Consider the following 85,696-nt stretch of genomic DNA (forward strand, 5'->3'; position numbering starts at 1 on the left):
GGCGAACGTGACCGACGATTCCGGCCCATCGTGACCGGTTGCACCGTGTGAGGTGTTGCGCGTTCAAATTGTAGGGGTGTCGGTCACGATGGGTCTGAGTCGGGCTCCTTTTTCGTGGGTTTGGGCTTTTGTCGCAGGGACTCACCGGTCAGAGTGAATCGGTGGTTTCGCTGCATCAGGCGATCAAGGATCGCGTCGGCAATCGTGGCGTCACCGACCCAGGCATGCCAGTGTTCAATGGGCAGCTGACTGGTGATGATGGTGGCCTTGCTGGCAGCTCGGTCGTCGATGATCTCCAGCAAGTCAGCGCGGGCCTGGTTGTCCAGCCCAGCCATGCCCCAGTCGTCCAGCAACAGGACATCGGTCTTGGCCAACTGGATGAGCCACTTGCCAAAGGTGCCATTGCCGTGACGGATGCGCAGCTCTTCGCTCAGACGTGGCACACGTTGGTAGAAGGCAGAGCGACCGCGGCGACAGGCGTGCTGGGCCAGCGCACAAGCCAGCCAGGATTTGCCAGCTCCGGTGGGGCCGGTGATCAGCACGCTGTGGCCGCTGTCGATCCAATCACCCAAGGCCAGGCTCATGACAGCCTTGCGATCCAGGCCGCGTCCAGCTCGTGTATCGATGTCCTCAATGGCGGCTTGGGGGTACTTCAGCTTGGCCTCTTTGAGCAGGCGTGCACGCCGCTTGTCGTGGCGCCAATGGAGCTCGCGCTCGACGATCAGAGCCATGCGTTCTTCAAAGCTGACAGCGCTCATGCCGGCCTGCGTCAGTTGCTCATCAAGGGCTGTGAGCATGCCCATCAGCCTGAGTTCACGCAGCTGGTTCAAAGTCGTGTTCATCATCATGGTGCAATCCTGTCTGTTCACTGGTAGTAACCGGGGCCACGAACGTGGGCATGGTGCGGGCTGGTCCAGTCGGTGGCGGTCGTGGCGGGCACCTGATCCCGGCCGTTTGCCAGAATGTCGCTGACGTGCCTGTACTTGACGGTGCCGAGCTCCAGGGCGATGAGGCAAGCGGCTTCCAGTCGGGGCTTGCCGTACTTCTTGGCCAGTGACAGCAGCCCCAGGCAGGCGCGGTAGCCATGCTCGGGATGGCGTCGCTCCTCCAGCAGACGCTGGACGGTGCTGGCACAGGCCACACCAATGGTGCCGCCCCAGTGAATCAGGCGTTCAGGGGTCCACTCCCGATGCGCGCGGTGCGCTGCCGACATGTGCTCCGCCACGGTGGTGAAGCCCCCCTTGTGGAGACAGCGCAGATGAGCGGCAACACGCTGACCACGGTGGACGATCTCCACGCCGCGCGTGGTGATGCGTGCCTCCAGGACCAGCCCGACCAAGGACTGCGGCACGCTGTAGCGATGCCCCTCGATCTCGACGTGGTGATCAATGTGCACGCGCACGGTCTTGTAGGTGGCGAATTCCCAGGGCTGCAGAGGCAAGGCTTGCAGTGCTGGCGCATCCAACTCTGCAAACGTGCTGACTCGGCTGCCAGGCAACCTCTGGAATGCCTTGTTGTTGAGTTGTTCCAGCAGCGGCGCGATGGCCTCGTTGACATCGTCCACGCTCGCAAAGCGTTGGTGGCGCAGTCGCATCAGGATCCAACGCTCGACAACTTGCACGGCAGACTCGACCTTGGCCTTGTCCTGCGGGTGATAGGGCCGCGCCGGTAGCATCGAGGTGCCGTAGTGGCGAGCGAAGTCCTCCACCGTCTCGTTGGCGCGAGGCTCATAGCGGTTGGGGTTGGCAATGAGGGCTTTGGGGTTGTCCGGCACGATGAGCTGGGGCACCCCACCGATGAATGTCAGGGCGCGGGCGCAGCCATCAAGCCAGTCGGCCATGGTCTCGCGCGGTGTGGCACACGCAAAGGTGTAGCTCGAAGCGCCCAGAGCGGCCACGAAGATGTGGGCACGGCTGCCGTCCACCAACTCGATCGTGGGACCTGCAAAGTCGATGAACAGCTTCTCGCCTGCGCGGTGGGTCTGGCGCATCGAGCGTTTGAGTGTCTTGGCGTAGCGGCGGTAGTTCTCGCAGAACTGCGAGTAGGAGTGCGTATGACCGTCCAGGTGCTGCTGGGTGTGCTCCTCCCACAGCAGCATGAGCGTCATGCCCTTGCGGCGCAGTTCTTTGTGAATCTGGGCGTAGTCGGGGTGCACGAAGTGCTGCGGCCGTGGCGGCGGTGCCAGCAGGCGATGCTGCAAAGCGGTCTCGTCCAGGGGCTGGATGGAGTGCCAATCCAGACCTGCGACCGAGGCCAAACCGACGTACTTGGTAACCACGCCTTTGGAGATGCCCAGGGCGGCGGCGATACGCTCGTGCGAGAGCCGAGCATCGAGTTTGAGACGCAGAACGTCCTTGATCTTGCGCATGTGAATCCTTGGTGCAGGCATGCCGGCTCCAGCAAAAAACTGGGCAGGCTAACTGCATTGGGTGAGACAACTTGCGCAACACCATCACGGTGGCATACGACGCCATGCTGGCATCGTGACCGGTGATTCCGGCATCGTGACCGAGATTCCGGTCAGGTGCAAAAATCGGTCACGTTCGACCAGAATGGCCGGTCACGATGAACCAGAATCGGCGGTCACGATCCGCCGGAATCAACGGTCACGTTGGACCGGAATACGCACTTGAACTGTGCGGCCCTGCCAGACACCTTGGTCGAGAGTGAGTTGTTTGGGCATGTACGTGGCGCGTTCACAGGCGCCGTCAGTGAGCGACAAGGCAAGTTCGAATTGGCGGATGGGGGAACCCTGTTTCTCGACGAGATCGGCGAGTTGTCTTTGGCCGTCCAGGCGAAGTTGCTGCGTGTGCTGCAAAGTGGCCAGCTGCAGCGACTGGGCTCCGACCGGGAGCATCACGTTGACGTGCGATTGATCGCTGCGACGAACCGTGACCTGGCCGCCGAGGTGCGTGCGGGGCGCATGCGGGCAGACATCTATCACCGGCTCAGCGTCTACCCCCTGGCAGTGCCGGCCTTGAGGGAGCGCGGGCGGGACATTCTCTTGCTCAGCGGCTTTTTCCTTGAGGAGAACCGCGTGCGTTTGCACTTGGGTGGGCTGCGACTCGATCAGGAAGCACAAGCCGCTTTGCTGGCTTATGACTGGCCTGGCAATGTGCGCGAGCTGGAACATCTGATCGGGCGCAGCGTGTTGCGCGCCTTGGGCCGCTACCCTACACGTCCGCGCATTCTGACCTTGACCGTCGAGGATCTCGGCTTGCGGGACGGAGGGTCTCATTCATCACATGCAACAAGCGAAGAAGCTCAGGCGGCGACGCCCAGCGTCAGCTCGTCCAATGCCGCCTCGCCCCAGGGCCTGAGGCAGGCGGTCGAGGCTTTCGAGCGCAATCTGGTGCAGACCACGTTGGCACAACATGCGCACAACTGGGCCAGTGCAGCGCGTGCATTGCAGATGGATCGGGCCAACCTGACGCGCTTGGCCAAGCGCTACGGGCTCTACGAAAAGAGGACGCACCGATCGACGTCGTCAATCTGAGCTGGCCACGCAGCCGGCGCGTTCGCGGTGGCAGGTTTGCCACCAAGCCACCACGCCCAGCAAGAGGGCGAGCAGCACCAGGCCGATCCCGGTGTGGCGCTGGTCATTGATCAGATAGTTGACGCACAGACGGGACGGGGTATCCAGATACAACATGCCCGCGGTTGCGCTCATCCAGGCAAGGTTGCCGATGAAGAACCACAGGACTTCCGGGGCCATTCGCTGCCAGCTGTGGCACAACAGCCCTCCGACCGCCCACCAGCTGACATACTTCATCGTTGCCATCTCCGGGGACATGAGGGTGGCGTCCAGCGCCAGGGGGAGCATCCAGAAGATGGACACGCAAGTGGCTGCCGTGGCCCCCACCCACCCCTGCGGGTCGAGTTGGTTCAGTACCTTGTTGATGCCGGCGCCCGAAGCATGCCGGCGCAGCGATTGCAGGGCGGCCCAGCCCGAGGCCAGGAGCATGGGAAATTCCAGCAGCATGTGCAGGGACATGCGACTCTCGATCAGGTGTCGCACAGTGGGCCAGCACAGGCACAGTGGCGCGATGACGACCAGCGCTTTGCCCGTACGTGGCGCCCACAGCCATGCCCTGCTCACAACGGCGCTCCCGCCGGCCGGCCAGCCCAACGGTAGGCCGCATCCAGGGCTTGTCGCCACTGGCCGGGCTCGTACAAGCCACGCAGGCGTCCTTGTGCGTCCAGCACATGGATGGCACCGTTGTGCACGAAGCCATCCTCGCCATCGGGTATCACCACCACCCCCAGAGACCGCAGCAAGGCATTGGCATCGGCCTGCGAAGCAGGGACGCCCAGTTGCCACCAGCGTGGCTCCGCATGCATCTGTGCCGCGAACTGCTTGAGCGCGTGCACATCATCTCGACTCACATCGAAAGACATGGAGACCAATCGAACCCGCTTTGCTTCAGGGGCGGCGGACTCCCTCAAGGCGGTCTGTATCTGTTGGAATTCGCTTCCCAAAGCACGGCAGACCGTGGGGCAGCGCGTGTAAATGAAGTCCACCAGATAGACCTGACCGCCGGCGTCTGCACGTGTGGGTGACCACAGCCAGGATGGCGAAGGCCCCCTGACGCTCACAGCCTGAGCCTGTAAGGATCCCTCGACGATCTGTTCTTGTCGCCAGTCATCGAAGGTCCAGATGGTCAGCCCGTGCGTCAGGCGCCACACGCCATAGGTGAACAGCGTCAGCAAGACCACGCAGAGCATGCCACTGAAGCGTCGGCCACGTTCTGTGGCGGCAGCGCTGTCAGCTGGGCGTGCACAGAGGCTCATGGTGCCAGTTTCAGCTGATGCAGTTCGGCGTCGCCGCGATAGGACTCGGCACGCGTGGTCGTGGCTTTGCGCACACGTGCCACGAGGTCAATGCTGATCGGGGCGGCATGGTTGCCCCAACTCTTGCGAATGTGGGTCAAAACGGCAGACAGCTCGGCATCAGACAGTTGGGCCGCGAAACCGGGCATGACGCCTGCATAGACTTGACCCTTGACCGTCAGCTGGCCGTTGATGCCATGCAGCACGGCTGCCGCAAGGGTCTGGCTGTCACCCTGGACCCATTCCGAACCTGCCAAAGGTGGAAACACGCCCGGCAGGCCCGCACCGGTCGCCTGATGACACGCGGCGCATCGGGCGCTGAAGATGGCGCTGCCATCAACGCTTCCTGCGCTGTCGCCAGACGGTCCCTGGAGCTCCTCAGCCGTGCGGCCGTCGCCCCATTCTGGCGGTGCGCTGATGGTGGTGCGCCACAGGTACACGATGCCGAACAACATCAGCGCGATCACCAAGCCTGCGACATACCCGGGCAAGGCGCCGTTGTGTTCGTGGGGTTCCTCATGTTCGCGCTGTTGCGGTGAAGACGGTGGAAGGTGATTCATGGCCGGCCTCCCTGCTGGGACATCTCAGGCGATACGGGGTAGCTGCGATCAAGCGATTGCAGATAGCGCACGAGGTCCATCGCCTCAGGGCGAGCCACCACTACCTTGCCGAGGGCGTTCTGTCCGGGAGGGAGTTGTACCTGGACTTCGTCGGCAGTGACCTGATCGCTGGATTTGAGTTCAAACAAGAAGGGGTAGCTGGGCATGATGCTGCCTGGTACATAGGCGCGGGGTTGATACAGGTGCCCCAGATGCCACTGCTCGCTGGGTTGACGAACGCCGATGTTCATCAGATCCGGGCCGGTTCGCATGGTGCCCAGCAGGTGAGGGCGGTCGTAGGCGTAATCCGCTGCGACCGTGGCGCGGCCCCAACCCCGAGCCAGATCGGGCCCAAAGCCCTTTGCGCGTGGCTGCTGGGTATGGCAATAGACGCATCCATTGGCGATGTAGACCGCTCTGCCGCGCAACTGAGCACTGGTGTAGGGCTTGAGCCCCTCGGCGGGAGCGGTGTCTCGCACCTGAAGGTAGGGGACGACCACCAAGGCGCTGGTCGACAGGCTGAGCATGACCATGGCGCCAGTCAGCAGCTTGAACTCGCTTCTCATTGCACGCCTCCCTTTTGCCATTGCACAGAGAGAACGGCTGCACCCTGTCGCTGGGGGCCGCGTTGCAGCACCAGGGACATGAAATGCCATGCAAACACCAGATGGCTGAGCACCATGAGTCCACCGCCGACGCTGCGGCCGCGCAGATATGGCAAGGTGATGGCCACGGACGACATGAACGATTGCTTGGCGTCCAGCATGGCCGACCCTTGTAGCCACCCGCCCACCGTCAGACTGACGAAGTAGATGCCAATGCCGATGAAGGCCAGCCAGAAATGCACCGAGATCAGCCGTGGATACGGCCACTCTCGCGCGGTGATGCGCGGCAGCACGAAATACATGGCGCCGAAGAAGACGAAGCTGACAAAGCCATACAAGCCCAAGTGCGCATGGCCCACGGTGTAGTGGGTGAAGTGCGTCACGGCGTTCATGCTGCGCAAGGCTTCAAATGAACCCTGGATCGAGCTGACCGTGTACATCAGCCCGCCCACGCCAATGAAGCGCAAGGTAGGCGAGTACCGCAAGGCCCTCAGGTTTCCTTGCAGCGTCTGGTACTGGTTGACTGTGAAGGCGAGCACAGGAATGATCATCATCATGCTCTGAACGATCGACAGGGTGACCATCCATTGCGGGACTGGGCCGCCAATCAGATGGTGTCCACCGACCTGGCCGTAGAAAAACGCCAGCCCCCAAAAGCCCAGCAAAGACAAGTTGTAGGACTGGATCGGACGGCCGATCACTTTGGGCAAGAAGTAGTAGACCGATGCCAGCGCCAGGGGCGTGTAGAACAAGCCCAGCACGTTATGGCCGAACCACCAGTTCACCGCGGCTTGCTGTACTCCTTGGTGCAGCCCAGGGATCTTGGCGACGATGAACAAGACCGGCAGCCAGAACAGTGCACAGGCCATGTACCAGACCGACACATACAGGTGCTCTACGCGTCGGTTGACCAAGGTGTAAATCAAGGGCATGGCCATCAATGCCCCGCCTGCGGCGAAGAGCAAGTCGATCTGCCATGGAATCTCCAGCCATTCCATGCCGTCACTGATGCCCACCGCCACGCTGCCCAATCCAGTGATCAATGCGGCGTTCCACAGCACGGCTCCCAGCATGGCATAGCGCGCTCCCATGAGAGGGCGCTTCAACAAGCGCGGAATGACGAACATCGCGATGCCCAGGCCGGCCATCGGGGCCCATCCATACGCCACGGCATTCAGATGCAGGGTGCGGATGCGCCCGAACGTCAGCCACGCTTGCTGCACCAGCCAATCTGGCTCATGTAATTTCACCGAGGCGGTCAAGCCTGCTGCCGAGGCAACGAGCAACCAAACCACGGCGCAGCAAAAGAGAAAGAGCACCAGGGGCGCTGTGGAGGCGTCCGCCTGTGCACGATCAAGCAGCGACTGCGCGTCGGCCTGCGTACCGCTTCGCACCCCTGCCTCCATCGCAGACTGCAATTGCCCCTGCTGTTGCCGCGATACAGCCGGCTCTTCGATGTGACCGATCTCACCTGGCGCAAAGATGATTTCTGCCCCACTGGCACGACGGTCAAACAAGCCTTGACTTTGCGACCAGATGAAAACCAATAGCGCAACAAACGACAGCACAAACGCTGACAGAAGTATGAAAGCCGTATCCACAGCAGAGAGCCCCCAGAGCCAATATCAAAACAAATGAACCACGCTGCTTCAGCGCAATACACATGCCAATGCGTTTTTGATATGAATCAACAACTTGCGTTGCAAAGAGTCGATTTGACTGGCATGGAATTCAAGTCAGGGTGACCCAAGATGTGTCGAAATGACCTGGTTTTGAGCTCTGGTATCGTCGCGGGTCTGTATTCGCTTGGAGGTGTAAGCCTCATCAGCCATTTCCCTCAAGTCTCATGGAACTCCTGCGCCTGACCCTGTTGTTCGCCTTGACGGCACTGGCCGAGATCGTCGGCTGCTACTTGCCGTGGCTGGTCGTCAAGGAGGGGCGTAGCCTGTGGCTGTTGGCGCCGGCGGCGGTGTCGCTTGGCTTGTTCGCCTGGCTGTTGACGCTTCATCCCAGCGCGGCAGGGCGAACCTATGCGGCGTATGGCGGCATGTACATCGCCGTGGCCTTGCTGTGGTTGCACTGGGTCGATGGCGTTGCGCTGACGCGTTGGGATGCCTTGGGGGCGGGCCTGGCCTTGATGGGCATGGCTGTGATCGCGCTGCAGCCCCAGTCGGGCGGCTGACGAACTGTCACCTGAGGGCGCTACCATGCGCCGATCTGTGAGGCACCATGTCCCATCCACTTGATTCCCAGCCGGGCGCCATGACGCGTCGACAGGGCTCGGCACTTGAAGTTTTTTTCGCTTTTCTCAAACTGGGCCTGACCTCGTTTGGCGGCCCGGTGGCACACCTGGGCTACTTCCGCGACGAGTTCGTTGTACGCCGTCAGTGGCTGGACGAGAAGGGCTACTCTGACCTGGTGGCCTTGTGCCAGTTCCTGCCTGGCCCTGCCAGCAGCCAGGTGGGCATGGCGCTGGGCCTGCGGCGTGCGGGTTGGTGGGGCGCGCTGGCTGCCTGGGTCGGTTTCACCGTACCCTCGGCCTTGGCCCTGATCCTGTTCGCATTTGGCGTGCTCAGCGGGGCCGGTTGGGAAGCATCGGGTGTGGTGCACGGCTTGAAGGTCATGGCCGTGGCCGTGGTGGCCCAGGCCGTGTGGGGCATGTCCAAATCCTTGTGCCCCGACCGCTTGCGTGCGGGCGTGGCCATTGGTGCGGCCTTGATGGTGTGGCTGCTGCCATCACCGTTCATCCAGATCCTGGTCCTGGTGCTGGGCGGTTTGATCGGGTGGCGGGTGCTGGCACTTCCGCATCTTCCGGCGGCACAGCATCAGGATGGCGGGGTGAGCCGCACCACCGGGGCGGTCTTGTTGACCCTGTGTGGATTGCTGTTGCTCGCCTTGCCAGCCGTGGCGGCGTGGTCAGATTCCTACCTGTGGTCGGCGTTGGCGAGTTTCTACCAGGCGGGCTCGCTGGTGTTCGGCGGTGGTCACGTGGTCTTGCCCATGCTGCAGGCCAGTGTCGTGCCGGCCGGTTGGGTGGGCAACGATGTCTTCTTGGCAGGCTATGGTGCTGCGCAGGCCGTGCCCGGGCCCTTGTTCAGTTTTGCGGCGTTTCTGGGGGCGGTCATGCCCTCGCCGCTAGGGGGCTGGCTCGGCGGGCTGGCCTTGTTGGCCGCCATCTTCGTGCCATCGTTTTTGCTGGTGGCCGGCGCCTTGCCTTACTGGGAAAGCCTGCGCCAGCGCGATGGCATCCAGCGGGCGATGGCGGGCGTCAATGCTGCCGTGGTCGGGATCTTGGGCGCGGCGCTGTACGACCCGGTGTGGACCAGCGCCATCCATTCCTCCGCCGATGTGGCATTGGCGCTGACGGCGTATGGCCTGCTGGTGTTCGGGAGGGTGTCGCCGGTGGTGGTTGTGGCTCTGTCGGTGCTGGTGGGTGGTGTGTGGTTCGGCTGAGGCCGAGCAGATCAATCCCGCGTCACTGCCGCTACGCCAGCCCGCCTGAGCAGCTGCCGGCATCGCGCTGACAGGTGTACCACCTTCAACTGCTTGCCAGCTTTGGCATAGCGTTCACGCAAGGTCTTGAGGGCGGCAATGGCCGAGTAGTCGACAAAGCTCAGGTGGGCGCAGTCCAGCGTCACCTTGGGCGGGTCGTTGGCCGCGTCAAACTGCTGCAGGAAGGGCGTGACCGAGGCGAAGAACAAGGTTCCGCGCACACGGTACAGCTTGCTGCCATCGGGCTCGATGTGGCTGTCGGCGTACAGTGCCCGGCCTTGCACCCACGCGAAGTTCAGGGCGGCCAGCACGATGCCGCATAGCACCGCGGTGGCCAGGTCCGTCAGCACCGTGATCGCGGTCACGGCCACGATCATCAGCACGTCGTTCAGGGGCACCTTGTTGATCACCCGCAGCGAGGCCCAGGCAAAGGTCTGCTGGGCCACCACAAACATCACCCCTACCAAGGCCGCCAGGGGGATCTGCTCGATCAGCGGCGAGAGCAGCAGCACGAACAGCAAGATCATCACGCCCGCCACCACGCCAGACAGGCGCCCGCGCCCGCCCGAGCTGAGGTTGATCACGGTTTGCCCGATCATGGCGCAGCCGCCCATGCCCCCAAACAGACCTGATGCGATGTTGGCAGCGCCCAGGGCCACGCACTCGCGGTCGGGATAGCCTCGGCTTTCGGTGATCTCGTCGGTCAGGTTCAGCGTCAGCAAGGTTTCCAGCAGCCCCACCAGGGCCATCAGCACGGCATAGGGCGCGATGATGCGCAGCGTCTCCAGGTTCCAGGGTACCTCGGGCCAGTGGAACACCGGCAGGCTGCCAGCAATGTGGGCCATGTCGCCCAGAGTGCGGGTGGGCAGTTGCAACGCCGACACGAGCACCCCCACACCAACGATGGCCACCAGGGCAGGAGGCACGGCACGGGTCAGGCGCGGCAGCAGGTAGACGATGGCCATGGTCAGGGCCACCAGGCCGATCATCCACAGCAGCGGGGCGTCGCTGAGCCAGGCCCCGTCGTGCTTGAAATGCTCCAGCTGGGCCAGGGCGATGACGATGGCCAGGCCGTTGACGAATCCGAGCATCACCGGGTGGGGCACCATGCGCACCAGCTTGCCCAGCCTGAACAGGCCAAACAGGGCCATGATCAGACCCGACAGCAGCACGGTGGCCAGCAGGTACTGCACCCCGTGCTGCACCACCAGCGCCACGATGACGACGGCCATGGAGCCTGCCGCACCGGAGATCATGCCCGGGCGGCCGCCAAACAGGGCCGTGATCGTGCAGATGATGAAGGCACCATACAGGCCCATCAAGGGGTGCATGTGCGCGACCAGCGCGAAGGCGATGCACTCGGGCGCCAGGGCAAAGGCCGTGGTGATGCCGGCCAGGACATCGGCTCGCAGGGACGAAAGTTTCATAGGGGCGTGAGGGGGGGGCGGTCGCGGGCGGCGCAGTGGCCGCAAGGGCGCGATGTTACCGGATGACATCATTGCGTCGTCGAGGGCCACGCGGGCTGCTATGATGGCGCCCGTCATTGGGGAGTAGCCTCTCTTTGGTTCGAGCAGATCCCAAAGAGGCTTGCGTCAACACACTTGTCCCGCAGGACATGGCGCAAGCGGTTTGCAAGCTTGGCAAGACCTTTGACCACCACGCCTCCCTTCAGGCCGGAGATGCGTTGTGGTCAATCGTCTCTGATCCGGCCTTGGAGCATGTGTGGACTCTCTTCTCGTCTCGACCGGCGTGGTCGCCCTGGCTGAAATCGGCGACAAAACGCAGCTGCTCGCGTTCATCCTCGCGGCGCGGTTCAAGAAACCCCTTCCCATCATTGCTGGCATCCTCGCCGCCACCATCGTCAACCATGGTCTGGCGGGGGCGCTGGGTGCCTGGATCACGGCCACGCTCACGCCCGAAGTGCTGCGCTGGGTGCTGGGCGCCTCCTTCATCGGCATGGCCATCTGGACGATGATTCCCGACAAGATCGAAGAGGAAGAAACGCACATCGCGCAGCGCCTGGGCGTGTTCGGTGCCACCCTGGTGACCTTCTTCCTGGCCGAGATGGGAGACAAGACCCAGTTCGCGACGGTGGCCATGGCGGCGCACTACGCCGCGCCGGTGATGGTCGTGATCGGCACGACGCTGGGCATGCTGATTGCCGACGTGCCCGCCGTGTTTGCGGGCGACAAGCTTGCCAACAAGATCCCGATGAAGCTGGTGCATACCATCGCCGCAGGCATCTTTGCGGTGTTGGGCGTGGCCACCTTGCTGGGCGCGGGCGCCCGTTTCGGGCTGTGAGCCGCAGGCCTCAGCGCGCTGTGTATTGCCCCAGCCAGGTCTCGAACTGATTCACTGGCATGGGGCGGGCATACAGATAGCCCTGGGCTTCATTGCATTGGTGGGTGGCCAGCCAATGAGCCTGCTCGGGCGTTTCCACCCCTTCGGCGATCACGGACAGGCCCAGGCTGTGGGCCATGGAGATGATGGCCTGCGCGATCGAGGCGCTGTTGCCATCGGTGTTCAGATCACGCACAAAGCTTTGGTCGATCTTGAGCTTGTGGATCTTGAAGCGTTTGAGGTAAGAGAACGACGAGTAGCCCGTACCGAAATCGTCAATCGACAACTGAACCCCCAAGTCGTGAAGCTGGCGGATCGTGCGGATGGCGCGCTCCGGGTTGTCGGCCATCACGCTTTCAGTGATTTCGATTTCCAGGAAGCGCGGTGCGAGGTTGGCGACTGTAAGGGCGTGCTGCACCGATTGGGCGAAGTCATCTTGCCGGAACTGAACCGTGGAGACGTTGATGGCCACCACCAGTTCCTGCAGGCCTGCGAGTTGCCAGGCCCGGCATTGACGGGTGGCGGCGTACAGCACCCAGTCGCCAATGGGGACGATCAGACCGCTGTCTTCGGCGACAGGGATGAACTCGGCTGGCGGCATCAGGCCCGTTTCCGGGTGCTGCCAGCGAACGAGGGCTTCGCAGCCGACGACTTTGCCACTGGTGAACGAGACCTGGGGCTGGAAGTGCAGCAGCAGTTCGCCTTGCCGCAAGGCCTTGCGCAGGTCGTTTTCCAGCCGCAAGGTCTTGCTCACGCGCTGGTGCATGTCGGCAGTATGGAAGCGGAAGGTGTTGCCGCCGTCGCTTTTGGCGCGGTACATCGCCATGTCGCTGGCTTGCAAGAGGGTGTCGATCTCATGACCATCGGCAGGGTAGACGGCAATGCCAATCGAGGGGGTGACCACCAATTGCTGGCCGGACACCTGGAAGGGCTCGGCAAAGCACTTCAGCAGCTTCTGGGCCACGTGGGCGGCGTCGGCGGCATCCACCTCGGGCAGCAGCAAGGTGAACTCGTCGCCGCCTTGGCGTGACACCGTGTCCTGGTGCCGGACGGTCTGGGTCAGACGATGCGCCACCTCGACCAACAAGGCGTCGGCGGCCGTGGGGCCGAGCGAGTCGTTGATGATCTTGAAGCGGTCCAAGTCCATGAACAGAACAGCCAGCGGTTCCTGATTGCGCTGTGCGTGGGCCAAAGCCAGGCCCAGACGGTCTCTCAGCACCGACTGGTTGGGCAGGTTGGTCAGGGTGTCATGCTGACTGATGTGCCGGATCTTTTCTTCATTGGCCTTGCGTTCGCTGATGTCGCTGAAGATGGCGTAGTAGTGACGCACGCTGCCGTCTGGTGCGTGGTCGACGTTGATGGTGAGCCACTCGATGTAGACCTCACCGCCTTTGCGTCGGTTCCAGATTTCTCCCTGCCAGCGCCCGGTTTGTTCGATCTGCTGCCACATCTGCCGGTAAAAGTCGGTGTCATGGCGACCTGAACTGAGAAACGAGGGCTGCTGCCCGATCGCTTCTTCGGCGGTGTAGCCAGTGATGTCGGTGAACGTGCGGTTGACGGATTCGATGCGTTGATCGGGTCCGCAGATCACGATGCCTTCCAGGCTGTTCATGAACACGCCAGCGTGCAGATCGAGCGCCGCCTCGCGTTGCTTGAGCGCGCTCAGGTCGGTGTGGGTGCCGATCACGCGAACGGCATCGCCTTGCTCGTTGCGTTCGACCACCTTGCCACGGTCCAGGATCCAGATGTAGCTGCCATCCTTGCACCGGACGCGGTGTTCGTTGCTGTACTGTGCATGTGGGGTGCTCAGGAGCTTCTCGACGTCAGCCTGAACCGCAGGCAGGTCGTCTGGGTGGACGCGTGACGACCACTCCGACAGTGCATTGCCGATCTCGCTGTCTTCGTGGCCCAGCATGGTCTTCCAGCGTGTGGAGAAGAACACCGTGTTGTCCGGCACGTTCCAGTCCCACAGCCCGATTTCGCTGCCATCAATGGCAAAGCGCCAGCGCTCCTCCGCGGCTTGCAGGCGCAACTCGTCTTGTTTGGACTGGCTGATGTCGCGCCAGTTGCCCACAAGTTCGGTCTTGCCGGTCATGGGATTGCGATTGATGGTGGCGCGGTCTTCGATCCAGCGATACTGCCCGTCGCTGTGAAGCCAGCGGTACTGGAGATTGAGCTCGGTGCCGTCGTCGGCAGCACGGCGCAGGTGTTCTCGCACACGTGCCTGGTCATCTGGGTGCAAGCGTTCGGCGGCCGTGGCGGGGTGCTGGAAAAAATGCGTGGCACTGAACCCTGTCAGGCGCTCGATGTTCGCGCTGAGGTAGGACAGCCGCAATCTGGGGTGCGCATCTTGCTTTTCAAACACATAGATGACCGCGGGGCTGACATCCACAAAGTGCTCGAGCCGGGCGCGTGTTTGACGCAACTCCGCCTGTAATTCTTCCTGACGACGCTCCTCCCTGCGGATCAGCCAGTACAGCAGGCCAGCGGTGAGGGTGACAAACAGTTCACCCTTGAGGGTTTGAATGTCCGTTGACCACCATGTCGGGATGGGCAGCAGGTGCGCGAAAGAGTCAGACAGCCAGATCCAGGCGCTGGCCAGCAGCAAGTAGATCAAACTGATGCGTAATGCTGCCGACATGTTCAATTGGGGCTGTCCGGGTGGTGAGAGGGTGTCAAGCGGGTGGAAGTTGAGGTGCCTGGCTGACAGGCACGTTCACAATGGGGCACGGTCGATCCGTGAGAGGGCATCGTTCACGGCAAAGATCTTGCCATTGACCTGCGGCACACCGAAACCCTTCAGACGCTGGGTGTGCATCGCCAGATAGGCTTCGGCACTGGGCTGGTCTTGAAAGAGGTAGATGCCACCGGCCTCCTGGGTCGCCTGGTTCTCGGTCCAGATTTTCCAGATCAGACCTGGTTCCTCGGCGATGGATTGGGCCAGACCGGACATGGCTGCAGCCATCTCTTCGCCCCAGGGGCCTTCGTAAGGGAAGTCAACTTGCAGCAGGTAGGGCATATCGGTACGTTGTGGAAGACTCAGGACAGTCCAATGATGCCGTGAGTCAGGCCGTCAACCACTTCTGGATGTCGGCCAGACTGGGAATACGGCCGCTGCTGACGACTTTGTTATTGATGACCAGCGCAGGCGTCGACATGACGTTGAAGGACAAGATGTCGTTCATGTCTGTCACTTTGACGAACTCGGCCTCGACGCCTGCCTGTGCTGCGGCTTCACGCGCCACGGCTTCAAGCTTCTTGCAATTGGCACAGCCAGATCCCAGGATTTTGACCGTCAGCATGGCGATTCCTTGTGTTTGGAGAGGTCTCAGTCAGTTGGCCGGTGGCGCGGACGGATGCAGACGCACCCAAGCACGGGTGAGCAGCAACACGGCGAGGAAGAGTCCGCTGGCCAGGCCCGCGGCGGTCCAGCGCGCACCATCAACCCAGGTGCCAAAGGTCAGGCCAGCGCACACGCTGAACAGGGCCACCAGGCCCACATAGGCAGCCGTCTTGCGGCGACCAATCACGGCCGCCACCATCAACATGCTTTGCAGACTGAGTTCGGGGTCGGCCATCAGGTAGGCGAGCAGGGGGCCAGGGTGCATGCCCAGGTCCAGGAACATGCGGGCCACGGGCACCTCCACCAGGGTGGGGAAATACATGAAGACGCCGAACCCGACGGCGACGGCGTTGGCGAGGACGGTGTTGCTGCCTGCCAGGGCCTCGATCCATTCGGGGCGGATGACCTCGCGCACCATGCCGACGATGAACACCCCGACGACCAGCAACAGGAAGATCTGCTTGACGAAGCGCCAGGCCTCCCACAGCCAGCTTCGCCAGTCGTCGGCTGGCAACTGGCGCGCAAAGTGCCAAGTGGCGCCCATCGCCAGCGCCACACCAATGATCCGCCCGGTGAGGCCCACCATCAGGCCTTCAGGGGTGGGCTTGAGTTGAAGCGATGCCACCAGCAAGGTGAGGGCCGCCAAACCCAGCGCCGTCCACGTCCAGCGGTTGGCGCCTTCGATGATGTCTTCCAGGCCCCGCCAGGCGGTGGCGCTGATCAGCAGCAGCAAGCCGATCAGGAGGGAGCCCTGCAAGCTCACCCCTTCTTCGCCCTTGCTGGCATCAAACGGCAGCCAATTGAACAAGGTGGTCTGCCAGGCTTGTGCCCCAGAAACGGGCAGCTCAATGCTGGCGAACGTGGCTGTGAGCGGCCACAGCTTGAGGGTGCCCGCAATCAGCAGCGCCACCAAGGACAGCAGCACGCCCAGTGCCGCCGGGGCAATGGTGGCCTGGTCGGCGAACAGCGTGTCGGTTTCGCTGTCGTGCTGGGCATCGTCTTGCCAGAAGATCTGCGCCATCAGCAGGCCGATGCCAATGCCAAAGAGCAGGCACAGCACCAGACGGGCCAGCGCGAATTCCACGCCCAGGATGCTGCCGGTGTAGGCCAGCGCCATGATGTTGCCCGCCGGCGCGAAGAACAGGAAGGTGACCGCCGGGCCGATGCCAGCGCCTTTGCGGTAGATGCCGGCGAACAGCGGCACGATGGTGCAGGAACAGACTGCAATCAGAGAGCCCGCCAGGGCCGCAGCAGGGTAGGAGACATGGGCGGGGGCATGCCGCCCCAGCCAGCGTGTGATGCTGGCTTTCGGGATGAGCGCGGCCATGGCGCCGGCGATGAAGAAGGCTGGCAGCAGGCACAGCAACACGTGGGCCGCCAAGTAGGACGCCAGGCTTCCGGCGCCGCCGTGCAGCAGTGTCAGCAGCAGTTCCATGTGTCACCCTCAACGGGGAGCATCGAAGTTTTCATTCTAGTCCTCGGTGCCTCCCAGGGGCGTTCAGATCGAGCGCAGGTTCACCCGTTTCATCAGGGCTTCGGCGCTCTCCTTGCGCTCGCTGTAGCGATCCACCAGATAAGGGCTGATGTCGCGCGTGAGCAGGGTGAACTTGAGCAGTTCCTCCATCACATCCACCACCCGGTCGTGGTAGCTGGAGGGCTTCATGCGATCGTTGTCATCGAACTCCATGAAGGCCTTGGCCACCGAGGACTGGTTGGGGATCGTGATCATGCGCATCCAGCGGCCCAGCACCCGCATCTGGTTGACGGCGTTGAAGGACTGCGAGCCGCCGCAGACCTGCATCACGGCAAGCGTCTTGCCTTGGGTGGGCCGTACAGCGCCTACGCTCAGGGGGATCCAGTCGATCTGCGCCTTCATGATGCCCGTCATGGCCCCGTGGCGCTCGGGGGAGCACCAGACCATGCCTTCGCACCACTGGGTCAACTCGCGCAGTTCGGCCACCTTGGGGTGCGACTCGGGGGCGTCATCGGGCAGCGGCAGGCCGCTGGGGTTGAAGATCTTGACCTCGGCCCCCATCGCCCGCAGCAGGCGTGCCGCCTCTTCGGTCAGCAGGCGGCTGAAGGAGCGCTCACGCAGCGAGCCATAGAGCATCAGGATGCGCGGGGCGTGCGTGGTAGGCTGGGCAGGACGCAGCAGCGCCGGGTCGGGCACACGGAAGTGTTCGGCCGCGACCTGGGGCAGCTCGGGCAGGGCGGCAGACGGCTCAGACACGGCGCTGCCCTTGTGCATCGATCACGACTTCGCCGTCCTCCTTGCTGAAAGCGCCTTGCTGAGGTTGGTGCAGGATGTCGAGCACCTTCTCCGACGGGCGGCACAGGGCCGTGCCCTTGGGCGTGACCACGATGGGGCGGTTGATCAGGATGGGGTGGGCCACCATGAAGTCCAGCAACTCGTCGTCCGTCCATTTGGGGTCGGCTAGGCCAAGCTCGTCATACAGGTCGCCCTTGGCGCGCAGCACCTCGCGCACGCTCAGGCCGCAGTCGGCGATCAGCTTCACCAGTTGATCGCGGCTGGGCGGGGTCTCCAGATACAGGATCACCTGCGGTTCGATGCCGGCATTGCGGATCAGGGCCAGGGTGTTGCGGGAGGTGCCGCACTTGGGGTTGTGATAAATGATGGTGTCGCTCATGCTGCGCATTGTCCTTGTTCGTACCAGCCCTTGCTGCGATTGACCATGGCCACCAGTGACAACATCACCGGCACTTCTACCAGCACACCCACCACGGTGGCCAGCGCGGCGCCCGAGTTCAGGCCGAACAGCGAGATGGCCACGGCCACGGCCAGCTCGAAGAAGTTGGACGTGCCGATCAGGCAGGCGGGGCCGCCCACGTTGTGCGGCAGCTTCATCCAGCGTGCGGCCAGGTAGCTGATGGCGAAGATGCCGTAGGTCTGCAGGGTGAGCGGAATGGCGATCAGCAAGATCACGCCCGGCTTGGCCACGATGGTGCCGGCCTGGAAACCGAACAGCAGCACCACGGTGGCGATCAGGCCCACGATGGACCAGGGCTTGAGCTTGGCTGTGAAGTCGGCCACGGCATGGCTGGAGCGGCGCGCCAGCACATGGCGGGTGGCCATGCCGGCGATCAAGGGCAGCACCACGTACAGCACGGTGGACAGCACCAGTGTTTCCCAAGGCACGGTCACGTTGGTGACGCCCAGCAGGAAAGCGGCAATGGGCGCAAAGGCCACCACCATGATCAGGTCGTTCACCGACACCTGCACCAGCGTGTAGTTGGCATCGCCCTTGACCAGTTGGCTCCACACGAACACCATGGCGGTGCAGGGGGCCACGCCCAGCAGGATCATGCCGGCGATGTACTCGCTGGCCGATTGCGGATCAACCCAAGGCGCAAAGACGTACTGGAAGAACAGCACGCCCAGGGCTGCCATCGTGAAGGGCTTGACCAGCCAGTTGATCACCAAGGTCAGGATCAGACCTTGCGGCTTCTTGCCCACGTCTTTGACGGCGCCCCAGTCGATCTGGATCATCATCGGATAAATCATCACCCAGATGAACACGGCCACGACCAGGTTGACCTGGGCGTATTCCAGCGCAGCGATCGCCTGGAAGGCATCGGGGCTCAAGAGGCCCAGGCCCACACCCGCGAGGATGCCCAGGGCCACCCACACGGTCAGATAACGTTCAAACAGTCCCATTTTGGAAAACTCCGTGTTGTGTGTGGTTCAGCTGCGCGCGATGTCGTCGAGCGCGGCCTGCAAGGCGTCGCGGCTCATCGCATCGAGCGGCAGGGACAGCAGTTGCAGCATCTTGTAGCCAATGGCCTGGCGGGTCAGCTCGAAGGCACGGCGCTTGCCCTCGTCGCCGCCTTCGGCATTGGATGGATCGGGGTAGCCCCAGTGCACCTTGACCGGGTGGCCGTTGCCGCCGAAGAACACCGGGCAGGTTTCGGCCGCGGCGCTGTCGCACACGGTGATGACGATGGACAGCGGGGGCGCGTCGGGCGTGGTGAACTCGTCCCAGCTCTTGCTGCGGTAGGCCGAGGTGTCGATGCCGGCGCGGTTCAGGGCTTCGATGGCGAAGGGGTTGAGGCGACCGCTGGGCGCGCTGCCGGCGCTGTGCGCCTTCACATCCTTGCCGAGCTGGGCGGCGAGGTGGTTGAGCATGCCCTCGGACAGCACGCTGCGTGCCGAGTTGTGGGTGCAAAGGATCAGGACGTGGGTGGTCATGGTGGGCTCGGGAGCGTCAGAGTTTGCCGATGGCCTGCAGGTCGGCCTGGATGGAAAGCGAAGCCAGCTTCTCAGGGGGCAGTGACAGCATCAAGTCGATGCGACGCTTGAGGATCTGGGCGACTTCCTCGAAAGCGTGTTGTTGCTGCGCCGGGGTGCCGGTGACCGCTGCGGGGTCGTACACGCCCCAGTGGGCCGTGACGGGCTGACCGGGCCACACGGGGCAGACTTCGCCAGCGGCGTTGTCGCACACGGTGAACACGAAGTCGAGCGGCGGGGCATCGGGGCCGGCGAACTCGTTCCAGCTCTTGCTGCGCAGACCTTCGTGTGGCAGGTTCAGGTGGGTCAACACCTGCAGGGCCAAGGGGTGCACCTGGCCTTTGGGGTGGCTGCCAGCAGACCAAGCGGTGAAGCGATGGGGTGCCAGACCGTTGAGCAGGCTCTCGGCCATGATGGAGCGGGCGGAGTTGCCCGTGCACACGAAGAGCACGTTGTGGATCTTGTCAGCCATGTCAGGCTCCAGAAGGGGTGAGGTCAGGAAGAGGGGAAAGCTCGGACAAGGCCAGCAGGCGCTGCACGCCCACCGGCTCTTGCTGTTGCAGGGGCACGATGGCGTGGCGCTTCGCGTGTTGGGTGCGAATCAGGTCGATCTCGCGCAGCTCGTGGCAGGCGCGCTGCTGGAGCAGGGCCGATTGCGGCTGGGTGGCGGCCACGCAGTTGTTGACGACCCAGGCCCAGGGCTCGATGCCGGCGCGGCGCAGGTCGGCCTGCAGGTTGGCGGCTTCCAGCACCGGGGTGGTTTCCGCCAGGGTCACGATCAGCACCTTGGTCTGCTTCGGGTCCTGCAGCTGCATCATCGGCGTGGTGAAGTGCACGTTCGTGTCGCCCATCTGGCGCACGATGTCACGGTGGTAGGAGCCGGTGGCGTCCAGCAGCAACAAGGTGTGCCCGGTGGGCGCGGTGTCCATCACCACGAACTTCTTGCCAGCCTCGCGGATGATGCGCGAGAAGGCCTGGAAGACGGCGATTTCCTCGGTGCAGGGCGAGCGCAGGTCTTCTTCCAGCATGGCGCGCCCTTGCGCGTCCAGCTTGGCGCCCTTGGTGGCCAGCACCTGCTGGCGATAGCGCTCGGTGACCTCGTGCGGGTCGATCCGGCTCACGGTCAGGTTGTCCAAGCTGCCTTGCAGGGTTTCGGTCAGGTGCGCAGCCGGGTCGGAGGTGGTCAGGTGTACGGGCAGACCACGGTGGGCCAGCTCGACCGCCACGGCAGCCGCCAGCGTGGTTTTGCCCACACCGCCTTTGCCCATCAGCATGATCAGGCCGTGTCCGTCCTGGGCGATGTCGTCCACCAGGGATGACAGGCGCGCAGCCTGGTCGACTTCTGGCAGGACCACGGACGCGGTGTCGACGGGGGCGGGGGATGCGTCGGACAGCAGGTGTTTCAGGGCGTCTAGCCCCACCAGGTTGAAGGGCTGGAGCGCGACGTCATCGCGTGGCAAGTCGCGCAACGATGGGGGCAGATCGGCCAGTGCCGCGGCTTCTCGCGCCTGGATCGCGGCGGCCAGCGCATCCTGCTCGCCTTCGCGGGCGGGCATCAGGCCATTGATGACCAGATGCTGTCGCGTCAGACCGACGGCGGCCAGTTCGTCATGCGTGCGGGCCGCTTCGCGCAAGGCGCCGCCTTGGGCACGGGCCACCAGCACCAGTCGCGTCCGGCTGGGATCAGCCAGGGCCTCGACCGCCGCCTTGTACAGCGTGCGCTGTTTCTCCAATCCGGCCAGCGGGCCCAGGCACGAGGCGTCCCCTTTGCCGGCTTCCAGAAAACCGCTCCAGGCCCCCGGCAGTTGCAGCAGGCGGATGGTGTGGCCGGTGGGGGCCGTGTCAAACACGATGTGATCGAAGTCCTGGGTCAGGGGCGACTCGACCAGCAGGCCGGTGAACTCGTCAAACGCAGCGATTTCGGTGGTGCAGGCACCTGAGAGTTGTTCTTCGATGCTTTTCACCACGGGCTCCGGCAGCACGCCGCGCACCGGCCCCACGATGCGGTCGCGGTAGAGCTGCGCTGCGGCCTGCGGGTCGATCTCCAGCGCCGACAGCCCCGCCACGGCGGGCAGGGCGGTGATGTGATTGCCGATCTGGACGCCGAACACCTGCCCGATGTTGGACGCTGGGTCGGTGCTCACCAGCAACACACGGCGCCCGGCCTCGGCCAAGCGCACGGCCGTGGCGCAGGCCAGCGAGGTTTTGCCCACGCCCCCCTTGCCCGTGAAGAAGAGAAAGCGCGGCGGCTGATCCAGAAACTGCATGGCGTGCTCCGGCCTCGCTCAGCAGCAACGGCTGCCTGCGCAGCATCCGCCTGTCGTCGGCGCGGCGTTGGTCGTGATGCCGGCCCAGCGGGCCAGGTCGTCGCGCGAAGGGTAGCGGCCGGCCAGGGCAATCTGGCCATCGACCAGGGTCAGCGGCAGGCCTTCCTGCCCCGACAGCTCCAGGAAGTTCTTGACGGCCAGCGTCTCGGCAAAGGCCAGCGGCTGCTGGGCCAGGTTGAAACGTTCGATCTGGGCGCCGTTCTGGCGTGCCCAGTCGATGTCGGCCGCGAAGGTCACGAGCGCCTGATCGACCTCGACCCCGCACACACCGGAGCTGCAGCACAGGGCCGGGTCAAACACTTGAATCGACTTCATTTTCAAACTCCTTGAATTATCAAAATGATGGGCAAAATGACGAACTTCACTGAGGAGGGAATCTGTCAGCACGACTTGCAGATCGCCTGCGGATCGACCGGTAGGCACAACTCGGTTTGCCCTGCGCAGCACTCTTCCGTCAGGTAGGCGATCAACTCCGACATCAACGTGAGGTTGGCGCGGTAGCGCTGAAAGCGCCCCTCCTGGGTGGCCGTGACCAGACCGGCGTGGGTCAACGCCTTCAGGTGAAACGACAGGTTGGTGGGGGGCACCTCCAGCGTGGTGGCGATGTCCCCGGCGACCATGCCTTCCTGGCCCATGCGGACCAGCAAGCGGAACACATCCAGGCGGACCCCGGAGGAGAGTGACTCGAAGACAGTGATGGCGGTGCGTTGTTCCATATGCCAACTATACAAATATTATTGAAACGTTGCAAGATATCGATCCTAATGGGCTGTCACAGCGTCTCCGCACACTCATCGGGCGGTACGGCCTTCGTCCTGAATGAAAATACGCGGTTTCGTCCGCCGACGGGGCCTGTTGCCAGGCGCTCGTGCGGGAATCGATTTCACCCCAAAGCAGCCACCTCTGCGCGTGGCACGGAAGGACAGGATTTGCAGCACCGTCTCGGCAGTTCACGGCTGGTCCGCTTGCTCCAGGAATGGGCGCAGGTGGATGGCGAGTCGGCGCGCCATGACGTGGCAGAGCGGCTCGGCCATTGGCTGAGCGCCTTCGATGCCGTCAAGCTCGATGGCGCGCTGCAGACCATCGCGTCCTATCCCTCGCAGACCAAGTTGCGCGGCCAGGCGGTGGACGCCCGCGCGGTGGCCCTGCAGGTCAATCAGGTCAAGGCCGATCTGACGGCCCTGATCACCGCCAAGGTGACACCGGCGCGCCCCGTATTGCCCGCCGCACCTCGCACCCTGCTGCACACGCTGGAAGAAGACGACGCTCGCAACGAGTCCAAGTACGCGCCGCATTACCAGCGCTACCTGGGCCTGCAAAAGCAGATGGAAACCACCGTGGGGGCCCTGCGCGCCCAGGTGCGTCAGATGCTGTCCAAAGGCTCGCCGGCCTTGCGCCAGTTGGTGGCCCTGGATGCCGTCATGGAGCAGATGCTGGGCCCCCGCGAGCAAAAGCTGTGGGCCAGCGTGCCGGTCTACCTGGAGCGGCGTCTGGAGCACTGGCGCCAGCACCACCAGCAGGCCATCACGGGGCAGGGGGGCGACGACGACCCCATCCGCTGGCGTCAGTCCGGAGGATGGATCGCCGCCTTCGAGCACGACATGCGCGACATGATGCTGGCCGAGTTGCAGCAACGCCTGCAACCCGTGGTGGGCCTGATGGAGGCCGCCCAGAACGCCACCGATGCGCCAAGCCCGCAAGCCGCCCCCCCAGCACAACCAGAACACAGCGAGAACAGCGAATCACAATGAACAAATTCATGATGACCGTCATCTTCATCATCGGACTCGTGGCCGTCGGCTGGGTGGGCTGGGGCTTTGTCGGGGCGAGCTGGATGGCCCTGACCATGACCGCCGTGATCGGCGGCGTGTACATCCTGGGGGCCCTGGAACTGCGGCGCTTCCGTGCGGCCACCAACAGCCTGAGCGAGGCGCTGGCCCAGATCCCGTCTGAGCTGACGGACCTGAGTGCCTGGGTCCAGCGTCTGCACCCCAGCCTGCAGCACCCCGTGCGCCTGCGCATCGAAGGCCAGCGCGTGGCCATGCCCGGCCCGGCGCTCACACCGTATCTGGTCGGCCTGCTGGTCATGCTCGGCATGCTGGGCACCTTCCTGGGCATGGTCGTCACCTTCAAGGGCGCCGTGTTCGCGCTCGAAGGCTCCGCCAACCTGGAAGCCATCCGTGCCGCCCTGGCCGCGCCCATCAAGGGCCTGGGCCTGGCCTTCGGCACCTCGGTGGCCGGTGTGGCCGCTTCCGCCTTGCTGGGCCTGATGTCGGCCATGAGCCGCCGCGAGCGCATCGAGGTCGTGCGTCAGCTCGACGCCCACATCGCCACCACCCTGCGTCCGCTGTCCGGCGCCCACCAGCGTGACGCCACCTTCAAGGCCCTGCAAGCCCAGGCCGACGCCATGCCGGTGCTGGTTGACCGCTTGCAGTCCCTGATGACCGGTCTGGAGCGCCGTAGCGAACAGCTCGACGCCCAACTGCTGGCCCAGCAGCAGGCCTTCCACCGCGAAGCCGCCACCGCCTACACCGATCTGGCCCAGCGCGTGGGCACGGCCTTGCAAGACAGCCTCACCGCCAGCGCCCGCGTCGCTGGAGAAACGCTCAAGCCCATGGTCGAGACCGCCATGAGCCAGATCGCGCAGGAATCGCAGCGCACCCACCAGCGCCTGATCGACGCCACCCAGGCTCAGCTCAACGGCCTGAGCGCGCAGTGGGAGGGCACCGCCCGCCAGGTGGCCGACACCTGGACCTCGTCCCTGCAAACCCAGAGCCACACCCAGCAGCAACTGCTGGCCGGGCTCGATGGCGCCCTGCAAGCCTTCACCCATGCCTTCGAGCAACGCGCCGCCGCCGTGCTCCTGGCGCAGCAAGACGCCGCTGCGCAGGCCCAGGCCGCCCAGGTGGCCGCCGACCAGCAGCGCCTGAGCGAATGGCAGGGCACGATGGCCACCCTGGCGACGACGCTCGCAGCCGAATGGCAGCAGGCGGGCGCTCAGACCGTGAGCCAGCAACAGGCCGTGTGCCAAGCGCTGGAAGCGGCATCCGCGCAGATCCGCGAACAGGCCGCGCAGGTGGCCGCCAGCTGGACGACCGCTCAGCACAGCCAGACCCTGGCTAACGAGAACTTGGTGGGCGGTCTCGACCGCGCCCTGCAGGGCTTCACCGACACCTTTGCACAGCGTGCCCGCGAAGTGTTGACCTCGCTGCAGGACAGTGCTGCGCAAGCACAAGCGGCGCAAACCACGGCCGACCAGCAACGCCTGGCCGCCTGGCAGCAGACCATGGACAGCACCGCCGCCTCGCTGGCCGCCGAATGGCAACGCGTCGGCAGCCAGACGCTGGCCCAACAACAGACCGTCTGCCAGACGCTGGAGAGCGCTGCTGGCCAGATCACCGAGCGCGCCAGCCAGCACGTCAGCCAGACCCTGGCCAGCGTGACCCAGCTGCTGAGCCAGTCCGAAGAGCTGGTGCGCGCCCGCCTGGCCTCCGAGCAACAGTGGATCGCCTCGCAAGGCGAGCGCATGGACCAGCTGAGCACCCTCTGGCGCACCGAGCTGCAGGCCCTGCGCGACGAAGAGGCGCAACGTGGCCGCGCCGCCGTCGAGCGTCTCGACGCCCTGCAGGCCGCCGTGGCCCAGCACCTCGCCACCCTGGGCACCGCGCTGGAAGCGCCGCTCAACAGTCTGCTGCAAACCGCTTCCGAAGTGCCACAGGCCGCCGCCGAGGTCATCGTGCAACTGCGTCGCGACATGGCGCAGATCAGCGAGCGCGACAACCTCGCCCTCTCCGAGCGCACCGCCATGATGGCTCAGCTCGGCACCTTGCTGCAGTCCGTCAACGAGGCCACCGGCCAGCAGCGCGCGGCGATCGAGTCCATGGTCCACTCGGCCACCACTGTCTTGCAAGAGGCCGGAGCCCAGTTCACGAGCGCCCTGGGCCAGCAAGCCGGTCAGGTCGACGAGGTGGCCGCCCGCGTGGCTGCCAGCGCCGTCGAGCTGTCCAGCCTGGGCGAGTCCTTCGCGCATGGCGTCAACCTGTTCAGCGAGACCAGCGACAAGCTGGTGAGCAGCCTGCAGGGCATCGAAAGCGCCATCGGTCAGTCCCTCACCCGCAGCGACGAGCAGCTTGCCTACTACGTGGCCCAGGCCCGTGAGGTGATCGACCTCAGCATCAGCTCGCAGCAAGGCATCGTCGAAGACCTGCGCCGCCTGCATGGCAAGGCCCTGGCGTCCGCCGAAGGGGGCGCCCGATGATGGACCTGGACGACCGGGACGACGCCATCGAGCAGACGGCCCCAGTCTGGGCCGTCTTCGGCGACCTCATGTCCGGCTTGCTGGGCGCCTTCGTCCTGATCCTGGTGGGCATGCTTGTGGTGCAGATGGACCTGGTGAGCAGCCTCAAGCAGGAGGTCGAAAAGCGCCAACAGGAAGAGCAGCGTCGCATCGCCCTGGAGCACGCCCTGGCCGGCCCCTTGGCCAGCGGCCGCGTCACCCTCAACGACGGCCGCATCGGCATCAGCGGCAGCGTCCTGTTCGACACCGGCTCGGACCAGCTGCGAGCTGACGGTCGCCAGTTGCTCCAAAGCCTGGTGCAGCCCCTGCGCGTCTACCTGGGCGAACGCCAGGAAATGCTGATGGTCAGCGGCTTCACCGACGACACCCTGCTGCGCGACGGCAACCGCCGCTTTGCGGACAACCTGGAGCTGTCGGCCCAGCGCGCCTTGACCGTGACCCGCGCCCTGATCGACGCCGGCATGCCCTCGTCCCAGGTCTTTGCCGCCGCCTTCGGCGCCGAGCAACCCGTGGCGCCCAACACCGATGAAAAGGGCAGGGCACTCAACCGGCGCGTCGAGATGGCACCGGTGCCCAAAACGGCATCCCAAGCGGTGATCCCAGCGGCGCCCACCTCGTCTGCCCAGCCATGAGCGAACTCACCCTGGACGCGCTGCGTGAAGCGGGGGCTGATCGCCACGACCCGGCCCGCTTCTATTACCTGGAGGTGCTTGAACGCCGTCTGGCCACGCAGCCCGACCCGGTGCGACGGCACTTGACACAGCGCCTGCAAGCTGCCGTGCAAGACTACGCTCAGCGTGTGGCCCAGGCCACGTCGTCCGGTGGAGCGGCTTCAGGCGGACCCGCAGCCACACCCAGGATGCCCTCGGCACACGCCGCACCGCTGACCCGGCTGAACCGCTACATCCATGATCGCACGCAGGCGCAGGTGTCGAATGCCGATCCGGAAGACGGCGGCAACGCCAACGACCTGAAAAGCGTGCGCGGCTTCAGCACCGTCTGGACCAAGATCGCAGCAGACCAGCAGGTGGCGCAGGCCATCGACCGCGGCCCGGACAACGCCGGCCCGCTCAATTCCCACCGGCTCATGCTGCGCTCGCTGGCCCTCATGCGCAGCCTCTCACCCGATTACCTGGGCCATTTCCTCGCGCAGATGGACACCTTGCTCTGGTTGGATCAGATCAACCAGCAAACCTCTCTGAAGGATGGCAAATCCAAGCGACCGAGTCGGGCCAGGAAGTGAGCTTCAGCGCGCACAGTGCCACGGCAAGCGCTCACGTCAGATATGTGACCACTTTCAGCACGGCCACCATGGCCAGCACCACCATCAAGATCAAGAGCAGCAGCCAGGAAGGCTTGCGACTGTGCCTGCTGCGACGCGACGAAGGCCGCTGGCGTGGCCTGTCTTCGCCCAGGCGGGAATCGAGCGTGCTGGAGTGAGTGAATCCCGACTGCTCGAAGGTTGAAACCTCGTCGGTTTTCTGCTGCTGCCACTGGCTGTCCCTGTCTTTGCTCATCTCGGTGTCGTCCTGACGGCGTTCATGGTTGGTCGGCGTGCCCCAGTTGACGCGCCAGGAAGGGCGTCACAGCCTGGGCCACGGCTTCCGGATTGTCGGCAAAAGGAAAGTGGCCACTGCCGGGTAGCAGAACCACTTCAGCCTGGGCAAACACGTCTTTCTGTCGCTCGGCCAAGGGCACAGGCAGATAAGGGTCGGCATCCCCCCAGACCACCAGTGTGGGCCAACGATGCGGGCGCAACAATTTCGCCAGCAACTCTGCGCCCTGGCTGGGCTCCGATGTCGCTCGGTAAAGTTTCAAGATGGCCCTGCGCGTGCCCGTGTCCAGATCGTCGTACATGCGATCCAGAAACGCCTCCGGCAACGCACGCGGTGACCCCTTGCGCAAGACCCACTTGAAGCCCGCCCGATGCGTCAACCATTGTTGCAATTCGCCCAGAATGGGAGTTCGCCAGATGCGCGCCATCGTATGCCAACGGTATCCCAGCAGCACGCCGGTGTTGATCAGCGTGAGGCTGCCCACAGACAGGGGGGACATGGCGGCCCACATCAGTCCCCACGGTCCACCAAAGTCATGCAGCACCAGATGCGCACGGCTGACGCCCAGCTGCTTCAGCGCCTCTCCCAGAAAGCTGGCGCCGCCTTCGACCGAATAGGGGTAGTCAGAGGGCTTGTCCGCCTTGCCAAAACCAGGCATGTCCAACGCAATGGCACGACCATAAGGCGCAAGGTGACCCATCAGTTCAGCCCAGTCTTCGCCAGATCCGGGATTCCCGTGCACCAACACCACCGCCTCGGTGGCACGCAGGTTGGCGCCAGCTTGCAACACACGCGTGCGGATACCGCAGGCGCTCAGATGGGATTCGTGCAGCGGCGCATTCATCAGGCGACGCCGTAGCCTTCTTCACGGATGATCTCACGCACTGCCTCCTCGTCAAGCGCAGTCTGTACCGTCACCTGACCCTGTGTCAGATCCACGGTGACCAGTGCCTCACCGTCCTGATCCTGAACCGCTTGCGTGATGGCCTTGACGCAGTGCTGGCAGCTCATACCCGTCACATGGAACTGATAGGTGGCAGGGGTTGTCATGGCGGGGATCCTTTCAAGAGGTGATACTGTCGCCATTGTGAAGTGAACCCGATATCTGTGCCATGCCTGCATCCGAAGTTTCCCCTCTTGTGTCGGACATGGGGGTGGTAACGAGCCCTGACCACACGGTGCAACTGGCTGTGCGGGGAATGACCTGTGCAGCCTGTGTGGCTCGGGTCGAGCGAGCGCTCAAGAAAGTCCCCGGCGTTGCGCAGGCGCAGGTCAACTTCGCCACAGAGACGGCCACCGTGGCATGGATGGATGCGTCTGACGAGGCTGACATCCACACGCAATCTCAAGCCTTGCTGGCAGCCATTGAGCGAGCTGGCTACCACGCCCAGGTTCAGCATGCCGACGACAACGTCGTGGAAGAGGTGGTGCCCTGGTGGGATGTCTGGGGCGCAGTGTTGTTGGGATGCGTGGCCAGCCTTCCGCTTGTGCTGCCCATGCTGTGGGGGGGCCATCATTTCTGGCCGGCTTGGGTGCAATTTGCTCTGGCCACCCCAGTGCAGTTCCTGCTGGGTGCGCGGTTTTACAAAGCGGGTTGGGCGGCTCTTAAGGCAGGCAGCGGCAACATGGACCAGTTGGTCGCGCTGGGTACATCGGCGGCCTGGGGCTTGTCGGTGTGGTTGTGGTGGCGCCACAGCCACACCACCGATCCGCACCTGGCACATCGTACCCCCGACCTCTATTTCGAATCTGCTGCGGTGGTGATCACCCTGGTGTTGCTGGGGAAGGCCCTTGAGGCCCGAGCCAAGCGCCAAACCACGGCCGCGATCCGGGCGTTGCAATCACTGCGGCCTGAGACAGTTCATCGCCAAGGTCCGCAGGGAGAGGTCGAGGTGCCGCTCAAGCAGGTGCTGGTCGACGATGTTCTCATCGTTCGTCCGGGCGAGCGCATCCCTACCGATGGCGTGGTACTGGAAGGGCAAGGTCATGTTGACGAGTCCCTGTTGACGGGGGAGCCGCTGCCCGTGAGTAAAGCGCCTGGTGACCCCGTCACGGGTGGTGCCATCAACACCGAGGCGCGCCTGCTGATGCGCGTCACGGCAGTGGGGGGGCAGACCATGCTGGCACACATCATTCGCCGCGTGGTGGAGGCGCAAGCGGTCAAGGCGCCCATCCAGCGCGTGGTCGATCGCGTCTCTGCGGTCTTCGTTCCCGCCGTGCTCCTCATCGCCCTGGTCACGGGACTTGGGTGGTGGTGGGCCGGCCTGGGAGGGGAAGTGGCGCTGATTCGCGCTGTGGCCGTGCTGGTCATTGCCTGTCCCTGCGCATTGGGGCTGGCCACACCGGCCGCCATCATGGCAGGGACCGGTGCAGCCGCTCGCCACGGCATCCTCATCAAAGATCCCGAGGCGCTGGAGGTGGCTCACCATGTGCAGGTGGTGGCCTTCGACAAAACAGGCACCCTCACGCAGGGGCGTCCCAGACTGCTTGATTGGCAGGTCGCCACGGGCATGGCGCTTGACCGCAACCAGGCGCTGCAAATGGCCGCAGCCTTGCAGGGGGGCAGCGAGCACCCCCTCGCACGCGCAGTGATTGACGAGGCCATACGGTTGAACCTGAGTTTGCCCGCTGCCCACGACCTGCAGACCGTGGCTGGGCGGGGCATCCAGGGGCGCCTTGCCCTTGCGGAGGAGGGGGCTCAAACGTGGGCCTTGGGCAGTACCCGCTGGATGACCGAGTTGTGTGCCAATGTGGTACCGAGTGCTTGGCGCAACACGCTGGACGCCTGGCACGCCCAGGGGCACACCGTCTCCTGGTTGTTGCGACAAGCTCGGCCTGGGGCGGGGCCGCATGGTGCCGAGTCGGACGCCTCCACGCCAACTCAAGCAGCATGGCAAGTCGTGGCGCTCATGGCTTTTGGCGATGAACTCAAGCCAGAAGCTGCTGCAGCCGTGCAGGGCCTGCACGCACTCGGGGTACGCACTGTCATGATTTCCGGTGACAACCGCAGTGCCGCCGAGTACATCGGCAGACAACTGGGCATCCAGCAGGTGATTGCAGAGGTGTTGCCGGGCGACAAGGCTGACCACATTCTGCGTTTGCAGCAAGGCGAAGAGCGGAAGGGGCGGGCTGTGATCGCCATGGTGGGCGATGGCATCAACGATGCCCCTGCGCTGGCAGCTGCCGATGTCGGCATGGCCATGGCCAACCCGCAAGGTGGTGCCGACGTCGCTCTGAACGCTGCCGGCATCACCCTCATGCGTGGAGACCCGACCCTCGTGCCTGCGGCCCTCGACATCTCCCGTCGGACCTCGGCCAAGATATGGCAGAACTTGGCGTGGGCTTTTGGCTACAACATCATCGGCATCCCGCTGGCGGCCTTTGGGGGGCTCAGCCCGATGCTTGCTGGGGCGGCCATGGCACTGAGCAGTGTCAGCGTGGTCAGCAACGCGCTGCTGCTGTCGCGGTGGCGCGCATGACGTAAACTCGCGGCCTCAGTCTGCCAGTAGCTCAGTTGGATAGAGCACCCGCCTTCTAAGCGGGCGGTCGGGGGTTCGACTCCCTCCTGGCAGGCCAGCGTCGTCGGTGTGTGTCACACGATATCAGTGTCGAGCTTCTTTACGCGCGACGATCTCCAAGTCCCTGGCGTCAGGTTTCTCCCTGGGGGAAATTCGGTCATGAGTTGTTGGCAAGGAAATTGCTCTATGGCGGCTGGTGAAGCCCCAAATGGCTTTTTCTTTATGGAGAACACAATGCTCATGCTCAAAACACAGGGTTGGATGAACCTGCTCCGCGCAGGTCTGGTTTGCGGGGTGGCAAGCCCGTTGATGGCCTCTGCCGCGCTGGTGGTCAACCCGACCAACGACGTCGCGCAGCTCACAAGCGCCCTGATTGCGCCTGGCTCGGGCATCAACCTGAGTGGCTCGTCGCTGGTTCTGGGTGGCGCCACCCAGCAAGGTACTTATTCCGGCTTCAACCTGGCTCCCAGCTCCGGTTCGACTCCCACACTGCAAATGCAGGATGGTGTTGTCCTGACGTCGGGGGGCAACGCTTCCGTGCCGCTGTCCAACACGGTCAACAACTACTCGACGGCTCTCGTCGGTGGTAGTGGCTATGCGCCTTTGGCCACACTGGCGAGCAACACCACGAACGACGCCAACGTCTTGCGTTACAACTTCACCCTCGCAGCAGGGCTGAACGCTGTATCCATGCAGTTCGTGTTTGCCACCGATGAATTCCCGACCCAGAGCGTGACCGACATCTTTGGTTTCTTCGTGGACGGCGTGAACTATGCGAAGTTCCCCAGCGGCGAGCTGATCAGCAACACCCCTGGCAACCCCACCAACTTCATCCTGAACCCCGTTGGCGGCGGTCTGTATGACATCGAGTGGAACGGCCTGACGCAGGTTTTCACGGTCACGGGTCTGATCAATTCGGCTCTGTCCGAGCACACGCTGGAGATTGCCATTGCCGACACGTCGGACTCCATCTTTGACAGCGCCGTGTATGTTTCGGGCCTGAAGGGCGTGACCTCCACGACCGGTGGCGGCATCGGCGATCCGGGCACCGTTCCCGAGCCTGGTTCGTTGGCCCTGTTGGGCGCTGCCGTGCTCGGTCTGGCGGCCAGCCGTCAGCGTCGCGCCAAGTAAATCCTGCCGGATGAAAACCAAGGCCGCGATGTTTCGCGGCCTTTTTTGTGGTGGACAGCGTCTGCTTCTGGCGCACATGCACTCAGGAGCATGGCGCGTCGGCATGACGGGTGAGATTGCGTGGGTGTGATTTACACTGATTCATCCATGGACGTTTGACGATCCCTCACCCCTTCACAGGTTTGCCTCTCATGTTTGATGCCCTCAAGCGTTTGATCGATCCCGATCATGTCGAATCGGAAGACGCCCGCGTGCTGCAGTCATGGGCCAAGGCCGAAGGGCATGCGTTCAAGCATGTCAAGGACAAGGCTGGTGGTGGGCATGTCGTGGAAGCTGCGGCAGGGTGGCGCGCAGAGTGGGGTAATTCCCAGCGGCCGTACATCATCGGCAAGGAGTTGCGTTTCCGCTGCGACACCGGGATCCCCGGGGATGTGCAGTTGATCCTGCTCTCCAAGGTGCTGGCTCAGACACTGGAGTCAGACGTTTTCAGTCGATTCACCAACGCGATGCAAACGCAGATCGACAACACGCTGCCAGACGAGATGCGCTGGTTGGCGATGCATCCGCATGTTCACTTGCCCGACGGCACGGTGCTCGCGCGGCGATTTTCTCTGTTTGCCAATGCCGAGCCAGTGACCACGCACTGGCTCGACCCGGAAACGGTTCAGGCGCTCGAAGAGGCGGTCACGTCGTGGTGGTCGGACACCCTGGTTCTGGTGGTCACCCTCAACCGAGGCATCCTGACGGCTCGCATGGCGGGTCAGCCCATTGCGATGGCACAGCTCAAACTCGTCAGCGCCCTGTTTGCACAACTGGCAGCCCGTTTGCAGGCGGTTTCGCGCCTGGTCGGCTGACCTGGGCTTGCTACGTCATCCCTTGCGTTGACGACCGTTCAGGAAGGCCTCCATGGCTTGCCCTGCCGCAGGTTTGCTGAGGTTGATCAGGAAATGATGTTTTTCCTGGTCGAGATGGGCGCGCAAGGGTTGTGATGCGTCGTTCACCAACTCCTTGATGCTCGCGAGCACATCGGGTGAGAGTTCGCCCAGGCGGGATGCCAGTTTCAGCGCCTCATCCAGCACCGTGCCGGCCGGGGCAATCTGATGGATCAGACCGTAGCTGGCCCATTGCTGTGCGGTTTGGCTCTCTCCCAGCCACAAGAGTGCCAGTGCCCGACTGCGCCCAAGGGCGCGAGCCAAGTGCCAACTGGCCCCTCCATCTGGAGACAGAGCCACCTTGCTGTAGGCCGTCAGGAAGCGACTGTTTTCTCCAGCGACGATCAGATCGCAAGCCAGGGCCACCGAGACCCCGCCGCCAGCAGCCACACCTTCAACCGCGGCGATCACCGGCTTGGGGAAGCACCGCAAGGCCTCGACCCACTGGTGAAAGGCGTCCATGTTGCCCGCCTGTGCGGACAGATCGTGAGCACGGTTGTGAGCCAGTCGCTGCAGATCGCCTCCACCACAGAAGTGTCCCCCGGCACCCGTGATCACCACCGCGCGGACATCGGGGTTGGATTCCGCCATGTTGAGCGTTTCCACGCCCGCGGCATACACCTGGGGTGACAAGGCGTTGCGTGTGGCGGGGCCAGACAGCGTCAGGACCAGGGTGTCACCGTGGCGTTCAGTCAGCAATTCAGTGCTCATGGGCGTCTTCAAGCGGCAAGGTGTGGCAACGGTCATTGGGGTAATCACCCCGCAGATTCAAGTGTATGCATCGGCCCACTTAGGGGGCTTACCGTGATGAGTGTCACGGGATGTTCATGCTAGAGTGAAAACCTAGGCCTCATGATGCACCGAGATGAACAACTTTAAGCGGGTATCGGCCGCAGCACTTGCTGGTGCGACGCTCGTCTTGGCGTCTGGGACCTCCCACGGCATGGGCTTCGGACGTCCAGTCAGCCACGCGGTTCTTGGCGAACCCCTTCGCGTCAGTGTGCCGCTTCGACTGGAGGCGGGTGAAACGCTCGATGCCGATTGCGTTTCGGCCGAGGTGCTGTTTGGTGACGACAAGCTCTCACCATCTCAGGTACAGGTGTCCTTGCCAAGTGGCACAGGACGTGATGCCTCGGTACAGGTGCGCACCACCACGCCGGTCAACGAGCTCATCGTGACCTACCACTTGGTCGTCGGTTGCCAAGCCAAGATCAATCGCCAGTTTGTGGCCTTGGCGGATCCGCCGGGTTTGTCCTTGAGTCGCGTGGCGGCGCCCAGTACCGGCGAGGCGCCCCTGTCAACGACCGACCTGCGCTCGCGTTCGGGCTCGGCACTGGGTCCTGACGCACCGCGCACACCTCAGTCGGCTGCCTTGTCCTCGGCTCAGCCTGGAGCGGTGCCGTCACGTCGCGCATCGACCAAAGCGGCCGCCCCGTCGCGCGCTGCGACTTCGACTCAGGCCGCGCGCAAAGTCTCGGACGAGGGCACGGGGGACTCGTCCCGCACCAGCCTGTCTCTGGCTCCCAAGGTGGCACAGCCGCCTGCCGGACGTCTCGTGCTGGATCCCGTGGAGGCCGATGCCGCCGTGCAACCAGATTTGCGCATGTCAGGATCCCTGAGTGCGCCGAATTCGGTCGATGACGCCGCAGCCACTCCCGAGGTGCTGGAAAGGCGAGCGGCAGCGGCAGCGTTGTGGCAGGCGATGAACACTTCTCCCGAAGACATCGCTCGTGATCGTCAGAAGCTCCTTGCGCAAGAGCGCATGTTGGCTCAGCTTCAGGCACGGGCGGCTCCGGTGGATTCAGCGGCGTCCGGCGCGTCTGCAGGTGTGGCGACTGGCGCTCGGGCGTCTGAGGGGCCTTCTTGGCTTGTGTACATCTTGGGTGTGCTGGCATTGGGTGGCGTGGGTTTGTGCGCAGCGCTGTTTGTCAAGCTGAGACGCCGTCAGCAAGCCGAGGCAGAGTGGTGGCAATCGCAAATGCAGGAGCCGGTGGCGCAGGCTGATCCGATGCCAGCCGCTGAAGTGGCCCCGGTTGTGCCTGAGAACCGTTCGGTGGTGCAGGTTCCAGTTGCGCCCGTTGCACCGTCTTCTGCGGAGCTCAAGCCCGTTATGGTGGCGGCGAGCGTGCCGACCAAACCGGTGGCGGTAGCGGCCGTGCAGACGGCTCGACCTGCGCCCGATGAGGTCATGCGTGAGGTATCGGTCGAGGAGCTGATCGATCTGGAGCAGCAGGCTGAGTTCTTCGTGGTGCTGGGCCAGGACGATGCCGCCGTGGATCTGCTGGAATCCCATGTTCATTCGGTGACGGCCAGTCCCTTGCCTTTCCTCAAGTTGCTGGAGATCTATCAGCGGCTGGGGCGTCATGCCGATTACGAGCGTGTTCAGGCGACCTTCAACCAGCGCTTCAACGCGCACGCACCGGCGTGGGAGGCCGACCTCCAGCATGGGCACGAGTTGGCGGACTACCCGGGTGTGATCGAGCGTCTGCAAGCCTTGTGGCCGTCTCCTGCCAAGGCCATGGAGGTGCTGGAGAAGTCGCTGACCCGTCCCGAGAGTGAGGCAGACACTTTCGAATTGCCGGCTTACCGCGAACTGCTGTTCTTGTATGCGGTCGCACGTGACCTGTCTGAGCGCGAGGGCAGTGAGCGGCCGCGCGTGGATTTGCTCGCCACGGAGCCCCGCAGCCCCATTGGTGCGGCGCCCTTCGACTTGTCTGCACACGACAGCGAGGTGGAGCCCCTGATGGCCACCCGTCCGGTCAAGGCCATCCCTGATGCCCAGCCTACCCTCAGCCTGGACCTCCAACTTGATGACCTGTCTGGCGATGAGGTGCCGCGCTCGTCCTATGGTGACGTGACGGTGTCAGGCAAGCAAGCCGCGGCCAATGATCAGGAAGTCGAGCACATTGATCTGCCGGGATTGTCGGATGTCGAGGCTGCGCCCCGAAGCGCTCACAAGCCGTAATCCACGCTCGTCGTCTGTCCCGGCTGAGATGAGATGGCCTGCATGATCAGGGCGCGGGTCAGTCTGTCAGACAGCAGTTCGGCAAAGGCCAGAACAAACTGACGCATGTAAGCACCACGCTTGAAGGCCAGTCGCGCCACGTTGGGCCCAAACAGGTGCCCCACCGGGCGAGACACGACGTCGCTGCCTGGCGCGTTCATGGTGGGGTCGTCTTTCACGGCCATTTCGGCCACCAAACCAATGCCCAAGCCCAGCCTGGTGTAGGTCTTGATCACATCGGCGTCGATGGCGTCCAGAACGACGTTCGGCTTGAGTCCTCGCTGCGCAAAGGCCATGTCGATGCGACGACGACCGGTGAACGAGGGGTGATAGGAGATCAAGGGTTCGGTCGCCAGCTGCTCGAGTGTCAGGCGAGGCGCCGAGGCCAGTGGGTGGCTGGCGGGCATCACGGCCACGTGTTGCCACTCATAGCAGGGCAGGGTGACCAACTCCGAGAAGTCATTGAGTGATTCGGTGGCCAGTCCGATGTCGGCCACCTCGTCCAACACCATCTGCGCGACTTGCTCAGGCGTGCCTTGGTGCAGGCTCACGGCGACCTTGGGATACTTCTTGCGCAAGGCCGCCACGGGCTCTGGCAAGACATAGCGAGCCTGTGTGTGCGTGGTGGCAATCGACAGGGTGCCGGCGTCTTGCAGGGCGTATTCCTCACCAATGCGTTTGAGGTTACCGAGCTCTCTCAGGATCACCTCAATGGACTTGAGCACCTGCAGGCCAGGCTCGGTCACGCGCTTGAGGCGTTTGCCGTGGCGCACGAAGATGTCCACCCCCAGTTCTTCTTCCAACTCCAGAATCGCTTTGGAGATGCCCGGCTGCGATGTGTGCAGGGCTTTGGCGGTTTCTGTCAGGTTGAGGTTACGGCGAGCGGCCTCGTGGACGAACTTGAACTGGTGCAGGTTCATGGCGGTTCACTCCTGGTGGGCCAAGGCCCAGGCGGCATCGGAGAGGGCCTGGATCAGGATGGCGGTTTCACCCACTGCCGCACTCAGTCGCCATTGGACATGTGGGTGCTGCTCAGCCATCTCGCTCATCAGGCGGGGCAAGTCCTTGCGGACATGTCCGCCGGCGCCGAGAAAAAGGGGCACCACCGTGACCTGGGTGCATCCCTTCGCGGCCAATTGGCGGCCCGCCTCCAGCAAGGTGGGGCTCATGAATTCGAGGAAAGCCAGTGCAATCTCCGCGTGCTGCGATTCGGCCCGAGCACGCAAAGCGTTTGCGGCGGCTTCGAAAGGCTGCGCCCAAGCTGGGTCACGGGCCCCATGGGCGAACAACAGGATGCCGTTTTTGGTCATGGTGAGGGTCAACGGTAGCGAACGAGCCAGGCAAAGGCACTCATGGACAAGAGCAGGTAGAGCACGCTGGGCGCTGCTGCGGCCAGCCAGGGCTCCCAGTCGTGCAGCAGCCCCAGGTGACTGGAAATATGGTTGGCCAGCACGAAGCTGATGCCCAACATCACCCCGCCAAAAATCTTCAAACTCATGCCTCCGCTGCGCGCGTGCAAGTAGGCATAGGGAAGGGCCAGCGCCACCATCACCAAGCACACCAGTGGGTAGAAACTTTTTTTCCAGAACTCGATTTCGTAGCGCTGGGCAGCCTGCGCATTGCTGGCCAGATGCTCGGTGTAGCGCCACAGCGCAAATGTCGACATGGTTTCAGGTGGCAGGACCGAGGCCGACACCACCAGGGGCGTCAGACTGCTGTGCCATGCCAGGCTGTCATGCTGTGACTCGCGGACCAGTTGTGCGCCTGAGCGCACGGCCTGCTCATCGATTTGCCGCTCGCGAGACAGCCAAACGACCTCCGTGACCCCCTTGAGGTGCCAAACCGAACCTTGAACTGAGACCTCGCCACCGAGTGGCTGGATGCGTGCTTCTTGTGCAAACAAGCGGCGTTGCAAGCGTCCTTGGCCATCGAATTCGAAAATGCGCACTGCACCGAACTCGGTGTCGCTGACTGCGGAACCGACGTTGACCGTGACCGTGTGCGCCGCCTCGCCAGAGATTTCGCGACGTTCGCGCAGCCACGTGCCACTGCCGCCGAGCTTCAGAGTGCCGCGTTGGCCAATCTGTGCTTTGTGCAGTGTCAGCTGTTGTTCCGTCCAGGGCACGGCCCAGTTGCCGACGATCACCATCAGGACTGCTGCTGAAACACCGAGCACCCCAAGCAAGCTCAGTGCACGGCCCGGCCCCAACCCTCCGGTGCGCAAGATGGTGAACTCTGTGGTTCGTGCCATGCCTGCCAAGGCCATGATGGCGCCGATCAACAGGCCGATCGGGAAGATGTCGTAAAAGTGTTGCCCCTGCATGTAGAGGCAACTGACCAGTGAGTCGAGGGCGCTGTACTTGCGGATCTCATCCACGAAGTCAATGAAGAAGAACAGGGCAGAGAAAGCCAAGGTCACGCCCAGCACGTGCTTGATGACGGTGCGGTAGATCAGTTTCCGTACGGTGTTCATGGCGTGCCCTCCGCCTGTGGCGTCGTCAGGGCTTTGCGGCTCACGTGTCGACCTGGCAGCACGGCGCCGTCTCTCCACCAAATCAGCAGCAGGGCACCAATCGTGAGGCCGCCATGAATGAGCAGCAAGGCGGGAACCCAGGAGAGCTTTCCTTGGCTGACCCAGGACTGGCTCAGGCTCAGCAGGTTGAAATACACGACGAAGACCAGCAGGGCGTAGACGAGGTTCCAGTTGCTGTTGCGTCGCGCGTTCCCGGCAGCCAGACTCAGACCCGCCAGAACCATGTTGAAGGTGGCCCATATGAGGCCGAGACGCCAAGTCAGTTCACCATGCGCTTGCCGCGTGTCGATGGCCAGCAAGGCCAGGGTGGACATGCTGCGAGGCTCGGGTACCTTCAATTCGACACTGGGGGCATCTCCCACGGCGATGCGTGCGGTGCTGAAATTGGACAGCGTTTTCTCACCGGTTTTCAGATCTGTCTGGGTGCGCTCGCCCTGGGCGAGGACCAGATAGCGGACGCCTTGTTCCTGTTGCAGCAGGCCCTCTCGCGCGGTGACCACTGATTCCTGATTCTCGTCCGTGGTCACCATGAAAACGTTGCGAGCGGTCTCTTGTCCGTCGCTGTGGCTGTCGATGAAGAACACGCGCTTGCCGTCGGCGGAAGTCTGGAATTGACCTGGTGCCACGCGAGCCATGTCCGAGCGCTGCTCATAGCGCTGCTTGAGTACCTCGGTCTGGTTCTGTGCCCAGGGGCGAGCCACCAAGGTGCACAGGGCAACGAGGGCAATGGTCGGCCACGCCATCTTCATGAGCGGCTTGATGAAGGCAAACTGGCTCGCCCCGCTGACTTGCCAGACAACCATCTCGCTGTCACGCCACAGTCTGCTCAGCACGGTCACCACCGCCACAAACACGGCGAGGGCCACCATGATGGGCAGTTGTCCGATGAGGGTGTAGCTGAGCACCAGGCTCAGGTCGGCGGGCGCGAAAGCCCCCTTCGTGGCCTGGCTCAGGATGCGGATGAGCAACATGGTCAGCACCACGGTGAGCAGCACGACCACGGTGCCGATAAAGCTGCGCCAGAGTTCTCGGCGTACGGAGGAATCGAATAACATTGTTCGGATCTGTTTTCAACTGTCCATTATGGACTTGCACAGCATGGACTACCGCGCTATCTCGGCCCAAGGGCCCGCTTTGTCTCAGGTGAATGCCGATGCCCTGGTGGTGGTACTCACGCCGGAACTCATCCAAACCGGCGATGCCACCCTTGATCGCATCGTTGACGAGACCGTCAAGGCCGATGACTTTGCACTCAAGGCCGGCAGGACCCTGTATGTGCATCGGCCCGCTGGTTTGAAGTCCGCACGTCTGGTGTTGGCGGTGGCGAGTTCCGCTCAGCCCAAGGGGGTGAAGGCCGCGGTGGGCAAGGCGCTGAACTCGGTGAAGGAGTTGGGCGTGGCAAACGCTGCGGTCGCTGTGGCGCAAGGGCTGTCCCTGACTGATTCTCACGCACAGGCGCTGGTGCAGGCCGTGGCAGATGCCACCTATGTGTTTCGCCATACCAAGCCCAGTGCGCCCAAGCCTGGAGCTCTCAAGAAGGTCACCGTGCTGTGTGCAGACACCGAACTGGCGGCTGTGAAGCAAGGTTTGACACGCGGTGAAGCTCTGGCCAAGGGCGTGACGCTGGCGCGCGAGCTGGGCAACCTGCCCGGCAACTACTGCACGCCGTCCCATCTGGCGCAGGAGGCGCGCCAACTGGCCCGGACGCATAAACACATCAAGGTGGAAGTGCTGGAACGTCCCGCTCTGGAGAAGCTCAAAATGGGCTCCTTCTTGTCCGTGACCAATGGCTCGGCCCAGCCGCCGAAGTTCATCGTGTTGCGCTACCAGGGGGCTGCTGCCTCTCAGGCGCCGCTGGTTTTGGTGGGCAAGGGCATCACGTTTGACACGGGGGGCATTTCGCTCAAGCCAGGTGCCGGCATGGACGAGATGAAATACGACATGGGCGGTGCGGCCAGCGTGCTGGGCACCTTCCGCACCATCGCCGAGTTGCAGCCCAAGGTGAACCTGATTGGCTTGATCCCCACCTGTGAGAACATGCCCAGCGGCACGGCGACCAAGCCAGGTGACGTGGTCACCAGCATGTCGGGACAGACCATCGAGGTGCTCAACACCGACGCTGAAGGCCGCCTGATTCTGTGTGACGCCCTGACCTACGCCGAACGCTTCAAGCCTGCTGCTGTGGTTGACATTGCCACCTTGACGGGGGCCTGCGTGATTGCACTGGGGCACCAGCACAGCGGCCTTTTCTCAGCTGACGATGAGTTGGCCCAGGCGCTGCTGACGGCAGGTCAGGAGGCGTTGGATACCGCCTGGCGCATGCCCCTGGACGAAGAGTACGGCGAGTCGCTCAAGAGCAACTTTGCTGACCTGGGTAACGTGGGTGGTCGGGAGGGCGGTGCCATCACGGCCGCGGTGTTCCTGAGCAAGTTCACCCAGGCATACCGCTGGGCGCATCTCGATATCGCTGGCTCCGCTTGGAAGTCCGGTGCTGCCAAGGGTGGGACGGGTCGTCCAGTCGGCTTGCTCACCCAGTTCATCCTGAATCAGGCTGTTGCAGGGGCTGGTGCCATTCAGCCACTTCCGACCAAGTCCACCAAGACGGTAGGCAAGGTGAGCGCTGCAGCTCGCAGGCCCGTCGCCAAGAAGGCGGTAGCCAAGACCGCGCGCAAGAAAGCCGTGGCTGGCCAGGCCTGAGGACGTGTTGGGTGCGAACATGAGCATCGTCGAGTTTCACCATGGCGTCTCTGACAAGCTGGCTTACGCTTGCCGCCTGTTGCGCAAGGCCTATCGGGCCGGTGCTCAGGTGGTTGTCACGGGCGATGTGGCGGCCTTGAAGGCCCTGGATCGCCAGTTGTGGGTATTCGACGATCGTGAGTTCGTGCCCCACGTGTTGGCTCAGTCAGAAGGTGCAGTGCCGGTGCGTCAGCACGGCACGCCGATCTGGCTCACGGCAGACCCGGCCTCCGCGCCTGGTGAGCGCAGCGTGCTGGTCAACATCGGGCAGGTGATGCCTCCAGGTGTTGAGCGCTTTGCACGTTTGTTTGACATTGTCTCCAACGAGGTGGCCGATCGCCAACAAGGCCGTCTGCGTTGGAAATCTTATGCCGCCAAAGGCTGGCAGGTGAACCCACACGAGGTCAAAGAATGAACGAGACGGATCGCCCCCATCTGCCGCATGTGCCCACCTTGACCGAGGTCATCGAGCCTCTGCACTTGGACACTGAAGCGGTGCCTGTGCAGCCTGGCGTACAGGGCGAAGAGCCTCCTCACATGATTGTCTCGCGCAACCTGCCAGAGCGAGACGGTGCGCCAGGTTGGACGCCGATCAAGACCTTGGTGCTCCCCACGCATGCGGATGAAGGGGCGAGCGGAGCAGGGCAGCAGCCTCTGGAGTTGGCTGATGTGCCTTTGTTGACCGAGCCTGTGCTGACATCGGAAGTGGTGGCAGCGTTACCGGTGAAGTCGGCTGAGTTGACCCACGATCAGCTCGCGCAGCGCGTGATGGCGGACGTGCAGCGGCGGGTGGATAGCATGCTCGAGTTCCGTTTGCGTGAGGCCTTGACACCCATTCTGGCCCGCCACAGTGAAGCCATCATCCGGGATCTGCGTGACGAGCTGAGCCTCACAATGCGCGATGTCGTGACACGGTCGGTGGCACAAGAGTTGGCCAAGTTGCGCCAGCGTTGAACGGGTTTCGTTCGGCTGCTGATGTCTTTCGGCATTTGTATCGTCAATCAGGAGTTTTCCATGTCGTGTTTCCCCAAGGCAGGGCGTTCCCTGCTCGCGGTGTCGGTGGTGATGACCGCTGCCATGTCTCACTCCGCACAGGCCCAGACCGTCGTGCGCATCGGTCACGTTGGACCGGTGTCCGGTCCCCAGGCGCACTACGGCCGAGACAACGAGAATGGCGCCCGTATGGCGGTGGACGAGTTGAACGCCCAAGGGGTCACCATCGGGGGCAAGAAGGTTCGCTTTGAACTCATGGCCGAAGACGATGCCGCCGATCCGAAGCAGGGCACCGCCGCAGCACAGAAGTTGTGCGATGCCAAGGTCAATGGTGTGGTGGGGCATCTGAACTCTGGTACCACCATTCCCGCGGCCAAGGTGTACAGCCAGTGTGGTTTGCCAATGGTGACGCCGTCGGCCACGAACCCGGAGTTGACACGACTGGGTTACAAGAACGTGTACCGCCTGCTGGCCAATGACAACGCGCTGGGGGCGGGTTTGGCGCAGTACGCGCACCAGGTGCTCAAGGTCAAGAAGGTGGCGGTCATTGATGACCGGACGGCCTATGGCAAGGGGGTGGCTGAGGTGTTCGCCAAGACAGCCAAAGGCTTGGGCATCGAGGTGGTCAGTCAGCAGTACACCAATGACAAGGCCGTGGACTTCATGGCCATCCTGACGTCCATCAAGAACAAGAAGCCCGACGGCATCTTCTTTGGTGGCATGGACCCTCAGGCGGGTCCGATGTTGCGCCAGATGCAGCAACTGGGCCTGACGAAGGCCTATTTGTTTGGCGGTGACGGCATCTGTACCGACAAGCTCAAGGATTTGGCGAGTGGTGCGCGCACCTTGAACAACGTGGTGTGTGCTGTTGGAGGCGCCTCGATCGAGAAAATGCCCAACGGCAAGGGCTGGCGTGCGCGTTACGATGCCCGGTTCCCCAAGCAGTTTCAGGTCTACTCACCGTATACCTACGATGCAACGATGGTGCTCGTTGATGCGATGAAGCGTGCCAATTCGGTGGACCCCAAGGTGTACGCCGCGAAATTGGCCGAAACCAACTACCAGGGGGTGACCGCCAAGGTGGCGTTTGAGCCCCAAGGTGATCTGAAAAACCCTGCCTTGACGCTGTACGTCTACAAAGACGGCAAGAAAGTCGCTGTGAATTGAACGGCGGCCCAAAAACTTGCTATAGTAGAGGGCTTCGGAGAGGTGGATGAGCGGTTTAAGTCGCACGCCTGGAAAGCGTGTGTGGGTTAATAGCCCACCGCGGGTTCGAATCCCGCCCTCTCCGCCAAGACATGACCCCAAGTGATGGATTCGCTTGGGGTTTTTTCTTGTCTGATGTGTCACACCATCCCCAGCCTGCGCGCCAGCTTGCGCAGGTTGCTCGGGTCCATCTGCAGGGTGCGTGCGGCGGCGGCCCATTTGCCCTGGTTCTGTTGCAGGGCCTCTTCAATGTGCTGGCGCTGAAACCGGTCCACAGCGCTTTGCAGCGGCTCCAGGTCGCGCACGGGGGCGAGCTTCTCCGCGGCCTTGGCCGCGACCTCGTTGCCGTCCAGTCCCAGCCAGGGGGCCTCAATGCTGAGCAACTCCGTGCGTGACTCGGCCTGGCTCAGCACCTTCAAGGCCGCGCGGCTGATCACGTGCTCCAACTCGCGCACATTGCCCGGCCACCCATACGTCAGCAGCGCTTTCTCGGCATCCGGCGACAGACGCAGGCAACGCAGCCCCAGCCGTGCCCGATTCAGCTCCAGGAAATGCCCGGCCAGCACCAGGATGTCGCGCCCGCGTTCGCGCAAGGGCGGGATGTGCACCGGGTACACCGAGAGCCGGTGGTACAGATCAGCCCGAAAACGCCCAGCCCGCACCTCCTCCCACAGCTTGCGGTTGGTGGCCGCAATCACGCGCACGTCCACATGCCGGGGCTCATCCGTGCCCAGGCGCTGGATCTCGCCGTTTTGCAGTGCGCGCAGCAGCTTGGCCTGAATCGACAGCGGCAACTCGCCAATCTCATCCAGAAACAGGGTGCCACCGTTGGCGGTTTCAAAACGTCCGGGCCGATCCTGCCCCGCACCCGAGAACGCCCCTTTGACGTGACCGAACAGCTCGCTCTCTGCCAGCGTCTCTGGCAAGGCTGCGCAGTTGACGTACACCAGCGGCTTGTCCGCCCGGGGGGAATGGCGGTGCAGCCAGCGGGCAAACAACTCCTTGCCCACGCCGGTCTCGCCCTGTAGCAGCACCGGCAGCTCGGAGTCGGCCACCACCCCCAACTCGTCCAGCAACTGCCGCAGCACCGCGCTGCTGCCCAAGATGGAGCTGGGCGCATCGCTCTCGCCGGCAACCCCTTCAGGGCGTGACAGGCGAAGGCTGCGCAGATCATGCTCAAGGCGGCACACCCGCAGCACCGATTCGATGTAGAGCGCGCAGGCACGCAAGGACGTCAGCGTCTGCGCGTCGAAATGGTTGGGCTCGAGGGCATCCAGCGTCACGGCACCCCACAAGCGGCCATCCAGAAACAGGCTCATGCCCAGACAGTCGTGCACCGGCAGCGGCGCATCCGGGCTGTCCTGCAGCAGGCCGTCGTAGGGGTCGGGGAGCTCGCAGTCGGCTGCAAATTGCACTGGCTCACGCGACGCCATGATCTGCGCCAGACGGGGGTGCTTGCCCATCGTGAAGCTGCGTCCGAGCACTTCGTGCACCAGTCCCGTTGCGGCCTGAGGGCGCAGGCTGTCGCCGTCCAGCCGCAAGAGCACGACGGCACTGCAGGCGAAGGCGTCGCGCACGCCCACGACCAGGCGTTGCAAGCGCAGGGCGGCCGGCAGCTCGCTCGACAGATCTGTCAGCAGGGTGGTTTGAAGGGCGGTGAAATCTACCATATCAGGTCATTTTAACCAGTTTTTGGTAGGGTGAATTATACCTTGCATTCAGCTAAGTCATTGATTTGAAAGAAATCATCAGCGGGCACGGGTTTTGCGCTCTGTGAGACTGACAGGCATTTCTCGTCTCATAAGGAGTTGTACATGACAAGACCACGACCCGACACCCTTGATCGTTGCACGCGGGCACCGCGCGCATGCGAAGGAGGGCGTCAACATGGGTAACTATCGCAAGCTCTGGTGGACCCTGATTGGGGTTCTCGGCGTCACGTTCTGCTTACTCGGCTGGTTCGGGCGAGAGGTGTACCGCGAGGCGCCACCGATTCCCGCACAGGTCGTCAGCGCCGATGGCACCGTGCTCTTTACGGAAAAGGACATTCTCGATGGACAGACTGCCTGGCAAAGCGTGGGCGGCATGCAACTGGGTTCCATCTGGGGCCACGGTGCTTACCAGGCACCGGACTGGTCGGCTGACTGGCTGCACCGTGAACTGACCACGTGGCTCGATCTGGCTGCGCAAGACGAGTTCGGTCAGGCGTACGCCGAGATCTCTGAAGAGCAGCAAGCCGTGCTGCGTCATCGGCTGAAGAACGAGTACCGCCAGAATCAGGTGAGAGACGGTGTGCTGGTGTTGAGTGCGCGTCGTCAAATGGCTGTGCAACAGACAGCGGCTTACTACGACACCTTGTTTGGCAGTGACCCTGCCATGCAGCAGACCCGCAAGAACTTCGCCATGAAGGAAGACACCTTGCCAGATGCGGGCCGTCGCGAGCAGATGACCCGGTTCTTCTTCTGGACGTCATGGGTGGCCGCCACCGAACGTCCAGGGCAAGATGCCACCTACACCAACAACTGGCCGCACGAACCGCTGATTGGCAACCAACCTACCGGTGAAAACCTCATGTGGTCGGTGATCAGTGTCATCTTGCTGGTGGCGGGCATTGGTTTCCTGGTCTGGGCCTGGGCCTTCCTGCGCAAACAGGACGAAGAAGAGCCCGTGGCGCCTGCGCGTGATCCCCTGACCACGATCCCCTTGACGCCTTCGCAGCGTTCGCTGGGCAAGTACCTCTTCCTGGTGGTGGCGCTGTTTGGCTTTCAGGTGTTCCTGGGCGGGGCCACCGCTCACTACACGGTTGAAGGTCAGGACTTCTACGGCTTCCCGCTGTCGCGCTGGTTCCCCTACACCTTGTTGCGCACATGGCACTTGCAAAGTGCGCTGTTCTGGATTGCCACGGGCTTCCTGGCTGCGGGGCTGTTCCTGGCGCCCATCATCAACGGTGGCAAAGACCCGAAGCTGCAGAAGGTCGGTGTCGATGTTCTGTTCTGGGCGCTGGTGGTCGTGGTCGTGGGCTCGTTCGTCGGCAACTACCTGGCCATTGCCCAGATCATGCCCGCCGAGTGGAGCTTCATGCTGGGTCACCAGGGTTATGAATACGTCGACCTGGGTCGCCTCTGGCAGATCGGCAAGTTCGCCGGTATTGCGTTCTGGCTGGTGCTGATGCTGCGCGGCATGGTGCCGGCGCTGCGCACCCCGGGTGGAGACAAGAACCTGCTGGCCTTGCTGACGGCTTCGGTGATCGCCATCGGTCTGTTCTACGGTGCCGGCTTTGCTTACGGCGAGCGCACGCACCTGTCGGTGATGGAGTACTGGCGCTGGTGGGTGGTTCACCTTTGGGTGGAGGGCTTCTTCGAAGTCTTCGCCACCGCAGCTCTGGCCTTCATTTTTGCCAGCATGGGCCTGGTGTCCAAGCGTTTGGCCACCGCCGCCAGCCTGGCCTCCGCTTCTCTGTTCATGCTCGGTGGTGTGCCAGGTACCTTCCACCATCTGTACTTCTCGGGCACGACCACGCCGGTCATGGCCGTGGGTGCTACCTTCAGTGCACTCGAAGTGGTGCCGCTGATTGTCCTGGGACATGAGGCCTGGGAGCACTGGCGCTTGCAACACCGCGCCGAGTGGATGCAGCGTGTGAAGTGGCCCTTGATGTGTTTCGTCGCCGTGGCGTTCTGGAACATGCTGGGCGCAGGGGTGTTCGGCTTCATGATCAACCCGCCCATTGCGCTGTACTACATTCAGGGGCTGAACACGACGGCCACGCATGCGCACGCTGCCTTGTTCGGGGTGTATGGATTCTTGGCGCTGGGCTTCACCCTGTTGGTGCTGCGCTATGTGCGTCCGAACCTGTGCTTCAGCGAAGGTCTCATGAAGACGGCGTTCTGGGGCCTGAACATCGGTCTGGCCCTCATGATCTTTACCAGCCTGCTGCCGATCGGCCTCATCCAGTTCCACGCCAGTGTGAACGAAGGCCTCTGGTACGCGCGCAGTGAAGGGTTCATGCAGCAAGACATCCTGGTGACCCTGCGTTGGGTACGCACCTTTGGTGACGTGGTGTTCATCGTGGGTGCCATCGCCATGTTCTGGCAGGTGACCAAGGGTGTGTTCGGTTTCGACGGGTCCACCGCTGTGAAGCGCTGATCTACCCGATTGACGCGAACAGCGTCAACGCCCCCGGTTGGTGGAAGCACCACGGACCGGGGGCGTTTTCGTTTTCAGCCCAGTCCCGCCACGGCCAGCCTGGCCCCAAAGCCGATGAACAGCCCCCCGACGCTGCCTGTGCACAGCGCGGCCAGCTTGCGCCGGCGACGGAACACCGCAGCCAGATAGCTGCCCCCCAGGATCAGGGCCGACAGGTACACCATGCTGCACACCTGAACGATGACGCCCAGCACCAGGAATGACAGCCACGGATGAGGGTAGGTGGGCGAGACGAACTGGATGAAGAAGGACACGAAGAACAAGATGGCCTTCGGGTTCATGAGGCCGATGAGCAAGGCCACCCGGAAGGGGCGCCCCGATGCGGATGGGGCCGGGAGCGGGGCATCGACGTTGGCGACCGGGCCTTGCCACCGCTGGATGCCTGCTCGCAAAAGCCCCCAGCCCAGAAACGCCAGGTATGCCGCACCGGCGTACTTCAAGCCCACAAACAGCGCCGGATTCGCCTGAAACAGCGAGGCCACGCCCGTGGCCGCCAGGGTCATCAGGATCAGGTCCCCCGTGAAAATGCCCAAGGCCCCTCGGTAGCCCGCCGACACACCGTGTTGCGACGCGACCGTCATGACATACAGGGAGTTCGGCCCTGGCAAGAGCACGATGACGATGGTGCCAAGCACGAAGGTGGTGAGATCAGTGATGCCGTAGACCATGCCACATGGTAAACGCACCGCTTTGCACCGATACCGTGCATCACCGTCGCAAGACGGATGGCACGCGTGTTGCTTGTCACTGGGCGTGCGCACAGGTGATGTGGCTTGATGCACAGACGTGGTTTCCGCTGACGGCGGCGGGCATCCCCTGGATGCAAGGAACCCAAGTTGGCAGCCCGGCTGTCTATCCGCTGTCTTTCAAGCGTCGCAGGAGTGCATATGAAAATCGTCGTCGTTGGCCACGGTATGGTGGGTCACAAGTTTCTGGAGAGCCTGGCTGAGTCGGGTCTGCCCAACGCTGAAGTCACCGTGTTGTGTGAAGAGCCACGTCCGGCCTACGACCGGGTGCATCTGTCGGAGTACTTCGCAGGGAAGACGGCCGAGGACCTCTCTGTGGTCGAGTCCGGATTTTTTGAGCGCACGGGCTTCAAGCTGCGCCTTGCGGCACGCGCGGTCGCCATCGAGCGGCGCGATCGGACCGTGACCACGGCCGATGGCGAGGTGCTGCCCTACGACAAGCTCGTGCTTGCCACCGGTTCAACCCCTTTCGTGCCACCCATTCCCGGCCGCGATCGCGACAAGTGCTTCGTGTATCGCACCATTGAAGACCTGGAAGGCATGAAGGCTGCAGGTGCCAAGTCTCGTACGGGCGTGGTGGTGGGGGGCGGTCTGCTGGGGCTGGAGTGTGCCAAGGCCTTGCGCGACATGGGCTTGCAAACCCATGTGGTGGAGTTTGCACCGCGACTGATGGCCGTGCAGGTGGACGAGGGAGGTGGCCGCATCTTGCGCCACAAGATCGAGGCGCTGGGGGTGAGCGTGCTCACCAGTCGCAGTACCGTGAAGATCGTGGACGGGGCTGAGCACCGTCACCGCATGGTCTTTGAAGATGGCAGTTACCACGAGACCGACATGATCGTGTTCTCTGCCGGCATCCGCCCTCGCGACGAGTTGGCACGTCAGTGTGTGCTGGCAATCGGGCCGCGCGGAGGCGTGGTCATCGACGACCACTGCCGCACCAGTGATCACCACGTCTACGCCATCGGCGAGTGCGCTTCGTGGAACGAACAAACCTTCGGCCTGGTGGCGCCGGGCTATGACATGGCTCGTGTGGCCGCGCGGCACATTGCCGGCGATGCGCAAGCCACGTTCACCGGCGCCGACATGAGCACCAAGCTCAAGCTGATGGGGGTGGACGTGGCCAGCATTGGCGATGCGCATGGCAAGACGCCGCACAGCCGCAGTTTTCACTACAACGACGACATCCATCAGGTCTACAAGAAGATCGTGGTCAGCGAGGATGGAAAGAGGCTGCTGGGCGCTGTGCTAGTCGGCAACGCCGATGAATACGGCACCTTGCTGCAGATGGCGCTCAACGGCATCGCTTTGCCGGACAAGCCCGAGTTCCTGATCCTGCCGTCCAGCGATGGCCAGGCCAAGCCCGGGCTGGGCGTGGACGCCTTGCCCGACACGGCACAGATCTGTTCGTGCAACAGCGTCAGCAAGGGGCAGATCTGCGCGGCCGTGGGCGAAGGCGTGACTACCATCGCCGACCTGAAGGCCTGCACCAAAGCGGGGGCCACCTGCGGCGGCTGCGTGCCCCTCGTCACCCAGGTGATGAAGGCCGAGATGAGCAAGCGGGGCATGGCGGTCAACAACCACGTCTGCGAGCACTTTGCATACTCGCGCCAGGAGCTCTATCACCTCATCCGCGTGGGCAACATCCACACTTTTGACGAGCTGCTGGCCAAGCACGGGCAAGGTTTGGGGTGCGACATCTGCAAGCCCACCGCCGCCAACATTCTGGCCTCGGTGTGGAACGACTTCGTTCTCAAGAAGGACTTGGCCAGCCTGCAAGACAGCAATGACTACTTTTTGGGCAACATCCAGAAGGATGGCACTTACTCAGTCGTGCCTCGCATGGCCGGTGGCGAGGTCACGCCCGAAGGCTTGATCGCGGTGGGGCAGGTCGCCAAGAAGTACGGGCTGTACACCAAGATCACCGGTGGTCAACGGGTGGACCTTTTCGGCGCGCGTGTCGAGCAACTGCCGTTGATCTGGGAAGAACTGATCGCCGCGGGCTTTGAGTCGGGCCATGCTTACGGCAAGTCTCTGCGCACGGTCAAAAGCTGCGTGGGCTCGACCTGGTGCCGCTACGGCGTCGGCGACAGCGTGGGTCTGGCCGTGGAGTTGGAGAACCGTTACAAAGGCTTGCGTGCCCCCCACAAGATCAAGTTTGGCGTCTCCGGCTGCACCCGTGAGTGCGCCGAAGCCCAGGGCAAGGACATTGGTGTCATCGCCACCGAAAAGGGCTGGAACCTATATGTATGCGGCAACGGTGGCATGAAGCCCCGTCATGCCGAGTTGCTGGTCTCGGATCTGAGCAAAGACGAGTTGGTGCGCACGATCGACCGCGTGTTGATGTTCTATGTCCGTACCGCGGATCGCCTGCAACGCACCAGCACATGGCGCGACAACCTCGAGGGCGGTCTGGATTACCTCAAGGACGTGATCCTCCATGACAGCCTGGGTTTAGGGGCAGAGCTTGAAGCCCAGATGCAGCATGTCGTTGACACCTATCAGTGCGAATGGAAGGCGGCTGTGACCGACCCCGAGGTGCGCAAGCGCTTCCGTTCGTTCGTCAACAGCGATGCGACGGACGAGCGCATCGTTTTTGTGAAGGAGCGGGGACAGATCCGTCCCGCTCGGCCCGAAGAGCACGCCCCCCAGACCGACGAAATCACTGCCTGAGAGCCCTGGAAGGAGAACAACATGAACGCAGCCATTCTGGATTTTCCTCACGCAGCGCAGGAGTCCGGCCACCGAGAGGCCGACGTGGCCTGGACCCCGGTGTGCGCGGTGGAAGACATCGTGCCCAACACCGGGGTGTGTGCCCTGGTGGCAGGGCGGCACGTTGCCGTGTTTCGCGTGGGACAGGATCAGTTCTATGCGATCGATAACATTGACCCCAAGACAGGTGCCAGCGTGCTGTCTCGTGGCCTCATCGGCAGTCTGGGTGGACGTATCGTGGTGGCATCGCCCCTGTACAAGCAACACATCGAGCTGAGCAGCGGCGAGTGTCTGGAGTCCCCCGCATACTCCGTGCAGGCGCACCGCGTCAGCATTCATGCTGGGCAGGTGCGCGTCGCCTTGGCATGAGCCAGGCGCCTGACGTTGTTCCGCATGTTTTCGTGACCTATCTGCTTGCACATGACCTTGTCCGCCTCTCACCTTGTCCTGCGTGCCAAACAAATCGAGCTCGATGCCGTGCGGCATCTCGCAGAGCGCGTCGACTTGGCCGGGGTGGTGGGGCAGCTCATTGACGCACTGCAGCGTGAACGGGGGGCGGCCAGCGTTTACCTGGCCTCCGCCGGTCAACGTTTTGAGGTGGAACGCCAAGCGGCAGTGGATGCTGTGCGTCCTCTCGAAGGCAGCTTGCTCGCCTTGTTCAGTGAGCAGGGGCTGCGCACGCATGGCACCAGCGCCCGAACCCTGGCGTTGATGGCCTGGGTGCATTTGGATCTGCAGGCCTTGGCTGCCTTGCGCTTGCAGATTGAGCAGCGACAGCCCACCGCGCACGAGGTGGTGGCCGCGTACAGCCGTGTGATCGCCGGCTTGGTCGAGCTGATCTATCAGTTGGCTGAGGCTGCGCCTCATCCTGGCATCTCTCGCTTGTTGGTGGCCCTGGTCCACCTGATTCAAGGCAAGGAGGCCGCGGGTCAGGAGCGTGCGGTGGGGGCGGCCCTCTTTGCATCAGGTGCATGCAGCGAGGATCAGCAACTGCGCATTGTCAAGCTCATTGAAGCACAAGAGCACAGCCTCAAGGTGTTCGAGGAGTTCGCGCCGATCAACCTGCAGTCACAATGGCAGCAGCACCAGTTGACACCTCCCGTGGCCATGCTGGAACGCCTGCGTCGTACCTTGTGCACGGCCCGACATGGCACTGTCCTTGATCCACGCCTGAGTGACAGTTGGTTCGAGGTGGCCAGCGTGCGCATTGCCGCGCTATGGCAATGTGAGGTCGAGCTCGTCGAGGCTTTGCGTCAGGCGTGTGCGGCGCAGCTTGACGCGAACCAACAAGACCTGCGTGACGCGGAAGGCCTGCTCAGGCAGTTGCGTGACAACCCGCCCCCCCACACCGATGCCGTCAGCCGCTTTTTCAACACCCATGAGCAGCTGGATGCGGCGCCAGTCCTGGGTGCCCAGCCTGATGGCAAAGGCCACAGAAGCGATGCACATGACGCTGCCAAGGTTTCGTCTCTGGAAGACATGCTGCAGGCACAAACCGCTCGCCTGGCCAGCATGGAGTCCGAGTTGGAGGCGGCCCGGCGAGCCCTGCACGAGCGCAAGCTCATCGAACGAGCCAAAGGTGCACTCATGGCGCGCATGGGTTTGACGGAGGAGGCGGCCTTTCGCGCCCTGCAGAAGACCTCCATGGATCACAACCGCAAGCTCGTCGATGTGGCGGAGGCCGCGTTGGCCTTGCCCGATCTCGTGTTCGGGCCACGCCCCGATGTGCACCAAAACTGAACGCGCGCGCACCATCTTGGCGGCGTTGCGCCGTCGCGCATGCCCATCCGCCCTGGCACAGAACATGCATTCAAAAGTGGCATCAAGCTGAAGACGGCTTGCCTGTTTGGATGACGGCGTCCTGACACTGTCCCTGCGCATTGCAGGGGGTGTCAGACGCCGTTTTCATTTTGAGTCTCCCATTCTTTCAAGGATGCACCATGGCCTACCTTGCCCCTGCCGAGTTCGTGACCAAGATGGTCGACGCTGGCGAATCCAAATTGCTCATGTCCACCCGTGACACCCTTATTCGCGCCTTCATGGCGGGAGCCATCCTCTCACTCGCCGCAGCCTTTGCGGTCTCGGTCAGCGTCAACACAGGCAATCCCTTGCTCGGCGCCTTGCTGTTCCCGGTGGGCTTTTGCATGCTCTACCTCATGGGTTTTGATTTGCTGACAGGCGTCTTCACACTGGCACCGCTGGCCGTGTTCGACAAGCGTCCAGGCGCCACCTGGGGTGGGGTGATGCGTAACTGGGGTTTGGTGTTCACAGGCAACTTTGCTGGCGCGCTCACCGTGGCCTTCTTCATGGCCATCATCTTCACGTTTGGCTTCAGTGAGGCGCCCAACGCCATTGGGCAGAAGATTGGTCACATCGGCGAGGGTCGTACTCTCGGATATGCCGAGCACGGCGCAGCCGGCATGCTCACCCTGTTCATCCGCGGTGTGATGTGCAACTGGATGGTATCCACGGGCGTCGTGGCCGCCATGATGTCCACCTCGGTGTCCGGCAAGGTCATTGGCATGTGGATGCCCATCCTCGTGTTCTTCTACATGGGCTTTGAGCATTCCATCGTCAACATGTTCCTCTTTCCTTCCGGACTCATGCTGGGCGGCAACTTCACCATCATGGACTACCTGATCTGGAATGAAATCCCCACTGTCCTCGGCAATCTGGTTGGCGGCTTGACCTTTGTGGGGGCGACTTTGTATGCCACCCATTACAAACCTGCTCCCAAGCGCGTCACCGCCTGAGCCTGCACATCTCCTTGGCCAGCATCATGAGCGCCAGCTTGCGCCTCACCCTGGGGCAACACTCTCAGGCTGGCCACAAACCCCTCAATCAGGACTTCCATGGTGCGGTGCTGCCTGCTGAGCCCCATTTGAGTACCAAGGGGGTGGTCGTGGCACTGGCCGATGGCATCAGCAGCAGTGCCGTCAGTCACATTGCCAGCGCCGCAGCGGTGCGTGGCTTTCTGGACGACTACTACGGCACCTCCGAAGCCTGGACGGTGCGGCGCGCCGCCCAGAGGGTGCTGAGTGCGACCAATTCCTGGTTGCACGCGCAGACCCAGCGAAGCGACGCGCGTTTTGACAAGGATCGGGGTTACGTTTGCACCTTCAGTGCCTTGATCCTCAAAGGCCGCATGGCACATCTGGTGCATGTAGGGGACACCCGCGTCTACCGCGTTCATCTCCACGCGCTGGAACAACTGAGTGACGATCACCGCGTGCGTGTCTCCGAGACGGATACCTACCTGGGTCGGGCACTGGGGACGGCTGCCACCCTTGAAATTGACCATCGAAGTTGGTCCCTGGAAGCCGGTGAGCTGTATTTGCTTGCCACCGACGGCGCGTACGAGTACCTCGATGCCGACACGGTGAATGCCGTCTGCATCGAGAGCCCCGACAATCTGGACCTTGCCGCACAGAGGTTGACCGAGGTGGCCCTGCAGCGTGGCAGCCGAGACAATCTCACCGTGCAACTTGTGCGCATCGATGCCTTGCCTGACGCCGAGGTGGGCCAGCACCTCACACAGCGAGACGGCCTCAGGTTGCCGCCGCCACTGAAGGCGGGAGACGAGTTCGAGGGTTACCACATCGTGCGGGAAGTGCACGCCAGCTCGCGCAGCCACGTCTTTCAGGCGCTGGATCTGCACACGCGTCAAACCGTGGTGCTGAAGACGCCTTCGGTGGACCTGCGTGAGCAGCCCGATTATCTGGATCGCCTGCTGCTGGAAGAGTGGATTGCCCACCGCCTCGACAGTCCCCACGTGGTCAAGGCGCTGCCCCCACTCCGTCCGCGAGCGCATCTCTTCGTTGCCCTTGAGCACATTGACGGGCAGACCCTGGCGCAGTGGATGGTTGACCACCCTGAGCCGAGCCTTCACGCCGTGCGGGAGGTGATTGCCCAAGCCGCCAAGGGGCTACAGGCCTTTCACCGTAAGGAAATGTTGCACCAGGACCTGAGGCCCGAGAACCTCATGATTGACCGTCTCGGCACTGTGAAGATCATTGACCTGGGCGCCGCCCATGTGGCCGGCTTGAGCGAAGTGGCTGGCGATGCGCAAGCTCGGGCTCTGATGGGCACGCTGCAATACACCGCGCCCGAGTACTTCGTAGGCGGGCAGGGCAGTCCGTCCTCCGAACTCTTCTCCCTGGCGGTGTTGACCTATCAGATGCTCACCGGCCATCTACCTTATGGGCTGCAGGTGACACGGCTTCGATCGCTCGCCGATCTCGGAAAGCTGCGCTACACCTCTGTCCGCAGCCGGCGACCCGACCTGCCCTTGTGGCTGGATGCTGTCCTGCAACGCGCGTTGCATCCCCAGCCCCATCGTCGCCAGGAAGCCATCTCAGAGTTCGTTCAGGATCTCCGTGCGCCCGGTGCGCGCTATCGACGAGATCGTCCCCCAGCGATGATCGAACGCAATCCGGTCCTGTTCTGGCAAACCTTGACCATCATCCTGGCGGGCACCGTGTTGATCTTATTGGCCTTGCGAGCCGTGGGGCGCTGACCTCAATCAGAGAGGCGGGACATCCTCAGACAGGATCTGCTGATAAAAGTCCACGTCCAACCACCGGCCGAACTTGAACCCCGCCTGGCGCAGCGTCCCCGCATGTGTGAAGCCCATTTGGATGTGCAGATCAATGCTGGCCTGATTGCTCGCGTCGATCACGCCGACCATCACGTGGAGAGTCTGCGCTCTGGCTCGTTCAAGCAGGCGCTGCATCAGTTCCTTCGCCAAGCCACGTCGGCGATAGGCCGCATGCACATACACAGAATGCTCGACGGTGTGCCGATAGCCTGCCCATGGTCGAAACGTGCCGTACGAGGCGAATCCCATCAACTCACCATCATCCGACACCGCCCCGATGACGGGAAAGTGGCCGGACTCCTTGGTGCTGAACCAGCTTCGCATGTGGTCCATGGTGCGCGGCTCGTGGTCGTACAGGGCCGTCGAGGTCAGGATGGCCTCATTGAAGATGGCCAGGATCGGCTCGGCGTGTGCTTCAAATGTGCAGTCCACCCAAGAGATCATGGCCGTCCCAATTCCAACTGGCGCATCATCTTGTTCATGATTGCCGCCACCCCGCCCTCACAAAGGCGAAGCACCGTCGTGAAGCCCTCGACATTGCCGTAATAGGGATCAGGCACATCCAGATCGCCGTCATGATCAGCAAAGCGCAAGAACAGGTCCAGCTTGTGCTGAAACTCCGGCGGGCACTGGCGCTGCAGGGCGTTCAACACACTCTCATCCATGGCCAAAATCAGGTCGAACTGCGCAAAATCTTGCGCTTTGACCTGGCGTGAGCGAATGCGCTCGATGTGTCGGTAGCCACCCGCCAGCGCGCATGTGATCGCTCGGCGGTCAGGCTTTTCCTTCAGATGGCTGCGCCCAATCGCTGCCGAGTCAACTTGCAGCACCGAAGCAAGTCCTCGACGCGCCAAAACAGCATGGAACACCGCCTCCGCCAGGGGAGAACGACAGATATTGCCCAAGCAGACCAGCAGGATGCGATACATAAGACTGAAATTCTAGCGACCTTGCCCGTACGGCGTCCGGCCACCCTTGAGAGCACCGCCGGTGCGGCGGGTATCCCTAATATGGGGGATTGATTTCAGCTGCGTGCAAATACTTTTTTAATTTGTCCTGAGATGTAGGGAGACATATTTCCGTCATATCTGGTCATTCCATTGCCATGTCGGCCCCCTCTGATGAGGGGGCTCTCAGGGCAAATACGGGGGCTGGTAATGAAGATGCTTTCAGTTGACGCATGTCTGCGCTACATTCCAAATAATCTGTCATGGGCATTTTTACAAATCGCAGGAGCTCGCCTTGAAGCTGTTGACATCCAGAAGTCGGACCATGTTGGGTGCTGTGTCCCTGGTCCTGGGCTCGGCCTTGGTGGCCGGTTGTGCCAATACCGGTGGGTATCCCGCGGCGCCCGCAGGTGCTGCATCCCCCGACTACAACTACATCGTTGGCCCCGGTGATACCCTGAGCATCAACGTTTGGCGTAATCCCGAACTGTCGGGCTCTGTGCCTGTTCGCCCCGACGGCAAGGTTTCCACCCCGCTGGTGGACGAAATGGTTGCCCAAGGCAAGACCTCCACGCAAATCGCGCGCGATGTCGAAAAAGCGCTGAGCAAGTATGTGCGCGATCCTGTGGTCACTGTCATCGTGACCAGTTTCGTGGGTCCCTACAGCGAGCAGATTCGCGTGGTGGGAGAGGCCGCCAAGCCGCAGTTCCTGCCCTTCAAACAAAAGATGACCGTGCTCGACGTGATGATCGCAGCCGGAGGACTCACTGATTTTGCGGACGGCAACAACGCCACGATCGTGCGCGCCTCAGAGAACAACAAGCGCTACACGGTGCGTCTGAATGACCTGCTCAAGCGTGGTGACATTTCGGCCAACGTTGAAATGCTCCCGGGCGACATTCTCATCATTCCTCAGAGTTGGTTCTGAGCACGCGACACCTCGTCCGAGGTGTCCTGATCCCTTACCGTTTGCGTTGTCTGCATGGATGAACTATTAAAGCAACTCTCCACCATTCTCAGGGGGATGTGGAAGTACCGGCGACTGGGTGTGGCCGTTTGTTGGGCGGTGGCCCTGGTGGGGGCCGTGTTGGTGTTCCTCATGCAGGACCGTTATGAAGCATCGGCCCGGGTCTATGTTGACACGCAGAGCATCTTGCGCCCGCTGATGTCCGGGCTTGCCGTGCAGCCCAATGTGGAGCAGCAGGTGGCCATGCTGAGTCGCACGCTCATCAGTCGTCCCACGGTTGAGAAGCTCATCCGTGCGGCCGACCTTGACCTCGGTACCCGTAACAAGGCCGAGCAAGAGGCGCTCATTGATGAGGTCATGAAAAGCATCCAGATCCGCATGGCGGGTCGTGACAACCTCTATACCCTGTCTTACCGCGATGACACGCCCGAGCGCGCCCAGCGTGTGGTGCAGGCCTTGATGACCATCTTCGTCGAGTCCAGCCTGGGTGCTTCGCGCACCGACTCGGACACGGCGCGCCGGTTTCTGGACGAGCAGATCAAGGCCTACGAGGCCAAGCTGATAGAAGCCGAAACCCGCCTGAAGGAATTCAAGCTCAAGAACATCGCCCTGCAAACCCAAGGTGAGTTGGACGCGGCAGGCCGGGTTTCTGACATCGCCAGCTCCTTGAGTGCCGCGCGACTGGAACTGCGTGAGGCCGAGAGCGCGCGCGATGCTGCCCGTCGTCAGCTGGAGTTGGCCCGTGCCGCGGCGCCCAAGCTGTCCGACCCGAGCACTCCGATTGCCACGCCAGAAATTGATGGGCGTATCGATGCGCAGCGTCGCAACCTCGACGCATTGCTGCAGCGTTTCACCGAGGAGCATCCTGACGTCGCCAATACGCGTCGCCTGATTCGTGATCTAGAAGATCAGAAACGACGCGAGATCGCGGCACTGCGTCAAGCGGCGGCAGCGGCGCCCAAGTCGGTGCTGACAGACAATTCGCCCGCGGTGATGGAGTACAGCCGCACTCTGGCGGCTGCAGAGTTGCAAGTGGCCTCGTTGCGTGCCCGAGTGGGCGAGTACACGGCAAGGGCAGCTCGGGCACAAGACCAGATGAAAGTGGCCCCACAGGTTGAGGCCGAACTGGCTCAGCTCAATCGCGACTACGAAATCCATCGCAAGAACTACAACGACCTGGTGTCGCGTCGCGAGTCTGCCAATCTCTCCGGTCAACTGGAGAACGCCTCCAACTTTGCAGACTTCCGCGTCATCGACCCGCCCCGTGCTGCCAACAAGCCCGTTGCCCCCAACCGTTTGCTTCTGCTGCCTCTGGCGCTGCTGGCTGGCTTGGCCGCTGGATTGGGCATGACCTTCCTGATCAGCCAGATCCGACCGGTTTTCTTTGATGCGTCTTCCTTGCGTCATGCGACCGATCTGCCCTTGCTGGGTGTCGTGTCGCTGGTGACCAACGAGGCACATTTGCAGGCAGAGCGGCGTAGCCTCAAGCGCTTTGCAGGTGCTTTGATGGCCCTGGTGGCCTTGTTTGCAGTCGGTATGGCCACCCTGGCCTACCAAACGGGCTCCTTCAGTTGATTGACCATGTCCAACTCCATTGAAAAAGCAGCCCAGCGGCTTGAGCAACTCCGACAGGCCGGCGCCCAAATGCCGACGGCTGTGGCGCAGCCTTCGCCAGCCGTCTCCATGAACGAAGCGCAGACTCTTGCTCCGCCCGAGATCGCGCCGACGGTGGCTGATGCGCCGGCTCGCCCGCGTCCAGTCTCTGCACCGGTGGGCAGCAAGGTGGTGCAGCTCGACTTCGACCGCCTGACCTCGTCCGGTTTCGTCACGCCCAATGCACCACGCTCCATGGTGGCCGATCAGTTCCGCGTCATCAAACGCCCCTTGATCGACAATGCCACCGGCAAGGGTGCCTCGGTGGTTCAAAACGGCAACCTCATCATGGTGACCAGCTCCATGCCAGGCGAGGGCAAGAGCTTCACTGCCGTGAACCTGGCGCTCAGCATGGCCATGGAAATGGACTACACCGTGATGCTGGTGGACGCCGACGTGGCCCGTCCTTCCATCATGAAAGTGCTGGGCTTGCCCCCAGGTCCCGGCTTGCTGGACCTGTTGGTGGACGACAAGCTGGAGATGTCACAGGTGCTTTTGCGCACCAACATCGACAACCTGACTTTGCTGCCCAGCGGCTCACCGCATGCTCGGGCAACAGAATTGCTGGCCAGCGCTGCCATGACCGACCTGGTTGATGACATGGGCAAACGCTACAGCGACCGCATCATCATTTTTGATTCCCCGCCGCTGCTGCTGACCACGGAGTCTCGTGTGCTTGCCACGCACATGGGGCAGATCGTCATGGTCGTGCAGGCAGAGAAGACTTTGCAGTCCCAGGTCAAGCACGCTTTGTCGACCATCGAGTCGTGTCCGGTCAAGCTCATGGTGCTCAACCAGGCGCGCAGCACGGGCCAGGATGCCTATGGGTATGGCTACGGCTATGGCTATGGTTATGGCCAGCGTGAGTCGCTCGCGGAAGCCGAGGTGCAATCATGAAACACTGGCACCGTTGGTGTTGCGGCGCGGCAGTGGCGGCCCTGAGCCCTGTCTGGGCTCAGTCTGATGCTTCGCTTCAACCCTCGGTCTGGATTGAGCCCCGTCTGGGCATGCGCGTCACGCTCACAGACAACGCCCGTCTGCAGGGCGGTCAGCCCCAAAGTGAGCAGATCCTCGAGCTCACACCCGGCGTCCGGATGGTTGCCAACCAGGGGCGTGTGAAGGGCTTCTTTGATTACGGGCTCAGCGGGTTGTACCGTGCCCAGGACACAGGGGGCGACGACCTCCAGCACCGTTTGAACGCCAGTGCGCAGATCAACGCCATCGACAACTGGGCCTTCGTGGATGTGTCTGGCACGGTGTCGCAGCAACTGGTGTCTGCGTTTGGCCCTGTGGCTGGCTCATCGTCAACCAATGCCAACCAGTCGCAAACCGCCACCTATCGTCTCTCGCCCTATGTGCGAGGACAGTTTCCGTATGGCGTGAACTACGAGGCGCGTGTCAACCTGCAAGGCACCCAAAGCAAGACCAATGCGCGCAGCGACTCCGACACCCTGGGATGGTCTGGACGCCTGACTCGCCAGTTGGGGGCGGCGGGGTGGTCTTTGGCGGCAGATCAGCAAGAAGTTGATTACGACCAAGGCCGCTCCACCGAGTCCAGTTCGTTGACGGGGCGCTTTTCCTATGCGTGGTCGCCTCAGTGGATCACGGGCCTGACTCTCGGGCAGGAGTCCAACGATCTGCTCACACTCAACAAGAAGCGATACGCCAACCATGGCGTGGATCTGGTCTGGCGCCCATCCGACCGGACAACCTTGGTCGCGGGTGTGAACGATCGTTATTTCGGCACCGGCCACAATGTGTCGTTTGAGCATCGTGCCGCGCGCACCGTGGTGCGTCTGTCGGATGTGCGCAGTGTGTCGACTTCGCCAAACGCCAACGTCAATGCCACGCTTGGCACGCTGTATGACCTCCTGGACGCGCTGCTCAGTCCGCTGGAGCCGGATCCGGTCAAGCGCGCTCAGCTGGTACAGGCGGAGTTGCAAAGTCGAGGGTTGCCGGGAGACCTGCTGGTCAGTCAGTCCTTCTTGGTCTCGCAAGCAACGCTGCAGCGTAACCAGCAGCTGTCCGTCTTGATGACCGGTCGCCGTGGCGCCTTCACGGTGAGCTATGTGCGCGGTCAGAGCAACCGCCTGCTCAACAACCTGACGCTTGGCGACGACTTTGATGTGACCTCGCAGGTGAAAACCCAGAGCCTGGGCTTTCTTTACGCTCATCGTCTGACGCCCGTGACCTCGGCCAGCGCGTCGTACACCTTGCAGCGCAGTGAAGGTGATCTGAACACCCAGCGCAGCTCGCAGTACACCCTGACCTTGGGCCTCAGCACGCAGGTGGGGCCGCGCACTTCAGGCAGTTTGCAGCTGCGCCGCATTCACTCCAACACAGGACTGAATCCGTATTCCGAGAACGCGCTGGTCGGCAACATCCTTCACCGTTTCTGACCCATGTATGAAGCTTTCTACGGGTTGAGCAGCAAGCCTTTCCAGCTCAACCCTGATCCCAATTTTTACTTCGGCAGCAAGCCTCACCGTCGTGCTCGTGCGTACCTTGAGTACGGGGTGATGCGAGCGGAGGGCTTTATCGTCATCACCGGTGAGGTCGGAGCGGGCAAGACCACCATCGTGCGCGGGCTGCTGGACAGCATCGATGCGCACACCATGGTGGCAGCGCAGCTCGTCAGTACGCAACTGGGCGCGGAAGACACCCTGCGTTTGGTCGGGGCTGCGTTTGGCGTTCAGGTCAAGGATGCGTCCAAGGCCGAGTTGTTGATGGCGCTTGAGGCATTTTTCATCACCCAACTCACGCAAGGCAGGCGATGTCTGCTGATCGTGGATGAAGCACAGAATCTGCGGCCTCAGGCGGTGGAAGAGTTGCGCATGCTGTCCAATTTTCAGCATGGCAAGCAGGCGCTGCTGCAAACCTTCTTGATCGGTCAGCCCGAGTTCCGCAACATTTTGCAAAGTCCTGACATGCTTCAGTTGCGCCAACGCGTGACTGCCAGTTGTCATCTGGGGCCGATGAATGCGGAGGAGACGCAGGGCTACATCGAACACCGTCTCCGCTGCGCCGGCGCCACCGACAAGCCCACGTTCGACGCCGATGTCTTTGCCGGCATTTATGAGCAGACTGGCGGCATCCCTCGCCGCATCAATGCCTTGTGCGATCGTTTGATGCTGCACGGCTTCCTGTCGGAGGTCACGCATTTCACGGCACCTGTGCTCCAGGAGGTCTTGGCCGAGATTCAGGAAGAGCTGACGGCACCACCGCTGGAGCCCGTGTCCGCCGAGGCGGTGTTGCAGGCCTCGCCCGCAGCGCGTCCGACCTCTTTGAATGTGGACTTGGATCTGGACGCCGACAGCCATGATCTGCGCAGTCTTGAAGAGCAGTTGTCGCGTCTCACAGCCGCTCAACTCAGCGCTCACCTATTGCGCATTGAGCGAAGCGTGTTGCGCCAGGAGCGCCTGAGCATCGAGATCCTGTCGGCGTTGCAAAAGATCGCGGCGGGCAAGGGGCAGTCATGAGCATGATCAATGCCCTCACCATTGACGTTGAGGACTATTTCCAGGTTTCGGCATTCGCGCCTTACATCGCACGCCGCGACTGGGACACGCGAGAGTGCCGGGTCGAGCGCAACGTCGGGCGCATTCTGGACATGCTGGCGGCCGAGAAGACCCATGCGACGTTTTTCACCTTGGGATGGATCGCGCAGCGTTATCCGCACCTGGTGCGCCGCATCGCCGCAGAGGGACACGAGGTGGCCAGCCACGGCTATGGGCATGAGCGCGTCAGTGACCTCACGCCTGAGGCCTTCGCACAGGACATCCGAACAGCCAAGCATTTGCTGGAAGACATTGCCGGTGTGACCGTCACGGGTTATCGGGCGCCCAGCTTTTCGATCGGGCAGACCAATCTGTGGGCTTTGGATGTGTTGGAGCAGGAGGGTTATCGCTACAGCTCCAGCATCTATCCGATTCAGCACGATCACTATGGCATGCCCGATGCACCTCGCTTTGCGCATCGCATTCGCCATGACCTGATCGAGGTGCCACCGACCACCTTGCGTCTGTTCAATCGCAATCTGCCGTCCAGTGGTGGCGGTTACTTCCGTCTGTTCCCGTACGGTCTTTCGCGCTGGATGCTGCGTCAGGTGAACGAGAGGGACCAGCAGCCAGCCATCTTCTACTTTCACCCCTGGGAGATCGACGCGGAGCAGCCCCGCGTGGCTGGCATTGATCTGCGTACGCGTTTCCGGCATTACGTGAACATCCCACGCATGGAACAGCGTTTGCAGCGCCTGCTGCGAGACTTCCAGTGGGGCCGGATGGACCACATCTTCCTGAACAAGCCAGTGAAGGGTAAGGTGCAAGGTGTCTGACGTGCATCGTTTGAAGGTATCGCGGCTGGAGACGAGGCGCAGCGACTGGCATCAGCGCTGGGATGCATTCGTGTTGGCGCACCCAACGGCCACGTTCTTTCACCGAGTGGGCTGGCAGCAGATCATGGAAGAGGTGTTTCGGCACCCTACGCACTTCTTGTATGCCCACCGAGGTGAGGTGATCGAAGGTGTCTTGCCACTGGCCCATGTCAAGAGCCGCTTGTTTGGCAATGCACTGACCAGCTTGCCTTTTGCTGTTTATGGCGGCGTGGTGGCCCACAGTGAAGACGCAGCGCTGGCGCTTGAGGCTGAGGCCGTGCGTCTGGCCGAGGGGCTGGGTGTGGATCACCTGGAGATGCGCTACCTGCAGACGCAGCGTCATCCGGAGTGGCCCACACAGGACCTGTATGTGACCTTCCGCAAGGAGATCTTGCCAACGGAAGAGGAGAACATGCTCGCCATTCCGCGCAAGCAGCGCGCGATGGTTCGCAAGGGCATCAAGAACGGCCTGAGCGCGCAGGTGGATACCACGGTGGATCGCTTCTTTGCGCTGTACGCGGATAACGTCCACCGTCATGGCACGCCTGCGCTGTCCAAGCGTTACTTTCAGCGCCTGATGGACGTGTTCGGGCCGGACTGCGAGGTTTTGACCGTCACCAGTGCCGACGGCAAGGCGCTCAGCAGTGTGTTGACTTTCTACTTCCGCGATGAGGTCTTGCCTTACTACGCGGGCGATGATCTCGCAGCACGTGATCTGGCCGCCAACGATTTCAAGTATTGGGAGTTGATGCGCCGCGCTTGTGCCAGGGGGCTCAAGGTGTTCGACTATGGACGAAGCAAGCAGGGCACAGGCCCTTACGCGTTCAAAAAGAACTGGGGCTTCGAACCAACGCCCCTGCGCTACGAGTATCAACTCTTCAAGCGTGACAGCATCCCTCAGAACAACCCAACCAACGCCAAATACAAACTCTTGATTGAAACCTGGCGGCGCATGCCCCTGGGCCTGGCCAACTGGCTGGGGCCTTTCATCGTGCGCAACCTGGGCTGACATGGCGAACATCCTGTATCTGGTCCATCGGATGCCTTATCCGCCCAACAAGGGCGACAAGGTGCGCTCGTACCATTTGTTGCGCCACCTCATGCGGGATCACCGTGTGTTTTTGGGAACCTTCATCGACGATCCGGAGGATGTCGCTCAGGTGCCTGCGCTACAGGCGATTTGCCCGGATCTGCACATCGAGCGCCTGAATCCGCGTAGCACCAAGTTGCTCAGTGCCCGAGGGCTGTTGACGGGGCGCTCTCTGTCGGAGACCTATTACCGTCATGCAGGCATGCATCGTTGGGTGCGACAAGTCCAATCGCAGCACAAGCTTGACGCCACCGTGGTTTTCTCTGGGGTGATGGCGCAGTTCGCCATACCCTTGCTGCCTGATGTGCCCATGTTGGTTGATTTCGTCGATGTGGATTCGTCGAAGTGGGGACAGTACGCACCAGAGCACCGCTGGCCGATGTCGTGGCTGTATCGGCGCGAAGGTGCACGTTTGCTGGCTTTCGAACGTGAGGTGGCTCGTCGCGCACGACAGTCCTTCTTTGTCACGCCCAACGAAACGGCCCTGTTTCAGTCCCTGGCACCCGAGGTGGCCGACCGTGTGTCTGCCATCAGCAACGGGGTCAATGCCGAGTATTTCAGTCCTCAGGCAGGAAGTCGGTCACCGTTCATGGATGGGGAGGTGCCCGTGGTGTTCACGGGGGCCATGGATTACTGGCCCAATGTGGATGGTGTGTGCTGGTTTGTGGAGCAGATGCTGCCTTTGTTGACGCAGCGCTGGCCTCAGTTGCGCTTCTACATTGTGGGGCGCAATCCGACGGCTCAGGTCAAGGCATTGGCCGGGCCGCAGGTGGTGGTGACGGGCACGGTGCCCGATGTGCGTGGCTACTTGCAGCATGCCGCTGCCGTCGTGGCGCCTCTGCGGGTGGCCCGCGGCATACAAAACAAGATCCTTGAAGCCATGGCCATGGAAAAGCCTGTGGTCACGGTACCCTCGTGTGCGGATGCCATCGGTGCCGGCTTTGAGTTTGGGGTGGTGCGTGCGGCCACGGCCTCTGAATTTGTGCAGGCACTGGACTTGCTTTTGCAGTCTCCTGACAAGGCGTCCGAGTTGGGGCATGCTGCCAGGCAGTTTGTGCTCAAGCATTTCAGCTGGGAAGCGCATTTGTCTGCCCTGGATGTCTGGCTGACGCCTGCGCACGCCGCAGTGGCGGGGGAGGGGTCATCGTGAGCGCCTCGGTGTGGCGTAAGCCGCTGTGGATGTTGATGCTCTTGTGGGCTGTGGTGTTGGTGGCGTACTGGCCTACTGCTTCCGGTATGGCCACGATCTGGTGGCGCTCGGACACCTATGCACACGGCCTCGTGGTGCCGCCCGCGGCGCTGTGGCTCGCATGGCGCAAGCGGGCGCAACTGGCGACCTTGGTGCCAATGCCCTCACTGTGGGGCCTGCTGGGCATGACGGCGTCAGCCCTGTTGTGGTTGGCGGGTGATCTGGTCGCGGTGAACGCTGTCACACAGTTTGCTTTCATGGCCCTCGTTGTCTCGGCCGTGCCCACCGTACTGGGGTGGCGGGTCACGCGGGCACTGATGTTCCCGTTGCTGTACCTGTTTCTGGCCGTGCCTGTCGGTGACTTCATGTTGCCCCATTTGATGGAGTGGACGGCGGATTTCACTGTTGCTGCGCTGCGTTTGAGTGGCATTCCTGTTTATCGCGAGGGCTTGCAGTTCATCATCCCCAGCGGCTCATGGTCGGTCGTCGAGGCCTGCAGCGGCATCCGCTATCTGGTGGCGTCGTTCACGGTGGGGTGCTTGTTTGCGTACATCAACTATCAGAGCCTGCGCAAGCGACTGCTCTTTGTGGGCGTGGCCATCCTGGTGCCGCTCTTGGCCAACTGGATGCGTGCCTATCTGATTGTCATGCTGGGGCACTGGTCAGGTAACACCCTGGCGACGGGTGTGGACCATTTGGTCTATGGCTGGGTGTTCTTCGGTATCGTCATCACGATCATGTTCATGATCGGGGCACGCTGGGCTGACCGTGAGCCTGCGCCACAGCCCGTTGCACCCGATGCCAGTGTGAGTCGGGTGTCCGCTTCGACGTTAGCTGGGGTGGGGTGTGCCGTGCTGGCTTTGCTGGTGGTGGGTCTGCCCCATGTCATGAACTGGCAGCTCCAGACGAAGGTGCAAACCGGGGCAGTGCAGTGGCAATCCGTGAGTGCGCGGGCCGGCTGGCAACTCACACCCCCGCCCGCTGAATGGACACCGGCCTTTGAGGCTGCCAATGCCCAATCCCACACCGGATGGGTGAATGCCGCTGGCGAGCGCGTGGGGCTGCATCTGTCGTACTACCGTGGGCAGAACTATGAGCGCAAGCTGGTCAGCTCCACCAATGTGCTGGTCCGCTCGCAAGACAAGGCCTGGTCCCAGGTGTCAGGTGATGCGGTGGCAACACAACTGGAGGGCGCACCGCTGACGGTGCAGCGTGCCGTGCTGCGGGAGCAGGGGGCGACCTTGCATGCCGAGTCACCCCGCCTGCTGGTGTGGCAATTTTTCTGGGTGGATGGTCGCGTGACCGCCAGCACAGCCAAGGCGAAGCTGTGGGGGGCCTGGCAAAAGTTCAAAGGGCAGGGCGATGATGGTGCCATTGTGGTGATCTACGCCCCTGTGCCAACAGGCGCTGACCAGGATGCTGGCCAGCGTGTGGCCGAGGCGACCCTGCAGGCCTTCTTGCGTGACCAAGGCCCCGCAGTGCTGACGGCTTTGCGCGCAACTCAATCTCGACAGTGAACCATGTGCGGTATTTCAGGCCTGTTTGACACCCAGGGGCGACGCTCGTTCGACCCTGCGTTGGCGCAGCGCATCAACAATGTGCAGGCCCATCGTGGGCCGGATGAGGCCGACCTGTATTTCGAGCCAGGTCTGATGCTGGGCCACCGGCGTTTGTCCGTGATCGACCTGGCGACCGGGCAGCAACCTCTGTTCAATGCCGATGGCACGGTGGGCATCGTCTTCAACGGCGAGATCTACAACTTCCAGAGCCTGCGCGCTGAACTGGAAGCCTTGGGCCATGTCTTCCGCACCCGCAGCGATACCGAGGTCATTGTGCAGGCCTGGATGGCCTGGGGGGCCGAGTGCGTGCACCGCCTGCGCGGCATGTTCGCCTTCGCCATCTGGGACCAGCGCGAGCAGACGCTGTTCATGGCGCGCGACCGCATGGGTGTCAAACCCCTGCACTACGCTTTGCTCCCCGACGGTACGTTGGTGTTTGGCTCCGAGTTGAAGGTCATCACCGCCCACCCAGGGTTCGAGCGTCAGATCGACCCCAAGGCGGTTGAAGACTACTTCGCCTTGGGCTACGTGCCAGACCCACGCTGCATTTATCGCCAGGCTCATAAGCTACCGCCCGCACACACCCTTACGTGGCGACGTGGCCAAGCCGGCTTGCCCACACCCAAGCCTTACTGGGATGTCCACTTCACGCTGGACAACCCGATTTCGCTAGCCGATGCCGAGGCCGAATTGCGTGAGCGCATACGTGAGTCGGTGCGCCTGCGCATGATCGCCGATGTGCCGCTGGGTGCCTTCCTGTCGGGTGGCGTGGACTCCAGCGCGGTGGTGGCCACCATGGCGGGCTTGTCGAAGTTGCCGGTGCGCACCTGCGCCATCGGCTTTGACGATCCGAAGTTCAACGAGTCGGCCTTCGCGCAGATGGTGGCCGACCGCTATCACACCGATCACCGCCTGGAGATCGTGCAGAGTGACGACTTCGACCTGATCGACACCTTGGCACGTCTGTACGACGAGCCCTTTGCCGACAGCTCCGCTTTGCCCACGTACCGGGTGTGCCAGATGGCGCGCAAGCACGTGACGGTGGCCCTGTCGGGCGACGGTGGGGACGAGAGTCTGGGCGGCTACCGACGCTACCGCATGCACCTGGGCGAGGAGCGTGCGCGCCAGACCTTGCCACTGGGCGTGCGCCAATCGGTGTTCGGCCCTTTGGGGCGCTGGTACCCGAAGGCCGACTGGGCGCCGCGTCCGCTGCGCGCCAAGACCACCTTCCAGGCTTTGGCCATGGACTCGGCCGAGGCCTATCAGCACAGCATGTCGCGCCTGCGTGCCGAGCAGCGGGATGCCTTGTTCAGCGCTTCCTTCCAGCAAAGCCTCGGTGGCTACCAAACGGTCGAGCTGTTCCGTCAGCATGCGGCTCAGGCCAACACCGATGACCCGCTGGCACTCATCCAGTACCTGGACTACAAGACCTGGCTGGTGGGCGACATCAACACCAAGGTGGACCGGGCTGGCATGGCGCATTCGCTGGAGGTGCGCGAGCCTCTGATGGACCATGAATTGGTCGAGTGGCTGGCGACCCTGCCCAGTTCGCTGAAGATTCAGGGCGGCGAGGGCAAGTACGTGTTCAAGAAGGCGTTCGAGCCCTTGCTGCCGCACGACGTCTTGTACCGTCCCAAGATGGGTTTCTCGGTGCCACTGGCGCGTTGGCTGCGCGGCCCGCTGGCACAGCGCATGCGCGAATCGGTGCTGAGCGAGCGCATGATCGACAGCGGCTATTTCCAGCGTGAGGCGCTGGAGCGCATGGTCGAGGGGCATCTGAAAGGCCAGTCTGACCATTCCGACGCGCTGTGGGCTTTGATCATGTTTGATGCGTTCTTGCGTGTCAGCCACCAGACGGCGTGAGGCAGAGCGTGTCGGTGCAGCCCTTGGTTACGATCATCATGCCGGTGTTCAACGCTTCGTCCACGCTGCCGCAGGCCTTGAACAGCGTGCTCTGGCAAGGCTACGAGGCCATCGAAATCGTTGCCGTGGACGATGGCTCCACCGATGACTCGCTGCGTGTCTTGAGTACTTATGGCGATGCCGTACGCGTGCTGCACCAGCATCAACAGGGCCCGGCCAGCGCACGCAATCTGGCCTTGCAGCATGCGAGGGGGCAATACATTGCCTTCATCGACGCTGACGATGTGTGGTTGCCTGGCAAATTGCTCCGCCAGGTGACCTACCTGCAGAACCATCCTGACGTCGCTGCCGTTTTCGGGCGGTTTTCGCGGTGGGAGGCTGGGACGTCCGATGGACGTTTTGCCGAGCCGCCCGCGCAAGATGCGTACGAGGTGGCGGCTCGGCGTTGGCAAGCGCAACCCGAGCCGCTGAGAACAACGGCCTTGCAGGGCGACCTGTACGCCGATCTGTTGCTGGACAGCGTGGTGCACATCATCACCGCGCTGGTTCGTCGCTCTGCCATGGATGCAGCGCAGGGATTTGATGCGTCCCTCCGAACCGGGTCCGACTACGATTTCTGGCTGCGCCTGTCACGTCAGCACCGCATCGACCAGTTGGATGACTGTGTCGCGTGGTATCGCATCCATGCGGACAGCATCACCCGACAGCCTTGGCCAGAGAATGCCGAATACCTCATCTTGCGGCGCGCTCTGGAGCGTTACGGTGCGCGTGGTACGGACGGTCGGGTGGTGTCTGACCATGAACTCCAGCGCCGCTTGTTTGGCATCGCATTCGGGCATGGCTACCTGCATTTCTGGCATGGTCAGGCGGAGCATGCCAGACGGGCTTTTGCGCAGGCGCTGGCGCACTCGTTCTGGCATCCCAAGGCTTGGGCGTATTGGTTGTTGACGTTTGTGCGAGGCAGCCAGCAGGCTGTCAAGGTGGTTTGAGCATGCGTACCACTTCGCCCATTCGACTGATGCACTTCGTGTACAGCTTCCACATGGGGGGGCTGGAGAACGTCGTCATCCAGTTGATCAACCGTCTACCGCCTGAGCGCTACCAGCACTGTCTCGTGTCTTTGACCGACATGGGAGACTTTATGGACCGCATACAGACCCCAGGTGTGGAGCGCGTCTGTCTGCACAAACCGCCAGGTCATGCCATTCCGCTGTACCCGGCCATCTACAAGCTGTTCCGGCGCTACCGCCCTCACGTTCTGCATACCTGCAACCTGGCCGCGCTCGAAGTGGTGCCGCTGGCGTGGTTGGCCCGCGTCCCGGTTCGCATCCATGCCGAGCACGGCTGGGATGCCAGCGACCCCAAGGGGCAGAACGTCAAGTATCAGCGTTTGCGCAAGCTTTACCGACCCTTCGTGAGCCACTACGTGTCGGTGTCGCAGGATTTGGACCAGTATCTGGCGCAGCGCATTGACGTGTCTGCTGATCGGCGCACCTTGATCGCCAATGGCGTGGACACCGCCCAGTTTTCACCGCCTGCACATCGCAAGCCCCGTCCCGAAGGCTGCCCCTTTGAGCCGGGTCACCATTGGTTGATCGGCACGGTAGGACGTTTGCAGACCGTGAAGAACCAGCCTTTGCTGGCGCACGCCTTCGTGCGTTTGCTGGACTTGTGCCCGACTGCACGTGAACACGCACGGCTGGTCATCGTGGGGGAGGGGCCATTGCGGACCGAGATCGAGCGCATCCTGTCTGCCGCGGGTGTGAGTCACCTCGCCTGGTTGCCGGGTGCGCGCGCCGATGTGGCCACCGTCTTGCAGTCCCTCGATTGTTTCGTGCTGCCGTCTCAGACTGAGGGGACGTCTTGCACACTGCAAGAAGCCATGTCCTGCGGCTTGCCCTCGGTGGCGACGGCCGTGGGCGGCACACCCGACCTGTTGACCGAAGAGATCACCGGCCGGCTGGTTCCTTCTGATGATGTGGATGCCATGGCGCACGCCTTGATGCATTACATGCTCAATCCACAGCAAGCCCGCGACAATGGACGGGCTGCGCGCGCTCAGGCGCAACGAGACTTTGGCATGGATGCCATGGTGGCCCACTACGATCAATTGTTCCAACGCTGTTGACATGCGCATCCTTCACGTACTCGATCACTCCATTCCCCTGCACAGCGGCTACACCTTCCGTACCGCAGCCTTGTTGCGGGAGCAGCGTGCGCTCGGATGGGAGACCTTCCATGTCACTTCGCCCAAGCAGGGGGCGACGTCGATGCCCGAAGAGACGGTCGATGGCTTGACCTTCTACCGCACGCAACCTGCGCAGGGGCGGGGTGCCAGCTGGCCCGTGGTGGGTGAGTGGCAACTGATGCGTGCGCTCGAGGCCCGTATCGAAGAAGTGGCCGAGCGCATCAAGCCCGACATCATCCACGCTCACTCTCCTGTGCTGAACGCCATGCCTGCCTTGAGCGTCGGCGGCAAACTGGAGATCCCAGTGGTGTACGAGATCCGGGCCTTCTGGGAAGACGCAGCGGTGGATCACGGGACCACCCGAGAGGGCAGCTTGCGCTATCGCCTGACTCGTGGGTTGGAGACGTCTGCCATTCGCCGTGCCAACCACGTCTTCACCATCTGTGAGGGACTGCGGGCCGACATCGTGGCGCGTGGCGTCTCGGCCAACAAGGTGACGGTGATTCCCAATGCCGTGGACGTCGAGACTTTCCAGCTGGCGCAAGCCCCCGATCCCGCTTTGCAGGAGAAATGGGGCCTGCAGGGTCGCACCGTGGTCGGGTTCATCGGCTCGTTCTATGCCTATGAGGGACTGGATCTGCTGGTGGCGGCTTTGCCTGAGGTGATCAAGTCGCGTCCGGATGCTTGCCTGCTGCTGGTGGGTGGGGGCCCTCAGGAGGCGGCGTTGAAGGCGCAGGTGCAGTCGCTGGGCTTGACGCAGCACGTGGTCTTCACTGGACGTGTGCCTCATGCCGAAGTCAACCGCTACTACGACCTGATCGACGTCCTGGCCTATCCGCGACACTCCATGCGCTTGACTGAACTGGTCACGCCGCTCAAGCCTTTGGAAGCCATGGCACAAGGGCATCTGTTCGTGGCCTCGGACGTGGGCGGGCACAAGGAACTCATCGAACATGGCAAGACCGGTTGGCTCTTCAAGGCCGATGACAAGGCCGCGCTTGCAAAAGCGATTGTGGACATGCTGACGCACCCGGAGCGCTGGCCGCAAATGAAGGCCAACGGCAGAGAGTTCGTCGAGTCTGTGCGCAACTGGCGCAACAGTGTCGCCAACTACCGGCAAGCTTACGAAGACATCCTGAACGGGAGCCACGCATGAAAGTGATGGTGGTATTTGGCACGCGGCCCGAGGCCATCAAGATGGCGCCCCTGGTCAAGGCCTTGCAGGCAACCCCCGGGCTTCAGACCGTGGTGTGCGTAACCGCGCAACATCGACAAATGCTGGATCAGGTCTTGCGCCTGTTCGAGATCACGCCCGAGCACGACCTCGACGTGATGAAGCCTGGGCAAGACCTGTACGACATCACCAGCAACATTCTGCTGGGCTTGCGTCCGGTGTTGGCCGCCGAGCGCCCGGATTGGGTGCTGGTGCATGGTGACACCACCACCACGCTGGCGACCACCCTGGCCGCTTACTACGCGCGCATTCCGGTTGCCCACATTGAAGCTGGCCTGCGCACGGGAGACAAGTACGCGCCGTTTCCGGAGGAGATGAATCGCAAGATCACCGGTGCGGTGGCAGACCTGCACTTCGCCCCGACCGCCGCCTCCGAGGCCAATTTGCTGGCGGAAGGCGTATCCGCTGCAAGCATCCATGTGACCGGCAACACCGTCATCGACGCGCTGCTCGCCGTGGTGAACAAGCTCAAAACCGTTGCGACGCTGCAAACCGAGTTGGCCGAGCGCTTCCGCTTCCTCGATGCCAGCAAGCGACTGATCCTGGTGACCGGGCATCGGCGAGAGAACTTCGGGGAAGGCTTTCAGAACATTTGCCACGCCCTGGCCGATGTGGCCGAGCGCCACCCTGAGGTGGAGATTCTGTATCCGGTGCACCTGAACCCCAATGTGCGCCAGCCGGTGCAGGACATTCTGGCTGCACGGGGCTTGTCGAATGTTCACCTCATCGAGCCGGTGGACTACCTGCCTTTTGTTTACCTGATGAACCGCAGCCACCTCATCATCACCGACTCCGGTGGGGTCCAGGAGGAGGCGCCATCGCTGGGCAAACCAGTGCTGGTCATGCGAGAGACCACCGAGCGGCCCGAGGCAGTGGCCGCCGGAACCGTCAAGCTGGTGGGCACCTCGCGGGAGGCCATTGTGCGTGAGTGCGAGCGACTGCTCACCGACTCAGATGCCTACCAGGCCATGTCACGCGCGCACAATCCATACGGTGATGGAAAGGCCGTGGCGCGCATCGTGCACACACTAACGAATATGCAAGGGAGAGTTTGAATGGCACGCGAACTGCAAAAGATCATCGTCATGGGGCTGGGCTACATCGGCCTGCCCACGGCTTCGATGCTGGCGACCAAGGGGCACACTGTGGTGGGTGTGGACGTCAACGAAGCAGCGGTCAACACCATCAATTCGGGGCGCATTCACATCATCGAGCCGGATTTGGACATCCTGGTGCGATCGGCCGTCAACAGTGGCAACCTGCGTGCCTCATTGGTACCGGAAGAGGGCGACACCTTCATCATCGCGGTGCCCACGCCTTTCAAGGTCGAGGGGGACAACCCGAAGGCGCCGGACCTGTCGTACGTCGAGGCAGCGACGCGGGCCATCGTGCCTTATCTGCGTGAGGACAACCTCATCATTCTGGAGTCCACTTCACCCGTGGGCACCACCGAGTTGATCGAGCGCATCGTGCGCGAAGCACGGCCCGAGCTGGCGGGCAAGGTGCACGCAGCGCACTGCCCTGAGCGAGTGCTGCCGGGCCACATCCTGCGCGAGTTGGTGGACAACGACCGCATCATCGGTGGCACCACCAAGGCGGCGGTGGCCAAGGCCAAGGCCTTGTACAAGACCTTCTGCAATGGCGCCATTCTCGAGACGGACAGCAAGACCGCTGAGCTGTCGAAGCTGGTCGAGAACTCCTTCCGCGACGTCAACATTGCGTTTGCCAACGAGCTGTCCGTGATCTGCGACAAGCTGGGCATCAATGTGTGGGAAACCATCTCGCTGGCCAACCGCCATCCGCGCGTCAACATCCTTCAGCCCGGTCCGGGTGTGGGAGGACACTGCATTGCCGTGGACCCGTGGTTCATCGTATCGAGTGCCCCGAAGGAGGCTCGCCTCATTCGCACGGCGCGTGAGGTCAATGACGACAAGCCGCATTGGGTGATTGAACGCGTACGTGCCAAGGCCGCGCGCTTCAAAGAACCGGTGATCGCGTGCTTGGGGCTGACCTTCAAGGCCAACATCGATGACATGCGCGAATCGCCCTCGTTGGAGATCGTGCAGCACTTGCGCGGGGCGCAGATTGGCGAGATCTTGGCCTGTGACCCGAATGTGGACCCGGCGAAAGCCCCGTTCCCTTTGACAGACTTGAAGACGGCACTTCAGAAAGCCGACATCTTGCTGCTGCTGGTCGATCATGAAGAGTTCATGGACTTGGACCGAGAGCTGATCAAGGACAAGGTGGTGATTGACACCAAGGGCGTGTGGCGTTGAAGTGCAACCATGATCCTGCGATGAAAATCCTGTTGTTTTCATCGCTGTACCCCAGCAGCGTGCGGCCGATTTTTGGCGTGTTTGTCGAAACACGTCTGCGCGAGTTGCTTCAGTCAGGCCAAGTGGAGGCCAAGGTTGTAGCGCCGGTGCCGTGGTTTCCTTTTCGCCATCCGGTGTTTGGTGAGTATGCCCAGCACGCGGCAACGCCTCGCCACGAGGTGCGCAATGGCGTGGAGGTTTTTCACCCGCGCTATGCGTTGCCGCCCAAGATTGGCATGAACGTGGCACCGTACACGATGGCACTCGGAGCCTTGCCCACGCTGCGTCGGCTCATTGCCGAAGGGTTTGACTTTGACTTGATCGACGCCCACTACTATTACCCCGATGGCGTAGCCGCCATGCTGCTGGCGCGGTGGCTGAAAAAGCCGTTCGTGGTGACGGCACGGGGTACCGATCTCAACCTGATTCCGCAGTACCCGTGGCCGCGCAAGCTCATCATGCAAACGGCGCAGGCGGCGAGTGCGTCCATCGGCGTATGTCAGGCCTTGATGGACACGTTGGCCGACATGGGCGTTGACCGCTCCAAGCTGCATGCGCTGCGCAATGGTGTCGATCTGCAATTGTTCCGGCCAGAAGACCGTGTGGCTGCCAGACTTAAGCTAAACCTGGTACCTGATGCGCGTTACCTGATCTCGGTTGGACACTTGATCGAACGCAAAGGGCACCACATTGCGATTGATGCGTTGCCTGGTTTGCCCGAGGTGCGGTTGCTCGTGGTGGGTGATGGACCTGACCGAGCCGACTTGCAAGCACAGGCAAAGCGCCTGGGGGTGGCAGACCGCGTCTGCTTTGCGGGTGCCGTTGCTCAGGCTGACTTGCGCTGGTGGTATAGCGCGGCCGATGCACTGGTGCTGTGTTCCAGCCGGGAAGGGTGGGCCAATGTGCTGCTCGAATCGATGGCCTGCGGAACGCCTGTGCTGGCGACGAGGATCTGGGGCACACCTGAAGTGGTGACGAGCAGGACTGCCGGACGGCTACTGGAAGATAGGTCTGCGGCAGCGTTGGTGAGTGCCTGGCGAGCCCTGGCAAACGGCTTGCCGGATCGCGAAGAAACCCGCCGCCATGCAGAGAACTTCTCATGGGCAGGCACCACGCAGGGGCAGATCAGTCTGTTTCAGTCCATTTTGCATGAACAACAGCTCAAACAAGCGAGGAAGTTGACGTGATTGAAGGCTCGCTGATGCTGCTGATGTTGCTGAGTGTTTACCTGCTGCTGTTGCAGGCCAAACGCTTGACCGGCAAAAAAATAGAGAAACGTGTTGTCATGCGATTGTTTGATTTTAAAAAATCGCTTTCGCTTAAGTCAAAACCAGTGAAGGGCAAGTTTTGAAATGCGCGATCTGGTCGTTTTCCTGTTCTTTCTGAGTATTCTGCCTTTGGCATTGTCGAATGCGTTCGTTGCATTTCTTCTGTGGACTTGGGCTGGGTTGGTTGCCATCAATAGCTATTTGTATGGTTTCATGACCGCCATACCAATGGTTCAGGTTTTTGCGGTGCTGACCTTGGCGCTGGTGTTGATTCCTTCAATGCGACAGGGTATGGTGTATCGGTCTAGTGGGGTTGTTTTAATATTTCTGTTGATCGTTGTTCACGGGTTTTTTAGCGCCGCCTTTGCCTACCCTGGTTTGCCGCACAATTGGATTATTTACACCAACATGGTGAAAACAATATTGTTGTGCATGTTCATGCCGCTGTTTATCACCAATCGTCACCGCATCAACATCTACGTTATGCTGGTGGCTGGGGCAGTTTGCTTTCACGGTTTACTGGATGGATTGAAGTTCATCGCCAGTGGTGGCGGCCACAATGCATATGGCATTCCAAAGTTTGGTGATAATAACCACTATGCTTTGATTCTTCTGATGGCCTTGCCATTGCTTCTCTATATTTATCGTTATGCCCAAGCTAGGTTGCTTCGCTGGGCCGCTGTGGCTGTATTCTTTCTAACATTCTTTGCTGTGCTGGCCACGCATTCACGAGGTGCGCTGCTTACTTTGATGGCAATCGGATTTTGGTTGATTCTCATGAGCAAGCGTAAGATCATGGGCGTCATCATTGCCGCGATGTTGGTTACGTTGACCATGCAGTTTGCGCCAAGCAATTGGTTTGATCGCATGGATACGATCAAGACTGCTGGTGAGGACCGCTCTTTCATGGGGCGAATCACAGCTTGGAAGCGAGCTTCGGCTATCGCGCTTGAGAATCCCGTTTTGGGAGGTGGTTTTCACGCGGGGCAGGGTGTTTCAATTTATGAGCAGTTCCGATATAAGCAAGGTCTTCTTGGTTTTGTGGAAACGCCCGATACGGGCTATGCTGCGGCGACGCACAGCATTTATTTCGAGGTGTTGGGTGATCTCGGATTCGTTGGGTTTCTGCTGTTCATGGCTGCATTGGCCAGCGTGTTCTACAACAGGCGACGTATCCTCAGGCGCGTGAGCGAGGATCCGGCACGTCTGGAATGGGCGGGTGATCTGGCCAACTTCATCGCCGCTGGCATCGTTGCCTACATGGTGGGCGGAGCTGCCTTGAGTGCCGCCTACTTTGAGTTGCCCTACTATCTGATCATGCTCATGCAAGTACTGTGGCATGTAGTCGACCAGCCTCAGGAGGACATGAACTCAGAGCAAGTGAAGGGGGGGGGGCATGCTTGAACCCGTTCTGGATGCCGGGCTTAAGTGGTTGACGCGGGATCGCTTGTCAGTGTTCCTGTTTCACGCGGTGCCGGTTCGTTCACCTGACGTTCCCCCAGATTTGGAGTTGCGGGACTTCGAGCGGTTGCTGGACTACGCTCAGGAGCGCTTTCACATCATTCCGCTGCACGATGCAGCGCAGGCTTTGAAGGCCAATAAGCTGCCCCCCAATGCAGCGTGTCTGACCTTTGACGATGGCTATGCCAGTTGGTTCGAAGGTGTCGTGCCATTGCTCAAGCGCAGGGGGTTGCATGCCACCTTCTACATTACGACGGGGCAGTTCAATGGTTTGCCGACCTGGCACGAACGATTGGCCAAAGCCATTGCTGCCATGCGAACTCCATGTTTGCAGTTGGCAGGCTTGGGCCTGTATGACCTGCCGTTAGCGTCGTTGCAAGATCGACGGTACACCTACGGGCTTCTTGAAAACTTCTTGAAGTACCAAGAATTGTCTGCCAGAGACGACCTGCTCAAGAAACTTGAGCAAGCTGCCGGTGTGGAATGCTCGACTCGACAAGCCATGACTGTTGAGCAACTCAGGCAGCTTGACAGCATGGGTTTCGAGGTTGGCGCGCATACTCATCAGCATCCAATCTTGTCCTTGTGCGACGAAAAACTGGCAACTCAGGAAATTGGTGCGGTCAGAGAGACACTTCAGCATCTCACCGGCGGGTGCGTGCGTTCATTCGCCTATCCAAATGGCCGCCCAGGTGTCGATTACACCGCGCAGCATGTCGCCATTGTCAAAAAGGCTGGGTACGAGCATGCTGTCTCTACCCATTGGGGGGCCGCGCGCGCCGGCTCTTCCGTTTACGAGATACCGCGCTTTACCCCTTGGGGCCACAGTCCCTCACGCATGACCTGGCAGATCATGCGTAACGTTCGGGTTCGAACGCGTGTGTTGGGTGACCGTCCACACGCTCGTCCCGTGGCCATGGTGGTTGAAAATGGATCGGGCTTTGGGGGGGCAGTCAAAGCGCTCGATACCTTGCTGGAGGGGATGAACCCTGATCGCGCCCAGTTTCATGTGGTCACTAATATGGATCTGGGACCGTTCGAGCAGCGGCCTGTGGTGCAGTCTTCTCATGTCATCTCTGACCGTCGCATCAACACGCGGGCGCTGTCGGACCGCGTTCGCAAAAGCGGCCTGCCGAGCATTGCAAAGCGTGCACTCTTTTTCGGCTTGGGACGTGTCGATGACCTGTTCAATCGCTTGCCTTATCTGATCGGGCTCGCGTTGCTGGCCAGCAAAATCCGTCCTGACGTCATGCACGGCAACAACGAGCCTGCATCCAACCGTGAGGCCATGCTGGTGGCGAAGCTCTTGCGCATTCCGTATGTTCAGCACGTACGCGGATCGCTGACGCACATTGCGCCGCATTCATGGATGTTGAACGGGGCTTCGGTGTTCGTTCCTGTTTCCAGATGGTTGGCTGGTGACTTGCTGAGATTGGGCGTCCCAGCGTTCAAGATCCGGCAAATCTACGATGCTGTCGAGTTGACCACGCTCGACGCGAACACACCTGCTCCGACAACTGACATCAGGCAAAGTCTGCGTCTGCCCCCTGAAACCGTTTTGGTGGCAATGATCGGTATGCTCGTCTCCTGGAAGGGGCAGGACCTGTTCATTGACGCCGTGAAGAGGCTGGGGGCAACCGGCCAACCCGTGGCATTTCTGCTCGTTGGAGGCACCCCAGAGCGAGGTGACCAAGAGTATGCCGACAGCTTGATCAGGCAGGCGCAACAGTTGGGCGTCACAGACAGGGTTCACTTTCTGGGGAAAGTGAGCGATGTGGCCAGGTGTCTGCCTCAGATGGATGTGGTCATCTCGGCATCAACAGAGCCAGAGCCTCTGGGCCTTGTGATGCTGGAAGCGATGGATGCCGGGTGCATCTTCATTGCGCCCGCATTCGGTGCTGCCACCGAGGTTGTTACGAACAACCAAAACGGATTGCTCTTCAAGCCAAGGGATGCTGACTCACTGGCCGACGTCATGCGCCAGGCGATTGATTTGGCACACACGGGGGATGCACGTGGCGCATCAATGCGTAACAGCGCTCGTCAAACCGTGAGAACGCAGTTTGATTCGAGCAAGTGCTGTGATGCCACCGTGCGCACGTACCAAACCGTGATGTGAGCGATGAGAATGCCCAAGCCCAACTCAGGCACACCCCGCGTACGGCACACCGCGCAGCAGGCAAAGCGGCGATGGCTTTTTGTGACTGCGGTTTTGCTGACAAGCATGACCCTGGTGGTCGGTGTGGTTGCTTATGTAAAGCTGGATCGCAGCCCTGGTGAGCTGATGCGCTACGCGGAGCGCAGGTTGCAGGGACACCCCAAGCTCGAATGGATCAGCAAGCCTGTTTTCAAGGTTGTGCGCCCAATGATTGAGCGTCCTGTGCACGGTGTGACACCGGACCCGAACGTTGGCCCTCGCTCCATTCGTTTGCCGGCGCAGCGCTTTGATGCTGATGGCAGGCCGCTCTCCCTCGCACAAAGTGCCAAGGCCGGCAGCGTCATGGCCAGGAGCACAAGGATCATTAGCGTCAGCACCTTTGACGAACTGAACCATGCGATTGCCAACGTACAGCCGGGCGACGTGATCGAGTTGAACCAAGGTGTGTACGTGATGAAACGCAACATGGGTACCCCCGTTGGCGGCACCCCCTTGCAACCCATCACGGTTCGCGGCATTCGACCGGGAGCAGCCGTCATTGAGTCAGGCGCGATTGAAGGGTTTCACATCACCCAACCGTACTGGATCTTTGAAGACCTTGTCATCAAAGGAACATGCAGCGTACATGACTATTGTGAGCACGCCTTTCATGTATCCGGCGCGGCGACAGGCACGGTTATACGAAACAACCGCCTGGAAAACTTCAATGCCCATGTGAAAGTGAACGGACATCCACCCCGCCAATGGCCAGACGACGGCCTGATCGAATACAACACCCTTCGCAACAGCAGTCCACGCCGCACTCAAACACCCGTGACACCGATTGACATCGTTGGGGCGAACCGCTGGCGCGTAACCCATAACTACATCGGACACTTTATCAAGTGGGGAAGCAATGGCATCTCCTACGGCGTGTTCATGAAGGGTGGGGGGCATGCGGGCGTGATTGAGAACAATCACATTGCTTGCACCGAGAACAACATCTCGCAAGAAGGCGCAAGGGTGGGGGTGTCATTCGGTGGCGGCGGCACAGGTGCGGCATTTTGCCGAGATGGCAAATGCATCACTGAATTCTCAGATGGTGTCTTGATTGATAACAAAATTGAGCACTGCAACGATTTTGGTGTGTACATCAATAAAGCAAATCAAATTCTGATTGCGAGGAATCGGATTTCGAACACCTACGGCATTGATGTGCGCTTTCCTGAGTCCAGTGCCATTCTGGTTGGAAATGAGGTAAGCGGAAGAATTCGCTCCCGCCAAGGCGGTGTTGTGCATTACGAGCAAGACAGGGGTAACTGAAGTGGTCACTTTCAATGAGCTGAAAAACAAGCTCAACACGAAATATCAGAAATGGATGTACGAACAGGTTGTGAAGGGGGTGTTGAACACGCCGCCTTTGGTGCCTGGGAAACTGCCGTTTATTGTCCTGTCGATGGTTCACCAGAGAGATGTTTTGCCATACCTGGTTGCCATCAAGTCGTTCGCCAAGCAGGCAAATCCACAACGGATTGTGATTGTTTGCGATCCGACGATTGGTGACACGGAGCGACAGATCTTCAAACAGCATGTGCCCCACGTGGAATTGAGGGATGCAGCTGAATTCAGGATGCCAGAAATTCCTGTCGGCGGCTGTTGGGAGCGTTTGTCCGCTATCACAGAGTATGCCAAAACCGTATACACCGTTCAGCTTGATGCCGATACCGTCACCATCGGGGGAATTGCTGAGGTGGTGAACTCAGTAAGCACCAACACTGGATTTGTGATCGGTGAAGACCCAAATCAACCATTGTTGACATTGGGCGAGGCGGCGGAGTTGTCGAAGAATTGGAGCGACAAGCATATACAGGCCTTTGCGGAGAAGCGCATGAACAAGGCTGGATTGGGTATGAGCTTGTATGTTCGAGGGTGTGCTGGTTTCACAGGTTTTCCTGTGGATGAGCATATGAGGAATAAAATGATTGATTTTTTAAAGAAAATGCGAGAAATCAGTCAATCCAGATGGAATGAGTGGGGTACAGAACAAATTACCAGCAACTACCTAGTGGCAAATTCGAACGGTGCAAAAGTATTGCCATTTCCTGACTATCGAACGCCTAAAGGAACGCTGAAAGACGTCAGATTCGCTCATTTCATTGGCTATGTGCGGTTTGCAAACAATCTCTACAGGCAGTCCACACAAGCGCTAATTAAAGTGATGCAAGCCAGGTGACCTGAGCGCAACAATGAGCACCAACGCGCAAACAATCTCTGTTGTGATGCCTTGTTATAACGGGGCACATGAGCTTGCCAAGACGATTGACGCCTTGCTCGCGCAGACGATGTCGCCAGGCGAGATCATCGTGGTGGACGATGGCTCAACGGACGGTTCACATGAAGTTGCAGCAGCCTACGGCCTGCCCGTCAAAGTGATCAGGCAGACAAACGCTGGCGCGGCGGTAGCGAGGCGAGAAGGGGTCTTTGCAGCCAGTGGCGACATCATTGTGTTCAACGACACAGGTGACGTGTCTCGCCCAGAACGCCTACGTCGGCTTCATGATGCGCTGGTTGCACATCCACAATGTGTCGCTGCTTATGGCGTGACAGCATCACCAACCAATCAGGACACCATCATTTCCCCAGAGACGGGACGCCCCCTTGATGGCAGCGTTCATGTCGTTGATGACGTGCTTAACCGGTATTTGAGGCAGTGCTGGCCTCTGGCTGTTGGGATGAACTTGGCCGTACGTCGGGAGTATGCGCGCAGGTGCATCAATATTCCTTCAAGCTTCAAAGCCGCGAACGATTACGCGTTTCAGATTCACCTCGCGGCGGAAGGTTCATTCGTGAAAGTTGAAGAGGTTCTTCTTGACTATGAACCGTCGCCAGGCGGAATTTCTGTAAATTTTGGTTTTACGAAGCAGCGTGCATATGCCCTGAAAGCAGCAGCCATGGTGTATGAGACATTGCGGGGCGAGAAAGATCTTGAGTTGCGATACTTCAACAATAGAGTTGATATCGAGTGGCCTGACATTTGGTTAAGACTCTACTTGGCCAATGATTCGAAATTGAGGGCTGATGTTGCGAATATTGGAATTCGTTATGCGAGATGGTTGAAGATGCCGTCCCGAATCTGGTGGGCGCTTGACAAAGTTGAAGCGGAAGGTGGCTTTGAAGAGAGGGCCAAATTGACTTCTTTAGTTAGATTGCTTCGATCTGTTTTGAAGTGACGTTATTGAGAATTGTGTCAATTTTCCAGTGAGCGGGGTGTGTGATGACTGATGTTTTTCTGTTTGCATATGGTTGCAAGAATTAATTCCATTTGGTTGGATTATGTGCGGGTGTTTGCCACATTCTGCGTGGTGCTTCTGCACTCCGCGGCACCATTGCTTGATAAATACGGAAAGTTAAATGATGTGGACTGGTGGGCTGGGAATTTGTATGATTCACTGGCAAGAATAAGTGTGCCACTGTTTTTTATGGTTTCCGGGGCGTTGCTATTGGGTAAGGACGAAGGCGTAAGAGTATTCGTAAAGAAGCGGTTTGAGAAGGTGTTCTTGCCGCTGGTTGTGTGGTCCTTCATTTACTTGTTTTGGCGTGTGTTTTTTGAGGCGTCTGCGCAACTATCTTTTTACTCACTATATAGTATGGTGCTGACCCCGGTCTATTACCATTTATGGTTTTTGTATGCAATCATCGGTTTATATTTGTTTGTGCCGATTTTGAGGGTGATTGTTTGCCATGCGCCAGAATCGTATTTGAAGTACTACGTTGCTTTATGGTTCCTCGCCGCGGCCTTGATTCCACTGTCTGAGTGGCTTACTGGGCTAAGTAGTCGCATTGACTTGCGGGGGGTGTCCGGTATGTCCGGATATTTGGTCGTCGGGTATTTGTTTTCCCGTCGCCTTGTGTCGGTTGGAGTGATGAGGGGAGCGGTTGTCCTTTTTGTGACCAGCACCTTTTTCGCAGCCATTGTCACTTACTTTCTGACTGTCAAGAATGATGGGAAGTTTGTGGGATATTTTTATGGTTACTTGACGCCAAACGTTATTCTTGCTTCCTGTTCTGCTTTTGTTGTCATTAAATATGCGGTGACGCGGTTTGATTTTTTTCGCCATCCGGCAGTGTTGGCTGCTGTGAGTTCACTATCATCGACGAGTTTTGGTGTTTACCTGATTCACGCCATGTATCTCTATTTGCTTGCGGAGGGGAGATTGGGTGTTGATATTTTGGATTTGGATTTGGGTGAAATTTTTACGGTTCCACTGACAGTCATTTTGGTGTTTGCCGTTTCTCATCTATCTGTTCTGATATTAAGGAAAATTCCCATCGTGGCCAGAATTGTTCCTTAGGGATGGTCTGCATAAACCGCCTGGACATGTGCTTGGCGCCAGCGTGATTGCCTGAGACGATTGAGCCCATGAAGCAGAGCAGCCTTGGATTGGGAACCTCGACGAAGCGCACGCGCCGTCGGGAGTTCCTCGACGAGATGGACCGGGTGGTGCCGTGGTCCGACCTGGTGGCGCAGATCGCGCCATTCATGCCCGAGGGCAAACGCGGCCGCCCGCCGTTCCCGGTGGAGTCGCTGCTGCGCATCCACTTCATGCAGCAGTGGTTCACGCTGAGCGACCCGGCCATGGAAGAAGCGCTGCACGACATGCCCCTGTTCCGCGACTTCGCCGGCCTGGGCGGCTGGGACGACCGACTGCCTGACGAGAGCACCATCTTGCGCTTCCGTCATGTGCTGGAGAAGAACAAGCTGGCCGAGCGCATCCTGGCCACGGTCAACCTGCTGCTGGGGGCCAAGGGTCTGATGCTGCGCAGCGGCACGGTGGTCGATGCCACGCTGATCTCAGCACCGAGCTCGACCAAGAACGCCAGCGGTGAGCGTGACCCGGAGATGCACCAAAGCAAGAAGGGCCAGCAGTGGTTCTTCGGCATGAAGGCGCACATTGGGGTGGACGCCGACTCGGGCCTGGTGCACACCGTGCGTGGAACCTCGGGCAACGTCAACGACGTGGTCGAAGCCAACAGCTTGCTGCACGGACAAGAAACGGATGTCTTCGCCGATGCGGGCTACCAGGGTGCCCACAAGCGACCTGACGCCAAAGTAGATGTGAAGTGGCATGTGGCCATGCGACCAGGCAAGCGCAAGTTGCTGGACAAAACCGATCCGGTAGATGCGCTGACCGATCAGGTCGAACGCATCAAGGCCAGCATCCGCGCCAAGGTGGAGCATCCGTTCCGTGTCATCAAGCGCCAGTTCGGCCATGTGAAGGTGCGCTATCGCGGCTTGGCCAAGAACACGGCGCAGTTGCACACGCTGTTTGCGCTGGCCAACCTGTGGATGGTCCGCAAGCGTTTGCCGGGGAGCCAGGCATGAGTGCGTCTGCTGCATGGGAAATGGGTGCGAAACGCGCCCAAAACACCTGCCAAAGGTACGCCCAGCCGCCTTTCTGGTCATGTCAGCACACCCAACCATGGTCAGCACTCATTTGTGCAGACCTTCC

77 protein-coding genes, 2 tRNA genes, 1 pseudogene and 1 riboswitch are annotated in these 85,696 nt (G+C 61.6%); of the genes and pseudogenes, 49 read left to right on the plus strand and 31 right to left on the minus strand.

Annotation, left to right across the window (positions count from 1 at the left end; translation table 11 throughout):
* Positions 1–83: 83 nt before the first annotated feature.
* On the minus strand, positions 84–848 hold the full coding sequence (gene istB, locus WIT60_RS13545; protein ID WP_339582728.1) for an IS21-like element helper ATPase IstB: 765 nt from the start codon (positions 846–848) through the stop codon (positions 84–86).
* Positions 849–865: 17 nt separating this feature from the next.
* Positions 866–2,389, minus strand: a complete 1,524-nt coding sequence (gene istA / locus WIT60_RS13550; protein WP_339582727.1) for an IS21 family transposase — start codon at positions 2,387–2,389, stop codon at positions 866–868.
* Between the two features lie 240 nt (positions 2,390–2,629).
* Between istA and WIT60_RS13555 the strand changes: the two are divergent.
* Positions 2,630–3,496: pseudogene (locus WIT60_RS13555) on the plus strand (sigma 54-interacting transcriptional regulator); the annotation flags it as partial.
* Here the strand turns inward: WIT60_RS13555 and WIT60_RS13560 are convergent.
* Genes WIT60_RS13560 through WIT60_RS13580 form a run of 5 tightly spaced genes read right to left on the minus strand, consistent with a single transcriptional unit; the run spans position 3,488 to position 7,635 of the window.
* Positions 3,488–4,099, minus strand: a complete 612-nt coding sequence (locus WIT60_RS13560; protein ID WP_339584421.1) for a hypothetical protein — start codon at positions 4,097–4,099, stop codon at positions 3,488–3,490. The pseudogene WIT60_RS13555 and the gene WIT60_RS13560 sit on opposite strands and share 9 nt — an antisense overlap.
* Positions 4,096–4,791: an SCO family protein gene (locus tag WIT60_RS13565; RefSeq protein ID WP_339584422.1), complete on the minus strand. Its 696-nt coding sequence runs from the start codon at positions 4,789–4,791 to the stop codon at positions 4,096–4,098. The genes WIT60_RS13560 and WIT60_RS13565 overlap by 4 nt, the downstream gene beginning before the upstream one ends.
* Positions 4,788–5,390, minus strand: a complete 603-nt coding sequence (locus WIT60_RS13570; RefSeq protein ID WP_339584423.1) for a c-type cytochrome — start codon at positions 5,388–5,390, stop codon at positions 4,788–4,790. The genes WIT60_RS13565 and WIT60_RS13570 overlap by 4 nt, the downstream gene beginning before the upstream one ends.
* The gene (locus tag WIT60_RS13575; RefSeq protein ID WP_339584424.1) at positions 5,387–5,995 is read right to left on the minus strand and encodes a cbb3-type cytochrome c oxidase subunit II; all 609 of its coding nucleotides are present in this window, start codon (positions 5,993–5,995) and stop codon (positions 5,387–5,389) included. Before WIT60_RS13575 ends, WIT60_RS13570 begins: the two co-directional genes overlap by 4 nt.
* Positions 5,992–7,635 carry a cbb3-type cytochrome c oxidase subunit I gene (locus WIT60_RS13580; protein ID WP_339584425.1) on the minus strand — a complete coding sequence of 548 codons (1,644 nt, stop codon included), beginning with the start codon at positions 7,633–7,635 and terminating at the stop codon, positions 5,992–5,994. The genes WIT60_RS13575 and WIT60_RS13580 overlap by 4 nt, the downstream gene beginning before the upstream one ends.
* 245 nt (positions 7,636–7,880) lie before the next feature.
* Between WIT60_RS13580 and WIT60_RS13585 the strand changes: the two genes are divergently transcribed.
* On the plus strand, positions 7,881–8,216 hold the full coding sequence (locus WIT60_RS13585) for a YnfA family protein (protein WP_339584426.1): 336 nt from the start codon (positions 7,881–7,883) through the stop codon (positions 8,214–8,216).
* 47 nt (positions 8,217–8,263) lie between these two features.
* Positions 8,264–9,487 carry a chromate efflux transporter gene (chrA, locus tag WIT60_RS13590; protein WP_339584427.1) on the plus strand — a complete coding sequence of 408 codons (1,224 nt, stop codon included), beginning with the start codon at positions 8,264–8,266 and terminating at the stop codon, positions 9,485–9,487.
* A gap of 11 nt (positions 9,488–9,498) precedes the next feature.
* On the opposite strand, the gene WIT60_RS13595 is transcribed toward chrA, so the two are convergent.
* Entirely contained in the window at positions 9,499–10,953 is a 1,455-nt protein-coding gene (locus WIT60_RS13595) for a SulP family inorganic anion transporter (protein WP_339584428.1), read from the minus strand.
* 106 nt (positions 10,954–11,059) lie between these two features.
* A riboswitch (yybP-ykoY riboswitch) is annotated at positions 11,060–11,246 on the plus strand.
* A gap of 2 nt (positions 11,247–11,248) precedes the next feature.
* Here WIT60_RS13595 and WIT60_RS13600 point away from each other — a divergent pair.
* Positions 11,249–11,827 carry a TMEM165/GDT1 family protein gene (locus WIT60_RS13600; protein ID WP_339584429.1) on the plus strand — a complete coding sequence of 193 codons (579 nt, stop codon included), beginning with the start codon at positions 11,249–11,251 and terminating at the stop codon, positions 11,825–11,827.
* Between the two features lie 10 nt (positions 11,828–11,837).
* On the opposite strand, the gene WIT60_RS13605 is transcribed toward WIT60_RS13600, so the two are convergent.
* The 12 genes from WIT60_RS13605 to WIT60_RS13660 form a co-directional block, all read right to left on the minus strand.
* Complete coding sequence (locus WIT60_RS13605; protein WP_339584430.1) at positions 11,838–14,507, minus strand: sensor domain-containing protein; 2,670 nt, start codon at positions 14,505–14,507, stop codon at positions 11,838–11,840.
* A gap of 75 nt (positions 14,508–14,582) precedes the next feature.
* Positions 14,583–14,885 (minus strand): monooxygenase, encoded by a 303-nt coding sequence (locus WIT60_RS13610; RefSeq protein WP_339584431.1) that lies wholly within the window; start codon positions 14,883–14,885, stop codon positions 14,583–14,585.
* 46 nt (positions 14,886–14,931) lie between these two features.
* Positions 14,932–15,168 (minus strand): thioredoxin family protein, encoded by a 237-nt coding sequence (locus tag WIT60_RS13615; RefSeq protein WP_339584432.1) that lies wholly within the window; start codon positions 15,166–15,168, stop codon positions 14,932–14,934.
* Between the two features lie 30 nt (positions 15,169–15,198).
* On the minus strand, positions 15,199–16,644 hold the full coding sequence (locus WIT60_RS13620) for a permease (RefSeq protein ID WP_339584433.1): 1,446 nt from the start codon (positions 16,642–16,644) through the stop codon (positions 15,199–15,201).
* Between the two features lie 63 nt (positions 16,645–16,707).
* Positions 16,708–17,439, minus strand: coding sequence for an arsenical resistance protein ArsH (gene arsH, locus WIT60_RS13625; RefSeq protein ID WP_445207704.1), 732 nt, complete (start codon positions 17,437–17,439; stop codon positions 16,708–16,710).
* Positions 17,432–17,857, minus strand: coding sequence for an arsenate reductase (glutaredoxin) (arsC, locus tag WIT60_RS13630; protein ID WP_339584435.1), 426 nt, complete (start codon positions 17,855–17,857; stop codon positions 17,432–17,434). The genes arsH and arsC overlap by 8 nt, the downstream gene beginning before the upstream one ends.
* Positions 17,854–18,885 carry an ACR3 family arsenite efflux transporter gene (gene arsB / locus WIT60_RS13635; RefSeq protein WP_339584436.1) on the minus strand — a complete coding sequence of 344 codons (1,032 nt, stop codon included), beginning with the start codon at positions 18,883–18,885 and terminating at the stop codon, positions 17,854–17,856. Before arsB ends, arsC begins: the two co-directional genes overlap by 4 nt.
* Positions 18,886–18,912: 27 nt before the next feature.
* Positions 18,913–19,416, minus strand: a complete 504-nt coding sequence (locus WIT60_RS13640; RefSeq protein WP_339584437.1) for an arsenate reductase ArsC — start codon at positions 19,414–19,416, stop codon at positions 18,913–18,915.
* A 16-nt stretch (positions 19,417–19,432) separates the two neighbouring features.
* Complete coding sequence (locus tag WIT60_RS13645) at positions 19,433–19,927, minus strand: arsenate reductase ArsC (RefSeq protein ID WP_339584438.1); 495 nt, start codon at positions 19,925–19,927, stop codon at positions 19,433–19,435.
* Position 19,928: 1 nt separating this feature from the next.
* Positions 19,929–21,722, minus strand: a complete 1,794-nt coding sequence (gene arsA / locus WIT60_RS13650) for an arsenical pump-driving ATPase (protein ID WP_339584439.1) — start codon at positions 21,720–21,722, stop codon at positions 19,929–19,931.
* Positions 21,723–21,740: 18 nt separating this feature from the next.
* Positions 21,741–22,097: an arsenite efflux transporter metallochaperone ArsD gene (arsD, locus tag WIT60_RS13655; protein ID WP_339584440.1), complete on the minus strand. Its 357-nt coding sequence runs from the start codon at positions 22,095–22,097 to the stop codon at positions 21,741–21,743.
* 65 nt (positions 22,098–22,162) lie between these two features.
* The gene (locus WIT60_RS13660) at positions 22,163–22,498 is read right to left on the minus strand and encodes an ArsR/SmtB family transcription factor (RefSeq protein ID WP_320364308.1); all 336 of its coding nucleotides are present in this window, start codon (positions 22,496–22,498) and stop codon (positions 22,163–22,165) included.
* A 213-nt stretch (positions 22,499–22,711) separates the two neighbouring features.
* On the opposite strand from WIT60_RS13660, the gene WIT60_RS13665 reads away from it, so the two are divergent.
* Genes WIT60_RS13665 through WIT60_RS13685 form a run of 5 tightly spaced genes read left to right on the plus strand, consistent with a single transcriptional unit; the run spans position 22,712 to position 27,519 of the window.
* On the plus strand, positions 22,712–23,533 hold the full coding sequence (locus WIT60_RS13665) for a DUF3348 family protein (protein WP_339584441.1): 822 nt from the start codon (positions 22,712–22,714) through the stop codon (positions 23,531–23,533).
* The gene (locus WIT60_RS13670; protein ID WP_339584442.1) at positions 23,530–26,040 is read left to right on the plus strand and encodes a DUF802 domain-containing protein; all 2,511 of its coding nucleotides are present in this window, start codon (positions 23,530–23,532) and stop codon (positions 26,038–26,040) included. The genes WIT60_RS13665 and WIT60_RS13670 overlap by 4 nt, the downstream gene beginning before the upstream one ends.
* A complete protein-coding gene (locus tag WIT60_RS13675) occupies positions 26,037–26,711 on the plus strand; it encodes an OmpA family protein (RefSeq protein ID WP_339584443.1) in 675 nt (224 codons plus the stop codon). Before WIT60_RS13670 ends, WIT60_RS13675 begins: the two co-directional genes overlap by 4 nt.
* Positions 26,708–27,322 carry a DUF2894 domain-containing protein gene (locus WIT60_RS13680; RefSeq protein ID WP_339584444.1) on the plus strand — a complete coding sequence of 205 codons (615 nt, stop codon included), beginning with the start codon at positions 26,708–26,710 and terminating at the stop codon, positions 27,320–27,322. Before WIT60_RS13675 ends, WIT60_RS13680 begins: the two co-directional genes overlap by 4 nt.
* 44 nt (positions 27,323–27,366) lie before the next feature.
* Complete coding sequence (locus tag WIT60_RS13685) at positions 27,367–27,519, plus strand: hypothetical protein (protein ID WP_339584445.1); 153 nt, start codon at positions 27,367–27,369, stop codon at positions 27,517–27,519.
* A gap of 99 nt (positions 27,520–27,618) precedes the next feature.
* Here WIT60_RS13685 and WIT60_RS13690 read toward each other — a convergent pair whose 3' ends face one another.
* Complete coding sequence (locus tag WIT60_RS13690; protein WP_339584446.1) at positions 27,619–28,479, minus strand: alpha/beta fold hydrolase; 861 nt, start codon at positions 28,477–28,479, stop codon at positions 27,619–27,621.
* The gene (locus WIT60_RS13695; RefSeq protein ID WP_339584447.1) at positions 28,479–28,685 is read right to left on the minus strand and encodes a heavy-metal-associated domain-containing protein; all 207 of its coding nucleotides are present in this window, start codon (positions 28,683–28,685) and stop codon (positions 28,479–28,481) included. Before WIT60_RS13695 ends, WIT60_RS13690 begins: the two co-directional genes overlap by 1 nt.
* A gap of 62 nt (positions 28,686–28,747) precedes the next feature.
* On the opposite strand from WIT60_RS13695, the gene WIT60_RS13700 reads away from it, so the two are divergent.
* The 4 genes from WIT60_RS13700 (at position 28,748) to WIT60_RS13715 (ending at position 33,138) form a co-directional block, all read left to right on the plus strand.
* Positions 28,748–31,114 carry a heavy metal translocating P-type ATPase gene (locus tag WIT60_RS13700; protein ID WP_339584448.1) on the plus strand — a complete coding sequence of 789 codons (2,367 nt, stop codon included), beginning with the start codon at positions 28,748–28,750 and terminating at the stop codon, positions 31,112–31,114.
* Positions 31,115–31,134: 20 nt separating this feature from the next.
* Positions 31,135–31,211, plus strand: a tRNA-Arg gene (locus WIT60_RS13705).
* A gap of 176 nt (positions 31,212–31,387) precedes the next feature.
* Entirely contained in the window at positions 31,388–32,284 is an 897-nt protein-coding gene (locus WIT60_RS13710) for a choice-of-anchor L family PEP-CTERM protein (RefSeq protein ID WP_339584449.1), read from the plus strand.
* A 191-nt stretch (positions 32,285–32,475) separates the two neighbouring features.
* Complete coding sequence (locus WIT60_RS13715) at positions 32,476–33,138, plus strand: hypothetical protein (RefSeq protein WP_339584450.1); 663 nt, start codon at positions 32,476–32,478, stop codon at positions 33,136–33,138.
* Positions 33,139–33,153: 15 nt separating this feature from the next.
* Here WIT60_RS13715 and WIT60_RS13720 read toward each other — a convergent pair whose 3' ends face one another.
* Positions 33,154–33,927 carry an oxepin-CoA hydrolase, alternative type gene (locus WIT60_RS13720; RefSeq protein WP_339584451.1) on the minus strand — a complete coding sequence of 258 codons (774 nt, stop codon included), beginning with the start codon at positions 33,925–33,927 and terminating at the stop codon, positions 33,154–33,156.
* Between the two features lie 154 nt (positions 33,928–34,081).
* On the opposite strand from WIT60_RS13720, the gene WIT60_RS13725 reads away from it, so the two are divergent.
* Positions 34,082–36,181 carry a type IV pilus assembly protein FimV gene (locus WIT60_RS13725; protein ID WP_339584452.1) on the plus strand — a complete coding sequence of 700 codons (2,100 nt, stop codon included), beginning with the start codon at positions 34,082–34,084 and terminating at the stop codon, positions 36,179–36,181.
* Here the strand turns inward: WIT60_RS13725 and WIT60_RS13730 are convergent.
* Genes WIT60_RS13730 through lptF form a run of 4 tightly spaced genes read right to left on the minus strand, consistent with a single transcriptional unit; the run spans position 36,169 to position 39,808 of the window.
* The gene (locus WIT60_RS13730; protein ID WP_339584453.1) at positions 36,169–37,140 is read right to left on the minus strand and encodes a CysB family HTH-type transcriptional regulator; all 972 of its coding nucleotides are present in this window, start codon (positions 37,138–37,140) and stop codon (positions 36,169–36,171) included. The two genes, WIT60_RS13725 and WIT60_RS13730, sit on opposite strands and share 13 nt — an antisense overlap.
* Before the next feature lie 6 nt (positions 37,141–37,146).
* Positions 37,147–37,530, minus strand: coding sequence for a sirohydrochlorin chelatase (locus WIT60_RS13735; protein ID WP_339584454.1), 384 nt, complete (start codon positions 37,528–37,530; stop codon positions 37,147–37,149).
* Between the two features lie 8 nt (positions 37,531–37,538).
* A complete protein-coding gene (gene lptG, locus WIT60_RS13740; protein WP_339584455.1) occupies positions 37,539–38,693 on the minus strand; it encodes an LPS export ABC transporter permease LptG in 1,155 nt (384 codons plus the stop codon).
* Positions 38,690–39,808: an LPS export ABC transporter permease LptF gene (lptF, locus tag WIT60_RS13745; protein WP_339584456.1), complete on the minus strand. Its 1,119-nt coding sequence runs from the start codon at positions 39,806–39,808 to the stop codon at positions 38,690–38,692. Before lptF ends, lptG begins: the two co-directional genes overlap by 4 nt.
* Positions 39,809–39,851: 43 nt before the next feature.
* On the opposite strand from lptF, the gene WIT60_RS13750 reads away from it, so the two are divergent.
* From WIT60_RS13750 to WIT60_RS13770, 5 genes are all read left to right on the plus strand, one after another.
* Positions 39,852–41,450 carry a leucyl aminopeptidase gene (locus tag WIT60_RS13750; RefSeq protein ID WP_339584457.1) on the plus strand — a complete coding sequence of 533 codons (1,599 nt, stop codon included), beginning with the start codon at positions 39,852–39,854 and terminating at the stop codon, positions 41,448–41,450.
* A gap of 19 nt (positions 41,451–41,469) precedes the next feature.
* Positions 41,470–41,904, plus strand: a complete 435-nt coding sequence (locus tag WIT60_RS13755; protein ID WP_339584458.1) for a DNA polymerase III subunit chi — start codon at positions 41,470–41,472, stop codon at positions 41,902–41,904.
* A complete protein-coding gene (locus WIT60_RS13760; protein WP_339584459.1) occupies positions 41,901–42,443 on the plus strand; it encodes a hypothetical protein in 543 nt (180 codons plus the stop codon). The genes WIT60_RS13755 and WIT60_RS13760 overlap by 4 nt, the downstream gene beginning before the upstream one ends.
* A 111-nt stretch (positions 42,444–42,554) precedes the next feature.
* Complete coding sequence (locus WIT60_RS13765) at positions 42,555–43,649, plus strand: branched-chain amino acid ABC transporter substrate-binding protein (protein ID WP_339584493.1); 1,095 nt, start codon at positions 42,555–42,557, stop codon at positions 43,647–43,649.
* A gap of 36 nt (positions 43,650–43,685) precedes the next feature.
* Positions 43,686–43,776 (plus strand) — tRNA-Ser (locus tag WIT60_RS13770).
* Between the two features lie 52 nt (positions 43,777–43,828).
* Here WIT60_RS13770 and norR read toward each other — a convergent pair.
* Entirely contained in the window at positions 43,829–45,358 is a 1,530-nt protein-coding gene (gene norR / locus WIT60_RS13775; RefSeq protein ID WP_339584460.1) for a nitric oxide reductase transcriptional regulator NorR, read from the minus strand.
* Between the two features lie 217 nt (positions 45,359–45,575).
* Between norR and WIT60_RS13780 the strand changes: the two genes are divergently transcribed.
* Positions 45,576–47,831, plus strand: coding sequence for a nitric-oxide reductase large subunit (locus WIT60_RS13780; protein WP_339584461.1), 2,256 nt, complete (start codon positions 45,576–45,578; stop codon positions 47,829–47,831).
* Positions 47,832–47,905: 74 nt separating this feature from the next.
* On the opposite strand, the gene leuE is transcribed toward WIT60_RS13780, so the two are convergent.
* Positions 47,906–48,559: a leucine efflux protein LeuE gene (gene leuE / locus WIT60_RS13785; RefSeq protein ID WP_339584462.1), complete on the minus strand. Its 654-nt coding sequence runs from the start codon at positions 48,557–48,559 to the stop codon at positions 47,906–47,908.
* Between the two features lie 219 nt (positions 48,560–48,778).
* On the opposite strand from leuE, the gene nirB reads away from it, so the two are divergent.
* The 5 genes from nirB (at position 48,779) to WIT60_RS13810 (ending at position 55,862) form a co-directional block, all read left to right on the plus strand.
* The gene (gene nirB, locus WIT60_RS13790) at positions 48,779–51,307 is read left to right on the plus strand and encodes a nitrite reductase large subunit NirB (RefSeq protein ID WP_339584463.1); all 2,529 of its coding nucleotides are present in this window, start codon (positions 48,779–48,781) and stop codon (positions 51,305–51,307) included.
* Between the two features lie 21 nt (positions 51,308–51,328).
* On the plus strand, positions 51,329–51,715 hold the full coding sequence (gene nirD, locus WIT60_RS13795) for a nitrite reductase small subunit NirD (RefSeq protein WP_339584464.1): 387 nt from the start codon (positions 51,329–51,331) through the stop codon (positions 51,713–51,715).
* A gap of 51 nt (positions 51,716–51,766) precedes the next feature.
* On the plus strand, positions 51,767–53,086 hold the full coding sequence (locus tag WIT60_RS13800; RefSeq protein ID WP_445207705.1) for a nitrate- and nitrite sensing domain-containing protein: 1,320 nt from the start codon (positions 51,767–51,769) through the stop codon (positions 53,084–53,086).
* A gap of 200 nt (positions 53,087–53,286) precedes the next feature.
* Complete coding sequence (locus WIT60_RS13805) at positions 53,287–54,099, plus strand: formate/nitrite transporter family protein (protein WP_339584466.1); 813 nt, start codon at positions 53,287–53,289, stop codon at positions 54,097–54,099.
* Between the two features lie 26 nt (positions 54,100–54,125).
* Entirely contained in the window at positions 54,126–55,862 is a 1,737-nt protein-coding gene (locus tag WIT60_RS13810) for a bifunctional protein-serine/threonine kinase/phosphatase (RefSeq protein WP_339584467.1), read from the plus strand.
* A gap of 6 nt (positions 55,863–55,868) precedes the next feature.
* On the opposite strand, the gene WIT60_RS13815 is transcribed toward WIT60_RS13810, so the two are convergent.
* Both WIT60_RS13815 and WIT60_RS13820 read right to left on the minus strand, forming a co-directional pair.
* On the minus strand, positions 55,869–56,387 hold the full coding sequence (locus tag WIT60_RS13815; protein WP_339584468.1) for a GNAT family N-acetyltransferase: 519 nt from the start codon (positions 56,385–56,387) through the stop codon (positions 55,869–55,871).
* On the minus strand, positions 56,384–56,872 hold the full coding sequence (locus WIT60_RS13820) for a low molecular weight protein-tyrosine-phosphatase (RefSeq protein ID WP_339584469.1): 489 nt from the start codon (positions 56,870–56,872) through the stop codon (positions 56,384–56,386). The genes WIT60_RS13815 and WIT60_RS13820 overlap by 4 nt, the downstream gene beginning before the upstream one ends.
* A gap of 343 nt (positions 56,873–57,215) precedes the next feature.
* On the opposite strand from WIT60_RS13820, the gene WIT60_RS13825 reads away from it, so the two are divergent.
* The 24 genes from WIT60_RS13825 to WIT60_RS13940 all read left to right on the plus strand — a co-directional run bounded on the left by WIT60_RS13825 (position 57,216) and on the right by WIT60_RS13940 (position 85,569).
* The gene (locus WIT60_RS13825) at positions 57,216–57,818 is read left to right on the plus strand and encodes an XrtA/PEP-CTERM system exopolysaccharide export protein (protein ID WP_339584470.1); all 603 of its coding nucleotides are present in this window, start codon (positions 57,216–57,218) and stop codon (positions 57,816–57,818) included.
* Between the two features lie 54 nt (positions 57,819–57,872).
* Positions 57,873–59,432: an XrtA system polysaccharide chain length determinant gene (locus tag WIT60_RS13830; protein WP_339584471.1), complete on the plus strand. Its 1,560-nt coding sequence runs from the start codon at positions 57,873–57,875 to the stop codon at positions 59,430–59,432.
* 6 nt (positions 59,433–59,438) lie between these two features.
* Positions 59,439–60,407 carry an XrtA-associated tyrosine autokinase gene (locus WIT60_RS13835; protein WP_339584472.1) on the plus strand — a complete coding sequence of 323 codons (969 nt, stop codon included), beginning with the start codon at positions 59,439–59,441 and terminating at the stop codon, positions 60,405–60,407.
* Positions 60,404–61,909 carry a TIGR03016 family PEP-CTERM system-associated outer membrane protein gene (locus WIT60_RS13840; RefSeq protein ID WP_339584473.1) on the plus strand — a complete coding sequence of 502 codons (1,506 nt, stop codon included), beginning with the start codon at positions 60,404–60,406 and terminating at the stop codon, positions 61,907–61,909. Before WIT60_RS13835 ends, WIT60_RS13840 begins: the two co-directional genes overlap by 4 nt.
* 3 nt (positions 61,910–61,912) lie before the next feature.
* Complete coding sequence (locus WIT60_RS13845) at positions 61,913–62,989, plus strand: XrtA/PEP-CTERM system-associated ATPase (RefSeq protein ID WP_339584474.1); 1,077 nt, start codon at positions 61,913–61,915, stop codon at positions 62,987–62,989.
* On the plus strand, positions 62,986–63,843 hold the full coding sequence (locus WIT60_RS13850) for an XrtA system polysaccharide deacetylase (RefSeq protein ID WP_339584475.1): 858 nt from the start codon (positions 62,986–62,988) through the stop codon (positions 63,841–63,843). The genes WIT60_RS13845 and WIT60_RS13850 overlap by 4 nt, the downstream gene beginning before the upstream one ends.
* Before the next feature lie 10 nt (positions 63,844–63,853).
* Complete coding sequence (locus tag WIT60_RS13855) at positions 63,854–64,891, plus strand: FemAB family XrtA/PEP-CTERM system-associated protein (RefSeq protein ID WP_445207706.1); 1,038 nt, start codon at positions 63,854–63,856, stop codon at positions 64,889–64,891.
* Between the two features lies 1 nt (position 64,892).
* On the plus strand, positions 64,893–66,122 hold the full coding sequence (locus tag WIT60_RS13860) for a TIGR03087 family PEP-CTERM/XrtA system glycosyltransferase (protein ID WP_339584477.1): 1,230 nt from the start codon (positions 64,893–64,895) through the stop codon (positions 66,120–66,122).
* On the plus strand, positions 66,119–67,678 hold the full coding sequence (gene xrtA / locus WIT60_RS13865) for an exosortase A (protein WP_339584478.1): 1,560 nt from the start codon (positions 66,119–66,121) through the stop codon (positions 67,676–67,678). Before WIT60_RS13860 ends, xrtA begins: the two co-directional genes overlap by 4 nt.
* Before the next feature lie 3 nt (positions 67,679–67,681).
* Positions 67,682–69,583 carry an XrtA/PEP-CTERM system amidotransferase gene (locus WIT60_RS13870; RefSeq protein ID WP_339584479.1) on the plus strand — a complete coding sequence of 634 codons (1,902 nt, stop codon included), beginning with the start codon at positions 67,682–67,684 and terminating at the stop codon, positions 69,581–69,583.
* A gap of 23 nt (positions 69,584–69,606) precedes the next feature.
* On the plus strand, positions 69,607–70,572 hold the full coding sequence (locus WIT60_RS13875) for a glycosyltransferase (RefSeq protein WP_339584480.1): 966 nt from the start codon (positions 69,607–69,609) through the stop codon (positions 70,570–70,572).
* A 2-nt stretch (positions 70,573–70,574) separates the two neighbouring features.
* Positions 70,575–71,711 (plus strand): TIGR03088 family PEP-CTERM/XrtA system glycosyltransferase, encoded by a 1,137-nt coding sequence (locus WIT60_RS13880; protein ID WP_339584481.1) that lies wholly within the window; start codon positions 70,575–70,577, stop codon positions 71,709–71,711.
* Position 71,712: 1 nt separating this feature from the next.
* The gene (locus tag WIT60_RS13885; protein ID WP_339584482.1) at positions 71,713–72,927 is read left to right on the plus strand and encodes a TIGR04063 family PEP-CTERM/XrtA system glycosyltransferase; all 1,215 of its coding nucleotides are present in this window, start codon (positions 71,713–71,715) and stop codon (positions 72,925–72,927) included.
* Positions 72,924–74,060: a non-hydrolyzing UDP-N-acetylglucosamine 2-epimerase gene (gene wecB, locus WIT60_RS13890; protein WP_339584483.1), complete on the plus strand. Its 1,137-nt coding sequence runs from the start codon at positions 72,924–72,926 to the stop codon at positions 74,058–74,060. The genes WIT60_RS13885 and wecB overlap by 4 nt, the downstream gene beginning before the upstream one ends.
* The gene (gene wecC / locus WIT60_RS13895) at positions 74,061–75,281 is read left to right on the plus strand and encodes a UDP-N-acetyl-D-mannosamine dehydrogenase (protein ID WP_339584484.1); all 1,221 of its coding nucleotides are present in this window, start codon (positions 74,061–74,063) and stop codon (positions 75,279–75,281) included.
* Positions 75,282–75,301: 20 nt separating this feature from the next.
* On the plus strand, positions 75,302–76,507 hold the full coding sequence (locus WIT60_RS13900) for a glycosyltransferase family 4 protein (RefSeq protein ID WP_339584485.1): 1,206 nt from the start codon (positions 75,302–75,304) through the stop codon (positions 76,505–76,507).
* Entirely contained in the window at positions 76,504–76,671 is a 168-nt protein-coding gene (locus WIT60_RS13905) for a hypothetical protein (RefSeq protein WP_339584486.1), read from the plus strand. The genes WIT60_RS13900 and WIT60_RS13905 overlap by 4 nt, the downstream gene beginning before the upstream one ends.
* 1 nt (position 76,672) lies before the next feature.
* Positions 76,673–77,992: a putative O-glycosylation ligase, exosortase A system-associated gene (locus tag WIT60_RS13910; protein WP_339584487.1), complete on the plus strand. Its 1,320-nt coding sequence runs from the start codon at positions 76,673–76,675 to the stop codon at positions 77,990–77,992.
* Positions 77,985–80,168, plus strand: coding sequence for a glycosyltransferase (locus tag WIT60_RS13915; protein ID WP_339584488.1), 2,184 nt, complete (start codon positions 77,985–77,987; stop codon positions 80,166–80,168). The genes WIT60_RS13910 and WIT60_RS13915 overlap by 8 nt, the downstream gene beginning before the upstream one ends.
* A 9-nt stretch (positions 80,169–80,177) precedes the next feature.
* Positions 80,178–81,509, plus strand: coding sequence for a right-handed parallel beta-helix repeat-containing protein (locus tag WIT60_RS13920; RefSeq protein ID WP_339584489.1), 1,332 nt, complete (start codon positions 80,178–80,180; stop codon positions 81,507–81,509).
* Between the two features lies 1 nt (position 81,510).
* Entirely contained in the window at positions 81,511–82,419 is a 909-nt protein-coding gene (locus tag WIT60_RS13925; RefSeq protein ID WP_339584490.1) for a hypothetical protein, read from the plus strand.
* A gap of 13 nt (positions 82,420–82,432) precedes the next feature.
* Positions 82,433–83,416 (plus strand): glycosyltransferase family 2 protein, encoded by a 984-nt coding sequence (locus WIT60_RS13930; RefSeq protein ID WP_339584491.1) that lies wholly within the window; start codon positions 82,433–82,435, stop codon positions 83,414–83,416.
* A gap of 51 nt (positions 83,417–83,467) precedes the next feature.
* The gene (locus tag WIT60_RS13935) at positions 83,468–84,538 is read left to right on the plus strand and encodes an acyltransferase (RefSeq protein WP_339584492.1); all 1,071 of its coding nucleotides are present in this window, start codon (positions 83,468–83,470) and stop codon (positions 84,536–84,538) included.
* Between the two features lie 68 nt (positions 84,539–84,606).
* Positions 84,607–85,569: an IS5 family transposase gene (locus WIT60_RS13940; protein ID WP_339584180.1), complete on the plus strand. Its 963-nt coding sequence runs from the start codon at positions 84,607–84,609 to the stop codon at positions 85,567–85,569.
* The last annotated feature ends 127 nt before the right edge of the window (positions 85,570–85,696 follow it).

The organism is Aquabacterium sp. G14 (assembly GCF_037482285.1).
In the GTDB taxonomy this organism is placed as follows: Bacteria; Pseudomonadota; Gammaproteobacteria; order Burkholderiales; family Burkholderiaceae_C; genus Aquabacterium.

Bases quoted from the DNA above. Each gene is read 5' to 3' on its own strand.
- WIT60_RS13920 (WP_339584489.1), top strand. From the start codon at position 80,178: ATGCCCAAGCCCAACTCAGGCACACCCCGCGTACGGCACACCGCGCAG.
- norR (WP_339584460.1), bottom strand. From the start codon at position 45,358: ATGGTAGATTTCACCGCCCTTCAAACCACCCTGCTGACAGATCTGTCG.
- WIT60_RS13585 (WP_339584426.1), top strand. From the start codon at position 7,881: ATGGAACTCCTGCGCCTGACCCTGTTGTTCGCCTTGACGGCACTGGCC.
- WIT60_RS13765 (WP_339584493.1), top strand. From the start codon at position 42,555: ATGACCGCTGCCATGTCTCACTCCGCACAGGCCCAGACCGTCGTGCGC.
- WIT60_RS13565 (WP_339584422.1), bottom strand. From the start codon at position 4,791: ATGAGCCTCTGTGCACGCCCAGCTGACAGCGCTGCCGCCACAGAACGT.
- WIT60_RS13680 (WP_339584444.1), top strand. From the start codon at position 26,708: ATGAGCGAACTCACCCTGGACGCGCTGCGTGAAGCGGGGGCTGATCGC.
- lptG (WP_339584455.1), bottom strand. From the start codon at position 38,693: ATGAACACCGTACGGAAACTGATCTACCGCACCGTCATCAAGCACGTG.
- WIT60_RS13695 (WP_339584447.1), bottom strand. From the start codon at position 28,685: ATGACAACCCCTGCCACCTATCAGTTCCATGTGACGGGTATGAGCTGC.
- arsC (WP_339584435.1), bottom strand. From the start codon at position 17,857: ATGAGCGACACCATCATTTATCACAACCCCAAGTGCGGCACCTCCCGC.
- lptF (WP_339584456.1), bottom strand. From the start codon at position 39,808: ATGTTATTCGATTCCTCCGTACGCCGAGAACTCTGGCGCAGCTTTATC.
- WIT60_RS13640 (WP_339584437.1), bottom strand. From the start codon at position 19,416: ATGACCACCCACGTCCTGATCCTTTGCACCCACAACTCGGCACGCAGC.
- WIT60_RS13730 (WP_339584453.1), bottom strand. From the start codon at position 37,140: ATGAACCTGCACCAGTTCAAGTTCGTCCACGAGGCCGCTCGCCGTAAC.
- WIT60_RS13715 (WP_339584450.1), top strand. From the start codon at position 32,476: ATGTTTGATGCCCTCAAGCGTTTGATCGATCCCGATCATGTCGAATCG.
- WIT60_RS13800 (WP_445207705.1), top strand. From the start codon at position 51,767: ATGACCTTGTCCGCCTCTCACCTTGTCCTGCGTGCCAAACAAATCGAG.
- WIT60_RS13615 (WP_339584432.1), bottom strand. From the start codon at position 15,168: ATGCTGACGGTCAAAATCCTGGGATCTGGCTGTGCCAATTGCAAGAAG.
- arsB (WP_339584436.1), bottom strand. From the start codon at position 18,885: ATGGGACTGTTTGAACGTTATCTGACCGTGTGGGTGGCCCTGGGCATC.
- WIT60_RS13880 (WP_339584481.1), top strand. From the start codon at position 70,575: ATGCGTACCACTTCGCCCATTCGACTGATGCACTTCGTGTACAGCTTC.
- WIT60_RS13670 (WP_339584442.1), top strand. From the start codon at position 23,530: ATGAACAAATTCATGATGACCGTCATCTTCATCATCGGACTCGTGGCC.
- WIT60_RS13900 (WP_339584485.1), top strand. From the start codon at position 75,302: ATGAAAATCCTGTTGTTTTCATCGCTGTACCCCAGCAGCGTGCGGCCG.
- WIT60_RS13645 (WP_339584438.1), bottom strand. From the start codon at position 19,927: ATGGCTGACAAGATCCACAACGTGCTCTTCGTGTGCACGGGCAACTCC.
- WIT60_RS13605 (WP_339584430.1), bottom strand. From the start codon at position 14,507: ATGTCGGCAGCATTACGCATCAGTTTGATCTACTTGCTGCTGGCCAGC.
- WIT60_RS13690 (WP_339584446.1), bottom strand. From the start codon at position 28,479: ATGAATGCGCCGCTGCACGAATCCCATCTGAGCGCCTGCGGTATCCGC.
- WIT60_RS13815 (WP_339584468.1), bottom strand. From the start codon at position 56,387: ATGATCTCTTGGGTGGACTGCACATTTGAAGCACACGCCGAGCCGATC.
- WIT60_RS13820 (WP_339584469.1), bottom strand. From the start codon at position 56,872: ATGTATCGCATCCTGCTGGTCTGCTTGGGCAATATCTGTCGTTCTCCC.
- WIT60_RS13860 (WP_339584477.1), top strand. From the start codon at position 64,893: ATGGCGAACATCCTGTATCTGGTCCATCGGATGCCTTATCCGCCCAAC.
- WIT60_RS13830 (WP_339584471.1), top strand. From the start codon at position 57,873: ATGGATGAACTATTAAAGCAACTCTCCACCATTCTCAGGGGGATGTGG.
- arsD (WP_339584440.1), bottom strand. From the start codon at position 22,097: ATGAAGTCGATTCAAGTGTTTGACCCGGCCCTGTGCTGCAGCTCCGGT.
- WIT60_RS13750 (WP_339584457.1), top strand. From the start codon at position 39,852: ATGGACTACCGCGCTATCTCGGCCCAAGGGCCCGCTTTGTCTCAGGTG.
- WIT60_RS13885 (WP_339584482.1), top strand. From the start codon at position 71,713: ATGCGCATCCTTCACGTACTCGATCACTCCATTCCCCTGCACAGCGGC.
- WIT60_RS13870 (WP_339584479.1), top strand. From the start codon at position 67,682: ATGTGCGGTATTTCAGGCCTGTTTGACACCCAGGGGCGACGCTCGTTC.
- WIT60_RS13935 (WP_339584492.1), top strand. From the start codon at position 83,468: ATGTTTTTCTGTTTGCATATGGTTGCAAGAATTAATTCCATTTGGTTG.
- WIT60_RS13660 (WP_320364308.1), bottom strand. From the start codon at position 22,498: ATGGAACAACGCACCGCCATCACTGTCTTCGAGTCACTCTCCTCCGGG.
- WIT60_RS13780 (WP_339584461.1), top strand. From the start codon at position 45,576: ATGGGTAACTATCGCAAGCTCTGGTGGACCCTGATTGGGGTTCTCGGC.
- istB (WP_339582728.1), bottom strand. From the start codon at position 848: ATGATGATGAACACGACTTTGAACCAGCTGCGTGAACTCAGGCTGATG.
- WIT60_RS13940 (WP_339584180.1), top strand. From the start codon at position 84,607: ATGAAGCAGAGCAGCCTTGGATTGGGAACCTCGACGAAGCGCACGCGC.
- leuE (WP_339584462.1), bottom strand. From the start codon at position 48,559: ATGGTCTACGGCATCACTGATCTCACCACCTTCGTGCTTGGCACCATC.
- wecB (WP_339584483.1), top strand. From the start codon at position 72,924: ATGAAAGTGATGGTGGTATTTGGCACGCGGCCCGAGGCCATCAAGATG.
- WIT60_RS13810 (WP_339584467.1), top strand. From the start codon at position 54,126: ATGAGCGCCAGCTTGCGCCTCACCCTGGGGCAACACTCTCAGGCTGGC.
- istA (WP_339582727.1), bottom strand. From the start codon at position 2,389: ATGCCTGCACCAAGGATTCACATGCGCAAGATCAAGGACGTTCTGCGT.
- WIT60_RS13825 (WP_339584470.1), top strand. From the start codon at position 57,216: ATGTTGGGTGCTGTGTCCCTGGTCCTGGGCTCGGCCTTGGTGGCCGGT.
- WIT60_RS13675 (WP_339584443.1), top strand. From the start codon at position 26,037: ATGATGGACCTGGACGACCGGGACGACGCCATCGAGCAGACGGCCCCA.
- WIT60_RS13570 (WP_339584423.1), bottom strand. From the start codon at position 5,390: ATGAATCACCTTCCACCGTCTTCACCGCAACAGCGCGAACATGAGGAA.
- WIT60_RS13575 (WP_339584424.1), bottom strand. From the start codon at position 5,995: ATGAGAAGCGAGTTCAAGCTGCTGACTGGCGCCATGGTCATGCTCAGC.
- WIT60_RS13710 (WP_339584449.1), top strand. From the start codon at position 31,388: ATGCTCATGCTCAAAACACAGGGTTGGATGAACCTGCTCCGCGCAGGT.
- WIT60_RS13835 (WP_339584472.1), top strand. From the start codon at position 59,439: ATGTCCAACTCCATTGAAAAAGCAGCCCAGCGGCTTGAGCAACTCCGA.
- WIT60_RS13805 (WP_339584466.1), top strand. From the start codon at position 53,287: ATGGCCTACCTTGCCCCTGCCGAGTTCGTGACCAAGATGGTCGACGCT.
- WIT60_RS13620 (WP_339584433.1), bottom strand. From the start codon at position 16,644: ATGGAACTGCTGCTGACACTGCTGCACGGCGGCGCCGGAAGCCTGGCG.
- WIT60_RS13850 (WP_339584475.1), top strand. From the start codon at position 62,986: ATGAGCATGATCAATGCCCTCACCATTGACGTTGAGGACTATTTCCAG.
- nirD (WP_339584464.1), top strand. From the start codon at position 51,329: ATGAACGCAGCCATTCTGGATTTTCCTCACGCAGCGCAGGAGTCCGGC.
- WIT60_RS13610 (WP_339584431.1), bottom strand. From the start codon at position 14,885: ATGCCCTACCTGCTGCAAGTTGACTTCCCTTACGAAGGCCCCTGGGGC.
- WIT60_RS13910 (WP_339584487.1), top strand. From the start codon at position 76,673: ATGCGCGATCTGGTCGTTTTCCTGTTCTTTCTGAGTATTCTGCCTTTG.
- WIT60_RS13930 (WP_339584491.1), top strand. From the start codon at position 82,433: ATGAGCACCAACGCGCAAACAATCTCTGTTGTGATGCCTTGTTATAAC.
- WIT60_RS13720 (WP_339584451.1), bottom strand. From the start codon at position 33,927: ATGAGCACTGAATTGCTGACTGAACGCCACGGTGACACCCTGGTCCTG.
- WIT60_RS13840 (WP_339584473.1), top strand. From the start codon at position 60,404: ATGAAACACTGGCACCGTTGGTGTTGCGGCGCGGCAGTGGCGGCCCTG.
- WIT60_RS13735 (WP_339584454.1), bottom strand. From the start codon at position 37,530: ATGACCAAAAACGGCATCCTGTTGTTCGCCCATGGGGCCCGTGACCCA.
- WIT60_RS13915 (WP_339584488.1), top strand. From the start codon at position 77,985: ATGCTTGAACCCGTTCTGGATGCCGGGCTTAAGTGGTTGACGCGGGAT.
- WIT60_RS13760 (WP_339584459.1), top strand. From the start codon at position 41,901: ATGAACGAGACGGATCGCCCCCATCTGCCGCATGTGCCCACCTTGACC.
- arsA (WP_339584439.1), bottom strand. From the start codon at position 21,722: ATGCAGTTTCTGGATCAGCCGCCGCGCTTTCTCTTCTTCACGGGCAAG.
- WIT60_RS13845 (WP_339584474.1), top strand. From the start codon at position 61,913: ATGTATGAAGCTTTCTACGGGTTGAGCAGCAAGCCTTTCCAGCTCAAC.
- WIT60_RS13595 (WP_339584428.1), bottom strand. From the start codon at position 10,953: ATGAAACTTTCGTCCCTGCGAGCCGATGTCCTGGCCGGCATCACCACG.
- nirB (WP_339584463.1), top strand. From the start codon at position 48,779: ATGAAAATCGTCGTCGTTGGCCACGGTATGGTGGGTCACAAGTTTCTG.
- wecC (WP_339584484.1), top strand. From the start codon at position 74,061: ATGGCACGCGAACTGCAAAAGATCATCGTCATGGGGCTGGGCTACATC.
- WIT60_RS13725 (WP_339584452.1), top strand. From the start codon at position 34,082: ATGAACAACTTTAAGCGGGTATCGGCCGCAGCACTTGCTGGTGCGACG.
- WIT60_RS13700 (WP_339584448.1), top strand. From the start codon at position 28,748: ATGCCTGCATCCGAAGTTTCCCCTCTTGTGTCGGACATGGGGGTGGTA.
- WIT60_RS13755 (WP_339584458.1), top strand. From the start codon at position 41,470: ATGAGCATCGTCGAGTTTCACCATGGCGTCTCTGACAAGCTGGCTTAC.
- chrA (WP_339584427.1), top strand. From the start codon at position 8,264: ATGTCCCATCCACTTGATTCCCAGCCGGGCGCCATGACGCGTCGACAG.